General features: G+C 67.5%; 64 protein-coding genes and 2 pseudogenes. 12 read left to right on the forward strand and 54 right to left on the reverse strand.

All coding sequences use genetic code 11. The annotated features are described in order from the left end of the window. Window positions 1-183 precede the first annotated feature (183 nt). The 10 genes and pseudogenes from H0X90_RS35850 to H0X90_RS29200 form a co-directional block, all read right to left on the reverse strand. A pseudogene (locus H0X90_RS35850) lies at window positions 184-372 on the reverse strand (type II toxin-antitoxin system RelE/ParE family toxin); the annotation flags it as partial. Next, on the reverse strand, window positions 362-607 hold the full coding sequence (locus H0X90_RS29160) for a type II toxin-antitoxin system ParD family antitoxin (RefSeq protein WP_021033199.1): 246 nt from the start codon (window positions 605-607) through the stop codon (window positions 362-364). The gene H0X90_RS29160 and the pseudogene H0X90_RS35850, both read right to left, overlap by 11 nt. A gap of 114 nt (window positions 608-721) precedes the next feature. Next, window positions 722-1,885 (reverse strand): M20 aminoacylase family protein, encoded by a 1,164-nt coding sequence (locus tag H0X90_RS29165; RefSeq protein WP_077190866.1) that lies wholly within the window; start codon window positions 1,883-1,885, stop codon window positions 722-724. A gap of 157 nt (window positions 1,886-2,042) precedes the next feature. Beyond that, the gene (locus H0X90_RS29170; protein ID WP_006496452.1) at window positions 2,043-3,059 is read right to left on the reverse strand and encodes a GNAT family N-acetyltransferase; all 1,017 of its coding nucleotides are present in this window, start codon (window positions 3,057-3,059) and stop codon (window positions 2,043-2,045) included. After that, window positions 3,059-3,898 (reverse strand): N(5)-hydroxyornithine transformylase PvdF, encoded by an 840-nt coding sequence (locus H0X90_RS29175; protein ID WP_034201792.1) that lies wholly within the window; start codon window positions 3,896-3,898, stop codon window positions 3,059-3,061. The genes H0X90_RS29170 and H0X90_RS29175 overlap by 1 nt, the downstream gene beginning before the upstream one ends. Window positions 3,899-3,984: 86 nt before the next feature. Beyond that, window positions 3,985-6,252, reverse strand: a complete 2,268-nt coding sequence (locus tag H0X90_RS29180; RefSeq protein WP_006496454.1) for a TonB-dependent siderophore receptor — start codon at window positions 6,250-6,252, stop codon at window positions 3,985-3,987. Window positions 6,253-6,274: 22 nt separating this feature from the next. Next, window positions 6,275-7,651 (reverse strand): lysine N(6)-hydroxylase/L-ornithine N(5)-oxygenase family protein, encoded by a 1,377-nt coding sequence (locus H0X90_RS29185; RefSeq protein WP_006496455.1) that lies wholly within the window; start codon window positions 7,649-7,651, stop codon window positions 6,275-6,277. 32 nt (window positions 7,652-7,683) lie between these two features. Then, window positions 7,684-8,721 carry a GNAT family N-acetyltransferase gene (locus tag H0X90_RS29190; RefSeq protein WP_060211500.1) on the reverse strand — a complete coding sequence of 346 codons (1,038 nt, stop codon included), beginning with the start codon at window positions 8,719-8,721 and terminating at the stop codon, window positions 7,684-7,686. Then, the gene (locus tag H0X90_RS29195) at window positions 8,711-13,720 is read right to left on the reverse strand and encodes a non-ribosomal peptide synthetase (protein ID WP_077190864.1); all 5,010 of its coding nucleotides are present in this window, start codon (window positions 13,718-13,720) and stop codon (window positions 8,711-8,713) included. The genes H0X90_RS29190 and H0X90_RS29195 overlap by 11 nt, the downstream gene beginning before the upstream one ends. A 9-nt stretch (window positions 13,721-13,729) precedes the next feature. After that, window positions 13,730-23,398, reverse strand: a complete 9,669-nt coding sequence (locus tag H0X90_RS29200; RefSeq protein ID WP_077190862.1) for a non-ribosomal peptide synthetase — start codon at window positions 23,396-23,398, stop codon at window positions 13,730-13,732. 274 nt (window positions 23,399-23,672) lie between these two features. Between H0X90_RS29200 and H0X90_RS29205 the strand changes: the two genes are divergently transcribed. Beyond that, window positions 23,673-25,418, forward strand: a complete 1,746-nt coding sequence (locus H0X90_RS29205) for a cyclic peptide export ABC transporter (RefSeq protein ID WP_006499077.1) — start codon at window positions 23,673-23,675, stop codon at window positions 25,416-25,418. Between the two features lie 191 nt (window positions 25,419-25,609). Here the strand turns inward: H0X90_RS29205 and H0X90_RS29210 are convergent, their stop codons facing one another. The 7 genes from H0X90_RS29210 to H0X90_RS29240 form a co-directional block, all read right to left on the reverse strand. After that, on the reverse strand, window positions 25,610-26,638 hold the full coding sequence (locus H0X90_RS29210; RefSeq protein ID WP_077190860.1) for an ABC transporter substrate-binding protein: 1,029 nt from the start codon (window positions 26,636-26,638) through the stop codon (window positions 25,610-25,612). Beyond that, window positions 26,635-27,435 carry a siderophore-iron reductase FhuF gene (gene fhuF / locus H0X90_RS29215; RefSeq protein ID WP_059723580.1) on the reverse strand — a complete coding sequence of 267 codons (801 nt, stop codon included), beginning with the start codon at window positions 27,433-27,435 and terminating at the stop codon, window positions 26,635-26,637. The genes H0X90_RS29210 and fhuF overlap by 4 nt, the downstream gene beginning before the upstream one ends. Beyond that, window positions 27,432-29,522: a Fe(3+)-hydroxamate ABC transporter permease FhuB gene (fhuB, locus tag H0X90_RS29220; RefSeq protein ID WP_006499079.1), complete on the reverse strand. Its 2,091-nt coding sequence runs from the start codon at window positions 29,520-29,522 to the stop codon at window positions 27,432-27,434. The genes fhuF and fhuB overlap by 4 nt, the downstream gene beginning before the upstream one ends. Then, entirely contained in the window at window positions 29,519-30,367 is an 849-nt protein-coding gene (locus tag H0X90_RS29225; RefSeq protein ID WP_077190859.1) for an ABC transporter ATP-binding protein, read from the reverse strand. The genes fhuB and H0X90_RS29225 overlap by 4 nt, the downstream gene beginning before the upstream one ends. Further along, window positions 30,367-31,374 carry a TauD/TfdA family dioxygenase gene (locus tag H0X90_RS29230; RefSeq protein ID WP_006486082.1) on the reverse strand — a complete coding sequence of 336 codons (1,008 nt, stop codon included), beginning with the start codon at window positions 31,372-31,374 and terminating at the stop codon, window positions 30,367-30,369. The genes H0X90_RS29225 and H0X90_RS29230 overlap by 1 nt, the downstream gene beginning before the upstream one ends. A 45-nt stretch (window positions 31,375-31,419) precedes the next feature. Continuing rightward, complete coding sequence (locus tag H0X90_RS29235) at window positions 31,420-31,662, reverse strand: MbtH family NRPS accessory protein (RefSeq protein ID WP_006476052.1); 243 nt, start codon at window positions 31,660-31,662, stop codon at window positions 31,420-31,422. An 85-nt stretch (window positions 31,663-31,747) separates the two neighbouring features. Continuing rightward, window positions 31,748-32,416 carry an RNA polymerase factor sigma-70 gene (locus H0X90_RS29240; protein ID WP_006486089.1) on the reverse strand — a complete coding sequence of 223 codons (669 nt, stop codon included), beginning with the start codon at window positions 32,414-32,416 and terminating at the stop codon, window positions 31,748-31,750. A 293-nt stretch (window positions 32,417-32,709) separates the two neighbouring features. Here H0X90_RS29240 and H0X90_RS29245 point away from each other — a divergent pair, with 293 nt between their 5' ends. Both H0X90_RS29245 and H0X90_RS29250 read left to right on the forward strand, forming a co-directional pair. After that, entirely contained in the window at window positions 32,710-32,931 is a 222-nt protein-coding gene (locus tag H0X90_RS29245) for a hypothetical protein (protein ID WP_059723583.1), read from the forward strand. A 46-nt stretch (window positions 32,932-32,977) separates the two neighbouring features. Continuing rightward, window positions 32,978-33,115: an HHHH-motif protein gene (locus H0X90_RS29250; protein ID WP_006486072.1), complete on the forward strand. Its 138-nt coding sequence runs from the start codon at window positions 32,978-32,980 to the stop codon at window positions 33,113-33,115. A 75-nt stretch (window positions 33,116-33,190) separates the two neighbouring features. Here the strand turns inward: H0X90_RS29250 and H0X90_RS29255 are convergent, their stop codons facing one another. After that, window positions 33,191-34,570, reverse strand: coding sequence for an ATP-binding protein (locus H0X90_RS29255; protein ID WP_077190857.1), 1,380 nt, complete (start codon window positions 34,568-34,570; stop codon window positions 33,191-33,193). Then, the gene (locus H0X90_RS29260) at window positions 34,567-35,232 is read right to left on the reverse strand and encodes a response regulator transcription factor (RefSeq protein ID WP_006486077.1); all 666 of its coding nucleotides are present in this window, start codon (window positions 35,230-35,232) and stop codon (window positions 34,567-34,569) included. The genes H0X90_RS29255 and H0X90_RS29260 overlap by 4 nt, the downstream gene beginning before the upstream one ends. A gap of 293 nt (window positions 35,233-35,525) precedes the next feature. Between H0X90_RS29260 and H0X90_RS29265 the strand changes: the two genes are divergently transcribed. Further along, window positions 35,526-36,053 carry a DedA family protein gene (locus tag H0X90_RS29265; RefSeq protein ID WP_034201948.1) on the forward strand — a complete coding sequence of 176 codons (528 nt, stop codon included), beginning with the start codon at window positions 35,526-35,528 and terminating at the stop codon, window positions 36,051-36,053. 41 nt (window positions 36,054-36,094) lie between these two features. Beyond that, on the forward strand, window positions 36,095-36,859 hold the full coding sequence (locus tag H0X90_RS29270; RefSeq protein ID WP_006499084.1) for a class I SAM-dependent methyltransferase: 765 nt from the start codon (window positions 36,095-36,097) through the stop codon (window positions 36,857-36,859). 178 nt (window positions 36,860-37,037) lie between these two features. Here H0X90_RS29270 and H0X90_RS29275 read toward each other — a convergent pair whose 3' ends face one another. The 8 genes from H0X90_RS29275 to H0X90_RS29310 all read right to left on the reverse strand — a co-directional run bounded on the left by H0X90_RS29275 (window position 37,038) and on the right by H0X90_RS29310 (window position 50,024). Continuing rightward, entirely contained in the window at window positions 37,038-38,387 is a 1,350-nt protein-coding gene (locus H0X90_RS29275; protein ID WP_077190856.1) for a calcium-binding protein, read from the reverse strand. 84 nt (window positions 38,388-38,471) lie between these two features. Beyond that, window positions 38,472-39,497, reverse strand: coding sequence for a fimbrial protein (locus H0X90_RS29280; protein ID WP_006486070.1), 1,026 nt, complete (start codon window positions 39,495-39,497; stop codon window positions 38,472-38,474). Then, window positions 39,494-40,174 (reverse strand): molecular chaperone, encoded by a 681-nt coding sequence (locus tag H0X90_RS29285; RefSeq protein WP_226245024.1) that lies wholly within the window; start codon window positions 40,172-40,174, stop codon window positions 39,494-39,496. Before H0X90_RS29285 ends, H0X90_RS29280 begins: the two co-directional genes overlap by 4 nt. Window positions 40,175-40,255: 81 nt before the next feature. Next, window positions 40,256-42,709, reverse strand: a complete 2,454-nt coding sequence (locus H0X90_RS29290; protein ID WP_077190854.1) for a fimbria/pilus outer membrane usher protein — start codon at window positions 42,707-42,709, stop codon at window positions 40,256-40,258. Window positions 42,710-42,831: 122 nt separating this feature from the next. Beyond that, a complete protein-coding gene (locus H0X90_RS29295; RefSeq protein WP_006499089.1) occupies window positions 42,832-43,344 on the reverse strand; it encodes a fimbrial protein in 513 nt (170 codons plus the stop codon). A gap of 861 nt (window positions 43,345-44,205) precedes the next feature. Continuing rightward, complete coding sequence (locus H0X90_RS29300; protein WP_077190870.1) at window positions 44,206-45,666, reverse strand: efflux transporter outer membrane subunit; 1,461 nt, start codon at window positions 45,664-45,666, stop codon at window positions 44,206-44,208. Further along, complete coding sequence (locus H0X90_RS29305) at window positions 45,666-48,806, reverse strand: multidrug efflux RND transporter permease subunit (protein ID WP_006499092.1); 3,141 nt, start codon at window positions 48,804-48,806, stop codon at window positions 45,666-45,668. Before H0X90_RS29305 ends, H0X90_RS29300 begins: the two co-directional genes overlap by 1 nt. 15 nt (window positions 48,807-48,821) lie before the next feature. After that, window positions 48,822-50,024: a MexX/AxyX family multidrug efflux RND transporter periplasmic adaptor subunit gene (locus H0X90_RS29310; RefSeq protein WP_077190852.1), complete on the reverse strand. Its 1,203-nt coding sequence runs from the start codon at window positions 50,022-50,024 to the stop codon at window positions 48,822-48,824. 151 nt (window positions 50,025-50,175) lie between these two features. Between H0X90_RS29310 and H0X90_RS29315 the strand changes: the two genes are divergently transcribed. Further along, window positions 50,176-50,823 carry a TetR family transcriptional regulator gene (locus tag H0X90_RS29315; protein WP_006499094.1) on the forward strand — a complete coding sequence of 216 codons (648 nt, stop codon included), beginning with the start codon at window positions 50,176-50,178 and terminating at the stop codon, window positions 50,821-50,823. A gap of 338 nt (window positions 50,824-51,161) precedes the next feature. Beyond that, a complete protein-coding gene (locus H0X90_RS29320; RefSeq protein WP_077190470.1) occupies window positions 51,162-52,433 on the forward strand; it encodes a M23 family metallopeptidase in 1,272 nt (423 codons plus the stop codon). A gap of 142 nt (window positions 52,434-52,575) precedes the next feature. Here the strand turns inward: H0X90_RS29320 and H0X90_RS29325 are convergent, their stop codons facing one another. The 24 genes and pseudogenes from H0X90_RS29325 to H0X90_RS36255 form a co-directional block, all read right to left on the reverse strand. Continuing rightward, window positions 52,576-54,312: a ShlB/FhaC/HecB family hemolysin secretion/activation protein gene (locus H0X90_RS29325; RefSeq protein ID WP_077190468.1), complete on the reverse strand. Its 1,737-nt coding sequence runs from the start codon at window positions 54,310-54,312 to the stop codon at window positions 52,576-52,578. A gap of 24 nt (window positions 54,313-54,336) precedes the next feature. Further along, window positions 54,337-54,489 carry a CDI system lipoprotein BcpO gene (bcpO, locus tag H0X90_RS29330; protein WP_227739773.1) on the reverse strand — a complete coding sequence of 51 codons (153 nt, stop codon included), beginning with the start codon at window positions 54,487-54,489 and terminating at the stop codon, window positions 54,337-54,339. Window positions 54,490-54,590: 101 nt separating this feature from the next. Continuing rightward, a complete protein-coding gene (gene bcpI / locus H0X90_RS29335) occupies window positions 54,591-55,403 on the reverse strand; it encodes a contact-dependent inhibition immunity protein BcpI (RefSeq protein WP_125346173.1) in 813 nt (270 codons plus the stop codon). Next, a complete protein-coding gene (bcpA, locus tag H0X90_RS29340; RefSeq protein WP_102898804.1) occupies window positions 55,400-64,900 on the reverse strand; it encodes a contact-dependent inhibition toxin BcpA in 9,501 nt (3,166 codons plus the stop codon). The genes bcpI and bcpA overlap by 4 nt, the downstream gene beginning before the upstream one ends. A 349-nt stretch (window positions 64,901-65,249) precedes the next feature. After that, window positions 65,250-65,975: an amino acid ABC transporter permease gene (locus tag H0X90_RS29345; protein ID WP_077190460.1), complete on the reverse strand. Its 726-nt coding sequence runs from the start codon at window positions 65,973-65,975 to the stop codon at window positions 65,250-65,252. Between the two features lie 2 nt (window positions 65,976-65,977). Beyond that, on the reverse strand, window positions 65,978-66,700 hold the full coding sequence (locus H0X90_RS29350) for an amino acid ABC transporter permease (RefSeq protein ID WP_006483961.1): 723 nt from the start codon (window positions 66,698-66,700) through the stop codon (window positions 65,978-65,980). A 94-nt stretch (window positions 66,701-66,794) separates the two neighbouring features. Further along, a complete protein-coding gene (locus H0X90_RS29355) occupies window positions 66,795-67,610 on the reverse strand; it encodes an ABC transporter substrate-binding protein (RefSeq protein WP_006499101.1) in 816 nt (271 codons plus the stop codon). 457 nt (window positions 67,611-68,067) lie between these two features. Then, a complete protein-coding gene (locus H0X90_RS29360) occupies window positions 68,068-69,372 on the reverse strand; it encodes an MFS family transporter (RefSeq protein WP_006483959.1) in 1,305 nt (434 codons plus the stop codon). Between the two features lie 232 nt (window positions 69,373-69,604). Next, window positions 69,605-71,284 carry a SpoVR family protein gene (locus H0X90_RS29365; protein ID WP_077190458.1) on the reverse strand — a complete coding sequence of 560 codons (1,680 nt, stop codon included), beginning with the start codon at window positions 71,282-71,284 and terminating at the stop codon, window positions 69,605-69,607. Beyond that, a complete protein-coding gene (locus H0X90_RS29370; RefSeq protein WP_006483957.1) occupies window positions 71,281-72,549 on the reverse strand; it encodes a YeaH/YhbH family protein in 1,269 nt (422 codons plus the stop codon). The genes H0X90_RS29365 and H0X90_RS29370 overlap by 4 nt, the downstream gene beginning before the upstream one ends. Window positions 72,550-72,674: 125 nt before the next feature. Further along, the gene (locus tag H0X90_RS29375; protein ID WP_006483964.1) at window positions 72,675-74,597 is read right to left on the reverse strand and encodes a PrkA family serine protein kinase; all 1,923 of its coding nucleotides are present in this window, start codon (window positions 74,595-74,597) and stop codon (window positions 72,675-72,677) included. Window positions 74,598-75,148: 551 nt separating this feature from the next. Next, window positions 75,149-76,912 carry a methyl-accepting chemotaxis protein gene (locus H0X90_RS29380; RefSeq protein ID WP_048986717.1) on the reverse strand — a complete coding sequence of 588 codons (1,764 nt, stop codon included), beginning with the start codon at window positions 76,910-76,912 and terminating at the stop codon, window positions 75,149-75,151. Between the two features lie 291 nt (window positions 76,913-77,203). Further along, entirely contained in the window at window positions 77,204-78,133 is a 930-nt protein-coding gene (gene rbsK, locus H0X90_RS29385) for a ribokinase (RefSeq protein WP_034201811.1), read from the reverse strand. Beyond that, on the reverse strand, window positions 78,130-79,161 hold the full coding sequence (locus tag H0X90_RS29390; RefSeq protein ID WP_062910665.1) for a LacI family DNA-binding transcriptional regulator: 1,032 nt from the start codon (window positions 79,159-79,161) through the stop codon (window positions 78,130-78,132). The genes rbsK and H0X90_RS29390 overlap by 4 nt, the downstream gene beginning before the upstream one ends. 34 nt (window positions 79,162-79,195) lie before the next feature. Next, window positions 79,196-80,215, reverse strand: coding sequence for an ABC transporter permease (locus tag H0X90_RS29395; RefSeq protein WP_006484124.1), 1,020 nt, complete (start codon window positions 80,213-80,215; stop codon window positions 79,196-79,198). Further along, window positions 80,212-81,825 (reverse strand): sugar ABC transporter ATP-binding protein, encoded by a 1,614-nt coding sequence (locus H0X90_RS29400; protein WP_077190456.1) that lies wholly within the window; start codon window positions 81,823-81,825, stop codon window positions 80,212-80,214. Before H0X90_RS29400 ends, H0X90_RS29395 begins: the two co-directional genes overlap by 4 nt. A gap of 145 nt (window positions 81,826-81,970) precedes the next feature. Continuing rightward, complete coding sequence (locus tag H0X90_RS29405; RefSeq protein ID WP_006484190.1) at window positions 81,971-82,921, reverse strand: sugar ABC transporter substrate-binding protein; 951 nt, start codon at window positions 82,919-82,921, stop codon at window positions 81,971-81,973. 253 nt (window positions 82,922-83,174) lie between these two features. Next, window positions 83,175-83,489, reverse strand: a complete 315-nt coding sequence (locus tag H0X90_RS29410; protein ID WP_155123396.1) for a hypothetical protein — start codon at window positions 83,487-83,489, stop codon at window positions 83,175-83,177. A 168-nt stretch (window positions 83,490-83,657) separates the two neighbouring features. Then, entirely contained in the window at window positions 83,658-84,584 is a 927-nt protein-coding gene (locus tag H0X90_RS29415; RefSeq protein WP_006484201.1) for a CysB family HTH-type transcriptional regulator, read from the reverse strand. Window positions 84,585-84,659: 75 nt separating this feature from the next. Beyond that, window positions 84,660-85,718 carry a sulfate/molybdate ABC transporter ATP-binding protein gene (locus H0X90_RS29420; RefSeq protein WP_058901429.1) on the reverse strand — a complete coding sequence of 353 codons (1,059 nt, stop codon included), beginning with the start codon at window positions 85,716-85,718 and terminating at the stop codon, window positions 84,660-84,662. A 13-nt stretch (window positions 85,719-85,731) separates the two neighbouring features. Next, a complete protein-coding gene (gene cysW / locus H0X90_RS29425) occupies window positions 85,732-86,676 on the reverse strand; it encodes a sulfate ABC transporter permease subunit CysW (RefSeq protein WP_006484215.1) in 945 nt (314 codons plus the stop codon). Next, window positions 86,673-87,566, reverse strand: a complete 894-nt coding sequence (gene cysT, locus H0X90_RS29430; protein WP_006495215.1) for a sulfate ABC transporter permease subunit CysT — start codon at window positions 87,564-87,566, stop codon at window positions 86,673-86,675. The genes cysW and cysT overlap by 4 nt, the downstream gene beginning before the upstream one ends. A gap of 123 nt (window positions 87,567-87,689) precedes the next feature. Further along, window positions 87,690-88,727 carry a sulfate ABC transporter substrate-binding protein gene (locus H0X90_RS29435; RefSeq protein ID WP_048986575.1) on the reverse strand — a complete coding sequence of 346 codons (1,038 nt, stop codon included), beginning with the start codon at window positions 88,725-88,727 and terminating at the stop codon, window positions 87,690-87,692. 177 nt (window positions 88,728-88,904) lie between these two features. Further along, window positions 88,905-89,021 (reverse strand): annotated as a pseudogene (locus H0X90_RS36255) (sodium:proton symporter); the annotation flags it as partial. Between H0X90_RS36255 and lexA the strand changes: the two are divergent. Genes lexA through H0X90_RS29450 form a run of 3 tightly spaced genes read left to right on the forward strand, consistent with a single transcriptional unit; the run spans window position 88,992 to window position 90,750 of the window. After that, window positions 88,992-89,639 (forward strand): transcriptional repressor LexA, encoded by a 648-nt coding sequence (gene lexA, locus H0X90_RS29440; protein WP_006484226.1) that lies wholly within the window; start codon window positions 88,992-88,994, stop codon window positions 89,637-89,639. The pseudogene H0X90_RS36255 and the gene lexA sit on opposite strands and share 30 nt — an antisense overlap. 26 nt (window positions 89,640-89,665) lie before the next feature. Continuing rightward, complete coding sequence (locus tag H0X90_RS29445) at window positions 89,666-90,001, forward strand: hypothetical protein (protein WP_006484149.1); 336 nt, start codon at window positions 89,666-89,668, stop codon at window positions 89,999-90,001. A 29-nt stretch (window positions 90,002-90,030) separates the two neighbouring features. Beyond that, window positions 90,031-90,750 carry a DUF2939 domain-containing protein gene (locus tag H0X90_RS29450; protein WP_077190454.1) on the forward strand — a complete coding sequence of 240 codons (720 nt, stop codon included), beginning with the start codon at window positions 90,031-90,033 and terminating at the stop codon, window positions 90,748-90,750. An 87-nt stretch (window positions 90,751-90,837) separates the two neighbouring features. Here the strand turns inward: H0X90_RS29450 and H0X90_RS29455 are convergent, their stop codons facing one another. Further along, window positions 90,838-91,335 (reverse strand): universal stress protein, encoded by a 498-nt coding sequence (locus H0X90_RS29455; protein WP_006484144.1) that lies wholly within the window; start codon window positions 91,333-91,335, stop codon window positions 90,838-90,840. Between the two features lie 330 nt (window positions 91,336-91,665). Between H0X90_RS29455 and nodI the strand changes: the two genes are divergently transcribed. Next, window positions 91,666-92,580, forward strand: a complete 915-nt coding sequence (gene nodI / locus H0X90_RS29460; protein ID WP_048986578.1) for a nodulation factor ABC transporter ATP-binding protein NodI — start codon at window positions 91,666-91,668, stop codon at window positions 92,578-92,580. A 6-nt stretch (window positions 92,581-92,586) separates the two neighbouring features. Further along, window positions 92,587-93,420: an ABC transporter permease gene (locus tag H0X90_RS29465; protein ID WP_006484127.1), complete on the forward strand. Its 834-nt coding sequence runs from the start codon at window positions 92,587-92,589 to the stop codon at window positions 93,418-93,420. A 37-nt stretch (window positions 93,421-93,457) separates the two neighbouring features. Here H0X90_RS29465 and H0X90_RS29470 read toward each other — a convergent pair whose 3' ends face one another. Further along, the gene (locus H0X90_RS29470) at window positions 93,458-93,880 is read right to left on the reverse strand and encodes a hypothetical protein (protein ID WP_006484198.1); all 423 of its coding nucleotides are present in this window, start codon (window positions 93,878-93,880) and stop codon (window positions 93,458-93,460) included. A 101-nt stretch (window positions 93,881-93,981) separates the two neighbouring features. Then, window positions 93,982-95,020 (reverse strand): permease (locus tag H0X90_RS29475; protein ID WP_230877713.1); only part of this gene is annotated, 1,039 nt, incomplete at its 5' end.

The following is a 95,020-nucleotide window of genomic DNA, read 5'->3' on the forward strand; positions in this document are numbered from 1 at the left end:
GTGCGGACTGCGTTCGACTGGAAATCAGCGATGAACCAGTTTGCTATCCTGTTCGGAGAGCGATTTATGAAGGCGCGCGGATAACGCGTTGTTCAACCGCCTCACCCACAAAAATGCGGACAGGTTCGTTTCATCCGTTTCGCGATAGAACACAACGTGAGAACCAGCGGGGTAGCGAAAATATCCGTCGCGAACAACGCAAATCCGCCCCGCTTTTTTGCCGCGCGCCAGCGCTTCCATGGTGCCAATCAGATCGCGGTAATAGTGCTCTGCCTGCTCAGGCGACCAATGCTCGGCGGTATAGCGCCAAATGTCTTCAAGATCGCATTCAGCCAACGGGGTCAGCCGAAGTTGTCTGCCTTTAACCGCCATGCGTGGCCCGCATGCGGGCCAGGAAGGCCTCGCTGTCGAAGGGCTTGGGCGTCCCCGACCCTTCACCCGCCTTCAATGCTTCCTGCAATGCACGCATTTGCGTTTCGTGTGATTCGAGGAGCCGCAACCCGGCTCGCACGACGTCACTTGCGGAACCATATCGTCCCGATCGCACCTGCGCATCGACAAATTCTGCAAAGTGATCGCCAAGGGAAACGGATGTGTTTCGCGACATGAGTCACCTCCTTTAGATGCGGCCATCATATACCAATTTTTGGTACATTTCTCGTTCCGCTCCTCCAAAGCGGGGCCGATAGTCGGCCCGGTGCCGCATGTCTCGCATCCTCAGTCACACCAGAAACGCCTCGGCCAGCTTCACCCAGTACGACGCACCGGTCGGCAACGCCGCGTCGTTGAAGTCATAGCCGGGGTTGTGCACCATGCAGCCGCCCTCCCCGTCGCCGTTGCCGATGATCAAGTAGCACCCCGGCCGCTTCTCGAGCAGAAACGCGAAATCCTCGCTGCCGGTGAGCGGCACCATGCCGTCGATCAGGTTGGCTTCGCCGACCCATTCGCGGGCAACGCCGCGCGCGAACGCCGTCATCTCCGCATCGTTCACGAGCACCGGGTAGCGGCGCTGGTAGTCGATCGTCGCGCTCGCGCCGAACACGGCCGCCTGCGCATGCACGACCTCCTTGATGCGCGTTTCGAGCAGGTCGCGCACGTCGGGCTTCAGCGCGCGCACCGACAGGCGCATCTGCGCGCGATCGGGGATCACGTTCGGCGCTTCGCCCGCGTGGATCGCGCCGACCGTGATGATCGCCATGTCGAGCGGCGACACGTTGCGCGACACGATCGTCTGCAGCGCCAGCACGATCTGCGCGCACACGACGACCGGATCGATCGCCCGATGCGGCACCGCGCCGTGACCGCCGCGGCCCTGCACGTCGATGACGACGGTATCCGACGACGCCATGAACGAGCCCGGCAGGAAGCCGAATTTGCCGGTCGGGAAGCCCGGCATGTTGTGCATCGCGAAGATCGCGTCACACGGAAATTGCTCGAACAGCCCTTCGTCGAGCATCTTCTTGGCGCCGCCGAGCCCTTCCTCGGCCGGCTGGAAAATCAGGTTCAGCGTGCCCGAGAAGCGGCGTTCGCGCGCGAGGTGCTTCGCGGCCGCGAGCAGCATCGCCGTATGGCCGTCGTGGCCGCATGCGTGCATCTTGCCCGCGATCGTGCTCTGGTACGGCAGGCCCGTCGTCTCGTGGATCGGCAGCGCGTCCATGTCGGCGCGCAGGCCGAGGCGCCGCTTGCCGTCACCGACTTTCAACTGGGCGACGACGCCGGTGCCGCCGAGCCCGCGATGCACGGTGTAGCCCCACGACTGCAACTGCCCCGCGACGAGATCGCTCGTCGCGAATTCCTCGAAACCCAGCTCGGGATGGGCGTGGATGCGATGCCGGATCTCGATCATTTCGTCGGCGAGGCCTGCGGGGATCACGCTGTGCGTCACGGTGTCGTCTCCTGATGTGCGATGGGGAACATGCAGGCAACGATAGTCGATTCGACGGCAACCGGGCAGATGGAAAGTCGTCGTGGTGGCAACTTATGGTTGCTACCTGTTGCAAGGCCGCGCACGCCGTCACATCGACGCCGCGCGCCCCGCCCCGTCACGGCAACCGGAAGGTGTCGAAGAACGTATCGCGCTCGATCACCGTGAGCGCCGCGCGCTTGTGCGGGAAATCGAATTCCTTCAGCGTGTAGAACCCGAGCCGGTGCATGTACGCGATATGCCGCACGTGATCGACGCGCGGCTCGCCGACGAGCCGCTGCGTACGCGGTTCGTCGACGAACATGTAGTGCAACACCCCGCTCCACCATGCGTGCAGCTTGCCGGCGCTCTGGAAACGCGAATCGCCGATCAGCAGGTGCAGCCCGCGATCGTAGTCGTGCGCGTCGTAGAACGGCGCGAGGCGGTCCTCCTTCGCCCAGTAGAACTCGAAATAGCCGAACGGCGTGTCGTCGAAATAGCCGATCATCGGGTGCATGTGCGGATCGGCCAGCCGTTCGGCCAGATACGCCGCGTGCTCGTCGCGCGTGCCGCGCTGGTCCCAGAAATGCGCGACGCGGTCGAGGTTCATCCAGCCGCTGAACAGGTCCGCGTGGGCGTCGATGTCGACGGTGCGCAGACTGAACGTCATCCCGACCTGCGGCATGCTGCGCGCATAGATCTCGCCGGCCGGCGACGGCGGCCGCACCGGATGCCGATGGCCGTTCGTGATCGCGTAGCGCAGCGGCATTCCGCCCGACGCGGGCGCCTTCAGCCACGGCCGCGGGTTCTGCCAGAACGTCGTGCGCGACACGGTGAGCCGCAGCGTGTCGCCCGCGACCTGCGCGCCGTCGATCACGCCTTCGCGCACCGCCCGCGCGACGTACGATGCGACGGCCGTCGCATCGGCGCCGCCGAGCGGCACCGAGATCGTCGCCGCGTCGTGCCGCGTGTCGGTGTTGAACAGCGCGACGAACGTCGCGAGCAGCGCGTCCGGCGCGTCGTCGGGCCGCCACGCGTCGAGCGCATGCTCGACGACGACCGCCGCCTGCCCGCGCGCGGCGCTGTCGAGCGCCGCGGCCACTTCACCTTCGACGGCGTCGGCTGCGCCGGCCGGTTTCGTCAGCGTGTCTTGCATCAGCATGCTCCCGCGTCATGGCGATCGGCGAGGACGTGCAGCCCGCGCTCGAGCGCCGGAAACAGGCTGCGCTGGAAGTTGTTCCAGCGCAGTTCGAGAATCGTGTCGTCCGGCGCGATCGGCGTGTCGAGCACGTCGCAGATCACCTCGCCGGAATCGATACCGTTGTCGACGTAGTGGAACGACGCACCCGTCATCGTCACGGGTTCGATCGACGACGTCGCGCCGGTGGCCCAGTCGACCCGTTCGCCGCGCGCACCGTGCAGCGCGTCGAGCGTCGCCCATGCGCCGCGCCGCTGGTACGGCGAACCGTCGGCCGTGATGCCCGGGTGGATGTTCGCGATGCGCCGGTGAAAACGCGCGCCCGGCCGCACGAGTTCGTCGAGGATCACGAGCAGCCCGTCGAGCACGACGATGTCGGCGTCGAGTTCGAGCAGGCGCTCGAGCAGGCGGCGCTCGAACGCCTGTTTGCCGGCCACGCGCTCACGTGCGTCGCGCGGCAGCCGCCGGTACGTCGACGGGATCGAACAGAACAGCGCGTCGACCGGCCGGCCCTGCACCGTCAGGCCTTCCGGCAGGATCCACGGGCGGCCCGGCGTGCGTGCGAACCCGTAGTCGGCCACTTTCGCGCGGTCGGCGGGCGAACCTTCGTCGTCGTCGACGATCACGCCCTGGAGCGTGTAGCGTTCGCCGAGCGGCGAATCGTTCAGGCGCTCGACGAGGAATTCGAGCGGCGCCTTCATGTAGCGCGTGCCGCCGCGATAAGCGACCGGCTGGCCGGCGCGATCGGCCGCGCCGTTGCGCAGCGACTGGATGTAGACGAGATTTTTCTTCGGCATGGATGCGTCGTGGAAAAAGCGGACGACGGCGCCGCGGCCCACCTGCACCGGCCGCGAGGCCGGCCGGCGCGCCGCGGCGCGCGACGTCACCAGTTGTATTTCGCGGTCGCGATCACGGTGCGGTCGGTCCCGAAAATGCAGACGTTCATCGACTGGCAACCGCTGATGTAGTGGCGATTGAACAGGTTCGTCCCGTTCACCGCGAAGCGCCAGTTACGCGTGTCGTAATGCACGCCCGCGTCGAACAGCGTGACGCTCGATACCGTCAGCGAGTTGTCGGCCGCACCGGCCGACGCGCTCTGGTAGCGAATGCCGCCGCCGAGGCCGAAGCCGGCGAGCGGCCCCGTGTGCCAGGTCCAGTCGGTCCACAGCGACGCCATCTGGCGCGGCCGCGGAATGTCGACCGGCCAGTTGTTCAGCGAGACGTCGTTGGCCTGGATGACCTTCACGTCCTGGTAGACATAGGACGCGACCACCGACAGGTTCGGCGTGACCTTGCCGGTCGCGCTCAGCTCGATCCCGCGCGAGCGCACCTCGCCCGACTGCACCGACTTCGTGCCGCCCGGATCCTGGCTCGGCAGCGCCGGCGTGATCCCGTTGGTCTGGTTGATCTGGTAGATCGCCGCGTTCAGCATCAGGTTCTTGCCGGGCGGCTGCCAGCGCAGGCCGGCTTCGATCTGCTTGCCGCGCGTCGGTTGCGGCAGCCCGCCGCCGAGCAGGTTCACGCCGATCAGCGGATTGAACGACGTCGCGTAGCTGATGTACGGCGACAGCCCGTAATCGCCCTGGTACGTGAGGCCGACGCGGCCGGTGAACGCCGTGACGTCCGCCTTCGTCGACGTACCCGCCGCGCGGTCGTCCTGCCGCATGTTGACCCAGTCCTCGCGGCCGCCGAGCGTCAGCGTCCAGCGGTTCCACTTGATCTGGTCCTGCGCGTACAGCCCGAACGTGTTCATCGTCGTGTACGTGTTGGTGCGGCTCGTGGCGTCCGGATCCGAGAACACGCCCATCGTGACGGGCGTATACACCGGGTTGTAAAGATTCAGCGTCGGCGCGGCGGCGAGCCATTCGCTGTCGGTCGCGGTTTGGCGGTTGTACTGGAAGCCGAGCAGCAGCGTATGTTGCAGCGGGCCCGTCGCGAAGCGGCCCTCGAGGTTGTTGTCGATGTCGAAGCGGCTGTAGTTCATCTGGAACAGGCCGGCCCAGCGCGATACGTCGGTCAGGCTGTCGCCGGCGAAGCCGTTGGCGAACACCGACGCATTGTCGAGCGACAGGTGCATCAGGCGCGTGTTCTGACGGAACGTCCAGGCCGGCGTCAGGTTGCGCTCGAACTGGTAACCGATCGACCACTGCTTCTTGCGGTAGTAGTTGAAGTTGCCGTCGCCTTCGTAGATATCCTTGTTGATCTGGCCGTTCGGGTTCGGCAGCACCGTGCCCTGCGCGGGCAGGAAGTTCGACGAGATGTCGCCCCAGTCCTGCAGGTAGGTCGCGGACAGCGTCAGCGACGTATCGGCGTCCGGGCGCCAGCGGAACGACGGCGCGAGCGCGACGCGCTGGTCGTTGTTCGGGCCGGTCAGCGCGTTGCCGTCGCGTGCGACGCCGACGAACCGGTACGCATACTTGCCGTCCGGGTCGAGCTTGTCGCCGACGTCGATCATGAACTGCTTGCGCGCGTAGTTGCCGATCTGCACACCCGCTTCGCGCACGCGCTCGCCGTCGGCGAGCTTGGTGTGCACGTCGATGATCGCGCCCGGATCGCCCGCGCCGTACAGCACCGAGGTCGGCCCGCGCAGCACGCTGATGCTGTCGATCATGTACGGATCGACGCGCCAGCTCGCGAGGTTGATCGTGTTCGGCACCTGCAGCCCGTTCACGTAGGCGGTCGGCGTGAAGCCGCGCAGCGCCGCGTACCAGTCGGAGCGGTTGTCCGAACCGTACGACGAGAAGCCCGGCACGTAGCGCAGCGCCGCGTTCACGTCGGTGGCGCCGGTCATCTCGATCTGCTGCGCGGTGACGACGTTGATCGTCTGCGGGATCTCGTTGAGCGGCGTGTCGGTCTTGGTGCCGGTCGTGCTGCGCTTCGCGACGAGCCCGACCGTGCCGTCTCCTGCCGAGGCCGCGTTGACGGTGATCGCCGGCAGCGTGCCGTTTTGCGCGCCGGTCGACGGATTCGTCGTCGCGCCGTTTTGCGCACTGCTGGCCGACGCCGCGGCGCCCGCGTTCACGGCCGGCGCCGTCTGGGCGTATGCGTGCCCTGCCGCCGCCGTACCGAACGCCACGCTTGCCGCGGCTGCGATCGCACGCAAACGCGTGCCTGTTGCCCACTCCATCTTCTTCTGCTCCAGTTTTTTCATGCGGTCTCCGACCGCGCCTTTGTCAAAGAGCGAAAGCCATCCGGCCTGCGCTCACCCCGTTATTCAGTCGTTTTTCGTGCGTGGCCCGGGCCGCGCCTTCATCGTGCGCGGGCGCGATCCCGTTTTCGAGCGACGCGCAGATTTCGTCCGCACGGCGCGCCAGGACCGACAGCAGCGTGTCGGACAGGCCGTGGCTGTCTTCGCAGCAGCCTTGCAGGTAGATGCGCGGCGCGAAGTGCTCGGGCGTCGCGAGCAGGTAGTCGCGCGTCACGTCGCCGCGCGTGAGCGCATCGCCCAGGTGCGGCGCGAGCCCTTCGAGCAGCGCCGAATGCGTGTCGCGGCGGTAGCCGGTCGCGAGCACGAGCGCATCGAAGCGCTCGATGCGCGTGGCGCCGCTCATCCGGTCGCGCAGCGTCAGCTCGATGCGGCCGTCGGCGGTGCGCACCGCGGCCTCGATCGCGCTGTTCGCGAGCAGCGCGTGACGCGGCGTGCCGTCGATGCGCTGCAGGTACAGCATTTCGTAGATCTGTTCGATCAGCGGCCGGTCGACCACCGCGTAGTTCGTGTCGCGATAGCGCTCGAGCAGCGCGCGACGCGCGTCCTGCGGCTGCGCGTAGACGACGTCGGTGAATTCGGGGCTGAAGATTTCGTTGACGAACGGGCTGTCGTCGGCCGGTTTCAGGGCGCCGGCGCGCATCACGAGGTTCGCGTCGACGTGCGGGAAACGGCGCGCGAGGTCGATGAACACCTCGGCCGCGCTCTGCCCCGCGCCGATCACCGCGACGCGGCGGCGCTCGCCGTCGGGCGACGCGACGAGCCGGTCGATGTCGGTCAGGTACGACGACGAATGGATCACGCGGTCGCGGCCGAGCGCGGCGAACGCATCGGGAATCGCCGGCGTGCCGCCGACGCCGACCGACAGCGCGCGCGTGACGCGCTGGCGCTCGTGGCCGGCCGCGTCGCGCGACAGCACGCGCAGCGCGTCGATCCTCGCGCCGTCGCCGCGCACCGGCTCGATTCCCAGCACCGTTTCGCTGTAGTGGACGCGATCGTCGAACGCGTCGGCTACCCAGCTCAGGTAGTCGTGGAATTCGACGCGGGTCGGATAGAAGTTCTTCAGGTTGACGAATTCGTTCAGCCGGCCGCGTTCGAACAGGTAGTTGATGAACGTGTAGCGGCTTTTCGGATCGCGCATCGTGACGAGATCCTTCAGAAACGAGATCTGCATCCGGCAGTCGTCGAGCAGCATCCCGCGATGCCAGCCGAATGCCGGCTGACGCTCGACGAAGCAATGGGCGAGCGTGTGCGCGCCGCCGCGCTCCGCGAGGCGCACGGCCAGCGCCAGATTCGACGGCCCGAAGCCGACGCCGATCAGGTCGAATACGGTTTCTCTCTGCATGTCTCAGCTCCCTTGTCGGTGAATCCGGCCCGTCAGACGTGACGGCCGGAGAAGAACGTCTCGCGCAGCGTGCGCATCCACAGCGGCTGCGCGTCGGCCAGCGCGAGACGGCGCTGCCGCGCGAAGCCATGCCGCGCGAGATGGTCGGCAACCCGCGTGTGGCCGGCCGGCACGGCACAGCCGACCGCTTCGGTACGCAGGTCGTCGAGAAACAGGTAATGCACGACGCACGGCAGCCAGCCGGCCACGCGGTGCGGGCCGCGCCAGCGCGACTCGCCGACCAGCATCCGCAGCCCGCGGTCGTAGTCGCGCGCCGCGACGTGCGGCCCGAGCGCGTCCTCCTTCAGCCAGAACGCCTCGAAATACGCGAACGGCTCGCCGTCGAAACAGCCGATCAGCGGCGTCACATGCGGATCGGCTTCCTGCGGCTGCCGGTCTTCCGCGCCGCGTTGCGCGGGCGGTGCGCCCGGCCAGCCGTCGCGCACGCGCGGCTCGTCGAACCAGCGGGCGAGCCGCTCGGCGTCCTCCGCCGGCTGCCAGCCGCGCAGCGTGAAGCGCACGCCGAGCGCCGGCAGGTCGCGCGCGTAGACCTCGCCGCGCGGCGCGGGCGGCCGGCGCGGATGACGCCGGCCGTCGGTGATCGTCGGCAGCGTCGCGCACGGCAAATGCAGACCGACGCGCCACAGGTCGGCCTGCTGCGCCCAGCCATCGCGCAGGCAGCGGCCGCCGTCGGCGAGCACGCCGCTCGCACGCAGCGCGTCGAGCGCGACCGCCGGCCAGGCGGCCGGGTCGAGCCGGATCGCCGCGTGGCACGCGCTGTCCGAAAACGCCGCGGCCAGTGCGGCCAGCAGCGCCCGCCGCTGGTCGGCCGGCGCCGCGCGATGGTTGTAGGCGACGAGGCGCAGCGCGCCGTCGTCGCCGAGCTGCGCGCGCAGCAACTGCGCGCCGATGCCGTCGCCGTGCGCGACGCGGATTTCCGCGCCGTCGCGCACGGCGAACAGGCCGTCCGCGAACGCGAGGCGGTAGGTATCGAGCATCGTGAATCCGTCCGGACGGACTTCAGCCAGCATGGCGCGCCTCCTGTCCCGTTTCCGCCTGGGCGTCGAGCCGCGCGCCGAGTGCCGCGAGCGTCGGCGCCGCGAACACGTCGGCGACCGCCAGCGCATGACCGGCGCGGCCGGCCGCGTCGACGAAGCGCACGACGTCGAACGACGTCGCGCCGGCTTCGAACAGATCCGCATCGGGCTCGGGAGCGGCCGTCGCGAACGTGTCCGACCACAGCGCGGCGAGCACGGCGGCTGCATGCGACGGCATGGCGTCGGGCCGCGTTACCGCGTTGACGTGGGCGCCGAACGCAGCCTGCTCGGCTGCACGGGCATCAGGCGCGCCGAGCGCCGCTTCCGACGCGCCGGCGAAACGCGCGACTTCGTCGTGGTACAGCTCGACGAGCGCCTCGACGAAGTCGCGCGCGAGCAGTTCGTCCGCATACGAGAACGCGGCGCTCACGCGGCCGTCCGGATGCTCGACGACGTCCAGCTCCAGCGTGAACACGACGCGATGGCGCACGTCGTCGAATTCGGCCAACGACAGGCCGGCCCAGTCGCGTGCGGCGGCACCGGTCGGGCGCAGGTAGTTGAACATCACCTGGAACAGCGGATTGGCCTGCGCGGCGCGCGGCGCACGCAGCGCGGCCACGACGTCGGCGAACGGCACGTCGGCATGCGCATACGCGGCGAGCGCCGTGTCGCGCACCTGCGCGAGCACGTCCGCGCGGCGCGCGGCCGGGTCGATCCGCGTGCGCACGACGACCGAGTTGATGAACAGGCCGAGCGCCGCGCGGGCCGCGTCGCCGGTGAGCTCGCGCGTCGACGCGAGCACGCCGACCGGCTGGTCGGCCACGCCCGTCGCGCGGAACAGCGCGGTGTTGAGCGCCGCGTGCAGCAGCATCGGCAGCGTCGCGTGCGAGGCCGACGCGGCGTCGCGTGCCGCGCGAATCAGCTGCGCATCGAATTCGAACGCGATGCGGGCCGCGCGCCATTGCGGCACCGCCGGCGCGTCGGCGCGCTGTGGCAGCACGCGCGACGGCAGATCGGCGAGCGCATCGCGCCAGTACGCGACACGCGCCGGATGGCACGGCGCGGGGAGCACGAGCGGGACGGCCAGTTGGACGGCCGGTCGGACGGCCGGCTGATCGGCTTCGTCGGCCGGCACGGCGCTGCCTTGCACGCGGGCGACATAGCGGGCGCGCACCGCGTCGAGCCACAGCTCGATCGATTCGCCATCCGACACGATGTGGTGGATCGTCACCGACAGCACGTGATCGTCCGCCGCGAGCCGCAGCACGCGGGCGCGCCACAGCGGTGCGTCGGTCGCGAGGTCGAACGGCGCGAGCGCATCCTCATCGGTCAGCGCGGCCGCGCGGGCCAGTGCATCGGCTTGCGTCGACAGGTCGATCACCGGCAGCGCGACGGCAACGTCTGCGTCGATCCGTTGGCCCGGCAGCGCGCCGTCGCGGACGACGAGCCGTGCCCGCAGCGCCGGATGCCCGGCTGCCACCTCCGCGAACGCGGCGCGCAGCGCATCGACATCGAGCGGCCCGCGCACGCGCAACGCAACCGGAATGTTGTACGCGGCGCTGTCCGGCTGCGCGCGCCACAGGAACCACAGGCCGAGCTGCGCGGGCGACAGCGGCCACACGCCGTGGGCGTCCGGTTTGACCACGGCGACGCCTGGCGCCGTGGCGCCGGTATGCGCGGCGCGCGGCGCATCGGCCACCTGCCGCGCGTATTGCGCGAGCACGGGCGCCTCGAACAGCGCACGCACCGGCACGTCGCGGCCGAGCCGTTCGGCCACGCGCGTCGCGACACGCACGGCCGCGAGCGAATGGCCGCCGAGATCGAAGAAGTGATCGCCGCGGCCGACGCGTTCCAGGTTCAGCACGTCGCACCAGATCGCCGCGAGCGCGGCTTCGTCGCCGTCGTGCGGCGCCTCGTACGCGCGTTCGACACGCACCGGCGCCGGCAGCCGCGCACGGTCGACCTTGCTGTTCGCGTTGCGCGGCAGCGCATCGAGCACGATCAGTTGCGCGGGCACCATGTAATCGGGCAGCGTGCGGCGCAGGTGCGCGTCGAGCGTCGCGGCTTCGACCGGCTGCGCGGCCGCCTGCGCCTCCGCGGTCAATTCGACATACGCGACGAGCTGCGCGAGCGCGCCCTGTCCGTGCACGACCGCGCAGGCTTCGCGCACCGCGTCGTGCGCGGCGAGCTGCGCTTCGATTTCGCCGAGTTCGATGCGCAGGCCGCGCAGCTTCACCTGGTGATCGACGCGGCCGATGAAATCGAACACGCCGTCCGCGCGGCGCCGCACGAGGTCGCCGGTACGGTACAGCCGCGCGCCCGGCGCGCCGTATGGATCGGGCACGAAACGCTCGGCCGTCAGCGCCGGGCGATCGAGATAGCCGCGCGCGACGCCGATGCCCTCGCCGCCCAGGTACAGTTCGCCGATCACGCCGACCGGCAGCGGATGCAGCCGCGCGTCGAGCACGTGCGCGGTGCGCGCGCCGACCAGCGTGCCGATCGGCAGATACGCGGCATCGCCGAGTTTCGCGAGATCGTCGCCGGGCCGGAACATCCACAGCGTCGGCGTGATGACCGTTTCGGTCGGGCCGTAACCGTTGACCACGCGCACATTCGGCAGCGCGCGGCGCAGCATCGCGAACGCCTCGCGCGACGTCGCCTCGCCGCCGACGGTCAGCGAACGCAGCGTCGGCGGTGCGCCGTGCGCGAGCGCCCATTCGGCGAGCTGTGCCGCGCAGCCGGGCGGCACGTAGGTTATCGTCACGCCGTCGCGCATCATCATCGCGCAGGTCTGCGCGGGCGGCCACAGCACGTCGGCCGTCACCGACACCGCGGCGCCCGACATGTATTGCGAAAACCAGCCTTCGTGCGCGCCGTCGAAATTGACCGACTGAAACAGCAGGAACACGTCGTTCTCGCCCGCGCCGTAGCGCTCGGCGATCGCCGCGCAATGCAGGGCGAACGACGCGTGGTCGACGATCACACCCTTCGGCTTGCCGGTCGAACCCGACGTGTAGATCGCATACGCCGCATGGCCGGGCAGCACGTCCGGCAGCGCGACGTGCGCGGCTTCGTCGAGTGTATCGATTGCGTCCGCGCGCCACACGCGCAGTTCCGGCAATTCGGGCAACGATGCGGCGCTCGCGCCGTCGGTCAGCACGTGCGCGATGTTCGCGTCGCCGACGATCTGCGCGAGCCGTTCGCGCGGATGCGCCGGATCGAGCGGCACGAACGCGGCGCCCGACTTCAGCACCGCGATCAGCGCGACGAGCAGGTCGACCGAACGCTGCAGCGCGACGCCGACGCGCATCTCGGGCCGCACGCCGGCCGCCACCAGATGGCGCGCGAGGCGCGCCGCGCGGGCATCGACTTCGCCGCGCGTCAACGCGCGATCGACGTCGGCGACGCCGCGTGCGTCGGGCCGTGCGTGCGCATGCGCGGCGATGCGTGCATGCACCGGCACGAACGGCTCGGCATCGGTCGCGCCGGCCGGCGCGTTCCATGCGAACAGCTGCGCACGTTCGTCGGCCGGCAGCCAGTCGAGATCGCCGATCGGCAGGTCGGGACGCGCGAGCGCATCGGTCAGCAGCGTGACGAAGCGCGCGGCCAGCCGTGCGATCGCGTCCGCATCGAACAGGTCGAGCGCGTAGATGAAGGCGGCGTCGAAGGTGCCGTCCGGCGTCGCTTCGACGGACAGCGTCAGGTCGAACTTCGCGGACGGCGTGCCGGACGGCAGCAACGCGGCCGACGCCGCGCCGAGCGCCGGCAGCGCGCGGCGTTCGCCATACGCGGCCATCACCTGGAACAGCGGATGGTGGCTCGCGCTGCGCGGCACGCCGAGCGCGTCGACCACCTGTTCGAACGGCACGTCCTGATGCATCTGCGCGTCGACGAGCGCGCGCTGCGTGCGTTCGACCAGCGACGAGAAATCGCCGTGCGCGGGCACGTCGACGTCGATCGCCAGCGTATTGACGAAGAAGCCGATCAGGCCGGCGACTTCCGCGCGCTCGCGGTTCGCGGCCGGCACGCCGACGCAGATCCGCGCGTCGCCGGTCGCGCGCGCCAGCAGCGCATCGAGCGCGGCGAGCAGCACCGCGAACGACGTCGCGCCGGATGCGGCCGCGAACGCGCGCAGCTGCGCGCCGAGGCGCGCGTCGAGCGAAAACACATGACGCGCGCCGCGCGCACTGCGCCGGGCCGGCCGGGCGCTCGCGCCGGGCAGCGTCAGCACACCGCGCTGCGGATTGAGCCGTTCGCGCCAGAACGCGAGCTGACGGTCGCGCTCGCCGGCATCGAGCCAGCGGCGCTGCCACAGCGCGTAGTCGGCATACTGGATCGGCAACGGCGCGAGCGGCACCGGTTCGCCCGACGCATACGCACGATAGAACGCGGCGAGTTCGGACAGCATCACGCCCGACGACCAGCCGTCCGACACGATGTGATGGACGGTCAGCGCGAGCCAGTGATGCGTCGCGTCGAAGCGCACCAGATGCGCGCGCACGAGCGGCGCCGTGCAGAGATCGAACGGTTCGGCCTCGTCGGCCGTCGCGACGGCTTCCGCGCGCGCTACGCGTTGCGCGTCCGGCAACGCTTCGAGATCGGTTTCGCGCCACGGGCAGCGCAGCGGTGCGTGGATCGTCTGCGCGACGCCGTCCTGCGCTTCGTCGAAAGTCGTACGCAGCGCTTCATGGCGCGCGATCAGTGCGTCGCACGCGAGGCGCAGCGCATGTACGTCGAGCGGGCCCGTCAGCGCCAGGCGCTCGGTGATGTGATACGCGTCCGGCGCATCGATCAGCCGCGCGTGCAGCCACAGCCGCGTCTGCGCGAACGACGCCGGCACGCGGTCGGTACGCGGCGTGCGCGGCGGGATCGGCAGCACGCGAAAGTCGATGCCGGCCGCGCCGAGTTTGTCGATGAAGACCGCGCGCTGCGCGTCGGGCAGTTGCGCGAAACGCGTCGCGAGCGCGAGCCAGTCGGGTTGCACCTTCGTCATCCGTCGTCCTTATTGGGTTTCCAGTTCGCCGAGCAGCGCGTCGATCGCGCTCGCCGCATCGGTCGCGCCGCGTGCCGCGCAGGCCGCGTCGATCGCTTCCGCGCAGCGCGCCAGCGTGCGCGTGTCGAACAGCGTGCGCAGCGGCAGCGCCAGGCCCCAGTGCAGGTTGGCCTGCGCGTGGGCCTGCGTCGCGAGCAGCGAATGGCCGCCGAGCAGGAAGAAATCGCCGTCGCGGCCGATCGCGTCCACGTGCAGCACGCGTTGCCAGATGTCGGCGAGCGCGCGCTCGGTGTCGGTCGCGAGTTCGACGGCGTCGGCCGCTTCACGCACCGGCGCGGGTAGCGCATGGCGATCGCACTTGCCGTTCGGCGTGACCGGCAATGCGTCGAGCTCGATCAGCTGCGACGGCACCATGTACGCCGGCAGTTGCGCGCGCAGCGCGTCGAGCAGCGCCGCACGGTCGAGCGGGCCGGCCTCGCCGCGGGCGACATAGCCGATCAGTTGCTCGTCGCGCACGATCACGACCGCATCGTTGACGCCCGGCGCCGCGCGCAGCAGCGCCTCGATCTCGCCCGGCTCGATCCGCTGGCCGCGCAGCTTCACCTGCGTGTCGACCCGGCCGAGGTAGTCGAGCGCGCCGTCCGCGCGCTGGCGCGCGAGGTCGCCGGTGCGGTACATGCGGGCGCCCGGCACGAACGGATCGGGTACGAACCGCTCGGCGGTCAGCGCGGGACGGCCGAGATAGCCGCGCGCGAGGCCCGCGCCCGCGAGATACAGTTCGCCGGTCGCGCCGGCCGGCACCGGCTGCCACGCGGCATCCAGCACGTGCAGTTGCAGGTTCGCGATCGGATGGCCGATCGGCACCGCGACCGCTTGCGCGTCGTCGGGCCCGCAGGTCCAGTGCGACACGTCGATCGCGGCCTCGGTCGGCCCGTACAGGTTCACGAGCGTCGCGTTCGGCAACAGGCGCGCCATCTTCGCGACGAGCTCGGGCGCCAGCGCCTCCCCGCTCGCGACGATCAGGCGCACGCTGTCGCATTGCGCGGCGGCCGAGAAATCGTCGAGATGCGCGGCGAACGCGGCGAGCATCGACGGCACGAAATGCAGCACCGTCACGCCGTGCGCGTGGATCGCGGCGGCCAGACGCGCCGGATCGCGGTGGTCGCCGGGCGCGGCGATCGCGAGCTTCGCGCCGATCGCGAGCGGCCACACGAATTCCCACACCGACACGTCGAAGCCGAACGGCGTCTTGTGCAGCACGACGTCGTCGCGCGTCAGCCGGTACGCATGCTGCATCCACGCGATCCGGTTCGCGAGCGCGCCGTGCGTGTTGCCTGCGCCCTTCGGCTTGCCGGTCGAGCCGGACGTGTAGATCAGGTACGCGAGCTGCGCGTCGTCGATCGCCGCGGTTTCATCGGCGACATCGTCCGCTTCGTCGGCCAGCAGATCCGCGACCGTCAGCAACTGCGTGTCGGCGCCCTCGCCCAGCGCGGCCTCGACCTGCTCGCGCAGATGCGCCTGCGTGATCGCGACGGCCGGCCGCGCGTCGCGCAGCAGGTATGCGATGCGCTCGGCCGGATAGTCGGGATCGACCGGCAGGTACGCGGCGCCGGCCTTCAGCACGCCGACGAGCGCCATCACCATGTCGAACGAGCGCTCGACGCACAGCGCGACCGGTGTGTCGGGCCGCACGCCGCGCCGGCGCAGCGCGGCCGCGATGCGCGACGTGGCGGCGTCGAGTTCGCGATAGGTCGCGCGCTGCACGCGGCCGTGAGTGTCCGCGTACTCGAGTGCGATCGCGTCGGGCGTCGCGCGTGCCGCATCGACGAATTGCAGGTGCAGCGGCTGCCGTTGCCCGGGCGGCCAGGTCCGCGCGGTGTCCTGCGCACGTACCAGCGCGTCGCGGGTCGCCTCATCGGCGATCGACAGCGTGCCGAGCCGCGCGTCCGGCGTACGGGCCAGCGCATCGAGCGCGCAGGCAAACGCGCGATGCCAGGTCTCGACTTGACGCGCATCGACACGTGCGGTGTCGTACCCGTAGTCGATCGTCAGTTCGGCGCCGCTCTCGATTACGAGCGTCAGCGCGAAATCGGTCGCTTCGATGCTGCGCACGCCGCTCAACGCCAGCGCGCGCGGATCGGCGTCGCGCACCGACTCGTCGACCGGATAGTTCTCGAACACGACCAGCGTGTCGAACAGTGCGCCGCCCGACCCGCGCGCCCAGCGCTGGATGTCGGCGAGCGGCGTGTGCGCGTGTTCGGCGGCGGCCGCGTTCTCGCGCTGCAGCGTGTGCAGCCAGTCGGCCGCACGTTGCTGCGGCGCCGGCGCGGTGATGACCGGCAGCGTGTTGATGAAAAGACCGAGCACCGAATCGACGTCCGCGAGCGCATCGGGACGGCCCGCGACGGTCGCGCCGAACGCGACGGCCGGCTGGTGCGTCATCCGTTGCAGCGCGAGCGCCCACGCGCCCTGCACCAGCGTGTTGACGGTCAGCTTCAGCGCGCGGGCGGTCTGCGCGACGCGCGTCATCGTGTCGGCATCGAGCGTCGCGCGCCACGTGACCATCTCGGCTTCCGCGCGGTCGGCCGTGCGTTCCGCGATCAGCGTCGGTGCGTCGAGCCGTGCCAGGCGCCCGGTCCAGAAGCGCTCGTCGGCATCGCGGTCACGCGTGCCGAGCCATGCGATGAAATCGCGATAGCGCAATGCCGGACGGCTCGCGAACGGCGACACGGCGTCCGGGTCGCGATAGTCGCGCAGCACGTCGGCGAGCAGGCGCGCGGTGCTCCAGCCGTCGAGCAATACGTGGTGACGCGTCCAGACGACCCGCCACGCGTCGTCCGTCACGCGGATCAGCGTGAGCCGCATCAGCGGCGGCTCGCGCCAGTCGAAGCCGCGCGTGCGGTCGGCCGCGAGCCAGGCGTCGAAATCGGCGTCGAGCGTGTCGCCGCGCGTGCGCCAGTCGAGCTGTTCGACCGGCATGCGCGCGTGACGATGCACGCACTGCAGCGGCGCGGCTTCGTCCGGCATCACGCTCGTGCGCAGGATGTCGTGACGCGCGATGGACGCGTCGAACGCGGCCGCGAGCCGATCGGCGTCGAGCGCCGTCGCGGTCGCGACGAGCTGGTTCACGTAGCTCGCGTGGCCGGGCGCGAACAGCGCATGGAACAGGATGCCCTGCTGCATCGGCGACAGCGGATACACGTCGTCGATCGTGCGCCAGTCGAGCGGCGCGCGTTCGATCGCGCCCTGCGTGAGGCCGGCGGCCTGCGCGAGCGGGAAATCGCCCGGCGTCGCGCCGGCGCCGCGATGCGCGACGCGTGACGCGCAGGCGTCGACGAGTTCGCGCAGCGCGGCCGCGAAGCGTTCGGCGAATGCGTCGATCGTCGCGCGTTCGAATTGCGGCGCACCGTAGACCCAATGGACCTTCAGCGTGCGCGCGCCGTCGCCGTCCGTGTCGAGGTACGCATGGATCGCGAGCGTGTTGCCGAGCGGCCCTCGGGGATCGCGCTCGATGCCCGTGCCGCCGAAGCGCGGCACGAGCGTCGCATCGCGCGGCGCGTCGAACTGGCCGAGATAGTTGAACGTGACGCGCGGGCGCGGCACGGCGGCCAGCGCCGCGCGCGTGGCTGCATCGCCATAGTGTGCGAGCACGCCGAAGCCGAGCCCCTTGTGCGGCACCGCGCGCAGCGTGTCCTTGACCGCGCACAGCGTGTCGCGGGCCGTCGCTGCGACCGGCAGCGTCACCGGGTAATGGCTCGTCAGCCAGCCGATCGTGCGGCTGGCGTCCGCATCGTCGAACAGCGCTTCGCGGCCGTGTCCTTCCAGTTCGACCCGGCACGATGCGGCGCCGCGTGCACCGGCCAGCGCCAGCGCGAGCGCCGCGCCGAGCAGCTCGATCGCCTGCGTGCGATAGGCCGCGTGCGCGTCGGTCAGCGCGGCGCGCGTCAATGCCGCGTCGATCGTCTGCACGACGACGGCCGCATCGGCGTTCGTCGCCACCGCGTCGGGGTGATCGGCCACGATGTCGTCGCCCTGAGCCATGCCGGCCCAGTAGGCGGCTTCGGCCGCGAACGGCGACGCCGGTTCCGTCGCCGCGCGGGCGAGCCGTGCGGCCCAGGCGTCCGCGCGCAGGCCCGGCTGCGACAGGCGAACCGGCGTGCGCTCGCATGCGGCGCGATAGGCGCTGTCCAGGTCGTCGAGCAGGATGCGCCACGACACGCCATCGACGATCGCGTGGTGAATCGCGAGATAAAGCCGGGTCGAACCGTCCGGCAGCCGTGCCGCGCACGCGCACGCGAGCGGCCCGTTGCCGAGGTCGAGACGGCGCTGCAGCGCGTCGAAGCGTGCCAGCGCGTCGGCTTCGTCGCGTGCGGCGACTTCCATGAACGGCAGCGCATCGTACGGTTTCGCCGCATCGCTCGCGTGCCACGTGCCGTCGGCGCCGCGTGCGAAGCGCTGGCGGAATGCATCGTGATGCGTGAGCACCGCGTCGAATGCGCGGGCGAATGCGTCTGCATCGAACGCGCCCCGCACATCGAACGACACCGACTGGTTCCAGTGGCCGCGGTGCGGCATATCGAGCGCGAAGAAGCGCTGCTGCGCGGGCGTCAGGATCGCGGCGGCAGCCGGCGAGGCCGTGGCAGCCGCAGTCGCGGTCGGAACCGCGCTCGCCGGCTGCGCGGCAACGGCCGTGTCGTCGGTTTTCGCCACGCGCGCGAGTTCGGCGACGGTCGGCCCGTCGAACAGTTGCTTCGGCGTGAAGCGCACGCCGCGCTTGCGCGCACGGGCGATCACCTGCAGCACGAGGATCGAATCGCCGCCGAGTTCGAAGAAGTTGTCGTCGCGTCCGACCTTCGGCGCCTTCAGCACGGCCTGCCAGACGTCGGCGAGCACCGTTTCGACCGCGCCCTGCGGCGCATCGCTGGATGCGACTACAACCGGCACGGCTGCGAGTTCGCGCAACGCCGCGCGATCGATCTTGCCGTTCGCGGTCACCGGCAGGCGCGCCAGTGCGACGAACTGCGCGGGCACCATGTAGTCGGGCAGCTTCGCGGCGAGCGCGGCGCGCACCGCGGCTTCGTCGAATGCCGCGCCGTCGCGCATCACGACGAAGGTCGCGAGCCGCAGGCGGCCATCGTGCTCGATCGCGAGCGTTTCGGCCTGCGCGATCGGGCCGGCCGCACGCACGGCCGCACTCACCTCGCCCGGCTCGACGCGGTAGCCGCGGATCTTCACCTGATCGTCGATCCGGCCGAGGAACGCGAGGCGTCCGTCCGTACGCAGCCGTACGCGATCGCCCGTGCGATACAGCCGTGCGCCGGGCGTGAACGGATCGGGCACGAAGCGCTCGGCGGTTTGCGCCGGCCGTCCGAGGTAGCCGCGCGCGACGCCCGGCCCGCCCAGATACAGCTCGCCCGTCGCGCCGGCCGGCACGCACGCGCCGAACGCGTCGAGCACCAGCGCGCGCGCATTCGGCAGCGGCAGCCCGAGCGGCACGCCGCTCGCGGGATCGCGCGCGTCGGCGGCAATCGACGCCGTGTCGCACGCGAGCGCGCCGACCGTCGCTTCGGTCGGCCCGTAATGGTTGATCACGCGGCACGCCGGCGCGAGCGCGGCCAGGCGCGCGACGAGCGCCCACGTGAGCGTTTCGCCGCCCGTCACGAGCGCGTGGCGCGGCAGCACGTCGGCCGGCACGCGCGCGTCGAGCAACGCCTGCAGATGGCTCGGCACGATCTTCAGCACGCCGACTTCACGGCGGCGCATTTCGTCGGCGAACAGGTCCGGATCGAATGCGCAAGCGGCCGGCAGCAGATGGAGCGTACGGCCCGCGCACAATGCGCCGAACAGCGTCGTGTGGCCGAGATCGGCCGCGACCGTCGACACCATTGCAAACGACGCATCGGGCGCGAACGCGAGTTCGTCGAGCATCCCCTGCACATAGTCGGCCAGCGCGCCATGCGATACGACGACGCCCTTCGGCGTGCCGGTCGAGCCGGACGTATAGATCAGGTATGCACCCTGCTCCGGGTGCGGCGCAACGCGCACGCCGGCCGCATGAGCGAGCGTCGCGTCCTGCGCGAGCGCGTCGACGTCGAGCGGCTGCGCGTCGATGCCGGCCGGCCACGCGGCCGGTTCCGCGACGAGCGCCCAGCGCGCGCCGCAGTCGGCGGCAGCCGCGGCGAGACGCGCGGCGGGTTGGGCGGGATCGAGCAGCACGGCGAGCGCGCCGGCTTTCAGCGCGCCGAGCAGGCCGACGACGAACCGTGTCGAGCGCTCGATGCAGACCACGACGGCCGCTTCGGCGGCCACGCCGCGTTGCGCCAGTGCCCGCGCGATGCGGTTCGATGCGTCGTCGAGTTCCGCGAACGTCAGCGAAGTCGATGCGTCCGACAGCGCGACGCGATGCGGATAGGCAGCCGCCTGCCGCGCGAATGCGGCGACGATGTCGGCATGCTCGATACGCAGCGCGCGACCGTCGCGCGGCTGGCGCGATGCAGCCGACGCATCGCACGGCAGCGCGGCCGTCGTATGCTGCGGAGCGTGCGCGGCCGCGCCGACGAGCGCCGCATAGCTGTCGAGCCACGCACGCGCGGTATCGGCATCGATGCAGTCGGTCGCATAGGCCGCGACCAGTTCGATCCCGTTCGCATCGTCGGTGAAATCCAGCGCGAAGTCGAAGCGCGCGGCGAGATCGGGCCCCGGCGTCGCGACCGCCGTGGCGCGCGGCAGCACGCTGTCGTGCCGTGCGTCGAACTGCTGCGCGAATTTCACGCGCAACCATTCGTCGCCGCGCTTGACGGGCGGCTTCACCGCATCGACGACGCGCTCGAACGGCACGTCCTGGTGCGCGACCGCATCGAGCGCCGCGGTGCGCGCCGCGTCGACGAGCGCGCGGAACGGCAGCGTCGGCGCCACGCGTACCCGCAGCGCGACCGTATTCAGGAACAGACCCAGCAATGCACGCGTTTCGGGGCGCTGGCGATGCGCGACCGGCACCGCGACGACGACGTCCGTTTCACCGGTCAGGCGCGACAGCCACGCGTCGAGCGCGGCCAGCAGCACCGTGAAGACGGTCGCCTGGGCGTCCCGTGCGAGTTGCCGCACGTCGGCCGCGACCGCATCGGGCAGGCGCACCGACACGCGGGCGCCCTGCAGCGTGCGCGTGGCGCCCGGCTGGCGGTCGACCGGCAACGCGAGGGGGCCCGGCACGTCGCGCAACGCGCCGCGCCAGTAGTCGAGCTGACGCTCGCCCTCGCCGCCGGCCAGCATGTCGCGCTGCCAGTCCGCGTAGTCGGCGTACTGGATCGGCAGATCGGGCAGCGACGGCTCGCGCCCTTCGGCATACGCGCAATACGCGGCCGACAGTTCGTCGAACGCGCAGCGCGAGCTCCAGCCGTCGGTGATCGCGTGATGCGCGGTCAGCAGCAGCCGGTGACGGTCGTCGGCGAGCACGACCAGCGTCGCGCGCAGCAGCGGGCCGCGTGCGAGGTCGAACGGCTCGGCCGCATCGCGCTCGGCCAGACGCGCGGCGTGCGCGTCGCGGGCGGCCGGCGGTTGATCGCGCAGGTCGACCGTGGCGATCGACACCGGCAGATGCGCATGAATCCGCTGCATCACGACGCCGTCGTCGTTGTCGACGAGCGTCGTGCGCCACGCTTCGTGACGGCCGATCACGTGATCGAGCGCGCGCTGCAGCGCGTCGCGGTCGAGCACGCCGTCGATCGTCCAGTGTGCGGCGATGTGATACGCGGCGCTTGCGTCGCGCGTTTGCGCGAGCACCCAGAAACGTTGCTGCGCGAGCGATGCCGCACGATCGACGTACGGCGCGGCCACGGCGGCCGGCGCACGGCGCGCGGTAATCGTGGCGAGCGGTTCGCCGGTCTCGCGTTCCGCACGGTCGACCGTGTCGGCCAGCTCGGCGAGCGCCGGATCGGCGAACAGCGTATCGAGCCGCAGATTCACACGAACGGCCGCACGAATCGCGGCCTGCAACTGCATCGTGGCGAGCGAATCGGCGCCCAGCGCGAAGAAACGATCGTCGCGCGACGGCATGACGTCGAGGCCCAGCAGCGTTTGCCAGAGACCGGCGATCTGCCGTTCGGTCGGCGTGCGCGGCGCATCGCCGGCGGCTTGCGTCGTATCGCGCGCGGCGGCAATCCGCTCGCGCAGCGCGGCACGGTCGAGCTTGCCGTTCAGCGTGTACGGCAGCGCATCGCAACGCACGAACCGGTGCGGCTGCCACGCAGCCGGCAACTGCGCGGCCACGTGCGCCTTCAACGCGGCATCGTCGGCCGCCGCGCGCAGCGCGACGCATGCGATCAGCCGCGTCGGCCCGTTGGCGGTATCGGCGATGACGGCCGCGTCCGCCACGGCCGGGTGCGAGCGCAGGCACGCGGCGATTTCCGCCGGCTCCACGCGTACGCCGCGCACCTGGACCTGATCGTCGAGGCGGCCCAGATAATCGTATGCGCCGTCGTCGCGCAAGCGTGCGAGGTCGCCGGTGCGATAAACGCGCGCGCCGGGCTCACCGTCCGCATCGGGAACGAAACGTTCGGCCGTGAGCGCCGGGCGGCCGTGATAACCGCGGGCGACGCACACACCGCCGAGCAGCAGCTCGCCCACGCCATCGGCTGCCGCGCCATCGATGCGTGCGACCCGCGGGCCGATCACGCTACCGATCGGCAACGACGCATACGCGTCGTCCGCGGCCAGCACCGGCGTCTCGCCCGGCTCGACCGGCCACAGCATCGGCGAGATCACGGCCTCGGTCGGCCCGTAACCGTTGATCAGGCGCACGGCCGGGAACGTGCGGCGCACGAATTCGAATGCCTGCTGCGGCAGCGCCTCGCCGCCGAACGCGAGCACGCGCAATGCCGGCGGCACGCCGTCGCGCGCGGCGACGGCCGCGAATTCACGCAGGTACGCAGGCGGAAACGCGGCGACGTTGACTGCTTCGCGCACCATCAGCGCATGCGCGTCGACCGGCGCGAACGGCTGCGGCGGCGCGACGACGATGCCGGCGCCGACCGCGAGCGGCGCGAGCCAGCATTCGTGCGCGGCGTCGAAGTTGACCGACGCGAAATGCAGCAGACGGTCGCCGGCCTCGATCGGCAGCGCGGCGGCAAGCGCGTCGCAGTGCGCGGCGAGCGGCCCGTGCTCGACGACCACCGCCTTCGGCGTGCCGGTCGAGCCCGACGTGTAGATCATGTAGGCGGCCGAACGCGGGTGCACGGCCACGGTGTCGTCATCGAACGCGTGATCCTGCGCGACGCCCGATGCGTCGGCGGTCGCGTCGAACGCGTGTTCGAACGGCGTGCCGAGCGCCGCGCGGCCGGCGGTGTCGACGATGCCGTGCCGCAGTTGCGCATCCTGCACGATCCAGTCGAGGCGCGCGGCCGGATGGCGCGGATCGAGCGGCACGAATACGCCGCCCGCCTTCAGCACGGCCAGCAGCGCGACGAACAGTTCGCCCGAACGCTCGACGCACACGCCGACCCGCACTTCGGCGCCGACACCGGCCGCGCGCAGTTGCCGCGCGAGCTGCGATGCACGTGCGTCGAGCGCACCGCGCGACAGGCGCAGGTCGTTCTGGAAAGGCACCGCGATGGCGGGTGCGTCGGGCGCGAGGCGCGCCAGTTCGCGGATTCGGTGATGCAGCGCAGTCGGGAAACTCGTCATGTGCGTGAAGTCCTTCGGTCCGGCCGCTTCGGCCAAGTCTCGGGGCCGCTTGGGGCGGCTTCACTGGTGTGACGAACGGCGCGGCCGATTTTTTACCGTTTTGCGTGCAAAGTGCGTGCGGCGGCTTTTTTTGACGATGGGGCTAAATATTTGCGCGGCCCGTTCGTCTATCAGGGAGGAAAGCCGGGAATGGGGCGCGCCCCCCGCCCGCCGCTTTCGCGTCAGATTTGCCGTTTCCGCTTGATTGCCTGCCTTCCCTTTACCGACGTTGCCGATGACAGCCGCCCACGAGCCTTCTTCCCCGCCGTCCCTCGACGCTTCCCCCGGCCGCCCCGCGGCGCGCCTGATCCTTGCGCTGCTGCGCGAAAGCCGTGTGTCGCTCACGCTGGCGCTCACCGCCTGCGTGCTGAACGGCGTCGCGAGCGTGCTGCTCGTCGCGACGCTGAACCGCGCGCTGTCGCAACCGGGCGCCGCCGATGCGTCGCTCGCGTGGCGCTTCGCGCTGTGCGCGGTGATCGCGCTCGTCACGCGGATCGTGTCGGGCACGCTGTTCGCCCGCCTGTCGCAGGACACGATGGCGCGGCTGCGCGTGCATCTGGCGCGGCGCGTCGGCGCGGCCGAATTGCGCGACATCGAGCGGATCGGCGCCGCGCCCGTGCAGTCGGTGCTGACCGACGACGCGACCAACGTGTCGATGCTGTTCTTCGCGCTGCCGAACCTGGTCATGCACGGCTCGATCGTGTTCGGCTGCCTCGGCTATCTGGCGTGGCTGTCGTGGCCCGTGTGCCTGCTGGCGCTGGCCGCGATCATCGCCGGCTCGCTCGGCTATCACACCGGCGACCGCCGCGCGATCGCGTCGCTCGAAGCCGCCGGCCACGCGCAGGACCGCCTGTTCGGCTATCTCGGCTCGCTGTTCTCCGGCGCGAAGGAGCTGAAGCTGCACGATGCGCGCGCCCGCCAGTTCGTCGACGGCCAGCTCGGCGCCGCGATCGGCGAAGTGCGCGACCACCGCCGCCGCGCGTTCAGCGCGTATGCGGTCGGGGTCGGCTGGATCATCTTCCTGTTCTACGTGTTCCTCGGCGTCGCGTCGTTCTGGCCGCAGCTCGGCGTGCATGCCGACCCGGCCGCGGCCGCCGGCTACGTCGTCGTGTTCCTGTTCATGCTGGTGCCGCTCGACGGCCTGCTGAACAACCTGCCGACCGTCAACGCGGCGCGCGTGTCGCTCACGCGGATCGAAGGCGTGATGGCCGAGTTCGGCGCGCTGCGCACGGTGCCGCCCGCGGCCGATGCGCCCGACGTGCCGCCGGCCGGCGCCGTCACGCTGCGCGGCGTCACGCACGCGTACTTCCACGAACGCGACGAACGGATGTTCAGCATCGGGCCGATCGACCTGACGATCAAGCCGGGCGAGCTCGTGTTCATCGTCGGCGGCAACGGCAGCGGCAAGACCACGCTCGCGAAGGTGCTGACGGGGCTCTACGAGCCCGAGCAAGGCACGATCGAGGTCGACGGCCGCACGATCGGCTGGCGCGAGCGCGCGGCCTACCGGCAGCGCTTCAGCGCGGTGTTCAACGATTTCCACCTGTTCGATGCGCTGCTCGGCATCGTCGATCCCGACGATCCGTCGCGTGCGCAGGCCGATGCGCGAGCGAACGCGCTCGTCGCGAAACTCGCGCTCGATCACAAGGTGAAGGTGGTCGACGGCGCGTTCTCGACGCGCGCGCTGTCGACCGGGCAGCGCAAGCGGCTCGCGCTCGTCGTCGCGTACCTGGAAGATCGTCCGTTCTACCTGTTCGACGAATGGGCGGCCGACCAGGACCCGTCGTTCAAGGCGGTGTTCTATGAACAATTGCTGCCGGAGCTGCGCGCGCGCGGCAAGGCCGTGATCGTGATCACGCACGACGACCGCTACTTCGATCTCGCCGACCGTCTGCTGAAGCTCGACAACGGGCGCATCGTCAGCGACACGCAACCGGCGCGCCTGCGTGCGCAGGATGGCGTCGATGCGCTGAGCGCGTAACACGACGACAGTCGATGAAAAAATCGCCGGCACGCTGCAGTGGCAGTGTGCCGGCGATGGTCGTTTCAGCGGGGAATTCAGCCGCTGACGTGTGGCGACCAGGAAAGGCGGACGCCATGCGTCGTCGGGCCGATCACAACGCCCTGCCCGTCAAACGTCGCATCGCCTGCGGCTCGACGCGCACCGCGCGCTCAACGCACGGCCGGCAGCTTCAGCATCGTATCGGTCATCACGTCGGCCAGCTTCAGCGCCGACATCGGCCCGCCGAACCCCCAGATGTTGCGTTCGATCAGCGCGATCCGATGGCCCTTCAACGCGGGCACGAAGCGCCACACCGGCGAATCGAGTTTGGACGACAACGGCACGTCCATCCCCGACGCGGTCACGAACAGCACGGCGAGGTCGCGCTGCCGCAGCAGATCGGCCGACGTCACGTACAGCGTGCCTTCCCGCGTCGGCTTCTTCGGCCACGGATCGAGCCCGAGCGCCCGCGCGAGGCCCGCCGACGTGCTGTTGCCCGTATACGCCCAGTAACGATCGGGCAAGCCGAGATCCTGCAGCAGCGCGACGCGCTCGCCGTGGCGGCCGGCGGCCGCGAGCCGCGCCGCGTTGCGCGCGATGCCGGCGTCGAGTTGCGCTTCGACTGCCTGCGCGCGCGCGTCGCGCCCCGTCACCGCACCGATCGTCCGGAAGATCTGCCGCATCCAGTCGAGCTGCGTGACCGGCACGCCGCCTTCCGACACGTTCGGGCTGAACTGGAACAGGATTGTCGGCGCGATCCGGTCGAGTGCGTCGAAGATCGGCGCATGCCGGAAGCCGACGCCGATGATGAGATCCGGCTTGACCGCCGCGATCGCCTCGAGTCCCGGCTCCTGCCGCGAGCCGATGTCGGTCACGTGCGCGAGCTGCTCGCTGCGGTAGCCGAGCCAGCCCGGGTAGAACGCCGTATCGGCCATCCCGGCCGGCACGAGGTCGAGCGCGATCACGCTTTCCGCGAACATGAAGTCGAGCGCGACCACGCGCTGCGGCCGCACGGGCATCTTCGCGCTGGCCTGCGACACGACGGGATTGCCGGCCAGCGACACGCCGCCGTGCGCACCGCCTGCGCCTCCGGCCGCGGAAACGGCAGCCGCCGCCGATGCGGGAAATGCACCGCAGCACACGGCGCCGAGTGCCGCCGCGAGCGCACCGAGCGCATGCCGGCGGCCGGCGTGCGTCACCGGATCGCGTCCTGCTCGGCCAGCGCCGCGTCGTCCATCGTCAGTAGCAGGGGGCAGCTTCCACACAGTTGCGTTTCTCCAGGAATTTCGTAGCGCAGGCAGCACACGCGGCGCGCGCGAAACGGCGTCGGCAGCAGCGGCGAGCGCGGCACGGCATCGCGCACGGGCATGCGCAGCGGATTCGATTCGCCACGCATGCAGGTCGAACCGAACAGCCAGTGCGCGTCGCCGACGGGATCGGCCGCGCACGGCCACGAACGACAGGTATCGAGCAGGTAGTCGAGCAGATTGCCCGCGTTGCTCCACAGCACGCGCGGCGTGACGCGGCCCATCGCCGCGAGCAGATCGATCACCGCGCCGAGATGCGCGATCAGCCCCGCATAGCGCGGCGCGGGATCGTCGCACGGCGCGCCGAGCGCATCCGCCGCGAAATACAGCGCGGCCGGCATCCCGTCGTCGAGCGCAACGAACGTGCGCTCGGGCGTCATGTCGAGCGGCCGGCCGAGCGTCAGCGCGGCGACGACACCGGCCGGTGCCGCGCGGCCGAAATAGTATTTGCTCCATTGCGACATCAGCGCGCGCGCATGCTGCGCCGGATCGCCGCCGTAATGGTCGACCATCGCGGCGAGCACGGCGTCGCGGTGCGCGGGCAACGCGCTGACGGGCACGACGACGCGGCCCGGCCCATGCGCGTCGTCGGGCATGCCGAGCCACACGACGTCGAGGTGTTCGGCGAACGGTGGCGGCGCGAACGCCGAAAAGCGCGTGGCGCGCGCGCCGTCGAGCGCCGGCGTCATCGTCCCGCGCGCCGGGCGCGGCGCCCCTCGAGAATCAGCAGCCCCAGCAGGTACGGCGCGCCGATCAGCGCGGTCAGCACGCCGGCCGGCACTTCGCGCGGCGCGACGACGGTGCGCGCCGCGAGATCCGCCAACCCGAGGATCAGCGCGCCGCACGCCGCCGCGAGCCACAGCCGCGTGCGATGCCGGCGCGCGCCGAGCATCGTCGCGACGTGCGGCGCCATCAGCCCGATGAAGCCGACCGGCCCGACCGCCGCGACGGCCGCGCACGCGGCGAGCGTCGCGATCGTCAGCGCGAGCGGTCGCAGCGCGGCCACCGGCAGGCCGAGCGCGGCCGCCTGGTCGTCACCGAGCGCGAGCATGTCGAGCGGTTTCGCGAGCCACGCGAACACTGGCACCGCGAGCACGCACCACGGCAGCAGCATCGACACCTCGCCCCAGCTGCGGCCGTACGTGCCGCCGACGAGCCACACGACGAAGCGCGCGGGCTGCACGCTTTCCTGCGTGATCAGCCATTGCGCGAGCGTGGTCCACAACGCGCCGATCACGATGCCGGTCAGCGCGACCGCGAGCGGCGCGTAGCGATGCCGGTGATTCAGCGCGAGCGTGATCGCGAGCGACAGCCCGCCGCCGATCAGCGCGGCGGCGGCCAGCGTCACGTGGCCCATCAGCGGCCACGTCGACAACGCGAACAGCGTGACGAGCCCCGCGCCCTGCGTGACGCCGAGCACTTCGGGGCCCGCGAGCGGATTGCGCACGACGCTCTGCATCGCGACGCCGCTGACCGCCAGCAACGCGCCGGCGAGCAGCGCGCACAGCAGGCGCGGCATGCGCAGGTCGATCAGCATGCGCGCGAGCGCATCGTGACCGGACAGTGCGGCGAACCAGCGCGCGGGCGACAGCCACTCGGGGCCGGCCGACACGCCGACCCACACCACCAGCACGCCCGCCACGACGAACAACGCGGTACGCAGCGGCCAGCCGAGCCGTTCGAGCCAGCCGACGAGCCGCGTCGCGCCGCCGCCCGCCGCGCGTTCGGCATCCGCATGCAGCACGCCCGACCACGCGGCGCCGCGCCGGATCATCGCGAGCATCAGCGGCGTGCCGACCAGCGCGATCGCGACGCCGGTCGACAGCGTCGCGTCGAGGCCCGACGCGAGCACCGCGCTGTCGGTGACCAGCACCAGCGCGCCGCCGGCGAGCGCCGACAACGGCACCAGCACGCCGAGCCGCGCCGCGCGCGCGCCGCGCACCTGGCGCAGCAGGTTCGGCGCGACGAGGCCGACGTACGACAGCGGGCCCGCGATGCTGACGGCCACGCTCGTGAACGCGACCGCGACGATCGTCGCGGCGAGCCGCGTCGCATCGACGCGCACGCCGGCCGCGGCCGCCGCATCGTCGCCGAGCGCGAGCGGATTCAGCGGCCGGATCACGAACGGCAGCGCGGCGAGCGGCACGACGAGCCAGCGCGCGGCGAGCGCGAGGCCCGTCGCGCCCGGCTGGTACAGGCTGCCGTTGGTCCACAGCGCGGCGCCCGCGATGTTCTGTTCGAAGAACGCGAGCACGAGCGTCGACAGCGCGGCGAACAGCAGCATGCACACACTGCCGGCAAGCACGAGCCGCAACGGCGTCGCGCGCCAGCCACCCGCCGCGACGATCGCGCACGCAGCCGCCGCGAGCCCGCACACGAACAGCAGCGGCACCGACGCGACGCCGGCCAGCGCCGGCACCAGCATCGCCGCGAGCAGGCCGAGCTGGGCGCCGCCCGTCACGCCGAGCAGGTCGGGCGATGCGAGCGGATTGCGCGTGAGCGACTGGAACAGCGCGCCGGCGATGCCGAGGCAGCCGCCCGCGACGAGCGCGGCCGCGACGCGCGGCAGATTGAGGTCGAACAGGAACACGTGCGCGAGCGACGCGGCATCGCTGCCGGGCGCCGCGCCCCACCACACGCGCAGATCGGGAGCAATCCGCAGCGCCGCGAGCAGCGCGATCGACGCGACGAGGCCGCACGCAATCGCGCCGGCCCGCCCCGTCGTCGTCCCCTTGCCGGTCGCCGCGAGGCGCTTGCGCATCGCGAACGTCGTCATACCGCGAGATCCCGGTCGAAGACGGCGGACGCCTGCGGCGCGCCGTCGGTCGACGGTCCGTAGGCCGGTACGCACATCGGCGCGCCCGTCTGCGGATGCGCGAGCTTCAGCATCTCGACGCCGAACGCCGCGCGCAACCGCGCCGGGTCGAGCATCGCGTCGGGCGTGCCCTGCGCGACGAGACGGCCCGCGCGCATCAGCACGATCTCGTCGCTGTACGCGGCCGCCTGGTTCAGGTCGTGCAGCACCCACACGATCGTCAGTCCGCGTGCGCGGTTCAGCGCACGCAGCGCATCGAGGATGTCGAGCTGGTGATGAATGTCGAGATAGGTCGTCGGCTCGTCGAGCAGCACGATCGGCGCCTGCTGCGCGAGCGCCATCGCGATCCACGCGCGCTGGCGTTCGCCGCCCGACAGCGCGCCGACGTCGCGCTCCGCATCGTCCGCGAGGCCGCTCGTGTCGAGCGCTTCGTCGATCGCCGCCTGATCGGCCCGCGACAGGCCGCGCAGGAAGCCGCCGTACGCATAGCGCCCGTACGCGACGAGCTCACGCACCGTGAGGCCCGACGGAATCTGGTTGAACTGCGCGAGCATCGTCAGCTCGCGCGCGAGCGCGCGACGGCGAAACGACGCGAGCGGTCGGCCGTTCACTTCGACATGGCCGGCACGCGCGGGTTGCAGGCCCGCCAGCGTGCGCAGCAGCGTGCTCTTGCCGCAGCCGTTCGGTCCGCACAGCGCGGTCACGCGGCCGGCCGCGATCGACAGGTCCAGCCCGTCGATCACGACATGGTCGCGATATCCCACCGACAGCCCGCGCGCGGCAAGCGCGGTGGTACTACGCGTCATCAATCCTCCGTTCGGTCGCGCGGGACCGTGTAACTCTGCGCCATCGCGACGACGACCTTGCGCGGCCCCTCGAACGGGTCGCGGGCATGCGCGGTCAGCATGTTGTCGAGCATCAGCACGTCGCCGGTGCGCCACGGGAACACGATGCGCTGCTGGTCGAGCACGCCGCGGATCTGCGCGAGCGCGTCGGCTTCCAGCGGTTCGCCGTCGCCGTAGTACACGTTGCGCGGCACGTTCTCGAGCCCGACCGCGTCGACGAGCGCTTCCTGCATGTCGTCGTCGAGCGCCGACAGGTGAAACAGGTTCGCCTGGTTGAACCATACGCGGTCGCCGGTGCGCGGATGACGCGCGACGGCCTGGCAGCGTTCGCGCGTGCGCAGCAGCAGTTCGCCGTCATCGTCGGTGCGCCACGCGCATTCGATGCCGCGCGCCGCGCACATCCGCTCGACCTCGGCCGGCTCGTCGGTGCCGAACGACTGCTGCCACGGCAAGTCGAGCCCCTGCCCGAAATTGCGCACGTACAGCAGCTCGCGCTTCTCGAAGCGCGCGACGAGCGCCGGATCGAGCGCGCGGTACACGGCACGGCTGTCCGCGATCGGCGTCGCCCCGCCCTTCGGCGCGGCAAGCGCGCAGTGGAACCAGATCCGCAGCGGCCATTCGCGCGTGTACGACTGCTCGTTGTGCAGCGGAATCGCGCGGTGCGGCGGGTATTCGGTCGACGTGTAGACCGCGCCTTCGACCTGGCTGCGCGGCGTCGACGCGTATTCATAGCCGATCAGCGGATCGCCGAACGAGGCCGCGAATTGCTGGAACGCATCGATCGACGGCACGTGAAAGCCCGTGAACAGCACACCGCCCGCCCGTTCGAGCGTGTCGGCCGCGATCTCGCGCGCCAGCGGCGCGACGTCGTCGATCGACATCCCGTCGTTGCCGCGCGGCGACACGACGGTGGGCAGCCCCGGCTCGATACGCAGGTCGTCGAGCGTCGGCAACGAAAGCAGGGTCATGCAACGTCCTCTTCAGGTGGCGCGCCGCACACGCGGCGCAGCAGATCACGACGCGCGCGTCGCGCGCTCGCCGTCCATCGCGCGGCGCAGGCTCGCGGGGCGCATGTCGGTCCAGACCGTCTCGATGTGCGCGAGACAGTCGGCCTTCGGGCCGCTCACGCCGACTTCGCGCCAGCCGGCCGGCACCGGCCGGAACGTCGGCCAGATCGAATACTGTTCTTCGTCGTTGATGACGACCGTATAGACGAGATCGTCGGTGTCGGCGGAAGGCGTCGGGGCTTGCGTCATGATCGGAAATCGCTGGGCGGTTGAAGGAGGCGAAGCGGCGGATTCGGCCGCTCCTGTCTGATAGACGGTTGGCCGGCGCGTTTTTTTACCGCCGCCGCGCACGGCCGCCCAGGAAGACCGGACAGGCGACGCCGCGATGACACGCGTCGAGGCATTCCGCGCAGTGGCGCTCCGCGTCGCGCACCATGAAATGCACGAGCGTCTGCGACACGTTCAGCGCGCGCGCCGCAGTCTGCAGCGTTTCCTCGCGCAGCCGCACCATCTCGAACGCCGCGCGGCTGCGCGCCGGCAGGTCGTCGAGGGCGGCCCACACGCGCCGCAGCGTGTCGCGCGTCATCAGCGCGGCTTCCGGCGTCGGCTCGGGCGACGGCACGTCGAAGCCGTCGTCCTCTTCCGTGTGATAGACGTTTTCGAGGTTTTGCCGACGGCACGCGTCGATCGACGCGTTGCGCACCATCCGCGTCACATAGGCGACCGGCTGGCGCACCGCGTCCTGGTTCGGGAATTCGACGAGCTTCACGAACACGTCGTGCACGACGTCTTCCGCGCGGCTCGCGCAGCCGACGAAGCCGCGCGCGACGTTGACGAGCATCGCGCGATGCGAGATCAGCACGTCGAGCAGCGCGCCCTGCGCGCGGGGCTCGGACGCCCGGCGCGCACGCGGCGCGGCGCGCGGCGGCAGGTCCGGATAACTGCCGAGGAACGGGTTTGCCGCTGCCGCCGCCGGTCGGTCGAGCACTTCCGCCATGGCCATCGATCTGCTCCGTCAAATTCCGAGATAGCGCAATTTAACGTAAACGCAAATCATTCTCAATCCGATTACAGGATGACCCTTTCGGTTGTCAGGATTTGTCTGAACAATGATCCGGATCGTTGCCGGAGCGGACATGGGTGCGTCTGCGCTGCGCGGACGGTTCGCACGCCGCCGACGCATGCTTTCATGTTCCTGACGAACCGCCTGCCCGTGTCATCGGCGGTAGCAACTTCTTACCACGTGAAATTTTGGGGGCTCGTACGATCGACCTGCCGTTTCCAAGGGAGAACGACATGAAAGCCATCGTGTTATCCGCAGTCATGGTGGGCGCGCTGTCGAGCGTGATGCTCGCCGGGTGCGTCGCCTACCCCGGCCCTGCCGAAGTCACGATCGGCTGGCATGGCGATCGTTACTGGGACGGAAATCGCTACTGGGAGCGCCGCGACTGGGAAGCCCGGCATGCCGGCCCGCGTGACGACCGCGACCGCCGCGACGATCAGCGGCCGCAGTGGTGATGCCGCGACGCGCCCTTGATCCATCATTCGACGACAGGACCTCGACATGAAGACGCTACTGAAAACCCTTACCGCCGCCGCCATGGCCGCTGCCATACTCGCGCCGGCCATCGCCGAAGCGCATCCGCACCGCGTGTGTCACTTCGAGCATCACCATCACAAGGTGTGCCGCTGGGTGCGTTGAGCGTCGCGCCGCCGATGCGAACAAGCGCCGCTTGCCGGCGCTTTTTTCGTTGCGAACGCCAGGCGGCGTCCGCCGCTAATCCTGCCATCGCTCCGGCGCGAGCCAGATCGGGAACGACAGGATCACCGCGAGCCCGTGCCCGTCGATACCGGCCGTCACGTCGACGGCTCCGCCATGAGACTCGGCGATCCGCGCGACCAGCGACAGGCCGATGCCGCTTCCCGGCTGCGCGGTGCCCGGCACCCGGTAAAAGCGTTCGAAAATCCGCTCGCGCTGGTCGACCGGCACGCCCGGCCCGTCGTCCGCGATCCGCAGCCTGACCCGCCCCGCCTCCACGGCGCCATCGCACGTGATCTCGACCCGTCCGCCTTCACGGCCGTAACGCAGCGCGTTGTCGATCAGGTTGCGCACCGCGATCGCGATTTCGTCGAGATCGCCCCACACGCATACCGGCTCGATCGCCACCCGCACCGTCTGCCGGCGCGCATGCGCGGCCGCATCGAAGTCGCTCGCGATCAGCGCAACGAGCCGCGCCAGGTCGACCGGCCCGTGCTGCTCCGCACGCGAGCCGGCATCCAGCCGCGCCAGTTCGAGCAATTGCGCCGACAGCCGCGCGCTGCGCTCCACGCCCGTTGCCAGCCGGCGCAGCGCGGCGTCCTTGTCCGCCGGACTGTCCGCCCGCAACGCCACTTCCGCCTGCGCCGACAATGCCGCCAGCGGAATGCGCAACTCGTGCGCCGCATCGCCGATGAAACGGCGCTCGGTATCGACGGCCTGACTCAGCCGCGCGAGCAGCCGATTGAACGATTCGACGAGCGGTCGAAGCTCGCGCGGCAGCGTCAGCAGCGGCAACGGCGAGAAATCGAATGCGGCCTTGTGCTGGATCGCCCGCTGAACGTCGCGCACCGGCCCGAACGACCAGCGGATCCCCCACCAGATCGCCACGCCCAGCATCGCGAGCATCACCGCCGTATTGAACAGGCCGAGCTGCACCGCATTGCTGGCCTTCTCCTGCCAGGTCGTGGCCGGCCCGCCGGTCTGCACGTGAATCCGGCCGGTCGAACCCGACAGCGAATAGACCCGCCAGATCTCGTCGTGCGCGATCCCGCGCCCGGCGCTCACGCCGTAGCCGTCGCGCATGTCCGGCTTGAGCGCCGGCCCCGGCGCATCGGCGCTGTGCATGACGTTGCGGCCGTCGACCCAGATCTGGAACGCGACGTCGTATTTGCCGTATGCGGCTTTCGGCGCCACCGCCTGCGCGCGCACTTCCGGCAGGCGATCGATCGTATCGGGCAACGACAACAGCAGCAGTTGCGCGGCGCCCTCGAGCAAGCCGTCGCGCCAGCCGCGCTGTTCGCGCCACAGGGCGATGCCGAGAAACGCGCCCCAGCCGGCCCAGAACACGACGACCGTCGCCATCACGGTCGCGAGCAGGCGGATACGCAGCGACCTCATGCTGTGCCCTCCCCGATGCGATAGCCGAAGCCGTGCACCGTCACGATCAGTTCGTCGCCGAGCTTGCGCCGCAGTTGATGGATGTACACCGCGATCGTGTTGCTTTCGATTGCGCCGTCGTTGCCGTACACGCGCTCTTCGAGCTGCGCGCGCGTGACGACTCGCCCTTGCCGCTCCATCAGCGCGAGCAGCGTCCGGTATTCGTGGATGCTCAGCGCGACCGGTTCGCCAGCGCGCGTGACTTCCCGGCGCGCCGGATCGACGTGGACATCGCGGCAAACGAGCCGCTCCGACACGCGGCCCTGGCTGCGGCGCGTCAGCGCGCGAAGCCGCGCATAAAGCTCGTCCAGCTGGAACGGCTTCACGAGATAGTCGTCGGCGCCGGCGTCGAGGCCGCGGATACGGTCGCTCAACTGATCGCGCGCGGTCACGATCAGCACCGGCGTCGCATCGTAGTTCGCGCGCATCGCGGCCAGCAGCGTGAAACCGGATGCGCCCGGCAGTTGCAGGTCCAGCAGCACCGCGTCGTAGTCGTGCCCGACGAGCGCGAGCCGTGCCGCCGGCACGTCGGCCGACCAGTCCGCGCGCCAGCCGTTCTGCGCGAGGCCGGCCCGCACGGCGTCGGCCAGCATCACATCGTCTTCCACCAGCAGGATATGCATCGGTATCGCTCCTCGAATGGCGAGGTCGCCAGCGTGACGGACCGCGATTAAAAACTTCTTAAAGCCGAAGGGCCACGATGCGTGTCGATCGCCGCATTGCCGGCGCCCTGCATCCGGCGCTTTCCCGAGAGGCCCGCCATGACCGTGTTCTGTTGTTCGATTCCGTTGCTGCGATGCAAGACGGCGCGGCGCACCCCCTTCGCGCCGGGCCGGTACGGGCCATTCTGGCATGGAAGACCGCACGCGTCGTGCACGTTCCGCGCGTCGTGCACGCGTCGCACGGGAGCGGTGCGATGAACCAGTTCGCCACGCTCGTCCCGTTCGGCCTCGCGCTGAGCCTGGCCAGCGCCAACAGCATCGTCTGCCTCGCCGGGCTGTCGCTGATCGAACGGCTGATTCCCGTGCTGCCGTCGCACGTGCTGCTCGCGATGATCGGCGTCGCCGGTGCGCAAGGTGCGTGGACCTTGCCGGAAGCGATCGTCGTCACGGTGCTCGGCAGTTTCGCCGGCTGCCTCTTTCATTACGCGCTCGGCAATCTGTGGCCGGAAGACGGCGTGCTGACCCTGCTGCGCCGCCTCGCGCCGCTGGGCAGGATGCAGCCCGCGCGAATCGACGCGCTGATCGAAGGTATCCGCGCGCGGCCCACGCGGCTCGCCCTGTGGTCGCAACTGGTGCCGTTCGTCCGGCTCGTCGCGCCGGCGCTCGCCGGATTGCTGGAAACGAGCTTCACGCGTTTCGCATCCGGCGCCGCGGCCGGCATCGCGCTATGGAACACGCTGTTCATCACGGCCGGCTATCTCGCCGCGCAAGCGGCCGCCTAGCCGCGCCCGTCATTGACCGATCGATCCACCAGGAGCCTGCCGTGCGAATCCCCGAATGGATGCTGTTTCTGCGTACGTGGTTGCGCCATCCGCGCCGGGTCGGCGCCCTCGCGCCATCCGGCCCGGCGCTCGCCGCGCTGATCACCGCGCATGTCCCGCGCGACGGCGCGTCCGTGATCGAACTCGGAGCGGGCACCGGCGTGTTCACGCGCGCGCTGCTCGCGCGCGGCGTCGCGAGCGACCGGCTGGTGCTCGTGGAAGCCGACCCTGCGTTCGCGAACGCGCTGCGGCATCAGTTTCCCGCGTTGCGGGTGATGCAGATGGACGCGGCCCAGCTCGGGATGACCGGCGACTTCTTCGGCGGGGAGCGCGCGCATGCGATCGTGAGCGGGTTGCCGCTCGTCGCGATGCCGGTCGAACGGGCCGTCGCGATCGTGCACGGCGCGTTCGTGCGCCACCTGGCTGCCGGTGGCGCGTTCTATCAGTTCACCTATGTGCCGCGCTGCCCGATTCCGGCGCGCTATCTGGAGGCGATGCGCATGCGCGCCGTCCGGATCGGCGTCGCGTGGATGAATTTTCCGCCGGCCTTCGTGTACCGGTTCGAACGGCTCGACGACGTGGCCGGCAGGCACCGGGCTCGTGCGCTGCCGTCGCTGGAGAGGGTTGTCGATGCAACGGCTTTGCGTGGTCGGGACGCAACCCGGCGCCCCGGCGCTGTGGTGCTGTCCCCGAGCGAGGGCCCGCGCGTTGGTTCGGGCCGTGCCGATTCGCATCGGCAGATAAACAGCCGAGCCGTCGAACTGTGAGCGCGGCCACCATGGCCGCCGCACTGCCCGCGCCGGCCATCGGGGAAGCGCAACCGCACTGCGTGTGCCGCAGCGAGCATCACGGGCACAAGGTGTGCCGCGGCGATGCGGTAAACAAAACGAGGCGCCGTAAAACGGCGCCTCGTTTCATCGCTTCACCTGCATGCGACCCTGCTCGCTAGCGCGCGGCCGGCAACAGCAGCCGGCACGACGCGAGCCGCGCCGGGATGACGGGCAGGCGGCAGGCGCTTCGCTGCATCGCTGCCTTCGGCTGCGCGGCCAGCATGCGCGACACCGCCATCGCCTTCGGCTGCGTCGCCCGCGCCCGCAACGCGTCGGCCCCCGGGCTCGCCGGCCGCAGCGCGCGCAGTGTCGCCGCATCGATGTGCACTTGCCAGAACTGCGGCCGGTAGTCGGGATCGCCGTCGCGATAACCCTGCCCCGTGATGGTCTGCCCGTCGGGGCTCACGCCGATCACGTTGACCAGGTTCAGCGTGCCGACCGACAGGCCGGCCGCTTCGAGCAACGCAACGAGGCTGCGCATGCCGCTTTGCGGCGTCCACACGAAGACGCGCGCGACACCGGTCTGCCGGTTGCCCGATTCGCCGATGACAACCCGCCCGTCCGTGCTGATCGACGACGCATGGCTATTGTCGTCGCCGTCGAGAAAACCGAGTCGCTGGATGTCGTCGCCGCCATTCGTCCACAGCACGGCCTCCGAGTCGACCCGTTGCCCATCCGGCGTGACCACCAGGGTGCCGAGCGCGCCGGCGATCGTCCGTTCGTCCTCGGTCACGCCACCGGCCAGATCCATTCTGGCCACGCCCGCGTTGATCGTCGGCAACAGTCGTTCGCCGGTTCGTTCCGACCAAAGAAGCGCACGCGAGCCATACACGCCGTCGACATTGCCGGCGAACCCGACTGCCGCATTCCCGGACGAGGTCATCGCGAGCAGGTGCACGAGATAGTCGCCGCCCGGCGGCAACTCGCGAAAACCCCTCGGCTGGTCCCACATGAACCGTGCATTCCGGCCGCCGGTCGTCGTCAGGCCGCCCGCCATCCTCGTGCCGGCGAGGTTCGCAACGTCAACCGATGCATCCCGGCCCGCCGTATCCGGAACGAGTTTCTGCGTGCGACCGTCGCCGGGCCATCGCACCGCCCATCGATCGAGGTTGCTGCTGTCCGTCTCGCGCGCACTGATCGACCCGCCGATCACCTGCCCATCGGCCGACACCGTCCGTGCCTGCGAGTCATAGGCATTCGCCGGCGCGGCCAGCCGCTGCCAGCCCGTCGCGGCCGACCACGAGAAGGCCATCGAGCCACCGGGCTGCGCTTCGCTCCAGTAGGAACCGATGATCGTCTTGCCGTCAGCGCTGACGGCATTGCCGTCGTACCGCACGTCGCGCGGCCCGCCCAAGTCGCCGATCACGGTCAGCGAATAACCGCCGGCCGATACCGTCTGCGCGTGAACCGCGCTCATCGCCGACACGGCCAGCACGGCCGCGACGACACTGCGTCTCGGATGCATCCCCTTCTCCTCCGTCCGTACATCAATGAAAATCCGGTACAGGCAGCATGTTGCGCGGTGCACGCCGCTCATGCCGCACCACGCTCAATACAGGAAAATCCGGATCGTTGCGGCCGCGTCGAACGGCCCGATCTTCGGTGGTCCGAACGACTTGAGCACCGCATCGAGCATCACGGTCTGATTCGCAACGTTGGCCGCGAACTGCGTGAGCGTGAACTGCTTGTTGAAGTCGATCGGCTTGCCCTGGCTGTCCTCGAGGCCGATTCCGAAGTTGCTGTCCTTCGCCGGCACCAGCAAACCGTTCTGCACGGCGCCCTTGGTCGCCTCGAAATAGCCGTCGACGCGAATCGGAATGCTGCATTTCTTCGACAGCGACAACGAGAACCGCCGACGCGGCACGGCAGGCAAGAAGCCGTTGCCGGTGGTCTGCACCTGACCGAAATTGACGATGCCGGGCTCGGGCGTCACCAGCACGTCGACGAGGCAGGGTGTCGGCTTCAGACGTGACAACCCGCTCAACCGGTACTGGAAACTCGATCGAGCCGCGTTGAGGCCGCCCTTGCCGTCGAACTGGAAGACCGCATAGATATCGTTCGGCGGCTGCATCCATTGGCCCTTCTTGCGCACCACCACCTGATAGGTGATGCTGAGCGGCACCTTCGGGCACAGCCCCCGGTCGAAGTTCCACTGCGAACACGTGCCGACGGTGGTGGTGGTTTCCACGCGCGCGCCCGGTCCGCTGCCCAGGCCGAAATAGTCGCGGCCACCATAGCGAATGCCGATCTCGAGCCCCCAGGCGGCGGGATCCTGCGATCTCGGGTTCGCGTAGAAGTAAACCTGTTCGGCAAAGTTCAGTGCGGCCCCGCCGTAGTCCTTGTAGCAGTACCCCGTCGTCGTGCGTGGCGGCGATACCCAGATCACGTATCCGTCCGGCGCATCCGTCGGATACGATGCGACGCCGCCGATCGGCTCGGTGAGCGAATCGGCGCCGCCGTCGGCCAGGCAGCGCAGCGCCCACGCCGGCTGCGCGACCGCGATCAGCATCGCGAGCACGGCCCAGCGCAGCCACGTCGCGAACGGCGACACGCGTTGTTTCGCGCCCCCGCTCATTTCTTCACGCTCTTGCACGCACCAGCCTCGCACGCATACTCGACCGCCACCTGGCCGCCGTAGTCGTCGATGTGCGTGACGAACAGCGTCGACGGCGTCGCGGCCTTGAACGGCACCTCGGCCGTGCTCATCGGGCTCACCATCGTCGGCTCGATCGGCACCGGCGTCTTCTGCGTGCCCGCGCTCACGTCGACCACCGTCACGTGGTAAGGCGTCGGGTTGTCGAACACCAGCTTGTGCGCGGCCGCATCGACCCGCAGCGTCATCGGCAGCGTCCAGTCCTCGTCGCGCGCGGGCTGCGCGGCCTTCGGCCGGTAGAACAGCTTCATCTGCGTATGCAGCGCGATCTGCAGCGTGTTCGGCGTGTCGGTCTTCGGCGGCACTTCGCGGATGTTCAGGTAGAACACCGTCTCGCGATCGGCCGGCAGTTGCGCACCGGGCAGCTTCGCGATCCGCAGCACGTTGCGCTCGTTCGCCTCGACCCGCTGCAGCGGCGGCACGACCATCAGCGGCGACGTGATCTTGTTGCCCTTCGCATCTTCGAGCCACGACTGCACGAGATACGGATACGTCGTGCTCTTGTTGGTGATCGTGACGATCGCGGCCTGCTCGCCTTCGTTGAAGATCACACGCGTGCGATCGGGCACGATCGCCGCCTGGGCGGCACCTGCCAGCATCGCGCCGACGGTCGCGAACACGCCCAGCGCGCGCCGCGGGAAAGAACGGGAAAAGGAATGCTTCATCGTGGATCCGTGAAATCATCGTTCGGCCCGCGCGGCCGCTGCATGCGACTCGCCGGGCGGCTGGCACGTCACCGGAATCGGCGTGCCTTCGAGTTGGAGCTGGTTCGGCAGTGCGGCGATCGTGCAGAGCGTGCGTTCGCCCGCCCGCACCGCCAGCGTGGATTTCGGCTGAACCTGGGTCAGGAACGCCGCGCCGGCTTCGCCGACGATGCCGAGTTCCTTGCCGTTCGCCGCGTCCTGCACCGACGCCCCGAACGGCAGCGGCTTGCCGGCCGCGTCGGTCAGCGTCAGGTACAGGTTGCTGCCGCGCGCGGCAGAGAACTTCACGAAGCCGATCGCGCCGTCGGTCAGCACCATGCGCTGGATCGGGTTCGTCACCTGCACTTCGAGCGGCAGCTTCTCGACGTTGACGGTCGCGTCGTACACGTTGTACGGCGAGATGCCGTCGAGCACCGCGTAGCCGCGCGAATCGGTATGCGTGAGCGTGCCGGACAGCGGCACGTCGGGCACGCCGTCGGTCGACACCAGCAGCCGCGTGTCGCCCGCATTGCCGTTGGCGTGCGCGGACACGCCGTACTGCGTCGCGACGAACGAGCCGTCGACTTCGAGCGACGCGGCCGCATACGCATTGGCGAGCGTCGATGCCTGCGCGGTCAGCTGATACGCCGACGAGCGCTGGCGGTAGCTCGCGTTCGCCGACGCGCGTCCGTCGGTCGCGCCCGCGTTGATCTGGTAGGTGCGGCCATTCGGATCGTCGTAGATGTAGCCCGCGTTCACGCTCGTGCTGCCGCTGCCCGTCGTCAGGTTCGACGTGACGGTGTGACGCCCGCCGATCGGCAACGTCGCGGTGACCGAGACCTGGTTGCCGCTTGCGCCCGCGCTCTGCGTGCGGAAAGCCGACACGCTGACGTTCAGGTTGCGCAGCGTGCCGATCGAGAACGCGCGCGTCAGCGTGAGGCCGACGCGCTGCTCGTTCGCACGTTCCCAGTAGGTCGTCTGGTCGTAGGAAAAATAGGTCGACGTGTCGCCGAAACGCTTCGACAGCGTCGCCGAGTAGCGCTGCTTGCTGTTGGCGAGGCCGTATGCGGTCGGGTCGCCGGAGAACTGTGCGAAGTTCGTGTATTCGCGCTCGGAGAAGCGGTAGCCGAAGAAGCGCACGTCGGCATCGAGCCCGTCGAAGTGCTTCGAATAGTTGATGCGATACGAGTTGCCGTTGCGCGTCGTGCCGTTCCACCACAGCTTCGCCCGCGCATGCGTGACGTCGGCCGACACCGCGCCGAACGCACCGAAATCGCGACCGACGCCGAGCGCGATCGACGTGTAGCCCGACGCGGCGATGAAACCGCCATACGCCGTGACGTCGAACGGCAGGCCGTACGCGATTTCGCCGAAGCCGAAGAACGGCGTGATGCCGGCGCCGCCGAACAGGCGCGGCTTGCCGACCGCGGCCTTGTAGCGCAACTGCCCGGCGCGCGCGAGGAACGGCACGGCGGCCGTCGTCACCTGGAAGCGCTGCACGCTGCCGTCTTCTTCCTCGACCGCCACGTCGAGCGTGCCCTGCACGCTCGTGTTGATGTTCTGCAGCGCGAACGCGCCCGGCGACACGCGCGTCACGTACAGCACGCGGCCGGCCTGCGACACCGTCACGGTCGCGTTGGTGCGCGCGACGCCCGAGATCAGCGGCGCATAGCCGCGCAGCGACGGCGGCAGCATGCGGTCGTCGCTGCGGATCGACGCGCCCGTCAGCGCGAACGTGTCGAAGATGTCGGAGGTCAGGTAGTCGTCGCCGAACGTCACCGTCGACTGGATCGATGGCAGCGCGCGAAACGCATACAGCCGGCTGAAGCGGAACGTCCGGTCCGCGTACGCCGTGTTACCCACGTTCGATTGCGCCTGATAGTCGCCGCGAAAGCGCCACGCATCCCAGTTCGCGCCCACCGTCCCGTAGGCCTGGATCGCATTCGTCTGTCCGCCGCCCGCACCGAAGTTGCGGTTCGTGTTCGCGATCACGCGGTAATCGAGCATCGCCCCCGGAATGCCTTCGGACCAGCGCGCCGGCGGCAGGTAGGTCGAATCGGTGAATTCGAGCGCGGCCTGCGGAATCGTGATCTTGAGCCGCCCGTCGCTTTTCAGGTAACGCACGGTCGCGCCCTCGATCGCGCCGAGGTCGACGCAACGCCCGCCCTGGAAGCGCGGCAGATCCTTCACGAGCGACGGCCTCAGCCCGAACTGCGCGACGAGCTCGGGCCGCAGGCACGGCTTGCCGGCGCCCGACGCGTCGACCGCGATGAATTCGATCGCTTGCAGCCCGTAGAACAGGTCGTTGACCTGCACGTCGAGCATGTACTCGCCGGGCAGCGTGAAGTCCGCCTGCGAGAACTGCGACAGGTCGACGTTGCTCGTTCCGTCGATGTCGAGGAACGACGAATTGAATTCCGTCGCCTGGCTCTGGCTGCCGACGACCAGCACGGAGACGCAAAGGAAGGAATGTCTGATTCGCACGCGGCGCTACCGAGAGTCCAGGGAGAAGGAAAACGGGAGGAAAGAGGCAGGAGGAAGGGATGCATGCACCCCTCCTCCGGTACGGACGCTTACTGGTAGCGGACCGTGAAGTTCGCGACGCCGTCGGCGGTACCCGGCGTCACGCCGGCTGCCGTCGCTTCGTACATCGCCGCGAAGCGTGCGGTGTTCGTGCCGTTCTGCAGCAGCGTCGGCGCCTTCTGCTCGGCGCCGTTGTCGAGGTATTCGCCCGACGCGGCTTGCAGGCGGATGCCGACGTTGGTGGCCGAACCGATCGTGGCGAGCAGCTTCGGCTGGCCGGCGCTCGACGTGCCCGTGAACGTGAAGTACGCGTTCTGCGCGATGCTGGTGTCGCAGTCGGTCAGCTTGATGTCGAACGACACCGGGTCCGACTTGTCGCCGGCCTGCTTGAACTTGTTGGTCGGCACCTTGCCGAGCTGCACGGTCTGGTTGACCGAGTTCGAATCGATGCCGCATGCGCCCGCGACGATCTCGCCCGTGAAGTTGATCGTGCCGGTGCCCGCTGCGAAGGCCGAGGTGGACAGGGCCGCGAGTGCGACAGCGGTCAGGATGGTTTTTTTCATGACGTTTCCCGTAAGGAGTGCAAATGGAATGGACGACGTGGCGGACACAAACGGCAGCGCATGGTGGCTCCCGTCCGACACGAGGCGGCATTATCGAGATAACCATGAAAGATTTCTGTAAATCATTGTCAAATGATTCTGACAATGTTCGATTCCGCACTCTAAAACGGCACTCTTTCTTTTGAATTTACAATCCAAAAATTTTTATCCGCAGTCCTTTTTTATTTTCTGGAACCGATTGAAGATTAAGGGAATTTCTTGCCGATAATCGTCGCCACCTCCGCTCTCCCTTGCCGGCATTAGCTCATGCGGAGCCGCCACTCAAAAGACAAAACATTGTCCTACGCCGCCATCGTTGCCCGATTGCAACGCCAATATCGACCCATTTTCAACTGACAGGAAATTAAAGACGGCATTTCATCAATACGGATTTATCGCGCAAACGATTGCGAAAAGCATACAAACGTTTTACCGCGACATTTTGCCGCCACCATTAATTCCAATACATTGATTAATTCTTTCGTCAATTGCCGATCTTGAATCGCATGCATGCGCGGTCGCCGGAACGCGGCTGGCGTGCCGAATTGGACGGGATGAAAACGACGAAGCGCCGCGCATACGTTTGCGCCGGCAGGTGACACGATCGACCCACGGATGCGGGACGCCGCGAAAGCAGCGCCGCCGCCCCGCCGAGCGATGAAAGAGCGGAGAGCGGTGCGCTGAACAGCGAAAGGAAATGCCGACGATGATCGGCGGCATGGCGGGCACGGTACGCGCTGTTGAAATGGCGGCCGCACGTCGAATCGCGCGGCCGCCGTCGTGTTGCCTGGCACGCTGCCGTGCCACGCAACACATCGCCGATTACACGGAAGCCGCGGCCTCCGCCGTTGCCGGCGCCCAGCCGCCGCCGAGCGCACGGTACAGCGCGATCGCGTTCGCGAGCCTGAGCTGCCTGAGCCGGATCAGCTCCTGCCCCGACTCGTACGTGCTGCGCTGCGCGTCGAGCAGTTCGAGATACGTCGCGACGCCGCCCGCATAGCGACGCTCCGCGAGCTTCAGCCGCGCGCCGTCCGCCGCATACACGTCCTGCTGCGCGGCAAGCTGCCGGTCGATCCAGTCGCGCGCGGCGAACGCATCGGCCACTTCGCGAAACGCGGTCTGCACGGCCTTCTCGTATTCGGCGACCGCGATGTCCTTGCGCGCGTGCGCGACGTCGAGGTTCGCGCGATTGCGTCCGCCCGCGAAGATCGGCAGCGTGATGCGCGGCGCGAACGTCCACACGCTCGTGCCGGCCGCGAACAGGTTCGAGAACGCGTCGCTCACCGAGCCGTAGTCGGTCGTCAGCGCGATGCGCGGGAAGAACGCCGCACGCGCCGCGCCGATGTTCGCGTTCGCGGCCTTCAGCCGTGCCTCGGCCTGCCGGATGTCCGGCCGTCGTTCGAGCAATTGGCTCGGTGCGCCCGGCGCCACGGGCGCGATCGACAGCGTGTCGAGCGCGGTCGCGTCGTCGGGCACGTTGCGCGCGAAATCGCCCGCCAGCAATTGCAGCGCCCGTACGGCCTGCGCATGCTCGCGCTGCAGCGCGGCCTGCGACGCGCGCGCGGACGCCACCAGCATCTCGGCCGAGCGCAGCTCGATCGCGTCGCTCGTGCCCGCGGCATAGCGGCGTTGCGTGAGCGCGGCCATCCGCTCGCGGGCTTCGAGCGTACGCTGAGCGAGCGCCAGTTGCTCGTGCAACGATCGCTCGGAAACATACGCGCCCGCCACTTCGGCGATCACGCCGATGCGGACCGTGCGCTGCGCGTCGGCCGTCGCGAAGTATTCGGCGAGCGCCGCGTCGGACAGGTTGCGCACGCGGCCGAACAGGTCGAGCTCGTACGCGCTGATGCCGACGCCCGCGCGATACAGCCCGCTGATCGCGCTTTCGCGCACGACCGGCTCGTACTGGCGCGCGCGTTCATAGCCGAGATTCGCATCGACCGACGGCATCCGGTCCGCGCGCTGCACGCCATACAGCGCGCGCGCTTCGTCGAGCCGGCCGGCCGCGATCCGCAGGTCGCGGTTGTTCGCGAGCGCCGCGTCGATCCACGCCTGCAGCGCCGGACCGGTGAAATACGCATGCCAGTCGTCGAGCAACGCGGCATCCTGCGCCGCGGCCGGTTCGGCCGCCGACGCCGTGCCGGCGTCGACCGGCGCATAGGTCGCCGGCACCGGCGCGGCCGGACGCTCGTAACGCGGCGCGAGCGAACAGCCGGCAAGCGCCAGCGCGGCGGCCAGCGCGACCTGAACCCGCAGCGCGCCGCGTGCATTCAGCGCAAACATCATGGTTGCGAACCCTCCATCGTCGTCGGCTGCGCGCCGCCGCGTCGGCGCGGGCCGACGTCGAACAGGCGGCCGACGATCACGAAAAACAGCGGGACGAGGAACACCGCGAGCACGGTCGCCGTGATCACGCCGCCGAGCACGCCGGTGCCGATCGCCATCTGCGCGCCGGACGCGGCGCCCGACGCGAACGCGAGCGGCAGCACGCCGACGCCGAACGCGAGCGACGTCATCACGATCGGCCGCAGCCGCAGGCGCGCGGCCTCGAGCGCGGCGTCGACGAGCGACATGCGCTGCGCGACCAGATCCTTCGCGACTTCGACGATCAGGATCGCGTTCTTCGCGGACAGCCCGATCGTCGCGATCAGCCCCACCTTGAAATAGATGTCGTTCGGCATCATCCGCAGCGTGACGCCGAGCACCGCGCCGATCACGCCGAGCGGGACGACCAGCATCACCGCGAACGGAATCGACCAGCTCTCGTAGAGCGCCGCGAGCGCGAGGAACACGACGAGCACCGACAGCGCGAACAGCATCGGCGCCTGCGCACCCGACAGCCGCTCCTCGAACGACTGCCCCGACCACGCATAGCCGATGCCGGCCGGCAGCTTCGCGGCGATCCGTTCGATCGCGCTCATCGCCTCGCCGCTGCTGTGGCCGGCCGCGGCCGAGCCGTTGATCGTGAACGACGGATAACCGTTGTAGCGCGTGAGTTGCGGCGGCCCGAGCGTCCAGTGCAGCGTCGTGAACGCCGCGAGCGGCACCATCTCGCCGCGCGCGTTGCGTACGCGCAGCTTCTTCACGTCGTCCGGATCGAGCCGGTGCAGCCCGTCGGCCTGCACCATCACGCGCCGCACCTGCGTGCCGTGCATGAAGTCGCCGATATAGTCGGAGCCGAACATCACCGCGAGCGTCGTGTTGATCTCGTCCATCGACACGCCGAGCGCGGACGCCTTCGCGCGATCGATGTCGAGCTTCAGTTGCGGCGCGTCCTGCGTGCCCGCGAACATCAGGTCGGTGAGCGCGCGATCCTTGCCGCCCGCCGCGAGCAGTTGCTCGCGCGCGGCGCTGAACGTCGCGTAGTCGAGCCCGCCGCGGTTCTGCAGCCGGAAGTCGAAACCGCTCGACGAACCGAGATCGGGCAGCGCCGGCGAGTTCATCGCGAACACGGTCGTGTTCGGCGTGCCCGCGAAACGCTCGTTGATGCGCGCCACGATCGACTGCACGTGATCGCGCTCGGCCTTGCGCTCCTTCCAGTTCTTCAGCGTGACGAAGATCATCCCGCCGTTCGGCCCTTCGCCGTACAGGTTGAAACCGCCGAGCGCATACGTGTAGGCGGTCGGCTCGTCGCGGCGGATGGCCGACTCGACTTCACGCACGCTCTGCATCGTTTCCGCGAGCGGCGTGCCTTGCGGGCGAATCACCATCACCATGAAGTTGCCCTGGTCCTCGTCCGGCAGGAACGCGGTCGGCAGTTGCGTGAGCATCAGCGCGGCGGCCGCGGTCAGCGCACCGTACACGACGAGCCAGCGCACCGGCTTCTTCAGCATCGTGCCGACCCGCGTCGCATAGCGCTGCGTCGCCCGCGCGACGAAACGGTTGAACCAGCCGAAGAAGCCGCCCTTCTCGTGATGGTCGCCGGACACCGGCTTGAGCAGCGTCGCGCACAGCGCGGGTGTCAGCGACAGCGCGAGGAAGGCCGAGAAGCCGATCGACACCGCGAGCGACAGCGCGAACTGCCGGTAGATGTTGCCCACCGCGCCGCCGAAGAACGCCATCGGCACGAACACCGACGTCAGCACCACGGTGATCCCGACGATCGCGCCGCTGATCTGTCGCATCGCCTTGACGGTCGCGTCGTACGGCCCGAGCCCTTCCTCGACCATCAGTCGCTCGACGTTCTCGACGACGACGATCGCGTCGTCGACGAGGATGCCGATCGCGAGCACCATGCCGAACATCGTCAGCACGTTGATCGAGAAGCCGGCCGCATACATCACGCCGAACGTGCCCGCGAGCGCGACCGGCACGACCAGCGTCGGAATCAGCGTCGCGCGCAGGTTCTGCATGAACAGGAACATCACGAGGAACACCAGCACGCCGGCCTCGATCAGCGTCGTGACGACCTTGTTCATCGATACGCGCACGAACGACGACGTCTCGTACGGGATCTGGTATTTCACGCCCGGCGGGAAGTACGCGGACAGCTCGTCCATCGTCGCGCGCACGCGCTTCTCGGTGGACACCGCGTTCGAGCCCGGCGCGAGCTTGATGCCCATTCCGGTCGCGACCTTGCCGTTCACGTACGACGGATAGTTGTAGTCGTTGCCGCCGAATTCGACGCGCGCGACGTCGCGCAGGAACAGCGCCGAGCCGTCGGGCCGCGCGCGCAGCGCGATCGCGCCGAAATCGGCCGGCGTCTTCAGCGGTGCGTCCGCGAACACGGTCGCCGCGATCGGCGCGCTGGCCGGCACCGCGCTGCGGCCGATATCGCCGATCGTCACGCGCGCGTTGTGCGCGCGCACGGCCGACGCGATGTCCGACGCGGTGAGGCCGTGCCCGGCCATCTTCACCGGGTCGGGCCAGATCCGCATCGCATATTCGGCGCCCCAGAACTGCACCTTGCCGACGCCCTCGACGCGGCGCAGCGCCTGCACGACGTTCGCCGACGCGTATTCGCCGAGCTGCACGTCGGTCATCCGGCCATCGTCGGACGTCAGCGACACGACGAGCTGGATGTTGTCGGCGGCCTTCTCGACCTGGATGCCGTCGCGGCGCACGGGCTCGGGCAGGCGCGCATCGACGGTCTTCAGCCGGTTCTGCACTTCGACAGCCGCGAGATCGGCGTTCACGCCCTGCTTGAACGTCAGGTACAGCGACGCCGCGCCGGCGCTGCTCGTCGCGGACGTATACAGCAGCCCCGGCGCGCCGTTCATCTCGCGCTCGATCAGCGCAGTCACCGATTCCTCGACGACCTGCGCGGACGCGCCCGGGTACGTCGCATAGATGCTGACGACGGGCGGCGCGATGTCCGGGTACTGCGCGACGGGCAGCGCGCGAATCGCGAACAGGCCGCCCAGCATGATGAAGATGGCGATCACCCACGCGAAGACGGGGCGATCGATGAAGAAACGTGCCATGTTGGTTTGAACCGGTCAGGTTTGACGGGCGGCCGCCTGCGAAGCGGCCCCGGGCGGCGCCGCCTTCGACGGCGGCACTTTCTCGACGGGCTTGACGGCCGTATCGGGCGCGAACTGCGCGGCGTCGTCGACGATCACGCGCTCGCCGCCCGCGAGGCCGCGCGTGATGCGCCAGTCATGGCCGCTCATCTGGTCGGCCGTGACCTCGACGTCCTTGACCTTGCCGTTCGCGCCGACGACCCGCACCGACGTACGGTCGGCCGTGCGCAGCAGCGCGTCGCGCGGCACGAGGATCGCCCGCCGGTCGACCGCCGTGTCGAGCGCGATCCGCACATACGCACCCGGCAGCAACTCACGCTCCGGATTCGGGAACAGCGCGCGCATCGCGACGGTGTCCGTCGTCGGATCGACCGCGAGATCGCTGAACAGCAGCTTGCCCTTCAGCGGATACGCGGTGCCGTCGGCGCGCAGCAGCGTCACCGCGATGTCGTGCTGCGCGATGCCCGTCGCGCGCCCGCTCTTCACGGCGCGACGCAATGCGTCGACGTCGGCGGCCGGCTGCGAGAAGTTCACGTAGATCGGATCGAGCTGCTCGACGGTCGTGAGCGGGGTCGCCTGGTCCTGCCCGACGAGCGCGCCCTCGGTCACGAGCGCGCGCCGTGCGCGGCCCGCGATCGGCGCGGTGACGGTCGCGTAGTCGAGCTGCAGCTGCGCGCGCGCGAGTTCGGCTTTTGCCGATGCGACCTCGGCCTTCGCCTGCGTATCGGCCGCGACGGCCTCGGTGTGGTCGCGCTCGCTCACCGCGCGATCGCGCACGAGATCGTCGTAACGGCGGCGCTTGTCGGTCGCGGCGAGCGCGGCGGCCTGCGCCTTCGCGAGCGCGCCCTGCGCGGCGTCGCGTGCGGCCTTCAGCGGCGCGGGATCGATGCGGAACAGCACCGCGCCCTGCTTCACTTCCTGGCCTTCCTCGTAGGTACGGGCGGTGACGATGCCCGCGACCCGCGCGCGGACTTCCGCCTGCCGGTAGGCGTCGAGCCGGCCCGGCAGTTCGACGGTCATCGGCACGGCCGTCGGGCGCACCGTCACGACGGTGGCCTGCTTCGCGGTCTCCGGCGCGGCGTCCTTGTCGCCCTTTCCGCATCCGGCCACGGCCAGCAGGGCCGCGAGCGCGAACGGCGCCAGCCGCATGCGGCGCCACAGGGTGCGTTTGTTATTCATGTTCTGACCTCGGATCATTCGCCGCCGATACAATGCGGCGGCTCAGGGTGGCCGATTATAATCAGTCACGACTGATTAAATACATGCTGTTTCAATCTGACCGACACACTGTCTCAATAAAACGACAGCGAACTGTAAGGAATTTCACGACATGGCCCGCAAGACCCGGGAAGAATCGCTCGCCATCAAGCACCGGATCCTCGACGCCGCCGAGCTCGTGCTGCTCGAAAGAGGCGTCGCGCAGACCGCGATGGCGGACCTCGCCGAGGCCGCCGGGATGTCGCGGGGCGCCGTCTACGGCCACTACCGCAACAAGATGGAAGTGTGTCTGGCGATGTGCGACCGCGCGTTCGCGCGCACGTCGGAAGGCTTCGACGCGGGCGACGGCCTGCCGCCGTTCGCGACGCTGCGCCGCGCCGCGTCGCACTACCTGCAGGAATGCGGCGAGCCGGGGCCGATGCAGCGCGTACTCGTGATTCTCTATACGAAGTGCGAGCAAAGCGAGGAGAACGGCGCGCTGCAGCGGCGCCGCATGCTGCTCGAGCTGCAGATGCTGCGGATCACGAAGGCGCTGCTGCGTCGCGCGATCGCCGCCGGCGAGCTCGCCGCCGATCTCGACGTGCATCTGGCCGCCGTTTATCTGGTGTCGCTGCTCGAAGGCGTGTTCGCGTCGATGATCTGGACCAACCGGCTGCGCGGCAACCTGTGGAACGACGCCGAGGCGATGCTCGACGCCGGCTTCGACGCCGTCCGGACCTCCGCCGCGCTGCGTGGGCGCGCGCAAAAATTGCCGGACTGACGAAAATCGTCGTAACAAATGCTGATTTAACCCGATTTACCGCACTGCGAAACGAATGAGCTGACCCCCTTTAAAATTTTTAACGTTTTGCGGAACATCGGTAGACTGACGCTGTCATCTTTCTTTAGCGTCTTCGTGATAACCGGGTTCGACCCGGTAGGCACGCCGCCGTTCGAAGCGGGCACTGCCCCGCAGGTTGGGTCGAACGGAAACGACACAGGCCCCTGGCGGGGCCTGTTTTGTTGCACGCCCGCCGCCCGCCCCGTCGCCGTTCGACGGTGTGCCGCCGGCGGCCCCCGCCCACACCCCTTTGAACCGCTTTCCTGGATGTGGACACCTTGGTCAAGTCTGTCGCAACCCCTGATGCCGTCGCGCCCGGTCGCGCGCAGCGCGCCGTGCGCGCGCTCGTGCCGGCCGCCGTGCTCGGCGCCCTCGCCGCATTCGGCCTCGCCGCCGCGCTGCCGGCCGTGTCGCAACTGCCGGGCGCCGTCGACTCGGGCACGGCCGCGCTGCCGCAGCGCGTGCTGTCCGATACGCCGTTTCCCACCGCGCAGCATTTCGTGACGAGCGAGCTCGCCCGTACGATCGGCGAGCGCAACGAACACCTCGATCACAACGATCGCAGCCTGCAGCCGGGCCTGTTCGCGCCGCTCAGCGCGCATCGCAACGACATGCTCGGCTATGCGAGCCTGTTCCAGTTCGCGGCGCCCGACCACCAGCAAGGCATGCGCGCCGGCGACATCGAACTCACGCTGTCCGATACGCTGAACCGTCTCGACGTGCCGCCCGAGGTGCGCATCCAGCTCGGCGATCTCGTCACCGGCAAGGTCGCGATGCGCGCGAGTGCGCAGCGCGGCGACTATTACCGCGTCGCGTTCGACACGCACGACGGCACGCCGCGCCTCACCGCGCTCGAGCTGCGCGTCGCCGGCCGCACGTTCGGCGCGATCTGGTTCCGCGCGCCGGGCGCCGAGCACGGCGCGTACTACACGCTCGACGGCTCGCCGCTCGAAGCCGCCGCGTTCACGATGCCGGTCAAGTGGACGCGCATCAGCTCGTTCTTCGGCGAGCGCATCCATCCGCTGTCGCAGGCGATGGCGTTCCATACGGGCGTCGATCTCGCCGCGCCGAGCGGCACGCCGGTCGATGCGGCGGCCGACGGCGTCGTGTCGTTCGTCGGCACCGATCCGGGCGGCTATGGCCGCTATGTGATCGTCGATCATGCGGACGGCTATTCGACCTACTACGCGCACCTGTCCGCGTTCGCTCGCGGGCTCAAGACCGGCGAAACGGTGAAGCAGGGGCAACGTATCGGTTCGGTCGGGATGACGGGCGCGGCGACGGGCCCGCACCTGCATTTCGAGGTGCGGGTCGCGAACGATCCGGTCGATCCGCTCGTCACGCTGGCCAGCGCGCAGACGGCGCTGTCGGACATGCAACTCACCGCGTTCCGCCAGGAAGCCGCGCAATGGCGCTTGCGTCTCGCGTCGATCAATACGACGCCGTTCGCGTTCACGCAGAACGACGGGCCGCTGTGGGGCGATTTCGCGACCGGCCCGTCGACGCTGCGCGCGGTTTTCGATACGCACTACTCGGCGGAACGAGGCTGATTCCGGGACACGAGATCCTGATTGCAGAAGAGCGGACGGTCAAAATGCGCCGGCGCTCTTCTCTACACCGTCAGTTGGTCGTGGGCTTGAACCAATGGCTTGCGACGTGTACGTGTCGGAGAAGTACCTTGTCTCATTGTCTTCAGAACTGAGCAGTCACCTGAAAACCGAGCGTCACTCGCGCAGTCGGAAAACCCGACGGCTTGTAGACAGGCGTACCCGCGAAGAGATCGTACGCAAAGGCTCCGAATCGCGTACCCACGCTGCCCTTTATGCCGATCACTGCGCCAGCCAACTGCGTCCCGACAAGGACGACAGGCTGCGGCCCCCATACGCGACCATAGTCGAGTCCCGCATACACTGCCTGCCCCGTCTGCCCGATCGGCGCCTGCAATTCGTTGCGCCAGTAGAAGCCGCGTGCTGCGGCGAGCATCGTCTCGCCATCGAAACCGCGCACTGTATAGCGACTGCCAATCGTCAAGTCGTCGATGTAGTAAAGCGTGTTACCAGTGTACTGGCCGTGGAATGTGCCGACATAGCGGAATGGCTGCTTGCCGATCGCGAACGGCACCGACAGGTTCGCGTCGAGCACCGCCATCTTGAAGCGATAGGTCGGCCCGCCACCCGCCGCTAACACATCATCCTGCGCGCCCAACCCACCGACACCTTGACGATATGCAAGTGAGCCGTCGAACTGCGCGCCGCCGAAGTAGTGACGATCGGTCAGGCCGAGTTCGATCATCGTGTTGTTGCGGCGCTGCTGCGAGATCTCGGTGTCTTCGATAAAGCTTTGTCCAAACCGGCGCGACAGGCGAACGTACGCGCCGAATACATCGTTCTGACTACGCGACAGCACGCGGGCCAGCTTGAAATCGACCGTCTTCGAATTGCCGCTCGCGACGAATGTCTGATTCACGCCCGCAATCTGCTGGTAGTACGTGTTCGTGTAAGCGGACAGCGTGGCCGTCCAGTAGCCCCACGGGATCGAATAGAAGCCGTTCCAGCCGTGCGAGCCGAGGCGCTTGTCACCAAATTCCAGATCCTGGCTCACGCCAACGTTGAAAATGTCGTTCAGGCCGAGCGGATTGTCGATGCCGAGCGACAGATTGCCTTGCAGCTTGCCAGTCGCACGCGTGCCGGAGTTGTCGACGGACGCGACGACGGTCCACGGTTTGCCTCGCTTCACGTCGAGTACGACATCGCTTTCGCCTGGCAGCTCGCCCGGAACGATTTGCATCGAAACGTCCTGGCTCGACACGCGTTTCATTTGCTCGAGGCCCTGTTCCAGATCGCGCAGATTCAGCAGTTCGCCGTCGCCCGTTGGAAATGCGGTCTTCCACGTGCCGCGCAGTTGCTCGTCGGCGAAGCGCACGTGGCGGATCACACCCGGGATCAATGAGAACTTCAGGATACCGGTCGACAGATCCTGTTCAGGAAGTAGTACACGCGTAGTAACGTACCCGCGCGCGAGGATCGCTTGCGACAGACCCTTGACGAGGATGTCGAGGCCCTGTTTTCCGATGCACTGGCCGGCGTAGTGCTCAAGCCATTCACGCGCGAACGCGAAGCGATCCATGGGCAACGCCGACGCGCCTTGTGACTTCAGCGAGACAGGCAGCGCATCGGGTACGTCGAGCGCAAAACGGTCAATGCGAAAGCACGGCGTTTCGGATAGCAGCGCTGGATACCCTGCGCTCGCCGTTACGCTCGAACGCACCCCGGGCGCTGTGACGGTCCGTTCGCGCTCACGCGCTTCTTCCTGCTGTCGGATTTGCTGGTCGTTGCCCGAAATGATCGGGCGAGGAACTTCTTGCGCCGACACGGCCATTGGAATCAGCCATGCGGCCGACAGCAGCACGACCGGGGTACGGATTGTCATAAATGTGGTCTTGTTCGTTCGATTTTATGGCTTGGGTGCTAAATGCCCCGGAATCCAAACCCATTCGGTACCGCTCCATTTCCAAAAGCCCATGACCCAGATCGTGCTCGACCACGATGGCAACACGGGCTCCATTTCCTGTTTCGGCGGAGGACGCGGAGGTGCATCGGGTGGCACGGTCTCGCATGCAGCGAGAAGCGCTGACATGGCAAACGCCAGAGCCGCCGACCATTTGATTTTCTTCATCGCTGCCTCACCGTAAGTGCGACGTCAGCCGATCACGTCTTAAACCACCGCGAAACGCGGCCGATCAGCCCCTGCGGAGGGGGCACCCAACCAGGCTTCAGAAAGTCGTAGACGTCATCGTAGTGATCGAGAGGCTTGACCGGCATTAGCTCCATTGGCACTAGCGGATGGTCGATTTCAATTGGGATGCCACGACGCCAGCAAATTTTTGTCTCAAGCGCCCCAAGGTATGAGATGAAGTTCTCAAATTCCGGCCATGCGCATCTGATATTTGCATGCCTCCTCTCTATCAAGTCTTTTAACTTCCCGCTGTCACGTGAAAGCAACAACGAAAAGAAATATTCTCCGCTCGAGATTGCCTGTCGATCAGCCTTTGATCCCTTCCTTGCAGTTTCCTCAATCAGCCCCTCCAACTCCTGATCCTTTCCCAAAATCGCGAGTTGGAATTTATGGTCGAGGGCCTCAGGCGATTTTAGATTGCGCCGTTCACTCGACAGTTTGGAATTCTCAATTCCAGCCAAATCATTGATTACATCTTCATCATCAGACAAAAGGGCGCATAGGATATACATCCCCAACGAAAAACCGGACCAACCATCCAGCCCTTGAGCCGCGAAATACAATTTCGATGCCAAATGGAAATTTTGCTTACATTGCGCAATATCATGCTGAACAAAGTAATCGAAAATCGCCTGGGTTCTTGCGCGGCCTGCCAAACCGTCGTAAACAATACCAAGGCGAACCTTGGTTCGACGATACATCGCATCGTGAACAAGCTCAGGAATCAAGCCCTTGTCAGCCTGAACGAGATTCGTCAACTTCCTCATTGATTCTTGCATGTTCACGGTGTATTCCTTGGGATTTTCACAATCACCATTCCATTCGAGTCAACGCCGGAAACCAGCTTCACGAGGTTTCCACTCTTCAAGGCCCGCTCTACAACGTTCGCCGTCTCGATCAACTGCGGATTTTCGCTGTCTTTCAAACGCTTAACGGAGGAGGCGATCCAGTCGTCTGTCTGTTGAGCTGGAAGCTTAGTCGTACCATTTGCCGGATTCAAGCTGATCGATCCAGATTCATTAAGGGGTTTTACTTCATTAACGTAGACAGTATTTCCTTTAACGTAGACTCCGTCAAAGCAGTTGGCGCCGCACTTCCCGTCAAGCGGGGTATAACCATTCCGCACAAAGTAGTTGTTCGCCACATATTCACGTGCCTTCCCCTGCAAATCCCTCGACGGAAGCTGGTCGAGTTGTGACAGCACGCCTTGTTCCGCAGTATTCAATTTCACCGGCATGCTCTCCATCGTCACCTTGCCGGTACTGATGAACCCTTTACCTGTCGGATTCACCGGTCCCGCTAACCAAACATCAATCGACTCGCCCACGCGTGCAGCCGTCGACGCGATCTTGTTGGTAAGGATACCGCCGATGACCGTTTCCTCGATTGTGTAATCGGGTTTCACGGAGCCGTTTTGCGTGGCGAAGGAATCTACTCGACTCTGATCGCGCTGGCTTGCACCCGGCACGATCGAGCCAGGCAGCGAGCCCAATATGGCATTCAGGCTTTGATTGGAACGTTGCTCGGGTGTCGCACTGAAATACGTCTGCGCCGAACCGTCGGAGATGATAGGCGAACCGCGTACCAGAATCGGCTTGCCCATATACTGCGACAACATGTCTTGCGCCGTCTGAAGGTTCGTCAGGTAGGCGCTGAGGCCTCCCATTGCGCCTTCGCTGGTCGGATTGTTCGCCGTCTGGATCAACGTCTGGAGATACGCCATGTTTTCCTTGTTGGCGGTGTCGTCGACCATCCCCTTTGCCGCGCGCTCGAGCATGTCGGTCCAGTAGGTCGTTGCCTTCGCCACGCAACTCGAATCGCCACGGCATACCGCCTGCGCCTTTTCCTTCGCGAGCTGCTCGACCACCTTCACCTCTTCTACGTGAAGCTGCCGATTGTAAAGCTCGTTGTTGACGGCCGACCCTGCACCGGCCAGCGCACCGGATGATCCGCCACCTGCGACAGCGCCAGCCGCCGCACCGCCCGCCGTCGCCACGATCTCGTTCAACGCATTCCGCGCGGCGGCTTGCGCGCTCAGCGGCAACTGGCTCACAGTCTGATCGATGATCGGCTGCGCCAGGGACTGCAGCACATCACCGGCCAGTGAACCTGCGACCGCTCCGCCGATGTTGCCACCCGACAGCGCTGCCCCGATCGCCGCCACTGCGGCGTGCAGCGCGTCGCGACCCGCACCGCCTTCGCCGAACAATGCCTTCATCTGCGGGCTGCTGTTTTCCAGCTGAGTCGCCGCTTCCGCCACCGCGAACGTCGCGACCTTGCCGAACGCCTGCGCAAAGGCCATATCGTTCTGGACCTTCTGCAGGTTGAATGTGTTCTCCACTGTCTGGTTCGCGTTCGCGGTGTCGCGCGACAACCCGGCCGTGCTGTCCGTGCCGTTCTGTTCATCCGACTTCACGACGATCTTCGCCGGGCTCACCGCGGCATGCGTGACACCGCTCGCGCTATCACCCGTCTGCGCGAAACTCGGCCCACCCGACGTCGAAAAACCTTCCGACGAGCCCGAATAAGACATCTTGTTGTGGATGTCGGTAAATCCGAGGCTGCCGGTTGTCAGCGTATTACTGTCAGCCGGCGCCGCGCTCGCGATCTGCGCGCCGTTGAGCTGCGTGTGGCCTGCAACATTGACGTCAAACCCCTCCTTACCTGCCACGATGCCGGTTTGCTGGTTCGCCGACGCATAGTTCGCGTCGATGCTGGTATGGCCGATCGACGCGTCGACGCCGCCACCATAGCCGAACGTAAAGCTGCCACTGACGCCCGTGTTGTGCTGGTTGCTGCTGTAGTTCGACGTATCCTGAAGGCTTGTCATCGTCAGGTCGCCGCCGACATCAACCTTGACCTTGTCGCCTGACACCTTGGCGCCCGCCAGCGTCGTGTCACCGCCCGACTTCATCGTTAGCGAATTGCCTGCCGCCACCGTCGTGTTGGTTTGCGTGACGCTGTCGCCGTTGCCTTGGCCGTGCGAGTTCGAGCCATTCGCGAAGACGCTGATCCCGGTATTCTTGCCCACGCCGATCGCCACGCCTGCATTCCAGCCGGTCGAACTGTTCGAGCTCGTACTCTGCTCGGTGCTCTGCGCGCTTTGCAGCGTGATCGCGTTGTTGGCGTCGAGCGCGACGTTCTTGCCGAGCACTGACGCTCCGGTCATCGCAATGTTTCCGGTGCCCGCCTGAGCGTTTCCGTGTGCGTCCGGTGTGCCCGTCGCGGTGATGGAGACGTTGCCGTTGCCGATGATCGACGAACCTTTCGCGCTCGAGATCGATGTCGTCGCATTGCTGCTGCTATGGCTCGACCCGATGCTGAGCTGTACCTGAACGCCCTTGGCGGCTTCGCTCACGCTCCCGTTCGACAGGGCATTGGCCGCGTCCTTGATCCCGCCGCGGTTCTGGTAAGCCTGTTCGGCAGCCGCCACGGCCTGTACTGCGGCGAGGCGCGAATCGCCCGACTGCTGGCCTTGGCGGACGGCGCCTGCCATCGACTGACCGAGTCCGACCAGCCCGCCGCCCAATCCGACACTCAAACCCGACTGGCTGAACTGCTGCGACTGCGCGTCCTTGTAGGTGTCGTACGCGGCATTTACCGTCACGTTTTGAGCGGCGATTCCGACATCCCGGCCTCCCACAATCGTGCTACCGGTAATCGTGGCATCCTTTCCGGCCTGGATCGTGACATTGCCCTGCGATGACCCGATCACACTCCCCTGATTCGTCACCGAGCTGCTTTGATCTTGTTGCGCGGCCGAGCGCGAACCTACCGTCACCGACAAACCACCATTCGTCAGCAGACCCGATTCCTTCTTGTCGAAATAGCTGGACGATTGAGTCGTGTCTTGCGAGGTCGTGATGTTGACGTTGCGCGTCGCCTGCAACGTCACGTCGTTCGTGCCAACGACGTTGCTGCCCGTTACGTTGATGTCGCGGTTACTGACGATGTTGACGCCGTCGGCCGACACCGTACTGCCCTGGCTATATGTCGCCGTCTGGTCGATGCCGCTTGCAACCTGCACGCCGCTCACGACATTGCTGTGGCTGTGCGTTTCGTGCGAGTTCAGCACGTGCGTTTCGGTTGCTGCGCCGATATTCACATCGCCGCTCGCCATCAGGTTCGCATTGCCTTTATCCAGGCTGACCGTGCTGCCGCTGATCGTGAGATCCTTGCCCGACGCCAATGTAACGGTATCACCACCCTTGAGCGTCGTGCCTGTGAGCGCCTGATCGGACGTGTGCAGCCTATCCGCGTAGCTGCCGTGACTATCGCTGCCCGAACTGTTGCTGTTCACCGTCGATGTCGTGCTCGCCGCGCCGAGCGTCACGTTGCCCTTGGCCGCGATCGTCCCGCCCTGGCCGAGGTCGATCTGCGCGCCCTTGGCCGTCAGGTCTCCGCCGACGCCGATGCTCGACTGCCCCCCGACCGTCACCGAGCTACCGGTGACCTTGTTGATGTCGGTATTCGACACGCCGTTCGCCCGCTGCACGATCTTGTGCTCGCCCGTCTGCACCGCACCGAGATCCCAGTTCCCGCCGACGTTCATCCCGAGATTGCCACCAACCGACAGATTGCCCGCGTTCTGCTGGAAGTTACCGCCGGTGACGATCGACGCATTGCCCGCGACATCCAGCTTCGCGGTCGGCCCGAGCGTGGTGACCACGCTTGTCGCACCGTCCCGGCTCACGCGCGTGTTCGTCTTCGTCGCCGTATCGAGAATCAGGTCTTTCCCGGCGTCCAGCTGCAGACTGCCCGCCTTGACGCTCGCCGACGTCAGGTCGATGTTGTTCTCGGTCTTCAGCGACATCAGCCCACCGCTTTGCAGCGCGCCGAACGCGTTGTCGATCTGCTTGCCCTGAATCGCCAGCGTGTTGTCCGCCTTGATCGTGCCGCTGTTCGTGAACGACTGCGCGTTCTGGAAATCGATGTTCGTCGCGCTGATGAACGGGCCGTTGACATTCTGCTGGTTCGCCTGCGCGAGATACACGACCGGCACGAGCACCGACTGACCGTCGATCACGCGCGTTTCCATCATGATCACATTGCTGGTCAGCTTCGACACCTGCTCCGCCGACAGGCTCGCGCCCATCGGCAGATCAAGCGACTTCGACAAATCCGCACCCGCCGTCATCAACGACTGGTACATCGTCTGCAGATCCGCGTACGGTCCCAGCACCGCCTTGCCGGTGAGCGCCGTCACCTGATTGCGCACCAACTGCTGTTCATAGAAGCCGTCGCCAAGACGCTTCGGAATATGCGTGAGGTCGACGCCGAGCTGGCCGAAGAAGTAATCGCTCGAAATGAAGTTCTTCTGGTTCGTGAACGCCGGGTTCGTCTCGATCACGTAGTTCGCATTCGGCGCGGTAGTCGGCCGGTACAGCCCGCCCTGCGGAATCGTGAGGTTGTTCAGCACGTTCAGCGCCGTCGCGCTGGCGATGATCGGATCGACCGGCGCCGGCGGACCGCCGTGCACCGACGACGCGCCCGACTTCGCACCGCTTGCGTTACCGCTCAGGTTGGTTGGCGTGAGGCCTGGCACCGACTGCCCCGGCAACAAGCCGAGCGACGGAATCGATGCGTTGGCCGCCGTGTTGCTGACGCTGACGCCCGTGCCGGAAATCGTGCCGTTCGAACTCATCGTCGAAAAATAGCCCGGCAGCGTGTAATCCTTGATCGACGCGGGTGCCGCCTGCGTGTAGCCACCCGGATGCCCGGTCACGAATGGCGCATTGCCGAACGGCAGTTGCCAGTCGTGTTCGGTGTTGTCGTAGTTGTTGTAGTGATATTGCCCCGAGTACGAGACCGTCACGCCCGGCAGTTTCTGGCCGGATGCCGCCCAGCCATCGGCGTCGTAGTGGGCCGGCATGTCGATGTCGCCGACCGCCGCGATGTTGCTCCAGTAGTTTTGCAGCGTGCCGACCGACGACGCATCGATCCTGCCGCCCGACACGATCTGCGCGGCCGGGCTGATGTCCGTTACCGTCGTTGCCGTCGCGCTGTCCGCGTAGTAGGTCGTCTTCTGGTAGTTGCTGTTCCACTGCCCGCCATGCGGCGGATCGGTCGGCACCCCGCCCACGAAATCCAGAAAAAGTTCACGCACTGCGGGGTCGCGAAGGTCGACCCCACCCACGTCCCGACCCGCGCAGGCTTCCATGTGGACCGCCACGCATCCGGACATGCTGATGCCGAACTGCGCGAGCAATGCCGGATCGATCTGACTGGTGGACGTCTTCATCACGCGGCGCGTGCTCGTCACCTTGTCCGCATGCAGCTTCATGTCGCTGCCGGACTGGATCAACGCCGATACGTTGTTGACGAGTCCCGCGTTCGTGTAGTTGCCGCTCGCGTCCTTGCCGCCTGCCAGCACGACCTTGCCCATGCCGAAGATGGCGGTCGTCACCATCGAATCGGTCGCAGTCGCGTCGTCGCGGTTTTCGATGTCGCGCGCGAGGATTTCGAGCGTGCCGTTGTTGTCCGATGCACCGATCAGCGCGGTCGGCCCGAGGTTCGAGATCGTATTTGTCGCGTTGAGCGAGGCACTGGCGCCCACGAGCGCACCCGTATTCGTCAGATTGATCGATTGCGTGTGCAGCAGGCCGCCGGCAGTCAAGGCGCCCACGTTGATGATGTTGCCTGCGTGCACGCTCAGGTTGTTGACCGACTGCAGGTTCGCGTTGTTCGTGAAGGTGCCGGGCAACGTGAAGGCGAGATCGTGACCGACGTTGAACTGCGTATCGGATGCCGCCGTGTAATCGCCCTGCAGGCTCACGTTGGCATCGTGCGTTGCGCTGTAGGTGCCGCCGCCCCGCAGCGTGGCCGCCGCGACCGACAGGTCGTGCGTCGAGCTGATCTGGCCGTTCGTATTGGTGATCGCGCCGATCGTCGTGACGTCCACGTCGCCGTTCGAATTCGTGACGTTGCCGATCGTGCCGCCGCTGTTGTCCAAGGCGCTGCCTTGAACATGAAGCGATGCGCCGCTGAGCTGACCGCCCTGCGTGTTGCTGATCGACGCTGCGCTGACCGTCACATCGCCGTTGCCGGTAATCGCGCCCATGCCCGCTACGCCGCCGGCGTGGCTGTTGGCGATCTGGCTGCCGCCTTGCACCGTCATCTTGCCGGCACCGAGGTCGACAATCGCGCCGTCCGCGTTGTCGATCGAGGCCGATTCAATGGCGAGCGTGCTGGTGTCGCCCGCAACCGATTGCCCGGCCTGGATGTGGCCGCCTCGGTTCGACAGCGCACCGCCGTTCTTCAACGACAGCGATGCGTCAGATCGCAGCAGACCCTGTGTGTTGTTCACGTCACCCGCAATCGTGGCGTTGATGCCGCGCTGCGCGGCAAGAATACCGCTTGCGTTGTTCCAGGCGGCCGCGTTGACGATCGCTTGCCCCTTCGTCACGAGGGTGCCCGACGCGTTGTTCAGCGCGCTGACTCCATTGCCCGGCGCAATCGTCAGCGTGCCGGTGCCGGCATGCGTAATCGTGCCGCCTGCGTTGTTCAGCTCGGCCGGCGTGAGCGTCAGGTCCGTGGCATTGGTCTGGATCACGCCAGCCGCCGAGTTGTCGAGCGTGCCGCTGACGTTCATCCCCATCGCCGGCGATCCGTACTGCGTGATCGTACCGCCGTGGTTCACGAGGTTCGCGGCCGCCAGCGCAAGCTGATTGGCCTCGAGCTTGCCGCCGCTGTTGTCCAGCGTCGAATTGGCGGTAACCGACAGGTTCGGCCCGACGATCGAACCGCCCTGGTTCGTCATCGAGCCCGTGTGGATCGTCGCGTTCGTGCTCGCGCCGATCTGGCCGCCGTCGTTCGCCAGCGTACCGCTCGCGACGCTCAGATCCGTGTTCGACAACAGCTTGCCGCTCGCGTTGTTCAGCGTGCCGCCGACGGCTGCCGTCAGTCCGTTCTGCGCGTTGATCGAGCCCGATGTGTTGTTCAGCGTGCCGGTTTGCGCGACGACGCGCCCGTTGCTCGCGATCGCGCCACCGACGTTCGACACCGAACCCGTACCGCCGCCAAGCGTCAGCGTGCCGTTGCCCGCATGCGTGATCGTCCCGCCATCGTTGACGAGCACGGCAAGCGCAAGCGTCAGGTCAGTACTATTGGTTTGCAGCGTGCCGCCATTCGAGTTGTCGAGCGTGCCCGACACGTTCACGCTCATCGCGCCCGCGCCGGTCTGCGTGATCGTGCCGCCGTGATTCACGAGGTCGGTCGCGTTCAACGACACCTGGTTGGCCTGCACGGCACCCGCGCTATTATCGAGGGTCGTGCCAGTCAGCGCGGCTGTCTGGCCGACGATCGAGCCGCCGTTGTTGATCAGGCGCGCGCCCGCATCGACAGCCACCTTTTGCGCAGCCTGCAGCGAGCCGCCACCGTTGTCGATCGACTGTCCCGATACCCGCAGATTCGTGTTGGACGTGATCGCGCCGCGATTGACAACGTTTGCGCCTTGGACCGACACATCGCCGTTGCCGCCGATTACGCCGCCTTGTGCACCGTTCGCGGTAGTACCCGCCGCATTGGTCAATTGACCGCTCGTCGTCACCGACAGACCATCGCCGTTGAGCGACGTGATCCGACCCGCCGTGTTGTCCAGCGACGTGCCGGCCACCGTCATGCCAGCCGTACTTTGAAGGGTGCCCTGGTTGTTCGCGATGGCGCCGCCCCGCACGTCCGCCGTGCTTTCGGATACCAGTTCGCCGGACTGGTTGGCGATCTGGCCAGCCACGTTGACCGACAGCGGCCCCTGCGACGAGACCTTGCCACTCTGGTTCGACAGATTGCCACCGGTCAGCGTCGTGCCGCCGCCGCTCGACAGGCTGCCGTGATCGCTGATCACGGTGCCCGATGCGTTCGCCTGAATGGCGCCTTGCGCGCTCGTCGTCGCATTCGACAGGTTCACGTCGCCGGCCGTCGCGCTCAGCGACAGATTACCGTTCGCTGCCGTCTGGCTGCCGGCGAGATTCATGCTGCCGCCCGTCAGCGATGCATTGCCGCCCGCCACATTCTGGCCGGTCGCGGTCAGCTGACCCGACGCCGCCAGGTTCAGGTCGCCACTGTGCGCGACGGAACCGTCGCTGTTCACGCCCGCGCCGAGCGTGCCGGTCGAATTGATGCTCCCGGCGTTCACCGTCGTATTTTGCTGCGCCGCGAGCGTGCCGCTATTCGTGAGATCGGCACTTGTGCTGGCCGACAACGACTGCTGGGCATACGTGGTGCCGGTATTCTGGATGCCGCCCGCGGCCGACAGCGCCATATCGCCGCTTGCCGTGGTCTTGCCGGTAAGCACGAGCCGGCCGTCCGACTGCAACGTCAAATCGCCTGCCTGCGCGGCGATCGTCCCGGCGTTCGCGACACCCACGCCTGCGGAGTTGCCAACCAAAAACACCCTGTTGGCATACATGCCACCTAACTGAGCTACGTCAATCGCGACAGCGGGCGCAGGACCGTCACCGGCGATCTGCGTCGCGACAAGCGTGTCGTGATTAACCTGGTTCGTACCGGCGATTACATTAAGATTCTTCGCATAGATCGCGGCATTAGCCTGTACAGCACGGGCGATGATGTCAGTCTGATCGACACTCGAAGTATCGAGGCCCGCACCTTGCACGGTTACGAGGCCACGATTGACATTGAAGCCCGTCAGCGATCCGTCCGCGCCAAACTGCGGCACGCCCGTTGTCAGGACCGCCCGCGAGGTATTGATGAACCCGCCACCGTCCACGACGATACCGGCGGGGTTGGCCAGCACGATCTCCGCGCGGCTGCCCGCGATCTCCACATACCCCTTGATCTGACTGGCCGCCGTGCTGTTGACCTGGTTGACGATGATGCGCGCCGCCTGCCCCGCACCCAGGTTTGGGTTTCCGTTGATATAGCCCGCTTGCTGCGTGTTGACGATCGTCGGCGAGTTGTTCAGGATCGCGCCAGCATGCGACACGTCAAACTGGTTGTAGGTGTTCAGCGAAACGCCAGCGCCGCCCGGCTTGTTGATATTCACTTGCGGCAGGCCGTTGGGCGTCTGGATTACCGATGGTGCATTCGGCCCCGCACCGACGATTTGTGCGTGCGCCCACATCGGTATCGCGCCTGCGGCAATCAGCGCGCCGAATGCGGCAAGACGCAACGTGAATTGCGTCACTACCTGCACACCGCTGCGATTGAGGGTACGCCGCGTTTCGCCTGCGCTTGCTTTCCCCGCCGAGCTGGCCGTTTCTTCCGCTGCGACCAACATACCGTGCACGCGGCTGAACACCAGCCGATAATGGTTTTTATTCATACCTTGGTCTACTCGCGATTTTCGTTCGATCCGCCCTCACGGCCTCGAACATCGCAGCAATCTAATTGAAACCGTGAAAAGGCAGCGTCAAAGAGTGTCAATCGTTGCCGAGATGCGACGGACGAAACACCTCGATACGTCGCTCAACGATTGCCACGCCAATCCGACTATCTTGATATTTTGGATAACGACATACTCCGCCGACTGCAAATATCGACGGTATTGTTAATCGCAATCTGCGCGAATCTTATCTCACGCATCATCTCAAAAAAATCCCTGACAGAATTGCCAGGTTGAATCGGCACGCGCCCCGTAATCAAATCTCTTTCAACTACTTATAGGGGTTATGTTATCGCAGGGATTTGACCTGTTCGACCGCCGTATCGTCGACGCTCCGCGCCCTCGGGCGGCGCGACAGCAGCCAGCGCGCCGCGCCATCGAGCGACGTGCACAGCACCAGATAGATCAGCGCGACGAACAGGAAGATCGGCGCCGGATACACCATCAGCCGGTTGTTCACCTGCGTCGCGACGAACGACAGTTCCGGCACGCCAACGATATACGCGAGCGACGTGTCCTTCACGAGCGCGACCCACTGGTTGACGAACGACGGCGTCATGATCCGGATCGCCTGCGGCAGCAGCACGTAGCGCACCGTCTGCCAGCGCGTGAGCCCGAGCGACAGCCCGGCCTGCCATTGCCCGTCGCCCGCCGCGACGATCCCCGCATGCACCGCATGCGCGAGATACGCGCCACCGATCAGCGCCAGCGCGCACACGACCGTCGCGAGCCCCGGCACGTCCATGTGCAGCAGCACGGGCATCAAGAAATACGTCCAGAAGATCAGCATCAGCACCGGAATCGCGCGGAAGAAGCCGATGACCGCGAGCAGCAGCATGCGCGCCGGGCCGCGCGCGAGCGCCATCGCGACACCGAGCGCCACGCCGAGCACGGCCGACGCGACCGCGGACGCGAGCGCCAGCACCAGGGAAAGCGCGGCGCCGCCGAGCGGGCCGTCCGGAAACGCGCCGACCAACAGGTACGGCAGATTCGAGAGCAACAGCGAAAGATCCATCGTCAGCGTCCCGCTCCGAGCCGGTCGCGCCATTGCGTGGCCGCATACGCGCCGGCCTCGATCGCGGCCACCGCCGCGACGTACAGCACGGTCGCGACACCGAACGCGGCGAAGGTCTGGAACGTCTCCGTCTCGACCTGCCGCGACGCATACGACAGCTCGGCCACGCCGATCGCCATCGCGAGCGACGAGTTCTTCACGAGATTCATGTATTGGCCGAACAGCGGCGGCAGCGCGATGCGCACGGCCTGCGGCAGCACCACGTAGCGCAGCGACTGCATCGGCGTGAGGCCGAGCGCGGCCGCCGCGTCGTGTTGCGCGCGCCGCACGCCGCGCAAACCGGCTTCGCATTCCTCGGCGACGAAGGCAGCCGTATAGGCGCTCAACCCGACCCAGCCCGCCACGAATTCGAACGACGGCCACGCGAGCGTGACCGGGCCCACGCTCACCGCATGGCGCGCATTGAGCCACGCGATCCACGTATCGGGCAGCAACGACGCGACGCCGAAATACCAGAACAGCAACTGCACGAGCAGCGGCGTGTTGCGGAACGCGACGACGTACGCGGCAGCGACCGTGCGCGGCGCCCTGCCGCGCGCATGCCGCATCACGGCGAGCAGCAACCCGCCGACGGTCGCGGCGACGGCCGACGCGGCCGCGAGGCCGAGTGTCAGCAGGAAACCCTGCCAGAGCCAGGACAGATATTTGGGAGCCAACCCGAGCATGCTGGGGAGCGCGCACGACGCGCGCGGTCGGATGAAAACGAAAAGCGCCGCGCGGCCGAGGTTCCGGCCAAACGCGGCGCGCGTGCGGCAGCGGTCAGGTCTTGTCGCCGATCCGGAAAATGCGCGTGAGCGGCGTTTTCGTCGTCGGCCCGAACCATGCGTCGTAGATCTGCGTCGCGCGGCCGTTCGCCTCGAGCCCCTTCAGCGTGTCGTTGACGAAGCCGAGCAGGCGCGTCTCGCCCTTCGGCACGCCGACGCCCATGTAGTCGTTCGAGATCGTGAACGCCGGGATCTCGTAGTTCTGCTTGTCGGGCACGTTCGCGAGCAGGCCGATCAGCTTCGGGCCGTCCTGCGTGATGGCCTGCACGTTGCCGGCGCGCAACGCGGCGAACGCGAACGGCGTGTCGTCGTACGCGACGATCGTCGCCTTCGGGAATTTCTCGCGCAGCGTGATTTCGTTGGTCGTGCCCTTGTCGGCGCCGACGCGCAGGCCGTTCAATTGGTCGGCCGATTTCAGCACGCCCTTCTTCGCGAGAAATTGCTGGCCCGACGAGAAATACGGGATGCTGAAGTCGACCTGCTTCGCACGCTCGTCGGTGATCGTGAAGTTCGCGAGCACGAGGTCGACCTTGCCGGACGTCAGGAACGGGATGCGGTTCGCGGGGTTGGTCGGTTGCAGCTGCAGCTTCACGCCGAGCTTGTCGGCGAGCGCCTTCGCGTAATCGACGTCGAGACCGACGATGTGATTGCTTTTCGCGTCGACATAGCCGAACGGCGGATTGCTGTCGAACGTCGCGACGCGCAGCACCCCGGCCTTCTTGATGTCGTCGAGACGGTCTGCATGGGCGACGGTGCCTGCGGTAACGAGCGCGACTCCGATGAGCCACGTAGCGAGCGTGTTGATTTTCATGAGCACGACCTGATTTGTTATGGAGGCCGCCGCGGATCGCGCGGCGGCACGGTTCGAAGAACATCGCGACGGAGTGTGTCGTCGCGAAGCCGCTAACGTATCAGCGCGTGCAGTGAATCCGAACCAACAAATGGTGCTTTGCTCTGCGGGTTTCGTGATGAAGCAGACGGGCTGCGGGCACGCATTGCCGCCGCGCAAAAAAAGACGCCCGCTGCACGCAGCGGGCGCGAATCCCAGTCAAGGAGGTGTCACACGAACTACGCAGTCAGATTAAGGAAATCGGCCGCCACGGACAACGAATCGATTTCCATATCGATATGACGCGGCGCGTTCATGCCGGCACCTGGCCTGTCGAACCGCGGGTGCCGTCACATGCGCGATTGCACGTCGCAAAAAAAACGTCCCGCCAACCGGCGGGACGTTCGTCATGATGCGAGTACGCGCGACGCGCGGCCGATCACGGCTCGTGACGCAGGTACCCTTCCTTGCTCGGATCGCGCATCCGCCACGACACGATCAGCGAGATCGCGCACAGCGCGGTCACGTACCAGTAGAACGTTTCCTCGCTGCCAATCGACTTGAACCACAGCGCGACGTACTCGGCCGAGCCGCCGAAGATCGCGTTCGCCACCGCATACGACAGGCCGACGCCCATCGCGCGCACCTCCGGCGGGAACATCTCGGCCTTGATCAGGCCGCTGATCGACGTGTAGAAGCTGACGATCGCCAGCGCCACCGTGATCAGCACGAACGCGGCCACCGGGCTCGTCACACCCTTCAGCGCATGCATCAGCGGCACCGTGCCGATCACCGCGAACGCACCGAACAGGATCATCGACGTGCGGCGGCCGATCTTGTCCGACAGCGCGCCGAACACCGGCTGCATCAGCATGTAGACGAGCAGCGCGACGGTCATCACGTTGCTGGCCGTCTTCGCGTGCATGCCGGCCGTGTTCACGAGGTACTTCTGCATGTACGTCGTGAACGTGTAGAAGATCAGCGAGCCGCCGGCCGTGAAGCCGACCACCGTGAAGAACGCCCCCTTGTGCTGCCACACGCCGCGGATCGTGCCCGCGTCCTTCTTGTCGCGCGATGCGCTCGTCGACGTCTCGTCGAGCGACTTGCGCAGGTACAGCGAGATCAGCGCGGCCGCCGCGCCGACCACGAACGGAATGCGCCAGCCCCACGCTTTCAGCTCGCCGGCCGACAGCGTCTGCTGCAGGATCACGAGCACCAGCAGCGCGCACAGCTGGCCGCCGATCAGCGTCACGTACTGGAACGACGCGAAGAAGCCGCGACGGCCCTTCAGCGCCACTTCACTCATGTAGGTCGCGCTCGTCCCGTACTCGCCGCCCACCGACAGGCCCTGGAACAGGCGCGCGACCAGCAGCAGCGCCGGCGCGAGCGCGCCGATCTGCGCATAGGTCGGCAGCACCGCGATCACGAGCGACCCGCCGCACATCATCAGCACCGAGATCATCATCGCCGCGCGACGGCCATGACGGTCGGCGATGCGGCCGAACAGCCAGCCGCCGATCGGACGCATCAGGAAGCCGGCCGCGAACACGCCGGCGGTGTTCAGCAGCTGCGTCGTCGTGTTGCCGCTCGGGAAGAACGCCGGCGCGAAGTACAGCGCGCAGAACGAGTAGATGTAGAAGTCGAACCATTCGACGAGGTTGCCCGATGAGGCGCCGACGATGGCGAACACGCGTCGCCGGGTGTCATGCGCGGACAGCGCAGCTTGGTCGGTCTGGACGTCCATGGGTTGGTCTGTTCCTTTTAGTGCTTTCTGGGCGAGACGGCCGGGGCCGCCGCGTGCGGTCGCACGTGGCACCGGTTCCGGCGCACGGCGCTACGGGATTTTAGCGAAATGTAAAGTAACAAGCGCTCCGGGTTCGTCCGGATGTAGAAAATTTTTCTCCTGCCACGTGTTCGTCATATGAAAACGCCAGCCCGCAGGCTGGCGTCCGATGCAAACATTGTCGACGCGACGATCACACGCGCACTTCCGGCGGCACGTAGCGGCACTCGTAGCGCTTGCGCACGGTGCCGGCCTCGTCGACGCTCTCCAGGTACACGTCGAACTGCCAGAGCCGCGCCATGTGCTTGAGCACTTCGTCGCTGTCGTTCGACAGATGGCGGTTGTCGGTCATGAAGTGGCGCAGCGTGAGGCTGCGGTCGCCGCGCGTGTTGACGGCCCACACCTGGATGTTCGGCTCGCGGTGATGGATGTCGTACTGCCGAGACAACGCCTGCCGCACGTACTGGTAGCCGGAATCGTCGTGGATCGCCGATACCTCGAGCGAATCGCGCATGTCGTCGTCGAGCACCGAGAAGAGCCGCATCTCGCGGATCAGGTTCGGCGACAGGTACTGCGCGATGAAGCTCTCGTCCTTGAAGTTGCGCATCGCGTAGTGCATCGCCGGCAGCCACGGCGTGCCCGCGATCTCCGGAAACCACTTGTAGTCTTCCTCCGTCGGCGCTTCGCAGATCCGGCGGATGTCGCTCATCATCGAGAAACCGAGCGCATACGGGTTGATCCCGCTGTAGTACGGCTTCGTGACGGGCGGCTGGTAGACCACGTTGCTGTGCGAGTGCAGGAACTCCATCATGAAGCCGTCTTCCAGCTTCCCCTGGTTGTACAGCGTATTGAGCAGCGTGTAGTGCCAGAACGTCGCCCAGCCTTCGTTCATCACCTGCGTCTGTCGTTGCGGATAGAAATACTGGCCGATCTTGCGCACGATGCGGATCACTTCCCGCTCCCACGGTTCGAGCAGCGGCGCATTCTTCTCCGCGAAATACAGCAGGTTCTCCTGCGGCTCGGGCGGATAGCGGTCCTCCTGCTCCTCCGTGAGCTCGGGCTTCTTGCCCGGCAGCGTGCGCCACAGTTCGTTCACCTGCGACTGCAGGTACGCCTCGCGCTCGCGCCGCAGCGCCGCTTCCTTCGACAGCGACGGTTTCTGCGGCCGCTTGTAGCGGTCGACGCCGTAATTCATCAGCGCATGGCACGAGTCGAGCAGTTCCTCGACGCGATCGAGGCCGTAGCGCTCCTCGCATTCCGCGACGTAGTTCTTCGCGTACACGAGGTAGTCGATGATCGCGTGCGCGTCGGTCCACAGGCGGAACAGGTAATTGCCCTTGAAGAACGAGTTGTGCCCGTACGCCGCGTGCGCGATGACGAGCGCCTGCATCGTCATCGTGTTCTCTTCCATCAGATATGCGATGCACGGGTTCGAATTGATGACGATTTCGTAGGCGAGGCCCATCTGGCCGCGACGATAGCTCTTCTCGGTCGCGAGAAAGTGCTTGCCGAACGACCAGTGACGGTAGTTGACGGGCATCCCGACCGACGCATACGCATCCATCATCTGCTCGGCGCTGATCAGTTCGAGCTGGATCGGGTAGATGTCGAGCTCGTATTGTTCGGCGACCTGCGAGATGTGCGTGTCGTATTCCTCGAGCAATTCGAACGTCCAGTCGGACGGACACGGCAGCGGCTTGCGTTCGGCAACGTTCATACGCGCTTCCTTTTGCCCGGAACCGGGCAAGTCGGCGGCCGGCGGCGACGGTTCGGCCTGCCCGTGTTGTTGCGGTGCGGCAGGACCGGTCGTGTCGTCGCCGGAAGGGCGCGGCTCGTAGCCGCGCGACTCGTTGTGCAGATGGCGGGTCGTCATGACATTTCCACCTGCTTTTCGAACAATTCGCGAAACACCGGGTAAATGTCCGCAGCCGATTCCACTTTTTTCATCGCGAGATGCGGTTGCGACAGGGCCAGTTGCGCGTATTCCAGCCACAGATTCTGCTCTTCCGGCGCGACCTGGATATACGCGAAGTAACGCGTCTGAGTGAGGATATCCTCTTCCAGGATTTTGCGACACTTGGGCGAATCGTCAGTCCAGTTGTCGCCGTCGGACGCCTGCGCGCCGTAGATGTTCCACTCGGTCGGCGAGTAGCGCTCGCTCATCACCTTGCGCATCAGTTCCAGCGCGCTCGACACGACGGTGCCGCCGCTTTCGGTCGAATGGAAGAAGGTGTCCTCGTCGACTTCCTCGGCGCGCGTGTGGTGGCGAATGAACACCACCTCGATGCGCTCGTAGTTGCGCTTGAGGAACAGGTACAGCAGGATGAAGAAGCGCTTCGCGAGATCCTTGCGCTGCTCGTCCATCGAGCCGGATACGTCCATCAGGCAGAACATCACGGCCTGGCTCGACGGTTGCGGCTGCTTCACGCGATTGATGTAGCGCAGGTCGAACGGATCGATGAACGGAATCCGCCAGATGCGCCCTTTCAGATGATGGATCTCGGCCTCGAGCGTCGCGATTTCGGCGCGGCGGTCTTCGGGGTCGTTCTTCAGCGCTTCGAGTTGCGCCTCGAGCTCGCGCAGCTCGTTGACGAGCGGCGAGCCGAGCGCGATGCGCCGGCCGAGCGCGCTGCGCAGCGAACGCACGACGTCGATGTTGTTCGGCGTGCCTTCCGCCGACCAGCCCGCGCGCACGTTCTTCCAGCTCGGCACCGTCAGCAGGTGCGTCTTCACGAGGCGCGGCAGTTCGAGGTCGTCGAAGAAGTACTGCATGAACTCGTCGCGCGACAGCTCGAACACGAAGTCGTCCTGCCCTTCGCCCTCGTTGCTCGCCTGACTGCCTCCGCCACCCGAGCCGCCCTGCGGACGCGGGATCTTGTCGCCGCGCACGTAGTCCTCGTTGCCGGGGTGCACGTACTCGCGACGCCCGCCCGGCGCGTGCCGGAAATTCGGCTCCGCGATGTCCTTGCGCGGGATCGTGATGCTCTGCGTGCTCTGGATATCCTTGATGCTACGGTCGCGCACCGCGTCGGACACGGCACGACGAATGTAGTTCTTGACGCGACGCAGAAAGCGTTCGCGATTGGCGATGCTCTTGTTCTTGCCGGCCAGCCTGCGGTCGATGATTTGATGAAGCACTCCCGGTCTCCCGCTCGAAAGTCGATACGCCGGGACGCTCGCCGCACATGCCGTCTGCCGTCATGCGGGCGGCGTCTCTGAAAGCGCCCGTACGGACTCGCCGTACGGGCACGGTACCGCGCGCGTCATGACGACTTGCGCACGCGCAGGTACCAGTCGCAAAGCAGCCTCACCTGCTTCGGTGTATAGCCCTTCGCGACCATCCGGTTCACAAAGTCCTCATGCTTGCGCTGCTCCTCCGCCGAACCCTTGGCGTTGAATGAAATCACCGGCAACAGTTCCTCGGTGTTCGAGAACATCTTCTTCTCGATCACGACGCGCAACTTTTCGTAGCTCGTCCACACGGGGTTCTTGCCGGCGTTCGCCGCCCGCGCGCGCAACACGAAGTTCACGATCTCGTTGCGGAAATCCTTCGGATTGCTGATCCCGGCCGGCTTCTCGATCTTCTCCAGCTCCGCGTTCAGCGCGGCGCGGTCGAAGCTCTCGCCGGTATCGTGATCGCGGAATTCCTGATCCTGAATCCAGAAGTCCGCATACGTGACGTAGCGATCGAAGATGTTCTGGCCGTATTCCGAATACGACTCGAGATACGCGGTCTGGATCTCCTTGCCGATGAACTCCGCGTAGCGCGACGCGAGCACGTCCTTCACGAACGACAGGTACTTCTGCTCCGTTTCCGGCGGGAACTGCTCGCGCTCGATCTGCTGTTCGAGCACGTACATCAGGTGCACGGGGTTCGCCGCGACCTCACTCGTATCGAAGTTGAACACGCGCGACAGGATCTTGAACGCGAAGCGGGTCGACACGCCGGTCATCCCTTCGTCCACGCCCGCGTAATCGCGATACTCCTGGTACGACTTCGCCTTCGGATCGGTGTCCTTCAGGTTTTCGCCGTCGTACACCTGCATCTTCGAGAACAGGCTCGAATTCTCCGGCTCGTGCAGCCGCGACAGCACCGAGAACTGCGACATCATCTTCAGCGTGCCCGGTGCGCACACGGCCTCGGCGAGCGACGAGTTGCGGATCAGCTTCTCGTAGATCTTGATCTCTTCCGACACGCGCAGGCAGTACGGCACCTTCACGACGAAGATCCGGTCGAGCAGCGCCTCGTTGTTGCGGTTGTTGCGGAACGCCTTCCATTCCGACTCGTTCGAGTGCGCGAGAATCACGCCGTCGAACGGAATCGCGCCGAAACCTTCGGTACCCTTGAAGTTGCCTTCCTGCGTGGCGGTCAGCAGCGGGTGCAGCACCTTGATCGGCGCCTTGAACATTTCGACGAATTCGAGCAGGCCCTGGTTCGCGAGACACAGGCCGCCCGAGTAGCTGTAGGCGTCGGCATCGTCCTGCGCATACTGTTCGAGCTTGCGGATATCGACCTTGCCGACCAGCGACGAGATGTCCTGATTGTTCTCGTCGCCCGGCTCGGTCTTCGCGATGCCGACCTGCCGCAGGATCGACGGATAGCGGCGCACCACGCGGAACTGGCGGATGTCGCCGTTGTATTCGTGCAGGCGCTTGACGGCCCACGGACTCAGGATGCTTTTCAGGTAGCGGCGCGGAATGCCGTACTGTTCCTCGAGGATCGGACCATCCTCGTCGTAGTCGAACAGCCCGAGCGGCGATTCGTTGACGGGCGAGCCCTTCAGCGAATAGAACGGCACGCGCTCCATCAGTTGCTTCAGGCGCTCGGCGATCGACGACTTGCCGCCGCCCACCGGGCCCAGCAGATAGAGGATCTGCTTCTTCTCTTCAAGGCCTTGCGCAGCGTGGCGGAAATACGCGACCACCTGCTCGATCACCTCCTCCATTCCGTAGAACTCACGGAATGCCGGATACACCTTGATGACCTTGTTCGCGAAGATCCGCGACAAGCGCGGGTCGTTGCGGGTATCGATCTGTTCAGGTTCCCCGATTGCTTCCAGCATGCGTTCACCAGCCGTCGCGTACGCGGATGGATCGTTCTTGCAGAGCGCGAGATACTCCTCCAGCGAGAGCTCTTCCTCTCGCGTTTTTTCGAAGCGGTTCGCGAAGCTGCTGTAAATATCCATGCTACCTCCCTCGCCTGAGTCTGAAGACGTGCCTGCCTTCGTATGACTGCGCAGAAGCAAGCGCGTTCGAATTCATCCTAAACCCTTTCTTATTTTTTTTCACGAACTCTTCGTATGAAGTTCGTCATTCTCGACAACACCGCTTGGACAACGCATTTCGCCGTTTTACAATTGATCTCCCGAGCCGCAGAAACTGCATCCGCCGCGTCTCGTCGAACATCGAAACGTCTCGTGCGTTGGACACCGCCGACGTCGCCACTTCTCCCCTTCATCCCTATACGTTCGAGCAGTCGCGTGCGATGACACGCCGCGCGCACCGTTACAAATTTTTTTCGCAGTCCCTTACGGACATACCCGTACGACGAGCGCGGGAACATGACGTGCACGCAGCGCGTTCCTGCGTCTCCGTCGACCGGCGACGCGCACTGCACGCGACGACGCACGATCGATCGTCCGCGCTGTCACATTTCGTCCGTTGCGGAAACGACGACGCCCGCTGATCGCGGGCGTCGTTCGTCACCAAATGGGGATAGATACACGGCGCGCGCCGATCAGAACGTCTCCCAGTCGTCGCCGCCGGCGGTCGCGGCAGCCTGTGCGGGCGCGGGCGCGGCCGATGCGGCGACAGGCTGGCGCGCCGGCATCGCGGCAGGCGCGCGTTTCGGCGCGGCGTCGCGTTCGACGCGCGCGGCAGCCGGTGCAGGCGCCGCGACCGGCGCGCGCGGCGCATGACGCGCCGCAACCGCGACGGCGGTGCCCGCGCGCGCCGTTTCGTCGTCGAGCTGGAATACCGCCGCCGTTTCGCGCAGGCGCGCCGCCTGTTCGTCGAGCGATTGCGCGGCAGCCGCGGCTTCCTCGACGAGCGCGGCGTTCTGCTGCGTGACCTCGTCCATTTGCGCGACCGCACGCGCCACCTGGTCGATCCCGCCGCTCTGCTCCTCGGACGCCGCCGCGATCTCGCCCATGATGTCCGTCACGCGCTGGACCGCGCCGATCACGTCGCTCATCGTGCGCCCTGCTTCGTCGACCAGCGTCGAGCCGGTCCGGATACGTTCCACCGACGCGTCGATCAGCGCCTTGATTTCCTTCGCCGCACTCGACGAACGCTGCGCGAGGCTGCGCACTTCGCCCGCGACGACCGCGAAGCCGCGGCCTTCCTCGCCCGCCCGCGCGGCTTCGACGGCCGCATTCAGCGCAAGAATGTTGGTCTGGAACGCGATTCCCTCGATGATCGCGATGATGTCCGCGATTTTCGCCGAGCTGTCGTTGATTTCGCCCATCGTGCCGACCACCTGGCCGACCACCGTATTGCCCTTGTTTGCAATCTCGGACGCGTTCGCGGCCAGCGAGCTTGCCTGGCGCGCATTGTCCGCATTCTGCTTCACGGTGCCGGTCAGTTGCTCCATGCTCGACGCGGTTTCCTGCAGCGCCGCCGCCTGCTCCTCGGTACGCGACGACAGGTCGATGTTGCCGGCCGCGATCTGGCGGGCCGCGGTCGCGATCGACTCGCTGCCGCCGCGCACGGTGCGCACCGTGTCGACGAGCCCGCGCTGCATCCGCGCGAGGCCTTCCAGCAACTGGCCCATCTCGTCGCGCCGGTCGACGACGATCGGCCGGCGCAGGTCGCCCGCGGAGATCGCGTCGAAATGCGCCAGCGCGTCGGCGATCGGGCGTCCGATCGCGCGGCTCAGCGTCAGCCACGACAGCACCGCGGCGCCGATGCCGGCCACCAGCACGACGATCGACAGCACGCGCATCGTCTCGAATACCGATTCCGCCCGGTCGAAGCGCGCCTGCGCATCGGTGAACTGGAAGGTGCGCAGCGCTTCGCCGGCCACGGCCAGCTCGTTATAGCGCGCCTGGAGCTGCTTCGCGCCCTCGCCGATCCGGTCGTGATCGCCGGCCGCGACCGCACTCCCGAACGCGTCGCAGCTGTCCTGCAGCACCTTGCGCCGGGCGGCGACCTCCTGGGCGAGCCGGTCCTCGTCCGCGCCGCGCGGCAGCGCCAGGTATTTCTGCCACCACGCGTCGGACTGCACGCGCATCGCGCGGCTGCGCTCGACGGCCGCCGCCGAGTCGGGCGTGCCGGCCAGCAGCGCCGCCCGGTCGAGTGCGAGACGCTCGCGCGCGGCGAACATTTCCGAGACCGCCACGTTGACCGCGCTCGGCATCTGGTTCGTGAAAATTTCGCGCGTCGAATCGTTCGAACGCGTCATCCCGTACAGACCGAGCACGCCGGTGATACCCAGCAGTACCGCCAGAAACGCCATCGTCAAACCGATGCGCGCACGAATCGTCAGGTTCCTGAACACCATCATCCATCCTGTGTTGCGTCGTCATGAACGGGCCCGGCCCGTTGGCTCGAAGCATTGCTTCACTCGGTGCATTTACGACCGTGCGGCGCATAACTTGATGGTTTTCGCGTCATTATTTCGAATTATTCGTCTGTTTATTACAGACGACTGAATAATTGACGCAATTCGGGGCGGGATGGTGAAGCGGGCAGGAAGGGCGCGCCGGCAAGCGAACGCGTTGCCGGCGGCGCGAGCGGCCGTCTCGCGCGACGAACCGGCCGCGTGTCGGAATTTAGAACCGCGGATCCGACCCTAGTCGGCCAGTTCGGCGCGGGTCGGAATCGACGGCTGCGCGCCCGCGCGCGTGACCGACAGCGCCGCCGCGCGTTGCGCGAAGCGGATGGCCGCGTCGACGTCCGCGCCGGCCGCGAGCCGCGCGGAAAAGCCGCCGATGAAGGTGTCGCCGGCCGCCGTCGTGTCGACGGCCTGCACGACCGGCGCCGGATAATGCCGCGCGGCGCCGTCAGCCGTCAGCGCGAGCACGCCGCGCGCGCCGAGCGTGACCAGCACGTTGCGCGCGCCGCCGGCTTGCAGCGCCCGCGCGGCGGCCTCGGCCTCCGCCGGATCGCGCACCGGCAGCCCGGTCAGCGCGGCCGCCTCGACCTCGTTCGGGATCAGGTAGTCGACGAGCGGCAGCCAGCCCTCCGGCAGCGGTGCGACGGCCGGAGCCGGATTGAGCACCACCGTGCGGCCGAGCCGGCGCCCGGCCGACAGTGCCGCGAACACCGCGTCCGGCGGCGTCTCGAGCTGGCAGATCAGCACGTCGGCCGCCGCCAGCGCGGCTTCGTGCCGCGCGATCGTGTCGGTCGTGACCTCGCCGTTGCCGCCCGCGACGATCACGATCGCGTTCTGGCTCGCATCGTCGACGACGATCAGCGCGACGCCGGTCGACGCCGACGCGCTGGTCGCGAGCCCCGTGCAGTCGATTCCCTCGGCCTCCAGGCCCGCGCGCAGTGCCGCGCCGTGCGCATCCGCGCCGACGCAGCCGATCATCGTGACCTGCGCGCCCAGCCGGGCCGCGGCGACGGCCTGGTTGCCGCCCTTGCCGCCCGCCGCCTGCGCGAACGCATGCCCGGCGAGCGTTTCGCCCGGCAGCGGCAGCCGCGGCGCCCGCACGACGAGATCCATGTTGAGGCTGCCGACCACCGTCACGCGGCCGGCGCCCGGTGCGTTCGCCGTCATGCGCGACCGACCGGTGCGGCCGGCTCGCGGTAGACCGCCGTCGATTCGCGCAGCACGAGGCGCGGCGACACGACGCGACGGCGGCTCGGCACGGCGGTCGAACCGCCGCCGATCCGTTCGATCAGCGTCTGCGCGGCCATTTCGCCGAGCGCGCGCACCGACTGGCCGACCGTCGACAGCGCCGGATACGTGTAGCGGGAAAATTCGATGTCGTCGAACCCGATGATCGAACAGTCGTCGGGCACGCGCATCCCGCGCTCGGCCGCCGCGCGCAGCGCGCCGACGCCCATCAGGTCGTTGCCCGCGAAGATCGCGCTCGGCCGCACCGATTCGAACAGCCGCGATGCCGCGTGATAGCCGCCCAGGCACGAGAAATCGCTTTCGGCGATCGCGCCCGGCACGATGTCGACCCCGCGCTCGGCCATCGCACGGATGAAGCCGTGCACGCGCATCGCGCTGACGGCGGTGTCGGTCGGCCCGGTGATGCAGCCGATCTTCGCGTGCCCGAGTTCGAGCAGGTGGCGCGTGGCCAGGTACGCGCCGCGTTCGTGGTCGATCTGCACGAGATCGGCCGCGAGCCCCTCGATGTTGCGGTCGACGACGACGAGCGGCGCGTGCGTGTCGGCGAGCGTCTGCGCGAGCACCGCGTCCTCGCCCGCCGACGCGACGATCAGCCCGTCGATGCGCTTTTCCTGCAGCACGCGCAGGTAGTTGCGCTGCTTCACGGGATCGTCGTCCGAATTGCAGAAGAACACGCAATAGCCGTTGGCCGCGCACTGATCCTCGATACCGCGCGCAAGCTCGGCGAAGTACGGATTCGTGCTGTTCGGCACGACGAGGCCGATCGTCGCCGTCGCCCGCGCCTTCAGCGAGCGCGCCACGGCCGACGGCACGTAATTCAGCTCGCGGATCGCGCCCTCGACCTTCGCACGCACATCCGCGGACACCGGCCGCGAATTGTTCACCACGTGCGAGACGGTCGTAAACGACACGCCCGCCATGGCCGCCACATCCTTGATCGTCGCCATTTCCCGTTTCTCTCTGGTCTGTTCTGTCTGTCTTCTACCGCACGCGTGCGCGCCGGCTGCGATACGTATCGAGCACGACCGCCACCACGATCACCGCGCCCGTGATGATCCGTTTGGTCGGCTCGTTCGCACCGATCTGCGCCAGCCCAGCGGCCAGCACGGAGATGATCAACACGCCGAAGAACGTGCTGATCACCGAGCCGCGCCCGCCCATCAGGCTCGTGCCGCCGATCACGACGGCGGCGATCACCTGCAGCTCGAGGCCCGCGCCCGCGTTCGGATCGGCCGCCTCGAGCCGCGAAATCTGGAACAGCGACGCGAGCCCCGCGAGCGCGCCCATCAGTGCGAATACGAGAATTTTATACGGCCGCGGGTTAACCCCCGCAAGTCGCACCGCTTCCTCGTTCGTGCCGATCCCGACCAGATAGCGTCCGAACACGGTGCGCGTGAGCACGAACTGGGCCGCGATCATCACCGCGACCGCGATCAGGAATGCCGGCGAAATGCCCAGCGCGATCGGGTTCGACAGGAAATCGAACGCATCGCCGATATACGCGGTGCGCGAATTCGTCAGCTGGTACGCGAGGCCGCGCGCGGCCTCCAGCACGCCGAGCGACACGATGAACGACGGAATCCGCCAGCCGACCGTGACCGCGCCGGTCAGCGCGCCCGTCGCGGTCGCGACCGCGATCCCGATCAGCGCGGCCGGCAGCGGCCCCCACTGCCATTTCAGCGCGGCGACGCTGACCATCGACGCGGCCAGCGCGAGCACCGAGCCGACCGACAGGTCGATCCCGGCGATGATCAGCACGAAGGTCATTCCGACCGACATCACGACGAGATCGGGAATCTGGTTCGCGATCGTGCTGAACGTGTCGTAGGTCAGGAAATGCGAACTCAGCACGGAGAACAGCGCGATCATCGCGGCCAGCGCGCCGGCCAGCCCGAGATAGTTCGACAGGCCGAGCCGCGTGCCGGACAGCGTGCGCGCGCGGCGCCCCGTCACGTCCTGCTGCGCGCCTGCGTCGGTCGGGGATACGGGAGGCTGGGTCATTGCTGTGGTCCTGTCGTCGAAGTGCCCGGAGCGGCGCCGTGCGCCTGCCCCGCGTCCGGATGCTGCATGGCCGCCGCCGGCGTCTCGCGGCCGAAGCCGGCGAACGCCGCGGCCAGCAGCGCATCCTGGGTCCAGTTGCCGCGCTCGAACACGGCGGTCATGCGGCCGGCCGACATCACGCCGATCCGGTCGCAGATCAGCATCAGCTCGCGCAGGTCGCTCGATACGACCACGAGCGCGCGGCCTTCGCGCGCGAGCGCGCCCATCAAAGTGTAGATCTCGAATTTGGCGCCGACGTCGATCCCGCGAGTCGGCTCGTCGAACAGCAGCACGCCCATGTCGCGCGCGAGCCAGCGGCCGATCACGACCTTCTGCTGGTTGCCGCCCGACAGCTCGCCGACCGGCTGCGCCGCCCCGTGCGTGCGGATTCGCAGCGCGTCGATCTGCTGCTCGGCCAGCGCCGTTTCGCGCCCCGAATCGACGATGCCGCCACGCGCGAGCCGGTCGAGCTGGCCGAGCGACACGTTCGCGGTGATCGACTGCGACAGCAGCAGACCTTCGCCCTTGCGATCCTCGGTGATCAGCGCGATGCCGTGCTTCACCGCGTCGACGGGCGACGCGATCCGCGCCGGCTTCAGCGGCTGGCCGACGGCGATCGTGCCGGCATCCGGCGTATCGGCGCCGTAGATCAGTCGCAGCAGCTCGGTGCGCCCCGCGCCGATCAGCCCCGAGATGCCGAAGATCTCGCCCGCGCGCACCTCGAGCGACACGTCGCGCACGGCCGTCCCGCGCGTGAGGCCCGATACGGCGAGCCGCGGCGCGCCGAAACGACGTTCGCCGAGATCGATGTGTTCGCCGATCTCGCGCCCGACCATCAGCGTGACGAGCCCGTCGGACGTCGTCGCCGCCATGTCGCCCGTATGCACGAGCCGGCCGTCGCGCAGCACCGCGACGCGCTCGGCGACGCGCGCGAGCTCTTCGAGCCGGTGCGAGATGTAGACGATCGCGACGCCGCGCGCCTTCAGCCGGTCGATCTGCTCGAACAGCAGCTCGACTTCGCGCGCGGTCAGCATCGCGGTCGGCTCGTCGAGGATCAGCACGCGACAGTCGCCGATCAGGTTGCGCGCAATCTCGACCATCTGCTGGTGGCCGATGCCTAGCGCGCCGACCGGCGTATCGGGATCGACCGCGTCGAGCCCGACCTGCGCCATCGCGGCGCGGGCGTCGTCGCGCAGCCGCGCGCGGTCGATGATCCCGAAGCGCCGCGGCAGGCGGTTCAGGAACAGGTTTTCGGCGACGGTCAGCGTCGGCAGCAGGTTCAGCTCCTGCATCACCATGCGCACGCCGAGCGCCTCGGCCTGCGTGCGGCTCGCCGGCGCATAGGCCTCGCCGCCGAGTTGCATCGTGCCGGTGGTCGGGTCGACGAGCCCGCCGATGATCTTCGACAGCGTGCTCTTGCCGGCGCCGTTCTCGCCCGTCAGCGCGAGCGCCTGGCCCGCGTCGAGCGTCAGCGTGACGTCGGCGAGCACGGGTTCGGCATAGGTTTTGCCGATGCCGGATACGGACAGCACGGGATGGGCTGAACGGGAGGGTTGGAAGGTCGGTTCCATCGCGATCCTGGTTGCGGCCGCGCGCACGGGGCGCGCGGGTATGACGCTCACAAGTGCATGTGCATGCAGTGGCCGTGATCGCGCTCACACCGGATAACGGCCGCCACGCCGGATTCTTGAGGGCAGCGGCCGCACCGGGGCGGCGTTACTTCGTCACGAGATCCACCGGCGTCTCGACCACGCCGGACATGTCGGCCTGCTTGCGATGCTCGGCGATCGCCTTGAGCGCCGTGTCGATGCCGAACACGGCCTGCTTCGCCGCGTACTGGTCGGCGGTCGCGAGCACGCGGCCGTCCTTCAGCATCGGCTTGATCGCGTTGATGTTGTCGTAGCCGACCACGAGCACCTTGCCCTGCTTGCCGGCCGCGCGCACGGCCGACACGGCGCCGATCGCCATGTTGTCGTTACCGCACAGCAGCGCCTTCAGGTTCGGGTATTCGTTGAGCATCGCGGCGGCCACCGCATTGCCCTTGTCGATCTCCCATTCGCCCGACTGCACCGACACGACCTTCATCCCGCCCGCCTTCATCGCGTCCTGGAAGCCGGCCGTGCGCTGCTGCGCGTTGGTCGTCGTCGACACGCCTTCGACGATGCCGACCTGGTCGCCCGCCTTCAGCCGCTTCGCGAGGTAGTCGCCGATCTTGCGCGCGCCCTTGCGGTTGTCCGGGCCGACGAACGGCACGTTCAGGTTCTTCGACTTCAGCACGTCGGGGTCGAGCCGGTTGTCGATGTTCACGACGATGATGCCCGCGTCGACGGCCTTCTTCACGACCGGCACGAGCGCCTTCGAATCGGCGGGTGCGATCACGATCGCGTCGACCTTCGAGACGATCATCTGCTCGACGATGCGGATCTGGTTCGCGGTGTCGGTTTCGTCCTTGATGCCGTTGGTGATCAGGTCGAACTGGTTCGCGTTGTGTTTCTGGTATTCCTTCGCGCCCGTTTCCATGGTCAGGAAGAACTCGTTGGCGAGCGACTTCATCACGAGCGCGACCTTCGGCTTGCCCGCCGATTGCGCGTGGACGGCCGGTGCGGCGGCCACCGCGACGGCGGCGAGCGCGGCGGTCAGGAAGCGACGGCGAAAGCGGACATTCATACACATCTCCTGGCGACTGGCCCGAAGGGCCGGATTGTTGTTTGACTGTTGTTTTAATGTGAGCAAACGTTTGCGCCACACTACCCGGGCAATGGCCATCGATGCTGCTGTCGGTACCACGGAATGGAAGCGAGGCAGACGGCCGACTGCCTGGCGCGTGCTGTCGTTGACGCGCCACCGCCGGCGGGAGGCCGGCGGAGTGAAGGCTATGCTGTACCGATTCGCTTCGGCGCGCAACCTGTCTGATCAATATTTAAGGGTTTATTCGGAGCGCGCGAGCGCGCTTCACGACGCGCAAATACGACACTCGCGATGCCGGCGGCGGCTCGCCGGAGCGCTTTGCAGGCGGCTGGCCAGCGAGGAAGCGGATCGTTCCGGACAACGCGCTCGCGTCGACGGTCGGCACGAAGCTCGGCCGCATTCGCCGTCGCGACATGTCGTCGACCGTGACGGAACCGCGCGGCGATTCGCACGCGCGGCCTTGTGAATGAGGACGACTGCCGATCGTGCGTTCCGCGCCAAGGCCTGGCGTTGCAGGTCGTTCTGTTTTTCTGTTGGTCGGCAACATGGGGCGATCGTCGCCTGGCACGACGCACGGCGCGGTATCGCTCGGCGGGTGCTTGAGCCGTGATGGCGGCCATCGCCTGTCGCGCCCGGCGCCGTATGCGGCACCGCACGCGGGGTGCAAGTCGCGCCATCCGCGGCAACGGCCCGGACGGCGCGCGACGTGCACCGGTCAAACGGCTTCGCGCAACAGCCCGGCGATTTCCGCTTCGTTCAGGTGCGGGGCGAACATTTCGATCAGCCGGTACGCGTACGCACGCAGGAACGCGCCCTTGCGCAGCCCGACCCGCGTCGTGCTCGCCTCGAACAGGTGCTGCGTATCGAGCGCGACGAGCCCCGTGTCGCGCTGCGGATCGTAGGCCATCGCCGCGACCACGCCGATCCCCATCCCGAGTTCGACGTAGGTCTTGATCACGTCCGCATCGATCGCGGTCAGCACCACGTCGGGCACGGCGCCCGCCTGCGTGAACGCCTGGTCGATGTGCGAGCGGCCCGTGAAGTCCTGGTCGTACGTGATGATCGGGTATTCGGCGATCTCCTCGAGCGTCAGGTTCTCGCGGCCGACGAGCGGGTGGCCCTTCGGCACGACGACCGTGTGGTGCCACGAATAGCACGGGAACGTGACGATGTCCGGATAGCGGTCGAGCGCCTCGGTCGAGATGCCGAGATCGGCCTCGCCGTTCAGGATCATCTGCGCGATCTGCTGCGGGCTGCCCTGGCGCAGCGCGAGATGCACCTTCGGGAACACGTCGGTGAACTGCCGGATCACCTTCGGCAGTGCGTAACGCGCCTGCGTGTGCGTCGTCGCGACGACGAGGTGGCCGCTGTCCTGATCGGCAAACTGGCGCGCGACGCGGCGCAGGTTCTCGGCGTCGAGCAGCATCCGCTCGATCAGCTGGTGCACGGCCTTGCCGGGCTCCGTCAGCCCCGTCAGCCGCTTGCCGCGCCGGATGAAGATGTCGACGCCCAGCTCGTCCTCGAGATCCTTGATCTGCTTCGACACGCCCGACTGCGACGTGTACAGCACGTTCGCGACTTCCGTCAGGTTCATGTTCTGGCGCACCGCTTCGCGCACGAACCGCAATTGCTGAAAATTCATGGGTATGCCTCTTAGGCTGTCGTTGTTTGATTGTCGAATCGGAGCGATGCCCGCCCTCTGCCCTGCATTGTCTCGTCAACGCGCGGGAAATACCCGCACGGCGCGCGGCACGGCCGTCGCACCGTCGCCGACCTGCAGCGACAGCGCCCGCCATGCGTCGCGGTCGAGTTCCGCCTCGAGCGCGCCGCCGGCGCGCGCCTCGAGCTCCACGCGCACCGAACCGCCGAGCGGAATCACGCGCCGCACGTCCACCGCGATGCCGTCGCGGTGCCCTTCGCCCGCCGGCCACAGCTGCAGATCGTGCGGCCGCACGTACGCGTGCGCGGGGCCCGCGAAATCGGCGTCGACCTCGATCGGCGCGGCCGCGCCTTCCGCGACGAAGCCGCGCCCGGCAACCGTGCCCGGCAGCCGGTTCGCCGCGCCGAGGAACTCGTACACGAACGCGCTTTGCGGATGATCGTAGACGTCCTGCGGGCTGCCGACCTGCTCGACGTGGCCGCGATTCAGCACGACGATGCGATCGGCCACTTCGAGCGCCTCTTCCTGGTCGTGCGTGACGAAGATCGTCGAGATGTGCAGGTCGTCGTGCAGGCGACGCAGCCAGCCGCGCAGCTCCTTGCGGACCTTCGCGTCGAGCGCGCCGAACGGTTCGTCGAGCAGCAGCACCTTCGGCTCGACCGCGAGCGCGCGGGCGAGCGCGATACGCTGGCGCTGCCCGCCCGACAGCTCGGACGGATAGCGCTGCGCGAGCCAGTCGAGCTGCACGAGCTTGAGCAGCTCGTGCACCTTGTCGCGAATCGCGGCTTCCGACGGCCGCTCGCGGCGCGGCTTCACGCGCAGCCCGAACGCGACGTTCTCGAACACCGTCATGTGGCGGAACAGCGCGTAATGCTGGAACACGAAGCCGACCTGGCGGTCGCGCGCGCCGACCGACGCGACGTCGAGCCCCTGCAGCACGACCTGGCCGGCGTCCGCGTGCTCGAGGCCCGCGATCACGCGCAGCAGCGTGGTCTTGCCGCAGCCGGACGGGCCGAGCAGCGCGACCAGTTCGCCGGGCGGGAAGTCGAGCGAGACGTTGTCGAGCGCCGTGAAATCGCCGAAGCGCTTCTGAAGGTTACGGACGGTGATACCCATTCTGGTTGCCTCTTTACGATTTCGACGAAACGGCGGCGACAGGGCCGGCATGTGCGGGAACGGCGTCGTGCGTGTCGGCCAGTTCGGCGGCGAGGTGACGCTCGGCGAGCAGCTTCAGCGCGAGCGTGACGAGCGCGAGCAGCGCCAGCACCGACGCCACCGCGAACGCCGCCGCGAAGTTGTATTCGTTGTACAGGATCTCGACGTGCAGCGGCATCGTGTCCGTCACGCCGCGGATGTGGCCCGACACGACCGACACCGCGCCGAACTCGCCCATCGCGCGTGCATTGCACAGGATCACGCCGTACAGCAGGCCCCACTTCACGTTCGGCAGCGTCACGCGGCGAAAGATCTGCCAGCCCGACGCGCCGAGCACGCGCGCGGCCTCTTCCTCGTCGGTGCCTTGCGCCTGCATCAGCGGAATCAGCTCGCGCGCGACGAACGGGAACGTGACGAAGATCGTCGCGAGCACGATGCCCGGCACTGCGAAGATGATCTGCACGTCGTGCCCCTGCAGCCACGGCCCGAGCCAGCCCTGCGCGCCGAACAGCAGCACGTATACGAGGCCCGAGATCACCGGCGACACCGAGAACGGCAGGTCGATCAGCGTCGTCAGCAGCGCCTTGCCGCGGAACTCGAACTTCGCGATCGCCCACGATGCGCACACGCCGAACACGAGGTTCAGCGGCACCGCGATCACGGCGACGGTCAGCGTCAGCTTGATCGCCGACCATGCATCGGGATCGGCCAGCGATTCGAAATAGAAGCCGACGCCCTTGCGCAGCGCCTCGACGAACACCGCGGCGAGCGGCACGACGAGGAAGAACGCGAGGAACGCCAGCGCGATGCCCGTGAGCAGCCAGCGCACGACGCGCGACTCGCTGACGGGATCGAGCCGCTTCGCGGCACGCGCGGCGGGCGACGGGGTTTTCAGCACGACGGTGGCCTCCTGGCTCATTGCTGGCCTCCTGCTGCGACGGCGGCGACAGCGGCGGGCGCCGGGCCGCTCGCGCCCTTGCTCGTCCGGCGCTGCAGATACCACTGCAGCGTGTTGATCAGCAGCAGCATCAGGAACGACACGACCAGCATCACGACCGCCAGCGCGGTCGCGCCCGCGTAGTCGTACTGCTCGAGCTTCGTGATGATCAGCAGCGACGTGATCTCGGATTTCATCGGCACGTTGCCGGCGATGAAGATCACCGAGCCGTATTCGCCCAGCGCACGCGCGAACGCGAGCGCGAAACCGGTGAGCAGCGCCGGCAGCACGGCCGGCAGCACGACGCGGCGGAACGTCAGCCAGCGCGACGCACCGAGGCACGCGGCGGCCTCTTCCTGCTCGCGCTCGAAATCCTCGAGCACCGGCTGCACGGTGCGCACGACGAACGGCAGCCCGATGAAGGTCAGCGCGACCAGCACGCCGGCCGGCGTAAACGCGATCTTGATGCCGAGCGGCGCCAGATACTGGCCGACCCAGCCGTTGGTCGCGTAGACGGCCGCGAGCGAGATGCCGGCCACCGAGGTCGGCAGCGCGAACGGCAGGTCGACGATCGCGTCGACGAGGCGCTTGAACGGGAACGTGTAGCGCACCAGCACCCACGCGACGAGGAAGCCGAACACGGCGTTGATCAGCGCGCCGCCGAGCGCTGCCGAGAACGTCAGCCGGTACGACGCGAGCACGCGCGGCGACGTGACGGCGGTGACGAACTGGTCCCACGACAGCGTCGCGGTCTTCAGGAACGTGGCGGCGAGCGGAATCAGCACCACGAGGCTCAAATAGGCCACCGTGATGCCGAGTGTCACGCCGAAACCGGGCAGCGCGCTCGGCTTGCGAAAGGTGTACGTCGTCATCGGATGCTCTTGCTGGGTCGATGCTGCTCACGGGTCCGACGCAAACGCCGGCGCAGTGAATCGCGCCGGCGGGCCGTCGGGGATGCGGCGCGCTGTCGTGGCGCGCCGCTTGTCGTTATGGCGTTACTGCGGCTTGTAGATCGAGTCGAACACGCCGCCGTCCGCGAAATGCGTCTTCTGCGCATTCGTCCAGCCGCCGAACGTGTCGTCGACCGTGTACAGCTTCAGCTTCGGAAACTGCTTGGTCAGCTCCGCCGACACGTTCTTCGAACGCGGCCGGTAGTAGTTGCGCGCGGCGATTTCCTGGCCCTGCGGGCTGTACAGGAAATTCAGGTAGGCCTCCGCCAGCTTGCGCGTGCCTTTCTTGTCGACCACCTTGTCGACCACCGCGACGGGCGGCTCGGCCAGGATGCTCACCGACGGCACGACGATCTCGAACTTGTCGGTGCCGAATTCCTTGACCGACAGGAACGCCTCGTTTTCCCATGCGATCAGCACGTCGCCGATCCCGCGCTGCACGAAGCTCGTCGTCGCGCCCCGCGCGCCCGAATCGAGCACGCCTGCGTTCTTGTAGAGCTTCGTGACGAATTCCTTCGCCGTCTGCTCGTTGCCGCCCGGCTTGTGCAGCGCGTATGCCCACGCGGCCAGGTAGTTCCAGCGCGCGCCGCCCGACGTCTTCGGGTTCGGCGTGACGATCGAGATGCCCGGCTTGGTCAGGTCGTCCCAGTCCTTGATCCCCTTCGGATTACCCTTGCGCACCAGGAACACGATCGTCGACGTGTACGGCGACGCGTTGTCGGGCAGGCGCTTCTGCCAATCCTTGGCCACGAGCCCCTTGTTCGCGAGCGCGTCGATGTCGTAGGCGAGCGCCAGCGTGACGACGTCGGCCTGCAGGCCATCGAGCACCGAGCGCGCCTGCGCGCCCGACCCGCCGTGCGACTGCTTGAAATTGACCGTTTCGCCCGTCTTCGCCTTCCACTCCTTGCCGAACGCCTGGTTGAAATCCTGATACAGCTCGCGCGTCGGGTCGTACGACACGTTCAGGAAAGTCGTATCGGCCTGGGCATGCGTCACGACGCCCAGCGCCGCCGCCGCGCCCAGCGCGAGTGTTGCGATCAGGCGGCCCACTCCGCCCACCAGCCCCGTGTTGCGCTTCGCCATCCTTGGTTCTCCAGTGTTGTCGGTATTGCGATGTCGGGCCAGTCTATCGAACGGGTTACATGATTAAAAATAATCGTTCCTCATTTTTTAATACTCAAAAGTGCTAACGCAGACGGGATGGACGGTTGCGGCGGATAAACCGGCGTCCGGGCGTCGCGAAATCACGCCGGAACCGGCGCGATCGCGTCGAACCTCAAGTAACACTTGAAATTCACCAAGTACTGTATAAAAATACAGCTCACTGTCTATCCATACAGTTGAGCCATGACCAAACTCACCGCCCGTCAGCAGCAAGTGTTCGACTTGATCCGTCGCGCGATCGAGCGCTCCGGATTCCCGCCCACCCGCGCCGAGATCGCGGCCGAACTGGGCTTCAGCTCGCCGAACGCGGCCGAGGAGCACCTGCGCGCGCTGGCGCGCAAGGGCGTGATCGAGCTGGCCGCCGGTGCGTCGCGCGGCATCCGGCTGCTCGGCGTCGACGACGCCCCGCACCAGTTCACGCTGCCGCACGCCGCGCTGATGCAACTGTCGCTGCCGCTCGTCGGCCGCGTCGCGGCCGGTAGCCCGATCCTCGCGCAGGAGCACATCTCGCAGCACTACGCGTGCGATCCCGCGCTGTTCACCAGCAAGCCCGACTACCTGCTGAAGGTGCGCGGCCTGTCGATGCGCGACGCCGGCATTCTCGACGGCGACCTCCTCGCCGTGCAGAAGCGCACGGAAGCGAAGGACGGCCAGATCATCGTCGCGCGTCTGGGCGACGACGTCACGGTCAAGCGCCTGATGCGCCGGCCCGGCGGCCTCGAGCTGATCGCGGAGAACCCGGATTACGAAAACATCTTCGTCAAGGCCGGCAGCGCGGATTTCGCGCTGGAAGGCATCGCCGTCGGGCTGATTCGCTCGGGCGAACTCTGACATTCCGTCTCGCTCAGGAGAACATCATGGAACGCCTTGCCCGCCTGCTGCCTTTCCGTCAATTCGGTCGCCTGCGTCATCTGCGCGGCCGCACGCCCTGCGCACCGCTGTCCGCGGCGGCGCCTGTGCATGAAGAAGTCGCAGTCGAACGGCAGGCGTCCCTGCTGCCGTCAGCGCTGCCCGCGTTCGCGCGGGTATCGCTGAACGCCGGTCTGAATCACGCGGAACCCGCACGCCGCGCGCCGGTGCGCGTCTATCACGGCCGGTCGCGCTTGATCATGGTCGGCACGATCGATGCCGTCTGCCGAATGATCGATCGCTGCATCGCAGAGGAACGATCGGCCACGCCGGGCGGTCTCTGATTGCGGAACCTTCCCGCACCGGAGGCAACGTGACCGAATCGCCGCGCCGTACAGGGCGACTCAAGCCCCTGCTGATCGTCGCGCTGATCGTCGCCGTCATTGCGGCGCTCGGCTATGCGTACGCGTCGCCGTATGTCGCGCTCGGTCGCCTGAAATCGGCGATCGATGCGCGCGATGCGCAGGCGATCAGCGAGTATGTCGACTTTCCATCGCTGCGCATCAGCCTGAAGCAGCAGGTCACGGAAGAGTTGATGCGCCGGATCGACGCAGTGAAGAAGAACAACCCGTTCGCGGTGATCGGCGCGCTGATCGGGTCCGCGTTGATCGGTCCGCTGGTCGATGCGTACGCGACGCCGGAAGGCGTCGCCGCGCTGATGAGCGGATTGCCGCCGCGCGGCAATCCGGGCGAACGTCCGCCTGAGTGGTCGAATCAGCCGCCGGCAGGCAATGCACCCGGCACCACGCCTGCCGCATCGCCCGCCAATCCGGCGCCGGCAAGTGCGGGGGTATCGGGCAGCAACGCGGTCGCTTCGGCGGCATCGTCGCCGGCGCCCGCGCCTGCCGCACCGGCCAGCCCGAGCGAAGCCACGCAAGCGCCGCACCAGCAGCAAACCAGCGCGGGCTACCGAAATATCGATGAATTCGTCGTGACGTATCAGCGCAGTGCCGACGGCACACGCTATGCGGCGATCTTTCACCGCTTCGGGCTGTTCTCGTGGAAATTGTCCGGGATCGACCTGCATGCGTAGCAGGCCGCTCTGGACGCCTGCCGTGCTGATGCAGCGCGGTGCGTGACCGGCACGCATCGCCGGTCACGCAGTCGTCCAGTCTTTAGATCATTTGCCGTTCGCCGTGGCCGCCTCACGCTCGCGCGCGATTTCGGCCTTCTGCTCTTCCGCCGACGAACACGCCACCAGGATGCTGCAGTTCACGCGATCGAGCAGTTGCGTATTGCCCGACCCCATCCACCATCTCGACAATCCGCTGCGGCACCGGTGGCCGACGACGACGAGGTCGACTTTCAGTTCCGACGCGAGATTCGCGATTTCGTCGATCGGATACCCGAACGCGAAATGGCCTTCGGCCTGTACGCCGCGCTCACGCAGCCAGTTCACGCCTTCCTGCAGGATTTCGCGCGCGGTTTCCTCGAAGCGGCCGCATGCGACATCGGTCAGCAAACCTGCACTTTGCGCAATGCTCGAACGCATGTCGACGACCGACAGCAAATGCGTCTCGGCTTTCAGGTCCATTGCGAGATTGGCCCCGCAGCGCAGTGCCTTGCGCCCTTCGAGCGTGCCGTCGTAACACAGCAAAATCTTGTTGTAGCTAGCCATGAGACCTCCCTATCGCGACAACGAGCCTACGCATTCATCATGGTGCGCCGCAATTCAGGACGCAAGGGATGGAAAACGCTGATTCGCCCCGCGCGGCGCGTGCGCGATGATGCGGTGCACGATCGGTGCGCGCTTGCATCGCACCGGGCAGGCATGCCCTGAAGCGATGCAGCCGATGCACTAGAATGGCCCGTTCATACTCCAGCGGGCCACCGTACGCTGGCGTCGTGCGCTTCGGTCATGCCCATGTGACACGCATCCGTCCGATCCGTTCGCAAACCGGCCACGCTCGGGCAATGGAACGCGCCCGCTTACAACGACAACCTGCCCATGTCCGTCGCACCGATCGATTTCCGCAACGTCGAAAAGCGCTATGGCGACAAGCTGGTCGTCAACGGTCTGTCCTTCAACGTGAAGGCCGGCGAATGCTATGGCCTGCTCGGGCCGAACGGCGCCGGCAAGACGACCACGCTGAAGATGCTGCTCGGCCTCGCGCACCCCGATGCCGGCACCATTTCGCTGTGCGGCGAACCGGTTCCATCGCGGGCGCGACATGCACGCCAGCGGGTCGGCGTCGTCCCGCAGTTCGACAATCTCGACCCCGACTTCACCGTACGCGAGAACCTGCTCGTCTTCAGCCGCTATTTCGGGATGTCGGCGCACGCCGCACGCGCGCTCGTGCCGCCGCTGCTCGAATTCGCGAAGCTGGAAAACAAGGCCGACGCGAAGGTCGGCGAGCTGTCGGGCGGCATGAAGCGCCGCCTCACGCTCGCCCGTGCGCTCGTCAACGATCCCGACGTGCTGGTGCTCGACGAGCCGACGACGGGCCTCGATCCGCAGGCGCGACACCTGATGTGGGAGCGACTGCGTTCGCTGCTTGCGCGCGGCAAGACGATCCTGATCACCACGCACTTCATGGAAGAAGCCGAGCGGCTGTGCGATCGGCTGTGCGTGATCGAGGAAGGCCGCAAGATCGCCGAAGGCGCGCCGCATGCGCTGATCGAATCGGAGATCGGCTGCGACGTGATCGAGATCTACGGGCCCGATCCGGCCGCGCTGCGCGACGAGTTGTCGGCGTTCGCGAAGCACACGGAGATCAGCGGCGAGACGCTGTTCTGCTATGTGAGCGACCCCGAACCGCTCAGCGCGCGCCTGAAGGGCCGCGCGGGGTTGCGCTATCTGCATCGGCCGGCCAATCTGGAAGATGTGTTCCTGCGGCTCACGGGCCGCGAAATGCAGGACTGATCGACCATGGACGTCCGCAACTATTCCGCCACCACGCCATCGGCCCCGCCGCGCGAGTCGCGCTTCGCGATCGCGATGCCCGCGAACGCAAGCAACTGGATCGCCGTCTGGCGGCGCAACTATCTCGTGTGGCGCAAGCTCGCGCTCGCGTCGATGTTCGGCAATCTCGCCGATCCGATGATCTACCTGTTCGGGCTGGGTTTCGGACTCGGCCTGATGCTCGGCCATGTCGACGGCGTGTCGTATATCGCGTTCCTTGCGGCCGGCACGGTCGGGTCGAGCGTGATGATGTCCGCGAGCTTCGAGTCGATGTATTCGGGTTTCTCGCGGATGCACGTGCAGCGCACGTGGGAAGCGATCATGCACACGCCGCTCGCGCTCGGCGACATCGTGCTCGGCGAGATCGTGTGGGCGGCCAGCAAGGCGATGCTGTCAGGGGGCGCGATCATGCTGGTCGCGGGCGGGCTCGGCTACGCGCAGTTTCCGTCGATGCTCGCGGTGCTGCCCGTGATCGCGCTGGCCGGCCTCGCGTTCGCCAGCATCGCGATGATCGTCACGGCGCTCGCGCCGTCCTACGATTTCTTCATGTTCTATCAGACGCTCGCGCTGACGCCGATGCTGCTGCTGTCCGGCGTGTTCTTCCCGATCACGCAGTTGCCGCCGATCGCGCAGCACGCGGCGCGGGCGCTACCGCTCGCGAATGCGGTCGAGCTGATCCGGCCCGCGATGCTCGGCCGGCCGGCGACCGACATCGCGCTGCACGTCGCGGTGCTCGCCGGCTACGCGGTCGGCGGATTCCTGCTGTCCGCATGGCTGTTCCGGCGGCGGATGATGCGCTGACGGCCGGCGCACCCGGCGCCGGCTTCATGCGACGACGTTACTCGTCGTCGTCGCTCCACGGAATTTCGACGTCGGTCAGGAACGCGACGGTCGCGAGCGGCCCGCCTTCCTGGCGGCCGAGCTTGCCGTCCGCGCGATGCCATTCGACGCGGAACTGCGTACCCGGATCGTCGGCCACCAGATACACCGTGCGCAGTTCTTCCTTGTCGGCTTCGTCCACCGGGCCGTCGAACGACACCAGCATCTTCTGCGGCCACAGGCCGTTGACCGGATCGTAGATGCGATCGCCTTGCGGAATGTCGATGCTGGCCTCGACACCGATCGTTGCGGAGGCCTCGATGATCATCGTGCCGAGCGCTTGCAGCACGGCAGTCGCCCGCGCGGAATTGGCCTGGCGGATCGCGAGATCGCCGCGCGTCAGCGCCTTTTCGAGTCGAGGATGAATCTTCGGTTGGGTCATGCGTTTTCCTGTTTGCTTCTTGTAAAGGGCGCCGCACGCGTGAAGCCGCGGCGCCGGATGAATACGACGACGGCGCGCGACTGGCGCGCCGTTTGCGTGCGTCAGAACCCGAACGCGATCGCGAGCAAGCCGCTCGCGATCCCGAACACGACGACGAGCGTCGCGACGATCGCCAGCATGGTCGGCTTGAACGAACGCGCAAGCATCGCGAGCGACGGCACGCTGATCGGCGGCAGCGTCATCAGCAGCGCGGCGGCCGGACCGACGCCCATGCCGAGCGACAGCATCGCCTGGATGATCGGCACCTCGCCGGCCGTCGGAATCACGAACAGCATGCCCGCGACCGCGAATGCGACGATCCAGCCGAGATGATTGCCGATGTCCGGGCCGATATGCGGAAACAGCCACGCGCGCGCGGCGCCGAGCAGCAGCACGAGCACGATGTATTCGGGCACGAGCCGCACGGCCATGCGCGCGAGCAGTTTCATCCAGCGGACGAACGGATTGCCAGCCGCGGCCTGTTCGGCCGCCAGCGCGGCGAGCTGGGCATCGTCGATGCTGCGGTCTTCAGGACGCGCAATGCGGTTCAGCAGGTAGCCGATCCCGAACACCATCGCGATGCCGAGCACGAGGCGCAGCGCGCTCCAGTGCCAGCCGAGCACGAAGCCCATGAACACCAGCGCGGCCGGGTTCAGCACCGTGTTGCCGAGCCAGAACGCGACCGCGCCGCCCGGCGATGCATGACGCGCCCGCAGCCCCGCGACGACCGGCGCCGCGCAGCACGTGCACATCATCCCCGGCAGCGACAGCAGCCCGCCCGCGGCGACGCTGCCGAACCCGGTGCGGCCGAGCACGCGCGCCACCCAGTGCGCGGGCAGCAGCGCCTGCACGGCCGAGCCGAGCAGCAGGCCGAGCACCATCGCCTGCCAGATCGCCTTGCCGTATGCCCACGCGTAGTCGAGCGCCGCCTTCAGCGACGGCTCGGGGGCGGCCGCCGACGTACCCATCAGGATCGACTGGCCGATCGAATGATGCTCGGCGGCAACGAACGCCTTGTTGTAGTACGGGAACCATTTCACATAGAAGAGCCCCGCGACCGCGATCAGCAGGAAGGTCATCCAGCCGAGGGCGGGACTGGGT

This window comes from Burkholderia sp. 9775_39, from assembly GCF_015712225.1.
GTDB classification, from domain to species: domain Bacteria; phylum Pseudomonadota; class Gammaproteobacteria; order Burkholderiales; family Burkholderiaceae; genus Burkholderia; species Burkholderia cenocepacia.

Coding starts and splice junctions, on each gene's coding strand:
- H0X90_RS29160 (WP_021033199.1), bottom strand. CDS start 607: ATGTCGCGAAACACATCCGTTTCCCTTGGCGATCACTTTGCAGAATTT.
- H0X90_RS29170 (WP_006496452.1), bottom strand. CDS start 3,059: ATGCAAGACACGCTGACGAAACCGGCCGGCGCAGCCGACGCCGTCGAA.
- H0X90_RS29175 (WP_034201792.1), bottom strand. CDS start 3,898: ATGCCGAAGAAAAATCTCGTCTACATCCAGTCGCTGCGCAACGGCGCG.
- H0X90_RS29180 (WP_006496454.1), bottom strand. CDS start 6,252: ATGAAAAAACTGGAGCAGAAGAAGATGGAGTGGGCAACAGGCACGCGT.
- H0X90_RS29185 (WP_006496455.1), bottom strand. CDS start 7,651: ATGCAGAGAGAAACCGTATTCGACCTGATCGGCGTCGGCTTCGGGCCG.
- H0X90_RS29190 (WP_060211500.1), bottom strand. CDS start 8,721: ATGCTGGCTGAAGTCCGTCCGGACGGATTCACGATGCTCGATACCTAC.
- H0X90_RS29195 (WP_077190864.1), bottom strand. CDS start 13,720: ATGACGAAGGTGCAACCCGACTGGCTCGCGCTCGCGACGCGTTTCGCG.
- H0X90_RS29200 (WP_077190862.1), bottom strand. CDS start 23,398: ATGACGAGTTTCCCGACTGCGCTGCATCACCGAATCCGCGAACTGGCG.
- H0X90_RS29205 (WP_006499077.1), top strand. CDS start 23,673: ATGACAGCCGCCCACGAGCCTTCTTCCCCGCCGTCCCTCGACGCTTCC.
- fhuF (WP_059723580.1), bottom strand. CDS start 27,435: ATGACGCCGGCGCTCGACGGCGCGCGCGCCACGCGCTTTTCGGCGTTC.
- fhuB (WP_006499079.1), bottom strand. CDS start 29,522: ATGACGACGTTCGCGATGCGCAAGCGCCTCGCGGCGACCGGCAAGGGG.
- H0X90_RS29225 (WP_077190859.1), bottom strand. CDS start 30,367: ATGACGCGTAGTACCACCGCGCTTGCCGCGCGCGGGCTGTCGGTGGGA.
- H0X90_RS29230 (WP_006486082.1), bottom strand. CDS start 31,374: ATGACCCTGCTTTCGTTGCCGACGCTCGACGACCTGCGTATCGAGCCG.
- H0X90_RS29235 (WP_006476052.1), bottom strand. CDS start 31,662: ATGACGCAAGCCCCGACGCCTTCCGCCGACACCGACGATCTCGTCTAT.
- H0X90_RS29240 (WP_006486089.1), bottom strand. CDS start 32,416: ATGGCCATGGCGGAAGTGCTCGACCGACCGGCGGCGGCAGCGGCAAAC.
- H0X90_RS29245 (WP_059723583.1), top strand. CDS start 32,710: ATGAAAGCCATCGTGTTATCCGCAGTCATGGTGGGCGCGCTGTCGAGC.
- H0X90_RS29250 (WP_006486072.1), top strand. CDS start 32,978: ATGAAGACGCTACTGAAAACCCTTACCGCCGCCGCCATGGCCGCTGCC.
- H0X90_RS29255 (WP_077190857.1), bottom strand. CDS start 34,570: ATGAGGTCGCTGCGTATCCGCCTGCTCGCGACCGTGATGGCGACGGTC.
- H0X90_RS29260 (WP_006486077.1), bottom strand. CDS start 35,232: ATGCATATCCTGCTGGTGGAAGACGATGTGATGCTGGCCGACGCCGTG.
- H0X90_RS29265 (WP_034201948.1), top strand. CDS start 35,526: ATGAACCAGTTCGCCACGCTCGTCCCGTTCGGCCTCGCGCTGAGCCTG.
- H0X90_RS29275 (WP_077190856.1), bottom strand. CDS start 38,387: ATGCATCCGAGACGCAGTGTCGTCGCGGCCGTGCTGGCCGTGTCGGCG.
- H0X90_RS29280 (WP_006486070.1), bottom strand. CDS start 39,497: ATGAGCGGGGGCGCGAAACAACGCGTGTCGCCGTTCGCGACGTGGCTG.
- H0X90_RS29285 (WP_226245024.1), bottom strand. CDS start 40,174: ATGCTGGCAGGTGCCGCCCAGGCGGCGATCGTGCCCGATCGCACGCGT.
- H0X90_RS29295 (WP_006499089.1), bottom strand. CDS start 43,344: ATGAAAAAAACCATCCTGACCGCTGTCGCACTCGCGGCCCTGTCCACC.
- H0X90_RS29300 (WP_077190870.1), bottom strand. CDS start 45,666: ATGTTTGCGCTGAATGCACGCGGCGCGCTGCGGGTTCAGGTCGCGCTG.
- H0X90_RS29305 (WP_006499092.1), bottom strand. CDS start 48,806: ATGGCACGTTTCTTCATCGATCGCCCCGTCTTCGCGTGGGTGATCGCC.
- H0X90_RS29310 (WP_077190852.1), bottom strand. CDS start 50,024: ATGAATAACAAACGCACCCTGTGGCGCCGCATGCGGCTGGCGCCGTTC.
- H0X90_RS29315 (WP_006499094.1), top strand. CDS start 50,176: ATGGCCCGCAAGACCCGGGAAGAATCGCTCGCCATCAAGCACCGGATC.
- H0X90_RS29325 (WP_077190468.1), bottom strand. CDS start 54,312: ATGACAATCCGTACCCCGGTCGTGCTGCTGTCGGCCGCATGGCTGATT.
- bcpA (WP_102898804.1), bottom strand. CDS start 64,900: ATGAATAAAAACCATTATCGGCTGGTGTTCAGCCGCGTGCACGGTATG.
- H0X90_RS29345 (WP_077190460.1), bottom strand. CDS start 65,975: ATGGATCTTTCGCTGTTGCTCTCGAATCTGCCGTACCTGTTGGTCGGC.
- H0X90_RS29350 (WP_006483961.1), bottom strand. CDS start 66,700: ATGCTCGGGTTGGCTCCCAAATATCTGTCCTGGCTCTGGCAGGGTTTC.
- H0X90_RS29355 (WP_006499101.1), bottom strand. CDS start 67,610: ATGAAAATCAACACGCTCGCTACGTGGCTCATCGGAGTCGCGCTCGTT.
- H0X90_RS29360 (WP_006483959.1), bottom strand. CDS start 69,372: ATGGACGTCCAGACCGACCAAGCTGCGCTGTCCGCGCATGACACCCGG.
- H0X90_RS29365 (WP_077190458.1), bottom strand. CDS start 71,284: ATGACGACCCGCCATCTGCACAACGAGTCGCGCGGCTACGAGCCGCGC.
- H0X90_RS29375 (WP_006483964.1), bottom strand. CDS start 74,597: ATGGATATTTACAGCAGCTTCGCGAACCGCTTCGAAAAAACGCGAGAG.
- H0X90_RS29380 (WP_048986717.1), bottom strand. CDS start 76,912: ATGGTGTTCAGGAACCTGACGATTCGTGCGCGCATCGGTTTGACGATG.
- rbsK (WP_034201811.1), bottom strand. CDS start 78,133: ATGACGGCGAACGCACCGGGCGCCGGCCGCGTGACGGTGGTCGGCAGC.
- H0X90_RS29390 (WP_062910665.1), bottom strand. CDS start 79,161: ATGGCGACGATCAAGGATGTGGCGGCCATGGCGGGCGTGTCGTTTACG.
- H0X90_RS29395 (WP_006484124.1), bottom strand. CDS start 80,215: ATGACCCAGCCTCCCGTATCCCCGACCGACGCAGGCGCGCAGCAGGAC.
- H0X90_RS29400 (WP_077190456.1), bottom strand. CDS start 81,825: ATGGAACCGACCTTCCAACCCTCCCGTTCAGCCCATCCCGTGCTGTCC.
- H0X90_RS29405 (WP_006484190.1), bottom strand. CDS start 82,921: ATGAATGTCCGCTTTCGCCGTCGCTTCCTGACCGCCGCGCTCGCCGCC.
- H0X90_RS29410 (WP_155123396.1), bottom strand. CDS start 83,489: ATGTTGCCGACCAACAGAAAAACAGAACGACCTGCAACGCCAGGCCTT.
- H0X90_RS29415 (WP_006484201.1), bottom strand. CDS start 84,584: ATGAATTTTCAGCAATTGCGGTTCGTGCGCGAAGCGGTGCGCCAGAAC.
- H0X90_RS29420 (WP_058901429.1), bottom strand. CDS start 85,718: ATGGGTATCACCGTCCGTAACCTTCAGAAGCGCTTCGGCGATTTCACG.
- cysW (WP_006484215.1), bottom strand. CDS start 86,676: ATGAGCCAGGAGGCCACCGTCGTGCTGAAAACCCCGTCGCCCGCCGCG.
- cysT (WP_006495215.1), bottom strand. CDS start 87,566: ATGACGACGTACACCTTTCGCAAGCCGAGCGCGCTGCCCGGTTTCGGC.
- H0X90_RS29435 (WP_048986575.1), bottom strand. CDS start 88,727: ATGGCGAAGCGCAACACGGGGCTGGTGGGCGGAGTGGGCCGCCTGATC.
- lexA (WP_006484226.1), top strand. CDS start 88,992: ATGACCAAACTCACCGCCCGTCAGCAGCAAGTGTTCGACTTGATCCGT.
- H0X90_RS29445 (WP_006484149.1), top strand. CDS start 89,666: ATGGAACGCCTTGCCCGCCTGCTGCCTTTCCGTCAATTCGGTCGCCTG.
- H0X90_RS29455 (WP_006484144.1), bottom strand. CDS start 91,335: ATGGCTAGCTACAACAAGATTTTGCTGTGTTACGACGGCACGCTCGAA.
- nodI (WP_048986578.1), top strand. CDS start 91,666: ATGTCCGTCGCACCGATCGATTTCCGCAACGTCGAAAAGCGCTATGGC.
- H0X90_RS29465 (WP_006484127.1), top strand. CDS start 92,587: ATGGACGTCCGCAACTATTCCGCCACCACGCCATCGGCCCCGCCGCGC.
- H0X90_RS29470 (WP_006484198.1), bottom strand. CDS start 93,880: ATGACCCAACCGAAGATTCATCCTCGACTCGAAAAGGCGCTGACGCGC.